Source organism: Pseudomonas sp. AP3_22 TE3818 (genome assembly GCF_053628995.1).
This window is the reverse complement of record NZ_JBRJHL010000001.1, coordinates 5,414,722-5,530,064: the sequence shown is the minus strand read 5'-3', so window position 1 is coordinate 5,530,064 and position 115,343 is coordinate 5,414,722. Positions and strand designations below refer to the sequence as shown.

Genomic DNA, 115,343 nt, shown 5'->3' with positions numbered 1-115,343 from the left:
CCTTGCGCATGCTCGGCGCCCAGTACATCTGCAGATGATTGCGCACGCTGAGCACCGCCTGTTGCTGGTCCGGCTGGCTGGCAAAGTACTGGGCGATCTGGTTGGCCATCTTGATCAGGTTGTCAGTACTCATCGGCGCACCTCGGCTTTATCACCACGGGCGTGGCGGCGATCCTTGAGCAAACGGTCCTGTTCTTCGCTGAAGGCCTGGAAGCGCTTTTGCCACTCCGAAGGGTGATAAACGCGGCTGACTTCCACAGCCGTGACCTTGTACTCCGGACAGTTGGTGGCCCAGTCGGAGTTGTCGGTGGTGATCACGTTGGCCCCCGATTCCGGGAAGTGGAAGGTGGTGTACACCACGCCCGGTGCGACTCGTTCGGTGATCCGCGCACGCAGCACGGTCTGCCCGGCGCGGCTGCCGATGCCGACCCAGTCACCTTCGTTGATGCCACGGCTCTCGGCGTCGGTTGGGTGGATTTCCAGGCGGTCTTCGTCGTGCCAGGCGACGTTGTCGGTACGCCGGGTCTGGGCACCGACGTTGTACTGGCTGAGGATGCGCCCGGTGGTCAGCAGCAGTGGATAGCGAGTGTTGACCTTTTCCTCGGTGGGCACGTAGCCGGTGAGCATGAAGCGCCCCTTGCCGCGCACGAATTCCTCGATGTGCATGGTCGGCGTACCGTCCGGCGCCTCGGCGTTGCACGGCCATTGCAGGCTGCCGTGGCGATCCAGTTCGGCATAGCTGACGTTGGTGAAGGTCGGCGTCAGGCTGGCGATTTCATCCATGATTTCCGACGGATGTTTGTAGTTCATCGGGTAACCCAGGGCATTGGCCAGGGCCACGGTGCCTTCCCAGTCGGCCTTGCCGCCCAGCGGGTCCATGACCTTGCGCACCCGGGAAATGCGCCGTTCGGCGTTGGTGAAGGTGCCGTCTTTTTCCAGGAACGAACTGCCCGGCAGGAACACATGGGCGAACTTGGCAGTTTCGTTGAGGAAAATATCCTGCACCACCACGCATTCCATCGCCGACAAAGCGGCGGTGACGTGCTGGGTATTCGGATCGCTCTGGGCGATGTCCTCACCTTGGCAATACAGGCCCTTGAAGCTGCCGCCCAGCGCTGCTTCGAACATGTTGGGAATACGCAACCCCGGATCAGGTTGCAGGGTGACGTTCCACGCCTGTTCGAACTGCGCCCGGACCACCTCGTTGGAGATGTGCCGGTAGCCAGGCAACTCGTGGGGGAAAGAACCCATGTCGCAGGAACCCTGAACGTTGTTCTGCCCGCGCAACGGGTTCACGCCCACGCCTTCGCGGCCGATGTTGCCGGTGGCCATCGCGAGGTTGGCGATGCCCATGACCGCCGTGCTGCCCTGGCTGTGTTCGGTGACACCCAGGCCGTAGTAGATCGCTGCGTTGCCGCCAGTGGCATACAGGCGCGCGGCAGCACGGATGTCGGCAGCGGGCACACCGCAGATGGCACCCAGCACTTCCGGCGAATTTTCCGCACGGCTGACGAACTCACTCCAGTTGGCGAAATCGCTGCCCTCACAACGGGCGTCGATAAAGGCCTGGTTGAGCAGGCCCTCGGTGACGATGACGTGGGCCAGCGCGTTGAGCATGGCGACGTTGGTGCCCGGGCGCAGGGCCAAATGGTATTCGGCGCGGGCATGCACCGAGTCCACCAGATCAATGCGCCGTGGATCGATGACGATCAGCCGCGCGCCTTCACGCAGGCGGCGTTTGAGCTGGGAGGCGAACACCGGGTGGGCGTCGCTGGGGTTGGCGCCCATCACCAGGATCACGTCGGCCTGCATCACCGAGTCGAAACTCTGGGTGCCGGCGGACTCGCCCAGGGTTTGCTTCAGGCCATAACCGGTCGGCGAGTGGCAGACCCGCGCACAGGTGTCGACGTTGTTGTTGCCGAACGCGGCGCGCACCAGTTTTTGCACCAGGTAGGTTTCTTCGTTGGTGCAGCGGCTGGAGGTGATGCCACCAATGGAGTCGCGGCCATATTTCTGCTGCAACCGACGGAATTCGCTGGCGGCGTAGGTCACCGCTTCATCCCAGCTGACTTCCTGCCACGGGTCGTTGATGTGCTGGCGGATCATCGGTTTGGTGATGCGATCCGGGTGAGTGGCGTAGCCCCAGGCAAAGCGCCCCTTGACGCAGGAATGGCCGTGGTTGGCCTGGCCGTTTTTGTCCGGAACCATGCGCACCAGCTGGTCGCCTTTCATCTCGGCGCGGAACGAGCAGCCCACGCCGCAATAGGCACAGGTGGTGATCACGCTGCGTTCCGGCTGCCCGAGTTCCACCACGCTTTTTTCCATCAGGGTCGCGGTAGGGCAGGCTTGTACACAGGCGCCGCAGGACACGCATTCCGAATCGAGGAAGTTATCCCCACCGGCGGCCGCCACCCGGGATTCAAAACCGCGCCCGGTAATGGTCAGGGCAAAGGTGCCCTGGGTTTCTTCGCAGGCGCGCACGCAGCGGTTGCAGACGATGCACTTGCTCGGGTCGTAGTCGAAGTAGGGGTTGGACGTGTCTTTCACATCGGCCAGATGGTTGTCGCCCTCATAGCCGTAACGCACCTCCCGCAGGCCGACCTGACCGGCCACGGTTTGCAGCTCGCAGTTGCCGTTGGCCGAGCAGGTCAGGCAGTCCAGCGGGTGATCGGAAATGTACAGCTCCATGACGTTGCGGCGCAGGGTCGCGAGCTTCGGCGTCTGGGTGTGCACGCTCATGCCTTCAGTGACCGGCGTGGTGCAGGACGCCGGATAACCGCGCATGCCGTCGATCTCCACCAGGCACATGCGGCAGGAGCCGAAGGCTTCCAGGCTGTCGGTGGCACAGAGTTTCGGAATGGTGGTGCCCAGCAGCGCCGCGGCGCGCATCACCGAGGTGCCCTCGGGCACGCTGATGCCGCGGCCGTCGATGCTCAGGGTGACTTGCACCTCGCTCTCACGGGGAGGAGTGCCGAGGTCGATATCGGTGTTCGGGTCGAAGAGAGTAATCATTGCTCGGCCTCCGAAGGCTGCAAGCCGAAGTCGGCGGGGAAGTGCTTGAGGGCGCTGGCGACCGGGAAGGAAACCATGCCGCCCAATGCGCACAGCGAACCGTATTGCAGGGTGTCGCACAGGTCCTTGAGGATGATCACCTGCTCATCGCGACCGTTCTGGTCCGGTGCGGCCAGCAAGCGGTCGATCACCTCGACGCCCCGGGTCGAGCCGATACGGCACGGGGTGCATTTGCCACAGGATTCCTCGGCGCAGAACTCCATCGCAAAGCGCGCCATGTGGGCCATGTCCAAGGTGTCGTCCGCCACCACCACACCACCGTGACCGAGCATCGCGCCAATGGCGGCGAAGGCTTCGTAATCCAGCGGCGTGTCGAATTGCGACGGCGGCACCCAGGCGCCGAGCGGGCCGCCCACCTGCGCAGCTTTCAGCGGCCGGCCACTGGCGGTCCCTCCGCCGTAGTCTTCCACCAGTTCCCGCAGCGTCAGGCCAAAAGCCCGCTCCACCAGGCCGCCGTGACGAATATTGCCCGCCAACTGGAAGGGCATGGTGCCCAGGGAACGGCCCATGCCGTAATCGCGATAGAACTGCGCGCCCTTGGCCAGAATCAGCGGCACCGAGGCCAGGGTCAGCACGTTGTGCACCAGGGTCGGCTGGCCGAACAGGCCCTTCAAGGCAGGAATCGGCGGCTTGGCGCGCACGATCCCGCGCTTGCCTTCGAGGGAGTCCAGCAGCGCGGTTTCCTCACCGCAGATGTACGCACCGGCACCAACCCGCACTTCCATATCGAAGGCCTGGCCGCTGCCGCCGACATTGGCGCCCAGGTAACCGTTCTCCCGGGCAATCTGCAGCGCGTTGCGCAGGGTGGCCACGGCATCCGGATATTCCGAGCGCACATAGATGTAGCCGTAGGTGGCGCCGACGCACAGGCCGGCAATCGCCATGCCTTCGATCAGCAGGAAAGGGTCGCCTTCCATCAGCATGCGGTCGGCAAAGGTGCCGGAGTCACCTTCGTCGGCGTTGCACACGATGTACTTTTGCGCCGCTTCGGTCGCACGCACCGTGCGCCATTTGATCCCGGCGGGGAAGGCTGCACCGCCACGGCCACGCAGTCCTGAATCGAACACCGCCGTCGCGGTCTGTTCACCGCCAAGGGTGACGGCCCTGTTCAAACCTTCGAAACCGCCGTGGGCTCGGTAATCCTCCAGCGACAGCGGCCGGGTAATGCCGGCGCGGGCGAACAGCAGACGTTGTTGAGTCTTCAGATACGGCAATTCTTCCACCAGGCCCAAGGCCAGCGGATGAGTGGACGGATCGCCTTGCAGCGCATCAAGTACCGACGGCACATCGGCGACGGTCAACGGACCGAAACCGATCCGGCCTTGCGGGCTGTCCATTTCCAGCAGCGGTTCCAGCCAATACAGCCCGCGCGAACTGGTGCGCTGCAGCTCCAGCGGCAGATTGAGTTCCTTGGCCTGAGTGATCAAGGCCGTGGAGATCTCGTCGGCGCCCACAGCACGGGCCAGCGAATCACAGGGCAGATAAAGAGTCGGCATCACGCGTCCTCCCGGCAAGCGTCGAGCAGCGCATCCAGCCGCTCGGCACTCAACCGCGCATGCACCCGGCCATCCAGCTCCAGAGCCGGCGAACAGGCGCATGCCCCAAGGCAATACACCGGCCGCAAACTGATGCTGCCATCGGCACTGCTGCCGTGATCGTCCAGTTGCAGGCGCTCACGCAATTGCGCAGCCAATTGCTCGGCACCGCGACTTTTGCACGACTCAGCCCGGCACAGCCGCAGGATATGCCGCGCGGGCGGTGCAGTACGGAAATCATGGTAAAAACTGATCACCCCACGAACCTCGGCCTGGCTCAGGTTGAGGGCATGGGCAATCTCGGGGACGGCGACATCGGGGATGTACCCAATTCGCTCCTGAATATCATGAAGAATGGGCAACAGCGCACCCGCAGAGCCCTTGTGGCGCTCCAGCAAACTGTTGACCACAGGCAGGTGCAACATCTCATCAGGCATTCAGCAATCCTCACGGTCACGGACAAACCAGAAGGTCGTCGGTCGTCCGAAAGTGTCGGCTGCGGCACTCACACCACGTCACGGTATCGTGGCAATTTGGCCGTTGGCCAGGGCACCCTGAGCGGGCATCTTGTTGTGCCCGGCGCGATCTTTGTCGCACCTCTAATGGGCATAAAAGGCAGCTTGCCACGCCGCTGTTGATCGACCTGCACCAAAGCGACGTGTTTGGTTCTGCCTACGACTATCCATTAAGTCTAGATGAGTGCCGCGCGGGGCGTTCACGCACTGGCCTAATGCCCAAAGGACCTGTCGATGGCTGATGTATAACAAGCATTTCAAGTGAGAAGAAGCATCAGAACCGAGGGCAATTCTACGAAGCAGATGCGCTGAAGTACGCCGCTAACCCTGTGGGAGCGAGCCTGCTCGCGAAAGCGCCAGCCCAACCACCCTCAATGCCGAAGGTGCACCAAAATCACAACCCACTGGAGCCAAACAACGCCTATCAGCTCACCACAACCCTCTGTGGGAGCGGGCTTGCCCGCGAAGGCGCCAGCCCAGCCAACACAAAACCCAGTACTGAACCACAACCCCCTGTAGGAGCGAGCCCGCTCGCGAAAAACCCAAGGCATCCACATGTTCCGCTGAACACCCCCGCCCACCGCAACCAAGCCCGTCCTCACAACATCACGCCCGACGCTTGAAACCAAAAGCTATCCCGGCGCGTCGCCCACTACCCTAAGCCGTAGCTCCAGCCCGCTTGGACGCCACCTCATTATCCCGATCCCGCATCAGCACCTTCACCGCATCATCCACCAACGCCTTACTCATCGAAGTCAGATAATGCGCAGCCCAGGCGTGACGGTCGGTGTCTCTGGCATAAGCAGCATCTTCAGTGAGCGTCTTGGCCAGGAACAGAAAATCCGAGGCCATGGACAACGCATCGCCAAGAGGAACACCGCGAGTGACATGAAACAGCGCTTGATCCGCACAGTAGATGGCGGGTGTCAGGCCAATGGTTTTGAGTTCAGATTGTTCAGTCATTGGCCACCTCCGAGGATGGAGAGGCAATGGGGGAGGGCATTACGCGATTGGGAATCGCGAAGAGAGAAAAGCCAAATTTCAAACGGATTGATACTGCGCATTATCCAACTCCTTGATATGAGGAGCTGCCACGTTCGTTACCACACGAATGGGTGACAGCTGTGCGCAGGGTGGTAAACCGGGAATCAAGGAAACCGGCACGCCCGAGGGCGTCCCACGCACAGCCGCCATAACTCACGCCGCAGGCATAAAAAAAGCGCCTGATGACGTGATTGGGGCGCTGTTGCGCCTTGAATAACTCGGGTTACCACACCCGGTCGCTGAATTGGCAGCGACGGTGGGAGGGTATCGTGCAGATTTCTTTCCTGCAAGCTTGGAAAGCTTCGACCCCCAACCAACCGCCACGAAAAAATTGATCTAACCTTGGTTTTGTTTAAGCAATACGACCAAGGACACTAGAGGAAAATATTTGCGAGTTCGTGTATCTTGATGGCAATTGGCTATCAGTGCTGCCTTCAATATAAATAACAACGACTTTAGAAAACTATATGTGGAGACAAAATGGTTAATCGCAATAGGGAAATGGTTTCCTCCCTTTTTAAAGAGCGTAGCAAGTTTGTTGTAATAGGGCTGACTGGTCGAACCGGCTCCGGGTGTACAACAGCAGCAAATATATTGGAAAGCGCCAATCCAAATTTTCCTCGTCTTGACGCTATTCAGTACAAAGGAAAGTCTTTTTTTGAACGCTTAAATGGTAGGCGCTACGAGATACTTAAAAGTTATGCGGAGCGTAATATTGTTCAGTTTTATTCAATAAAAGTTAGTGATCTTATATCGGCGTATTTGTTGTCGATGGAAACTGAAGGTCTTTTGTCATTCATAATTGGTGCGCTTGAGGTCCCCATTGACGCAGCTAAGCTGCGCGAGGTTTTAGAGTTTGGCTCCTATAGTAGGAACAAAATAAAATCAAAGTTTGCGTCCATCATGAGTAAGCTATTGGATCACGAAGAAAAGTTTGTGCTGTTAGATAAGGAAAAAGATAAATTTATTTCTTTTTTGCGTCTGATGAGAAAATTTACAAATGACTTTAAGGATGATCTAAAGAAGGTTGATAATGCTCTTTATGTATCGATATATCAATCAGCAGGTAATTCAATAAGGAAAATCGGGTTTATTGATAAGGATTACAAGTCTTTTGATTTTATGCCTACCAGTGTCTTTCACCTGCCAGAAACTATAAATAGAGTTTTGAAAGGGATAAGAAGCATAAAAGATAAGGCGCTGATAGTTGTGGATGCTATTCGAAATCCTTATGAGGCTAGGTTTTTTAAGGATAGGTATTCGGCGTTTTATCTGGTGTCCATTAATGCGCCTGATGATGATCGCGCAGCTTATCTTCAAAGCGTTCATAAATTTACCGCCGACAAGCTCCGTGAGATTGATGATCATGAGTCGGGCAAAACAAAAATCACTCATGCGGACTTTATAAGTCAGAATGTTAAGCAATGTATAGAGATGGCGGATATACATTTGTTTAATCCAAGAGGGGAGCTTGATAATAGTAATGTGTTAAAGGCTCAATTGGCTTGGTACGTGGCGTTAATGCTTCATCCGGGTCTTGTTTCGCCAACCTCTATGGAAAGAGTTATGCAGATTGCCTATTCAGCAAAAAGCAACTCTGGGTGCATTTCTCGGCAAGTTGGTGCAGTAGTAACCGATGCGGATTTTTCTATCAAGGCCGTGGGGTGGAACGATGTAGCTAAGGGGCAGGTTCCGTGTTCGTTACGATCTTTGAAAGGCTTGATGAATGATTTTGATGCGGTTGCTTATAGTAGATATGAGCGAACAAACTCTGAATTTAGATTAAGTGCGGGTAAAAAGCTTATTAAACTGACTGATATATTGGAATCAAGTGGTCAGAATTTATCTTATTGCTTCAAGGATATACGTAACGGTTTGGAAAGTAGTGAGCGTACACGCGGCAACCAAGTTCATACTAGGTCACTTCATGCAGAAGAAAATGCTTTTCTGCAAATTGTGAAATATGGTGGCGCGGGGATCGAGGGTGGAAAGCTATTTACTACCGCTAGCCCTTGTGAGCTCTGCGCTAAGAAAGCCTACCAATTAGGTTTGAAAGAGATTATTTTCATTGACCCTTATCCTGGAATTGCAAATGATCATATATTGGAGGTTGGCGCTAATCCACCTGAACTCTTACAGTTTTACGGAGCGGTAGGTAAGGGGTATCACCAGCTATATGATTCAGTGCTGCCTTACAAGGATGAAGTTGCATATATGGAGTGAGAGGTCGATAGGTTGTGCGGGGCGTACTGTGGCTTTGAGGAAGCATACATAAAGTTTACAGGTAGGGGGCACCTTAATCGTAAAGAAGAGCGAGGGTTATTTGCTTGAAAGTAAATTTTTCCTCTTTTCTCCCTAGAGACAAGGAAGGTAGTGCGGGAAATGCGGAGTCAACACCTCAAATGAATCGCTTATTTATAGACATAAAAAATTGAGAATGGTATGAGTTTGATATTTAAGATAATCAAAATATTTTGCATGCTTTTTGGTGTGTCATCGGTGGTGACAGCGATGTTTATACTATTTAACAATGCATACTTTAATGCAAGTTTTCAGATTGATACTGAGTTAGCGGCAAAATTTGGTGATTTTTTTGGAGGTTTCATTGGAACCATCTTTGCAATATTCAGCGTTCTCCTCTTGATTTATACAATAGCGTCCCAGCATTTAGATACATCAAAAAACGGCGCGCGCGACAGATTCTTTAAAATGCTTGATTACCACAACGAAAATATTAGGGGGCTTCGAATACCAAGCCTGGAAGCAAGCAAAAGCAGCATTATTGAGGAGGGAAGAAGAGCATTTGTAGTTTATAAAATCCAACTTAAGCGTCTGCTACAGGCCGTTACAGAGATTGATAAAGAGCTATCTTTGGACCTAACAGATGCACAAAAAATCGATATCGCCTATATGTGTTTTTATTACGGGCAAAGTGATACGTGGATAGGCTTTATAAGCCACAAACTCTCATTTCATCCTGGCGGGAGAATAATAGCTGAAATGATGCTCGACAAGGTGAACGCCTGTAAAGATATAAAACTTGGAAGGACGAATCAAACAGAATTAAGCAGTTACTTTCGAAATATGTATAACGCAATAAAGCTAATTGACAATGATAAGTATCTCTCTGGTAGTGAAAAAATTGATCTGGTAAAAATTTATAGAGCGCAGCTTTCGAATCCTGAACTGTACGTTTTATTTTTCAACTTGGTATCCAGGTTTGGTAAAAAATGGAATGAGCGCGGATATGTCGATAAATACGAGCTGCTAACAAATTTACCTATAGCTTATTGTGACGGCTACGATCCAAAAAAATATTTCAACATAAATTTCGAGGAGGATGAAATTGAGCCTTGGGCCAAATAAAAAATGCCTCGCCGGCGCTAAAGGGGACGGATTTGTTTTCTTGTCTAAGAGAAATAAATCCGTCCCCTTTGTTACTCTGATCGGTTTTTTCGATTACACGGATGGAGATTTTTTGTCCGCTAGAGCCTTAAGTATCAGTTCAATGGGGCTTGAAAATGGGATCTCTATTAAGCTTCCAGGTTGTGATGATCTGAATAAGCTTTCAAGTATCAATCGCCTGTCTTCGTCGGCCTTAAGCTTTCCTTCGTTTAATAAGGCTAGATAAGTTTTTGTGAAGGTGATCCGTTCTGCGGCGTCAAGAGCAAAGTGGGAGTGGGTATTGAATTGCCGAAGTGCAATTCTTATTAGTACTCCAAGCAGGGTGATAAGTAGTGCGGCTCCTGCAAGGTCTGCTATCGCGAGTGATAGTTCTGAGCTGGTATGCCCAAGTAAAAGCTGTTGTTCAGATTTTTGAATGGGGGTGACGGCATTAATAGATGGTTGTGTGGTTGGGTGAATAGTTTCCCTCTCTGCTTGTGCATGCATGTATTTTGAGAGGCCCGCTGCACCGCCATAGCTGTAATATGTAAGCATTGAAGCGAATGTAATGATCATGCACAAGACTACGGCAACAAACCATAGAACCTTAAAGGTTGAATGAGATTTCCTTCGCTTAATCCAATACTGGACCGAAGCATCAAGGTCTATCTGATCATCGTAGGCAGCCTTAGCGGAAGCCAACCGTTGCTCTGCTTCTTCCAGCGAATGGCTCGCCGCCTCTTTTGATTTTTTTGCATAGACTCTATATACGCGATTTCTTCGTTTAAATGATCGTTGTATAGCGGATGCGTTGCTGTTTATTTCTGTAGTTTTTTCTTTGACTTGTTCTTCAAATTTCAATTCTTGAGTGTTTATATTTGTCAGGCAGATATCTGCGTCATATGAAAATTTCTCTAGTATTTTGTCAAGTCTCTGTGTTCTTGATTTTCCGATGAGTCCCGAAACGTCAGTGCCTGCTAACGCGATTTGAATTGCTAGCGTTCTTTCATAGCTAAGTTGCGGATTGTCGGCGAAAGTCTGAGCTGCGTTGTTCGTTCTGGCAATTTTTCTATTTTGTTCGGATATATAAATTAATAAGAGGGCGGCAACGATATTTCCATAATGCTCGCGAGTCTTTTGGATTAGTAATCCTTCCTTGCTTGTTTTTTCAAGGTAAGGGTCAGCCTCGCTGCCCAGAACGAAGTCGTTATATTGGGGGTGGTTCGGGTCGAATCTGTCTTGTAAAGGTCTTAACTTGGAAAAAAAGTAGAGGTTGTATAATTCATTAGTTTGGTTGCGGTGCGCATTCTGTGGGTCAGCTAACCATTTCCAATTATCAATTTCGCTTTGTATATAGTCCCGAAAGTCTGCCTCACTTTTAAATGTTACTTTTTTACCACTTATGAGTGTTGTGACCGGAGACGGCTTTTCCATATGTAATTCTCGTTCCCTGGTGATGAATCAGACGATGATAGCTGAATGGGGCTTTACGTTGGTGCCACACACTCTCAAAGTGCTCATTCAATGCGACTATGCCAGCCGGCACCACTAGGATTGCGCGTCGGTGCAACCGTCGATGTATTCAATGCCGCTTAAAACAAAGCCAGTCACCGCCATCCCGGCCAGAGTCGCATCCAGCAGCGGTGGCAATGGATCTGGTTCTTTTGGCATTCCGACCTGTACGCGAGCAGCATTCGCGCTCCGACCCAGTTCTGCGCTGTTTTCTAAGTTCATCATTACGTTGCCCCTGATTGCGGGATAGCGGCGCCGTTCCTGCGGAGTGAGGGCCACTCCCGGTCGCCGCATGGGGGTTACAAGCACATGCATATCTACCTGCAATTTAATCGCCGTTTTGCACGTCGAGCAATGCTTCCACTGCGTAGGCCTCGGCACCATTCGCCTGCTCCAGAAGATCGTTGAGATCTTCACGATCGATGACCTGTGCTCGGCGTAACGCATGGGCCTGGCTCAAAAGCGCCTTGTGATATGCACCAGGTGCAGCAAGTAGGGCGATGTCGTCCCGCTGTAGCAGATGCCATTGGTAAAAGGGACAGATTTATTATTGGATAAGGCTTGGCGACTAATGTCGGGTGAGTTCGCCCGTCTTTATTCATTGAATGTCTTTCAGGTAATCCTTGAGCGCAACGAGCGGGCCATCAAGCCGCTCCATGGTCTGAACACTGGCAAATTCCCCCACCAACCTCCCCAACTCCCGCCCCAACGGCTTATCCACACCCCCAACCGCCTCCAGCGCCAACCCCACACACTCACCCACCTTCACCTGAATCCCCTCAACATCCCCCCGCCGCACCAGCAACTCAAACACATCCCTCTGGTAATCGCCCATCACCAGATCATCCCGCAAAATCGGGCTCTGACCTTCCGATTCGTAAGCCAGTTTGAGGGAGAAGAGGGCGACGGTTTCCAGGTGCAATTCCATGGGGGGAATCCTTGTGAAATGTTCCCGTAGTGCGGGTAGCGTGGAAGAGAAGAGCCGGATCAAAAGCATCGCCAGCAAGCCGGCTCCTACGAGTCGGTGGGGTGTCAGGTACTTTTTCGCAGGCGAAAAAAAAGGCCTTGCTAAGCAAGACCTTTCTTAATTTTGGTGCCCGAGGGAGACTCGTGCGTTCCATATAAATCGTGTCTTGTAGCGAGATTCGACATGCTGGGATACACGTGGGGATACATGCTGCTCGATTCTAGACGAGCGTTGGTATAAAAATTAACGGTAAGCGCCGACACTATCAATTCGTTTTTGAGGCGTTGAACTTATGCGCGATGGAAAAGGCCGGGCCTAATTCGTCCAGTAACGCGGTTAGGGTTGCCACCAGCTGTCCAATCGTTTGCTCGATTTCGGCAGCTCCTGCCGACGAGTACTCACGTTTAAGCTCGTTCACGTCTACCGAACCGGTATCCACGTTGAATTGCTCTATCCCCACGAATATTCCCAGCTCACGACTAGAGTAAGCGCTTGAGTGGATCAACTCATTTCTAGGCCCACGGTAGCTATTCACGGCGTCCGCTACCGCGCCCAAAGCACTATACAATTCAGGGTGCTCTGTTTTTGTGGCTTTCTGAACAAAGCTATTTCCTCCCATCGCCTCATATTTTTCTGAGGGCAGCAGCAGAGAAGCCCCAACCAGTCGATGTGCCCGATCCACCAATCCAATTACTCGAAGCACGAAGTTCTCATAGTGGTAACGATAAATAGCTGGGCTCGGGGTTGGCTCGGAACCAAGCTCAGTTACGAATCTGCACGCTAGGCGCAAGGAGACCAACGCGGTGTCTAGCTCATCAACCCGTGCAAAGACTCCGGTGGCGTAGGTCTCAATGGCTGAAACCTGAAAGCGATCTTTGCCTTCAATATGATTGGTTAGACCTTTTGCGCAGTAGCTGTGCATGTGGGGAAAAAGAACAACCAAGCTAGGATGATCTACCAAGTTTTTGTCTGTCGATGTATCTCTCAAATCGTACCTTCCTTAATCTGTCTAGCTTCTCTGGGACGATCATAACGCGGTCAGCAGGACTGTTTGATCACCCAATGCTGAGATCCCCGCAGTTAGGTCAGGTCCTTGATGAGTCACGGGTTTCTGTGCGGAAAAGCGCCGGGGCCCCTGGCGCTTTTCGTCTTACACGGGGTCGGAAACCCGCGGGATCATGGTAGCGACAGGCACCCTAGCTTACTGAAATTTCAACCTTGAAATTGAAAAGGATCTCGAAGAAAAAAGGCACATCTTTGCAGTCTTTGTAAGGATGGCATTCGGTGTGGTTGATTGCGAATACTGGAGGGCTGTCAATCACGATGAGGCGTGCCAACCACGTAAGCCTGTCAACCAACTAGAAAAATCCAGCAGCTAACACGAAAGCGCGGTTTCTTCGCCCCGTCTCAATCCAAGGTGCAAATGTGCTGGGGAAACAGTTCCCCCCGGCTCACCTGTTCACCAAGCAGGGCATTTTTCCGCTAACTCGACCACGCGGGTTTCCGACGAACCGTTAATAAAAATCTGACAGGGTCTCCGGTGCCTCAGTGCCTAAGCTGTGCACTTACATCGCTCACACGACAGCGTGGCTTTCCGGTCGCGAACTACTCCGCTCTCTACTGGGGGAGGAGTACCAATTTTGAGAGTGCGAATATTAATCCAAAACGGAATGAAAGCAGGGTTGGCGCTGGTGGTGATCGTGCTGACGGGGAGTGGGGGAGTATTTGGTCTAAAAGCCGTGTTACGAAAGTTACAGGTGTTACTAGCATAGCTAATCTAATGATTTTTAAAGATATTTTAGTTGTTACACTCATTCGGGATACTATTGTTCTGTGGGGTTACAGAGTTGGGTCGTGTTACAACCTGAAGTGTATCGGCCTGTTTTATCTTGCAAGAGGCGTATTCCATGCCGCTTTAAAAGTTTCCTGAGCATACATTTTAGCAAACGTCATTTAGCAGGTTGTAAAGCGACAAGGCTTCACCGGAAATGTTCTGGCGCCCGTTTGTTCATGCTTTTAAGAGAAGTTTTGGATATAAGTGTTATAGAGTTTGTGAATTTGTGTATTTACTTATTTGCAGTCTGGTGCTATTATCCCGCGCATTTTATTTTTTTTGGGTGGGTATTCTGTGCTTGTCGATGAGTCTCTTCAGTTTGATGAGGTGCGCTTATTAAATAGCGAAGAGCGGAGGAGAAGTCTTGGCGCCTTTTATACCCCAAGCTATCTGAGTAAGTTGCTGTGCTCGTGGGCAATTCAAAAGAAAGATGATGTGGTTTTAGAGCCAAGTTTTGGTGGGTGTACCTTCTTAGAAGAAATCGCATCTCGGTTTTCAGATCTAGGCTCAGGTGATCCGCTAGAAAGTGTATATGGATGTGATATCGATAAAAATGCTTTCGTGAAGCTTGACTCGCTAAATATAGGTTCGCGTGCGAGTAATTTTTTACTAAAAGATTTTTTACTGTTGAGTCATGAAAATTTCTGTGTGGGAAAGGCCGATGTGGTAATTGGCAATCCTCCGTATATTGGGAACTCACAAATTGGACCTGAGCAGCGAAAAGTAGTAGAGCTGTGGAAGGAAACTTGTGGCGTAGAGTTGGAAGCACGGTCAAGTCTTTGGGTTTATTTTTTTATTCACAGTCTCAGTTTTCTTAAACCCGGAGCGAGGCTGGCATTCGTATTGCCAGGTAGTTTTCTTTCAGCTGATTACTCCAAGAAAATACATGAAATATTGAAGAGTCGTTTTGACCGATGTCTGGTCGTTTCGCTTGCCGAGCGAATCTTTATAGCTGAAGGTGCAGAAGAAAGAACAGTTATTTTGCTCGCTGAGGGATATAGAGAAACCTCTTTTGAGCAAGGTGTTGTGAAAATTGCTCACTCACCGTTACTTTCTGGTCTTCCAAGTTTGTTCGGTGAGTGGAATCTTAATTGTTGTAAATTTGACGATTTTGATAGTGTGGGTGTCGGGTCTTTTATAGGTCGTTCTGCAACAGATAGTTTTTTTTCTTTGAATGAAAAGCTCCCAAGTATTCAGTTGGGTGATGTGGCAACTATAAATATTGGAATAGTAACTGGGGATACAAAATTTTTCATTCGGACGCTAAATGATTGGAAGGAGCTTGGTGTTGATCGGCGCTTCTACAAATTTGTTGTTCCGAAAATAAAAGATATAGCAGGAATAAATCTGACGAAAGCGCAAGCAGAGTCTTTGGTTGAATCTAATGTTAGATGTCTACTTTTAGATACGGCCAGTGTTGATCTTTCCTCAGAGGTTGTTTTGTATTTGAGTCGCTACCCTGAAGAAAAAAGAGGGTTGGCAACTTACAAAAAGAGAACAGTTTGGCATCGGCCAGATGATAATAGAATTCCGGATGGTTTTTTTACCTTTTTAACGCATAATGGTCCTAGGCTTGTATTGAATGGCGCTAGGGTGAACTGTACGAACTCTGTGCATAGAATGTTTTTGAGGGAAAGACTAAGTAGTGTTGAGTTGAAGCTTATAGCTTTATCTATTCTTTCTACGTTCACTCAGACTCATGCTGAAATTATCGGTCGCCCTTGTGGCTCTGGTGCTTTGAAGCTTGAACCAAAAGATGCTCTGCAACTTAGGCTTTTATATCCTGATGTCGTCGATAATGAGGTAGTCAATGGCGCTTTCAAAGAGGCTCAGAAAGCATTGTCTAGAAATCCTCCTGACGAGTTAGGTGCGCGTAAAATAGCTGACTTAGCTTTAGCAAAAATGATAAAGGTAAATTTTGATGATGAGCTCATGCAGCTTGAGCGAGCTCTTCAAATTGCTCGTGAACATCGCAAGGGCAACGTCGATCTAAATGTTTTCTAGCGGGAGCTACACAGTATGGATATTGCTAGCCTAAAAGAAAATCTCGCTGAAGCACTTGGTGAGGATGATGTTGATTATAATAAAATATTAAGCCTTGCAAATGAAATTGCAAAATTCGATAAAGAAAATGTACGTTTTTCGGTTGATGCTAGTCATATTTCAAGGCTAGGTCATGAACTCGTCTCTAAGCAAGAGACTGCTGTCGCTGAACTTATTAAGAACGCATATGATGCAGATGCTGAGATTGTAAAGGCAGTTTTCAAAAATACTCACCGGGTCGGCGGTGAACTAGTAATAACTGATAACGGCTTAGGGATGAGTCGTGAAGAGCTGATTAATGGTTTTATGCGGATCTCTACGAGGGATAAAAGCGATAATCCATGCTCTCCAAAATACTCCCGACAGCGAGCAGGTAGAAAGGGGATAGGTAGATTCTCAGCTCAGCGCCTAGGAATGCGTTTAGAGTTATCAACGCGGCGTGAGCAGGATGATACCGGAATATGCATCGATATCGATTGGAATAAGTTTGATGAGGTTGGTGATCTGATTTTGGTTTCGAATCAGATCAGAGTCGATAAAGATGTGCCAGTTGGAACGAGGCTAAGCATTAGTAATCTCAAAGATTCATGGAGTAATGCACAGATTCAGCGAGCTTACCGATATATATCTGATCTCCTGCAGCCTACGCCACTGCGCTTTTCCCCTAATAAAAAAGAAGGTGACCCTGGATTTAGTGTGGAGTTTTATGAGGAGATTTGTGGCGAAGAAATTTTGATTGCTAGTGAACAGCAAAATATCTTAGATAATGCTCACGCGATATTGTCGGGATACGTTGATGAACAGGGCGTGCCTTTTTTCTCGCTACACTCAAAACGATTTAATATTGATATAAATTCTGAGCGGTTATTCTCAGATGCTAGAGTTAAAACAGTATTTGATGCTGATGTAATTGATTATACACTTCTTGCTGGGGTAAGTTTTCAAGCTCATTATTTTATTGAGGATGATTTGCCGGCCGGCTATCGAAATATAGTCCGAAACGTTCTGAAGAAAAATGGTGGTATCAGAGTATATCGAAACGGCTTTCGTGTTCTCCCATACGGTGAAGCGCAAGATGATTGGCTGGGGCTGCAGCGTTCCTCTGCGCTGAGACAGCTTTTACCTCCTCATGCGAACTCTAACTTCATAGGGTTTGTGCAGTTAACCGATTTGGATGGTGCTAATTTCGAAGAAACTGCAAGCCGTGAAGGACTTATTGAAAATCTTGCGTTCTCTCAGCTACAAGACTTTACTTACAAGTCTTTGATGCATGGCGTAATTAAGATTGCACATGCTCGCCGTAAAAAGATTTTTGCCAGTGATGATCCTGTTAACAAAGCTCCAAAAGATAGAGTAGAGGACCTTGCAACTAAGATTACTTCGCTCGTAGAGACGTATAGTAGTAATCATGGCAGTCGTCAACCTGCCGAGCAAGCCAGGCTTGAAGAAGATGCCACAGAGATTATTGAAGAAATTGTATTGCTAAAGAAAGACACTCAAAATCTCCTGGAGGAAGTAGGGATGTTGCGAGTTCTCGCCAGTCTTGGTCTGACTATTGGCGAGTTTACTCATGAGACTAGGCATGTTCTATCGGCCCTCTCTGCGGGGATATTCAAGCTTATTGCATCAAATCCAGAAGCCCACAGTTTTAAAACGCTGCAGGAGAATATTGAATCTCTTCAAGCGTATATGCGTTATTTTGATAAGGCGGTAACGCAAAACTCGCAAAGAAATCTTAGTGTTCACGAAGTGAGGGATTTGCTAAGTGATTTCGAGCAGGTCGTTTCGTCAGCGCTTAAGCGACAATTTGTGTCGCTAGAGATCAATGTGAAAGATTATGACTTGTTTGTTAAGCCGAGTCATAAATCAGAGTGGGCATCAATATTTTTTAATTTGTTCACGAACTCACTAAAGGCTATAAATAGAGCCCGAGTTTTGGGCAGCATCCTGATTGTTGCTGGGGAAGTTGATGGTTCTAGGCTCTACATAGACTTCATCGATAATGGCGACGGTATAGCCGACGCTAATAAAGAAAAAATATTTGATGCGTTTTATACAACAAGTACGCCTGCCGATGCTTTTGCGGATGATGATGTGCACATTACAGGGTCCGGATTAGGGCTTAAAATAATAAAGGATATTGTAGAAGAAGCTGGTGGTGATATTTACATATCCACGCCTCCTGAAGGTTTTTCAACATGTATTCGAATAGAATTTCCAAGGGCCTCGGATGAGGAGATCCCAGATGACTTGCGTTAAATATTTGTGCGTGGATGATCAGCCGGAGCAATATATACAGCCTCTGCTCGATCAGTTGAGTGGATATAATGCTGGGTTGCAATTTGAACGTATGCATCCACAAGAGTTCGTTCATCAGTTTGAGCGAATAGAGGGGCTTGCTGCGCAAGGACAGTGCTTCGGACTACTTGTCGATCTTCGGTTGGATCAAGATTTAGACTCTGAGGGTAATCGTGTTTATTATCGCGGCCCAACACTCGCCCAAGAGTTGCGCACACGTATGGCAGAAGGTGAACTGCCAAGCTTTCCAATTGTATTGTGGTCGATGAATGACAATATTGTGCATTCATATGCTCCAGATAGCTCTTCACATGATTTGTTTGACGCTGTTTATGCCAAGGACGATGGTAGACACCCCTTGGATGAAACTGTGTCATCAGAGTTGGTTACACTGGCAGTAGGTTACCAGGAGCTTACAAAGTTACAAAGTGAGGGGAACCCTATTCCGCTCGACGTCGTTATTGGTTTGGTTGACGGGGACAGGGATTATTTAGATCCTCGTCTCATTTCTTATCTTAAGGGTAAAGCTGTTTATGAGTTAGCCGGCAAGGTGGTAAATACTTTGCTTCGCTCTGAAGGTGTATTAATAAGTGAACTTATGCTCGCGTCGCGACTCGGCGTTGACATCGGTGAATCTGGCGCTCAGTGGGGTGAGCTAATTCAGAAGTTGACTGGATGTTATTACTCCGGTGTATTTCATGAGGCGTGGCCTCGTTGGTGGATGCACCGGATTGAAGCATTCTGGGCTGAATTGGTCTCGCATAAAGGCTCTCTGCGAAAGTATACTGCTGCTGAGCGAGTATCGGTACTGAATGAAAAACTAGGTATTAAATTGGTGGCCGCTACTCCCATAGCTGAAAGTTATAGTAGTAGATATTCTACATTATGCGTTGCAATGGAGCGCCCATTGGACCCAGTGGACGGCTTCAAAATTAATACTTCGCGACAAGATGCTTGGCAAGATAGCCGCTACGTCTCCGCTCATGCAGTACTAAATCGGGTAAGGAAGACTGAGTGGAGCCTTGATCCCTTGGAGGTAGAGCGATTCAAACAGCTTATGGATAGGCTTAAAAATGACAAAAAAGTGTAAGCCTGATTCGTTTAGAAAACAGCTGGCTGCAGAGCTAAGACTGCTTGGGGGCGTGCTCGAAAGAAATGCCGGTGAGGTTTGCTTTGATATCGGCCCGATTTTTCAAGCGGCTAGTATGTGCACTAGTTCAAAGCCATATGGAAGTGAGTCGTGGGGTTATCAAGTTGATGATCTTCGTTTTAGAGTAAAGACGCCTCAAAAGGTAATTCCCAATACGGTTGGTGATTATCTGCATGTTGTAATGAATTTTAAAATCCAAGGTAAGTGTTCGAATGAGTTTTCTGATCTAATTAAGCTGCTCGAATTTAGCATCATTGTAGCTACCGATGATGGTGCTTACTTGTCTTCTTGGCATTTTGATAAGCACATCGTTTCTGACGATGGCCAAGATGAGGAGCCGGAGGATGCACATCCTTTGTACCACTTTCAGTATGGGGGTAAGAATCTTTCTCCGCTTGGTGGTAATCATGGCGGCATTCTAATACTTCCTTCTCCCCGTATAGGACATCCTCCAATGGATGTAGTCCTTGCGATTGACTTTGTTTTGTCTAATTTTGCGGGGGTACATTGGAAGAAGCTGAGGGATAAGCCGGACTATAGTAATCGTTTAAGTGAGGCTCAAGATAAATATCTAAAGCCTTATATAGAAAATATGTTGTCTTGGTGGAATACGGGGCGTGAGTCTGACTATGTTAGAAGTCTTTGGCCTCATTTAATATAGGTTCTACCTGGGTTTCAATTTGTGAGATTGTATTTGACGGAAAGCAAAAAATCGCACTGGTGCGATTTTTTGCTGTGTTAATTAGCAGCGGAAGTTAATGGGCTTCCGTTCGGTATTAGTTTTGACGTGTTAGCTTGTGAGTGATAAATGTTAATTCTGCTTTTATCGCATTCACAGTAAGTGCTTGTATTTTTGTTGTTTTGTCTGAACGGTCATCAATGACATTCAAAAGTGTAGTCAGGTATACCTTTCTGGCCGTTAAGGCATCGGATTGCTTCGAGTTTCTCTGAGAGCACACACTCATGTTATTTGTCCTTGAGTTTGATAGCAGTCTGCATGCACAGGCTGCTCTAGATGAGGCAGGCGTTTACATCATCAGCAAAGCTTCTATGCTGTGTTCTTTGGCTCTGTCAGCAAGATCGTTCCAATTCCAATTACCCAAGTTCTCTCCTTCTTCTGGAACGACTAGTTTGAAAAGCCCCACCTGATCCCGGTCAATTAGATTGTAGGCGGCCCATAGCTTGCCCCCAACGTCGAGCAACGCTTGAGCCGCCTCGTTCCATTTCTCTTCTAGAGCCATATGCGCCAGCTGTAGCGATTTTTTCTCGATCTTACTGTGCTCCTCCTGAGCCTCAGTGATGTGCTGATCCACTGTGACCAACTCTTGCTCCAAGGCCGTGATGATCAGTTGTTGGCGACGGTGGTGTTCGGTCGCGGTCGCGAGATTTTTCGCGGCCTTCTGCGCTTCTGCGTTGGCGCTCTTCTCGCCCTCTGTATCGCCCCAGGCGACCGCTTGCGCATAGGCTGTCGCCGCCTCCGTCTCGGCCCGGCGCGCCGTTGCCATGTCGTCAAAGGTTTGCTGGCGAATTTCGTCCAGACGAGTGCTCAGACTCTGGCGTTTTTCATTGAGCTCCTGTTCGTCGGCTTTCCAGTTCGCCATGGCCTCGAGGTAGTCGGCCATCAGGGCTTTGCGGTTCGCGAGGTTTTCACGACGATGGATTTTCCGATTAAGCATATGGATCTGTAGATCCAGTGAGTCGATCTTCCTTTTCCGATCGTTGTACTGATCCCGAACTTCGCGTTCCCGGCCTTGCTGGATAGTTTCAGGGCTTTCAAGTGCCGCCTCATAGGGAGCGAGTGCGGCTTTGAGACTTTCCATCTCAATTGACAGTTGTTCGTGTAGGTCTTTCAGTTCTTGAAGTTCATTCATTTGACTGTCTCTTTGAAATTAGATTCTAGGTTGGTTGAACGGCTGGCGAGGCCGGGAATGAGCCGGCGTTACCTCGATCAGCGGAGATGCCTTCAGGCAGCCCGAGCCTCGCTCTCATCCGTTCCCGGAATCGTCTTCACGATGTAGCAGCGTTGCGGGCCGAGGCCGGGTAAGCGGACCAGACTCGATGCCTTGCCGTCGCTTGCCGGTTCCAGCACACCACGCTGCAGCAGTTCCTTGTTCACTGCGTTGATGTTCATGCCCCGGAAGATCTCGGAGCGCCACGCCTCGGGCAGCACGTAATAGGTGTTGGTGGTGTGCATGGTGTCGCCCATGCCGTGTTCGAGCGTCTTGCGAAAACCGAGGCGGTTGATGGTGCGCGGGCCGTGTTCGTCGATCTTTGCCGCCGCTGATTCCCAGCGGGTGAAGCGGCTTTCACCGAAGCGTTCGATGACCTGACGCAGCCGCGCCAAGATCGCATCACCCTCGAAATTACCGGTGCCTCCTCGCTCGTGTAGCCAGGCGTTCAAGCACACGCGGGCGGCAGTGGTGGCGGTCCCATCAGGCCAGCCGGTGATGCCCATCGCGGTGGCCAGTTCGCCCGCTGCAGCCGCGAGGCCGAAGCGAGCCGCAGCTCGGTGTGCCTGTCCGCTGGCGGATGCCGGGAGCGATTGGGCTATAAAGCCTTCCAGCGTGCGGCGCAGGATGGCCGACCAGCCGTGACGCTTGCCGGGTTCACACAGTGCCGTCAGGAAGGCAGTGAGCGGAGTGCCGTAGTAATTTGCCACCCGTGCCTTGAGCGCGTCGGATAGTGCTGCCGCATCTTCAAAACCGTTGAGCGCGTCGAACATGCCGAGGCCTTTGCTGGCATCAGCCGGAACGGCGAGCATGCGTACCTCCATGCCCGCTTTCAGCTCCTTGTTCGCTTCGGCCATGTGCTGGGCCAAGGTCTTCTCGCCGGTGGAGAGAAACAGCAAGCGCCACTCCTGAACCTGTCGGCCAGCTTGGCCCCGGTCATTGGCGCGTGCCTTGCCGGTGCCGTTGCCGAGCATGTACACCGTCTCGCCGATGATGCGCGGATCGCACATACCGATCTCGTCTAGTACCAGGAGGCCGTCGGAATGCGCGGCGGCGATGGATTCCAGCGCGTTATCGGTGGAGCGCCATGAGCGCACCAAGCGTGGGCCGCCGTAGATCGAAGCGGCAACCTGCAGGTGAGTGGTCTTGCCGCCTGAGCTGTCGCCGTAAAGGTGGAAGCCGCCCGACTCATGCCCAAGCATATGCAGCAGGGGACCCGCGAACGCCACGCCAACGACAAACGCCAAGCGATGGTTGCCGATGCACAACGCGCCGATCTGCTGTTGCCACTGTTCGAGCGTGCCCGCTTCGCTGATGGGCGGAAGCTGAGCACCGGCCTCATAGAAGTGCAGGTGTTCGGCGTGCGCACCGACCTGCTGCTCGGGCAGCAGAAAGGCGCTGTCGTGCCAACCCAAACGGGTGACCAGTCGTGCCCGTTGCGCACTGTCGAAGCCGCCAAGGTAACTCTGCAGGTCGTTGCGTGCGTAGCGCCCCGAACGGCTTCCGGCTAGGCGCAGACCCATGTCCACCAATGGGCCGAGAACGTCCTTGCCGAAGTCACCGGTCATGGTGCGCGCCGGGATGTTCCAGCGTTTCTTGGTGCCGTCCGGATCGTCGAACTCGACTAACAGGCCCCAGTTGTGACCCTTCTCGTCACGGGTACGAGCAAGGATTGCTAGAGGCGAGCACACCGGGCGTGCCTCGCCGTCGTCGCCAGCATAGAACACGCCCTCGGGTGTCAGGCGAAAGCCACCAGGCATCAGGTCATTTTTCGATTTTACGGGTCGCTTGGCCACCATTTTCGTCTTCGATTCTGGCTTGGTTTCAGCCTGCTCCGTTGCCGATTTTTTCACAGCCAAACCAAACAGTTCACCGCTGTTTTCCAGTTCGGTGAAATGGGCCACTGTCCAGCCTTTGGCGAGTGCATCGGCGGCGTCGTCGCCATCGTCCCATTGACCACCTTTGGCGAAGGCGGCGTGTTCGTTCTTCAGCGTGGGTTTGCGTTTGAACACGTCCAGCGCGATGACCCGGACCGAGGCAGCGCCGATTTCGCGCAGCTTGTCGGCGACCGCTTCCATGCAGGCTTTGCCGCTGACATCGTTGTCTGGCCACAACAGTACGTCGCGCCCTTTGAGCGGTGTCAGGTCGGCTTTGTGCCAGGAATTGGAACCGTTCGGCCAGCAGGTGGCCACGTACTCGGCCAGCAGTTCGGCGGCGGCATCGGCAGCTTTCTCGCCCTCGCACAGAACAACCGGAGCGGCAGCGCGCTGGGTCAGTTGATCAAGGCGCAGAAGAGGACGCGGATCCGGCAGACCTTGCCAGCGCCATTGTGTAGTTTGGCCGTCGGCGCGCTGACACCACGTCAATGGTGCGAAGACTTTCTTCGGTTTGCCGTCTTCATCGGGGCCGAGGTCGAAACGATAGAGCGCCATGAGTGGCTGGCCCTGTGCATCAAGATAGATCCACACCTTGGACGGCGCGCCGTGTTGCCGGTGTTTGGTCGGGCACTTGTTCATGGCTTCGGCCGGGATCGGCTGAATGGCTATCCACTCGGGTGCTTTCGCTTTGCTAGGAGCTGGCTTCTGCTGGGCAGAGCCCGCCGAGACGTTCAGCAAGCTCGCCAACTTGTTGCAAGCCTCGACGTCAGTGCCGCCGTCCAGATAACGCACCAGATCGATCAGGTCGCCGCCCTTATCACCAGTGGCGAAGTCGGCCCAGGTGCCCTTGCTCAAATTGACCTTAAGCGAACCTGCGCGCTTATCGCTGCGGGTAGGATTCGGGGCTGTGTATTCCTTGCCGCCGTCCACGCGCTTGCCGTTGGGTAGCCAATGCGACAGGGCACGATCAATGTCTTTCAGCGAGGCGGCCTTTACGTCGGCAAAGCTCGGACGTTTTGCGTCGCTATTCGGGCGTTGGCTCATTTGTCAGCCCTCTGCAGAAACAGCGCGTCGTTGATGTCATCGATCAGCGCTTTGGCCATCTCGCCCAGGTACAGAGCAGGCCAGCTGAAACGGTCGCCCTGATCACTCATGGCGGCGTCGAAAGTGAGCTGGTTGGCGTGATGCTGCAACAGCGACACCATCTCCAGCGCATCCTCGACGGGGATACCGGCATTGACCCGAAACAGCTTCAGATCGGTAGCGTTGACGCGGGAAAAGGTGGCATGGCCAAGGGTGGTGGACATGGTCATAGCGCACCGCCTTTCTGCACGGCAGGAGTCGAGGTGGTGTCGCCGTGCAAGGCGAGCGTTTTGATCAGGCCGAGGGTGCCGCGCACGTCCCAAAGGACGGCGGCTATGACGTGGTTAGCGAGGCGTGAGGATTCGTTTTCGAAATGATCCTCAAGCAGCGTCAGGACCGAATCAGCGCGTTCAATGGCGCAGGTGATGGCGTCGATGGGCACACCGGCTTCGACGGTTTTGCTGACGCTCAGCAGGTCTTCGGGCAGGGCACAACTCAGGAGGCTGTTCATTGGGCACCGCCTGCGGATTCGAGAGCGCGGGCTTGGGCCATGTGTTGGTTGTAGCGGGTGAGGCGTGTTGCGAGGCTGGAATTGGCGTGTAAAGCGGAGAGAGCCATTGCACGGTGTGCAGCGGCGCGAATTTTGGACGGATTGAGGGCGTGCATGTGGCGAAACTCCTATTGTTGAGGAGCTACCACCGTCCGCCGTCAAACGAATTAGGGTGGTAGCTGTGCGCAGGTTGACGGACCGGGACAATAGGAACCCGGCAGACCCGAAGGTCTCCCACGCACAGCCACCATAAAACGGGAATGCGGGCACAAAAAAAGCGCCTGCAATCGTAATGGGGGCGCCTGTGCGCCTATTGTTGATCGGGCCGTCAAACCCGGTCGCTGATTTTGCAGCGACGGCCAGAGAGTAACGTCCGTTTTTCGAAAGTGCAACTGCGCTGATGGCTTGCGGTTTTTTCAGGTGCGGCATAAATTGTTCGGGCATGTAGATTTACCTCAACGCCTCCGGATCGCCCCCGGAGGCGTTTTCGTTTCAGGCATGGGCTTCCCAGCGCAGGGAGAGCAGGGGCAGGAATCCGCTGCTGAGCATGGTACGGGCGTCTTCGTAGGCGTGCGTTTGTTGGCCCTCGTCAACGACCACGGCGCCGGTCTTTTCGCAGTGGAGAGAGAGCGCGCACCAGGTGCCGTCGGCCCAACTGAGTACGCCGATCACACGGCCTTGTTTGTCCTGCTGGCTGCGATAGCGCTCAAGGCGTTGCATGACCCGAGGCGAAAATCCGATCCGGCGCAACACCGTAAACGGATGCATCAAGGCGTTATTTGCGGTTCTGTGGCTCATGCAGCCTCCTGCGCATTGGCGAACAGCGGGGGCGGTGTTTCGCCTTTAAGCCAAGCCAGGATTTTGCTGTCCTCGGCACACCGACGACCGTGCTCTACGGCCATCTGTTCGCGGCGTTGCGCCACGCACTCTTCAACATAACCGTTCAGATCGGAGGTCAAGCGCATGTCGTGGTGAGCGCGCTCGCTAGCCGTCTTTTCCACCGTGAGATCTTGTTCGGTAATGCGTTGCCACACCGCGGGATCGTTTGCGTATCCACCCGACTGATCAACCAACCAATAGGTGACCCAGTCGGTCATGCCGAGAGATTTGAGCGAGGTCAGACGACCCGCTTTCATCGCGAAATGACCGGTGCCATGAACGCTGGAAAACTCCCTGCGCACCGCGTTTCGACGGATCAGCTCTGACAGTTCCCACGGATTGGCTTTCAGCGGTAGGGCGAGGCCATCAGGACTGAAAAAGAATGCTTCCTGATCATTTCCGTTCCAGCTTACGCCCGCGATGGTGCGGTGCCGCCAGTTGATTGCGCCAGGGAGATAGAGACGGAAGCCGATGGCGTAGATGTCATGAAAAGGACCCTTGAACGGGTTGTAATTGCGCTTCATGCGGCCACCTGATCACGCGCCTCGATGCGGCTGCGTGCCCACGCTTGAACTTCAGAAAGAACCCAAGCCACAGGAGCGCCGCGAGCGTTGCTGTTGCTCAGTTTGACGGGCTGGGGGAAACCGCAGTCGGTGCGCTGCATCAGCTTGTAGATGGTTGAACGCTTCATGCCCACGATGCCCTCCACCTCTCGCATGCGGATCAAGGTCGAAGCGGCATCAAAAAGTGAAGGGGAGTTTGCGGGTGTCTTGCGGGAAAAATCGGTGACAGAGGTATTCATAGGTATTGCTCTCGATTGGTTTGGACTACGAGAGCAATGGTCTAAAGATTAGTCGGCGGTGAGCAGTTCACTTCCAATTGAAATTCCATTGAAATTTCAGCTACAGCACAAAATTCCGTTTGAGAATGCTTTCCACGCTTTTGCGAGTCAGCGCCTTTTCGGTTTCGAGGGTGATCCACTCGGCGCGCTGGTTGGGTGGTTTAGCGACCTCTCGTTCTAGCCAAGCCTGCACCGCCGTTGCGACGTTCCTTCGTGGCATTCCGCTCGCCAAGTAGTGGCGGCCTTGCCTAATGATTGCAGTGTCGCGGGCGCTGATGTCCTGGTTACGTTCCATGCCGCTGATGATGCCGCCTTTAGTGCGGATGGCATTCTTCATCGCCCTGTCAGCGATGGGGAGCAGCTCGTCACTGTTCAAGCAAGGCAGGGAAATGATGGGCTCCAGATAAAGAACATACTGATCGAGTGCCTGGATACGTTCATTGCGATCGACCTGCATCTCTACAAACTGGCAATACAAATCCCACGGCAAGTCGATCGGAGGTTCATCAACATGCGACCAAGCCTCCTGGTCGGTGTCACGCATCCAGTCGGCCAAAGCCCCCAGCGCCTTCACTGCGCAAGCCATGATGTAGGCCGCATGCGCCTCGCGCTCCGACGCCGAGTAACACTTGCTGTATTGGCGAACCCAATGTGCAAGATGGGCTCTGTTGTCGGTTGAGGCGTATTGAAAAATTGCCTCTTCGTGCATCGTTGTCTGGATGCACATGCTGCTGAGATCGCCGTTGATGTCACCGGTCTGAATGCGCGCGCAACACTGATTGATCAGTTCACATACATCTGCGAGCTGTTCATTGCAGAACTCGTAGAGCGGTTGCCCTGAGAGATACTGGATCAGGCCAGAGGTTAGCGCTGAGTGCAAGATGGGGTGGTGATCAATCATCGCCAAAAGCTCTCAACGTGTAATGCGCTATCCCACGCCCTGCGTTTTGCGGGCGTAACCAGCGAGAATCGTGCTTTTTCAATGTGAGCCGGACCTCGGCCCGCAGCAAGCTAGGGTTTGGTCTAGCGTTACACATTTGGGCTGCGTTACATCGTGTGTACGGAAAGTGGCGCAGATGTGTAACGGGTGCGAAAGCCAATGAATCTAGGTGTTTTGCAAAGGCCGTTACACGAGTAACACCCGTAACATGGATTTTGGAGGGGGGCTGGATGGAGGTACTCATACTGCCTTTCCAAACTGTCCCTTCATAACGTTTCCGTTTGCTAATGAATCAAGGTGATCCGCATACCACTGCATCATCTTCACTCGGTGCTCAAAGTATTGGGCCTTGTTGTATATCCCAGAGATTCCCTCTTCCTTGTGAGCAAGCTGAGCTTCGACATGCTCTTTCGGCCAGCCATGTTCCCTGAGCAGGGTGCTTGCGGTATGGCGAGTACCGTGACCTACCAACCGGCCTTTGTAACCAATCGTCGCGAAGACTTTGTTGATAGTGTTTTCACTAATGGTTGGATTCTTAGCACCGACGCCGGGAAACAACCATCGACTGCGCCCGGTGAGAGCTTGTAGTTCTTTCAGGGCGAATAGCGCTTGCTTGGGGAGTGGACATACGAAATCCCTGCGCATCTTCATCTTAGCGGCAGGTGTCGTCCATATTGCTCTATCGAGGTCGAACTCTTTCCATTCAGCTAAGCGAACCATGCCCGGTCTCGAGGCCGTCCATATGCAGAGCCATGCTGCAGTTCGGGCCGTCAGCCGACTGGGGGTGTTCTTCAATGCGGTCAGAAAATCGCCCAGTTCAGGTTCCAGCAAGTGAGGATGTTGTTGAGTTTTAGGTGCTTGGGCAGCGATATCGCGAAGACGGCTTCCTGGGTCATTTTCGGTCAAGCCTAATCCAATGGCTCGACCGAAGATCTGATTGATCCAGGTGCGACACTTTTCCGCTACGTTGTGAGCGTCTCTCGCTTCTATGGATGCTTGGAGATCTGCGCAATCTGTGCGGGTAATTTCGTCGAGAGGTTTGTCCCCTAGCGCTGGGAGGATGTCCTTGTCGAGGTACGTCCGGATCTTATTGAGGGTGGAAGGGACTAGACCCTTTTCTTCTTTCGCCTTTAGCCAGGCGTCGGCAGCCGCTCGGAAGGTTCGAGTTTTAGCTGCATCGATTGCAGCTTTCGCAGATCGCTTTTGCAGGAGAGGATCGGCACCACTACTCACTACTTTGCGCAGTTCAGCAGCTTTGTCTCGTGCCAGTGCACCACTTACTTCCGGGTAACCCCCAAGCCCCATCCAAGCCCAATTGCCCGCCGGACGTTTGTAGCGGAGCTGCCAGGATTTACCACCATCAGGTTTGACCCTGAAGTAGAGGCCGTTTCCGTCCAGCTCCCGGTATTCCTTTGATTCCGGCTCCAATCCCGCAAGTGTCGTGTCAGCGAGAGGGCGGCGCTTGATGTCTGCGCGCTTCATCCTTGTATCCCAAAGTTCGGTATTTTTCTCAGGATACAAGCAGGGATACAGGGATACAACGGATAAGGGGAGACAGGGGTAGACAGACAGGCACAAAAAAACCGGCCAAGTGGCCGGTTTCTCTGGGTCTGAGAGGCTGGTAGAGACTCTCAGATACTGCTATGTGGTGCCCCGAGGGAGACTCGAACTCCCACTCCTTTCGAAAACGGATTTTGAATCCGCCGCGTCTACCAATTCCGCCATCAGGGCTCAATGGCGGCGAAGTATAGAGATGAGATAACCGCTGGTCAATCAGGTACATGGAGAATTTTTGATAATTCCGCTAGACTTCCCGGCCCTGCTAGACGAACCCCATCATGCGCGTTGCTGACTTTACTTTCGAGCTCCCTGATTCGCTGATTGCCCGCCATCCTCTGGCCGAGCGTCGCAATAGTCGTCTGTTGACCCTGGATGGGGTCAGCGGCGCCCTGGCACACCGTCAATTCACTGATTTGCTGGAGCATTTGCGCCCTGGCGATTTGATGGTGTTCAACAATACCCGGGTGATTCCGGCGCGGCTGTTTGGCCAGAAGGCTTCCGGCGGCAAGCTGGAAATCCTGGTGGAGCGGGTGCTCGACAGTCATCGCGTGCTGGCTCATGTGCGGTCCAGCAAGTCACCGAAGCCGGGGTCGAAGATCCTCATCGACGGCGGTGGCGAGGCCGAGATGCTGGCGCGGCACGATGCGTTGTTCGAGCTGGGGTTTGCTGAAGAGGTGTTGCCGCTGCTCGACCGTGTCGGGCACATGCCGTTGCCTCCTTATATAGACCGCCCGGATGAAGGCGCCGACCGTGAGCGTTACCAGACCGTCTACGCCGAGCGTTTGGGCGCGGTGGCGGCGCCGACGGCGGGGCTGCATTTCGATCAGGTGCTGATGGAGGCGATTGCCGCCAAGGGCGTCGAGACGGCGTTCGTGACCCTGCACGTTGGCGCGGGTACGTTCCAGCCGGTGCGGGTCGAGAAGATCGAAGACCACCACATGCACAGTGAATGGCTGGAAGTCGGCCAGGACGTGGTCGATGCCGTTGCCGCCTGCCGCGCGCGCGGTGGTCGTGTGGTGGCGGTGGGGACCACCAGTGTGCGCTCGCTGGAAAGTGCGGCGCGCGATGGCGTGCTCAAGCCGTTCAGCGGCGATACAGACATTTTCATTTACCCTGGCCGGCCGTTTCATGTGGTCGATGCCCTGGTCACCAACTTCCATTTGCCCGAATCCACGCTGTTGATGCTGGTTTCGGCGTTCGCCGGTTATCCCGAGACCATGGCGGCCTATAAGGCTGCGGTCGACAACGGTTACCGCTTTTTCAGCTACGGTGATGCGATGTTCATCACGCGTAATCCTGCGCCGACTGCCCCTAAAGAATCGGGCCCAGAGGAAACAGTATGAGTCGCACCTGTCGTATGTCTTTCGAGCTGTTGGCCACTGATGGCAAGGCTCGTCGCGGTCGTTTGACCTTCCCGCGCGGTACCGTCGAGACCCCGGCCTTCATGCCGGTGGGCACCTACGGCACGGTCAAGGGCATGCTGCCACGGGATATCGAGGCGACTGGCGCTGAAATCATTCTGGGCAACACCTTTCACCTGTGGCTGCGCCCGGGCACGGAAGTGATCAAGAAGCACGGCGACCTGCACGATTTCATGCAGTGGAAAGGCCCGATCCTGACCGACTCCGGTGGTTTCCAGGTGTTCAGCCTGGGCGCCATGCGCAAGATCAAGGAGGAGGGCGTGACTTTTGCCTCCCCGGTCGACGGCGCCAAGGTGTTCATGGGCCCGGAAGAGTCGATGCAGGTCCAGCGTGACCTGGGCTCGGACATCGTGATGATTTTCGACGAATGCACGCCGTACCCGGCTGATGAAGACGTCGCCCGTATTTCCATGGAATTGTCCCTGCGTTGGGCCAAGCGTTCGAAAGAAGCCCATGGCGACAACACGGCGGCGCTGTTCGGCATCGTACAGGGCGGCATGCACCAGGACCTGCGCATGCGCTCCCTGGAGGGCCTGGACAAGATCGGCTTCGATGGCCTGGCCATCGGCGGCCTGTCGGTGGGCGAGCCCAAGCACGAGATGATCAAGGTGCTGGATTACCTGCCGGGCATGATGCCGGCTGACAAACCTCGTTACCTTATGGGCGTTGGCAAACCGGAAGACTTGGTTGAGGGTGTGCGCCGCGGTGTGGACATGTTCGATTGCGTGATGCCAACCCGTAATGCCCGCAATGGGCATCTGTTCATTGATACCGGCGTGCTGAAGATCCGAAACGCGTTCCATCGCCATGATGATTCGCCGCTCGATCCGACCTGCGATTGCTATACCTGCCAGAACTTCTCCCGCGCTTATCTGCATCACCTGGACAAGTGCGGCGAAATGCTGGGAAGCATGCTCAATACCATCCATAACTTGCGTCATTATCAAGTGCTTATGGCTGGTTTGCGCGAGGCTATTCAACAGGGTACATTGGCCGCCTTTGTCGATGCCTTCTACGCCAAACGCGGGTTACCTGTTCCGCCTTTGGACTGAGTTTTCTGACCCCAAGATTCAACATTTGCAACTGGAGTGCTAAATGAGCTTTTTTATCTCTAATGCCATGGCAGACGCTGCAGCACCTGCGGCAGCCCCTATGGGCGGCGGTTTCGAGTGGATTTTCCTGGTCGGCTTCCTGGTCATCTTCTACCTGATGATCTGGCGTCCACAGGCCAAGCGCGCCAAAGAGCAGAAAAACCTGCTGAGCAGCCTGCAAAAGGGTGACGAAGTTGTGACCACCGGCGGCATCGCCGGCAAGATCACTAAAGTGGCCGACGATTTCGTCGTTCTGGAAGTTTCCGACACCGTCGAAATGAAATTCCAGAAAGGTGCCATCGCTGCAACGCTGCCAAAAGGCACGCTCAAAGCGATCTAAGTTTCAACTTCATCTTCAATCGACGGGGCGCGCAAGGCGCCCCGCGTCATAAACGGGCGGCGTGATGCTGAACAAATATCCTCTGTGGAAATACATTCTGATCCTGGCGGTGCTGGCGGTCGGTCTGATTTATTCCGCTCCCAATCTTTACCCTGATGACCCGGCCATTCAGGTCAGCGGTGCAAGCACTGCGCTGCAGGTCAATCAGGCTGATCTGGATCGTGTAAGCACGGCGCTCAAGGAATCCGGGATCAACGTCAAGGCTGCCACCCTGGCCGCCAACGGCAAGGGCGGGCTGATTCGCCTGACCAAGGCTGAAGACCAGCTGCCGGCCAAGGACGTTGTGCGCAAGGCGTTGGGTGATGACTACGTCGTCGCGCTGAACCTGGCACAAACCACCCCGCAATGGCTGCGCAACCTCGCGGCGCACCCGATGAAGCTGGGTCTGGACTTGTCCGGTGGTGTGCACTTCCTGCTGGAAGTGGACATGGACAAAGCCCTCGACGCGCGTCTGAAAGTCTACGAAGGCGATGTAAAGAGCCTGCTGCGTAAAGAAAAGCTGCGCTATCGCAGCCTGCCGCAACTCAATGGTGCCATCCAGCTGGGCTTCGCTGATGAAGACAGCCGTGAACAGGCCCGTGTGCTGATCCGCAAGAACTTCAACGATTTCGACATTGTTCCGGCCGACCTCAATGGTCAACCGGTGCTGCGTCTGGCGATGACCCCGGCCAAGCTGGCGGAAATCCGCGAATACTCCATCAAGCAGAACTTGACCACGGTACGTAACCGCGTCAACGAGCTGGGTGTTGCTGAACCGATCGTCCAGCGCCAGGGCGCCAACCGCATCGTGGTTGAGCTGCCGGGCGTGCAGGACACCGCCGAAGCCAAGCGTATCCTCGGCAAGACGGCCAACCTCGAGTTCCGTCTGGCCGCTGAGCCGGGTGCTTCGAAAGCCACTTCCGAGTCCTTCGAGTTCCGTGAGGGCAAGCGTCCTCCTGCGCTGATCGAGCGTGGCCTGATCATCACCGGTGACCAGGTGACTGACGCCAAGGCTGGTTTCGGCGAGCACGGTACGCCGGAAGTGAACATTCGTCTGGACGGCCACGGCGGCGAGCTGATGAGCCGTGCGACCCGTTCGAACGTCGGTCGCAGCATGGCGGTGATCTTCATCGAGCAGCGTCCGGTCACCACTTACACCAAGCAAGTGGTCAACGGCGTCGAGAAAGACGTAGCGGTGCAGAGCTTCAAGGAAGAGAAGAAGATCATCAGCCTGGCGACCATCCAGTCGCCGCTGGGTGCCCAGTTCCGTATTACCGGCCTGAACGGCCAGGGCGAGTCGTCCGAGCTGGCGCTGCTGCTGCGTGCCGGTGGTCTGGCGGCACCGATGTACTTTGCTGAAGAACGCACCATTGGTCCAAGCCTGGGTGCCGACAACATCACCAAGGGTATCGATGCGTCGCTGTGGGGCATGCTGTTCGTCTCGCTGTTCATCATGGCGATCTACCGTTTCTTCGGCCTGATTGCCACCGTCGCTCTGGCGGTGAACATGGTGATGCTGCTGGCGCTGATGTCGCTGCTGGGTGCAACGCTGACCCTGCCGGGTATCGCCGGTATCGTGTTGACCATGGGTATGGCGGTCGACGCCAACGTGCTGATCTTCTCGCGGATCCGTGAAGAGATCGCCGCCGGCATGACCGTGCAGCGCGCAATCAACGAAGGCTTCGGCCGGGCATTCACCGCGATTCTCGACGCCAACCTGACCACCTTGCTGGTCGGCGGCATCCTCTTTGCCATGGGCACCGGCCCGGTCAAGGGCTTCGCAGTGACCATGTCCCTCGGGATCTTTACCTCGATGTTCACGGCCATCATGGTGACCCGCGCGATGGTCAACCTGATCTTCGGCGGTCGTGACTTCAAGAAGTTGTGGATTTAAGGGGCTGCCATGTTACGTACAATCAACTTCATGGGCGTTCGCAACTTTGCGTTCGGCGTCACATTGTTCCTTACCGCACTGGCCTTGTTCAGTGTCTTCCACAAGGGCATGAACTGGGGCCTGGACTTCACCGGCGGTACGCTCATCGAGCTGACCTACGAGCGTCCGGCCGATGTCACCAAGGTGCGTGAGCAGCTGGTGACCGCGGGTTATCACGAAGCCATCGTGCAGAACTTCGGTGCGACCACCGATCTGCTGGTGCGCATGCCGGGCGAAGACCCGCAACTGGGTCACCAGGTGGCCGAGGCCTTGCAGAAGGTCGGCGGCGAGAACCCGGCGACGGTCAAGCGCGTCGAGTTCGTCGGCCCGCAGGTGGGTGAAGAACTGCGCGACCAGGGCGGCCTCGGCATGCTGATGGCGCTGGGCGGCATCCTGATCTACCTGGCGTTCCGTTTTCAGTGGAAGTTCGCGGTCGGTGCGATCGTGTCCTTGATCCACGACGTGATCGTGACCATCGGTATCCTGTCGTTCTTCCAGATCACCTTCGACCTGACGGTGCTGGCGGCGGTACTGGCGATCATCGGTTACTCGCTCAACGACACCATCGTGGTATTCGACCGGGTTCGTGAGAACTTCCGCGTCCTGCGCAAGGCCAGCCTGATCGAGAACATCAACATCTCGACCACGCAAACCCTGCTGCGGACCATGGCGACGTCGATCTCTACCTTGCTGGCGATCGCGGCCCTGCTGTTCTTCGGCGGCGACAACCTGTTCGGTTTCTCCATCGCCCTGTTCATCGGTGTTCTGGCGGGTACTTACTCGTCGATCTACATCGCGAACGTGGTGCTGATCTGGCTGAACCTGAGCACGGAAGACCTGATTCCTCCTGCCAATACCGAGAAGGAAGTCGACGACCGTCCTTGAGGGGCTTTCTAACCCAGAGCAGTCCTCCATCGGTGTAGTCCAAAAAAGGCGCGAGTTGAACTCGCGCCTTTTTTTGTGCTCCAAGGCTGGGAGAAGCGCGGACACGTTCCGCATGTGATGGTCCAGGAGGTTCATGTGAACAAGTCGATGCTGGTTGGTGCTGTACTGGGTGCTGTCGGTGTGACTGCCGGGGGCGCTGTGGCCACCTACAGCCTGGTTAAAAGCGGTCCTGAGTTCGCACAAGTACTCGCCGTTGAGCCGGTCAAGACACAAATCAAGACTCCACGTGAAGTGTGCAAGGATGTAACGGTCACCCGGCAGGCGCCGGTGAAAGATCAACATCAGATCGCCGGTACGGTGGTCGGTGCATTGGCAGGTGGTTTGCTGGGTAACCAGATCGGTGGCGGCACCGGCAAGAAGATCGCCACGGTCGCGGGTGCTGTCGGTGGCGGTTATGCCGGCAACAAGGTGCAGGAAGGCATGCAGGAGCGTGATACCTACACCACGACCCAGACCCGCTGCAACACGGTCAACGACATCAGTGACAAGGTTGTAGGTTACGACGTGCGGTATTCGCTGGACGGCAAGGAAGGCAAGGTGCGCATGGATCGTGATCCGGGCAACCAGATTCCGGTGGATAAGGAAGGCAAGTTGATCCTGTCGGAGAATCAGCAGGGTCAGTGATCTGCTGAAACCGGATAAAAAAGAAGCACCCTGCGGGGTGCTTTTTTTGTGCCCGCAAATTCTGCATCGACACCAATCCCCCTTGTAGGAGCCGGCTTGCTGGCGATAGCGGTCTGACAGTCGACATCAATGGTGAATGTCAGATCGGATCGCCAGCAAGCCGGCTCCTACAGAGGTGGATGCTGGCGTAGCGGTCTAACAGTCGACATCAATGGTGAATGTCAGGTCGGATCGCCAGCAAGCCGTCTTCTACAGATGGTGGGGCAAATTCCGGGCATAAAAAAAGCACCCCGAAGGGTGCTTTTTCTGTCGCGGGAAGCTTAGCGCTTCAGCGAGGCCGGCAGGTGCGGCTGGATCGCCGTCAAAACTGCCTTGAAGCATTTGGTGTTGCCGGCAACGACGTGGCCTTTCTCGAGGAAGTCGTGACCGCCGGTGAAGTCGCTCACCAGGCCGCCTGCTTCCTGGATCAGCAGGGCGCCTGCCGCCATGTCCCACTCGGACAGGCCCGACTCCCAGAAGGCGTCGAAACGGCCGGCAGCCACGTAGGCCAGGTCCAGGCTCGCAGAACCTGCGCGGCGGATGCCGGCCGTCTGGCCAACCAGGGCGCGGAACATGCCCAGGTAGTTGTCGAGGTTGTCCATCTGCTCGTCACGGAACGGGAAGCCGGTACCCAGCAGGGCGCCGTCCAGGCTGGTGCGACCGCTGACGCGCAGGCGACGACCGTTCAGTTGAGCGCCGCGACCACGGCTGGCGGTGAATTCTTCCTGGCGAACCGGGTCCAGAACCACTGCGTGCTCCAGGCGACCGCGGTATTTGCAGGCAATGCTGACAGCGAAGTGAGGAATGCCGCGCAGGAAGTTGGTGGTGCCGTCCAGTGGATCGATGATCCACAGGTACTCTTCGCCTTCGATGCCGGTGCCGGCGTGCATGCCGGTCTCTTCACCCAAGATCGAGTGATTCGGGTACGCCTTGCGCAGGGCGTCGATGATTTTCTGTTCAGCGGCGCGATCCACCTCGGATACGTAATCCTTGGCGTCTTTTTCGTCGACCTTGATGGTATCCAGGCGCTCGATGGAGCGGAAGATCAATTCACTGGCGCTGCGGGCGGCGCGCAGCGCGATATTCAGCATGGGCTGCATGGATGTGTCACCTAAGGTTGTTAAAGAAAGCCGGGCATTCTATCAGAAAGTTTCTACAGGAGAAGGACGACGTTCGCTTTCATGGCTTAACGGTAGCTTCAGCTGTAAGATTCCGCTCCCGATTATCGTGTTCGAGAGCGCCTCCCTTGCTGCATAACATTCGTGTCGTCTTGGTCAATACCAGCCATCCGGGCAATATCGGCGGGGCTGCGCGTGCCATGAAGAACATGGGCTTGTCGCGGCTGGTGCTGGTCGAGCCTCGTCAGTTCCCGCATCACGAAGCCGACGCCCGTGCTTCCGGTGCCGGTGACATCCTTGAAAACGCGCAAGTCGTCGCCACCTTGGAAGATGCCCTGGTCGGCTGCAATCTGGTGCTGGGTACCAGTGCCCGCGACCGGCGCATTCCCTGGCCGCTGCTCGATCCCCGCGAATGCGGAACGAAGGTGGTCGAGGAGGCCGGGCAGGGCGCGCAAATCGCCCTGGTGTTCGGTCGTGAAGATTCCGGCCTGACCAACGAAGAGCTGCAGCGATGTCATTATCACGTGCACATCCCATCCGACCCTGAGTTCAGTTCGCTGAACCTTGGGGCGGCGGTGCAGGTGTTGAGCTATGAAGTGCGCATGTCCTGGCTGGCGGCCCAAGGCCAGCCAAGCAAGGTCGAGAAGGAAGAGGTGGCTTCGGTCAAGAGCGCTGAGCTCGCGACCATGGACGAGCTGGAGCGATTCTATGAACACCTGGAGCAAACCCTGGTGGCCATCGAGTTCCTCGATCCGGAAAAGCCGCGGCACTTGATGGCGCGCCTGCGCCGGTTGTACGGACGCAGCTCGGTCAGCCGGGCGGAAATGAATATTTTGCGTGGCATCCTCACGGAAACCCAGAAAGCGGCCCGTGGTGAGCTTCTAAAGCGGAAGGATTAATGATGTTTGAGCGTTTGCGTGAAGATATCCAGAGCGTATTCCATCGAGACCCGGCGGCGCGTAACGCTTTTGAAGTCCTGACCTGCTACCCCGGCATGCACGCCATCTGGATTCACCGTTTGTCGGCGATGCTGTGGCGCGCGGACCTGAAGTGGCTGGCGCGGCTGGTGTCGAACTTCGGTCGCTGGCTGACCGGGATCGAGATCCATCCGGGGGCCAAGGTCGGTCGACGTTTCTTCATCGACCATGGCATGGGCATCGTCATCGGTGAAACCGCCGAGATCGGCGACGACGTCACTATTTACCAGGGCGTGACCCTGGGCGGCACCAGCTGGAACAAGGGCAAGCGTCATCCGACCCTGGGTGATGGCGTCGTGGTCGGGGCGGGCGCGAAGGTGCTCGGCCCGTTCACTGTCGGTGCCGGTGCCAAGGTGGGTTCCAATGCTGTCGTGACCAAGGAGGTGCCGCCGGGGGCGACCGTGGTCGGGATTCCGGGGCGGATCATCGTCAAATCCGACGAAGAGCAGGATGCCAGGCGCAAGGCCATGGCCGAGAAGATCGGTTTTGATGCCTACGGCGTGACTGAAGACATGCCTGACCCGGTGGCTCGGGCCATCAACCAGTTGCTCGACCACCTGCAGGCGGTCGATGGGCGTCTGGAGGGGATGTGCGGGGCGTTGAAGGATCTGGGCAGTAATTACTGTGCGAAAGATCTACCTGAACTGCGCGAAGAAGACTTCGCCTGTGTGAAGGACAAGGATCAGAGTCAGGCCAGCTGAAGCGAGTCGACTTCATCGCGGGCAAGCCCGCTCCCACAGGGATTCTTGGTGTTCACACATTCTGTGCTTCACCCGGGACTTTGTGGGAGCGGGCTTGCCCGCGATGAACGATAACGCGGTACCGCTGGCTGTTTGCGCCCAGCCTTTGCTATGATGCGGCCGCTCTTTTGCGGGTAAACCTGACTAAAGTACTAGGTCTTATAGTTGACTTAAATACTCGGGAATTGCATACTCGCCTCATTCCGAACTCCGTGGTAATTGTCCATGCGACTGACTACAAAAGGCCGATACGCCGTGACCGCCATGCTTGACCTGGCGTTGCACGCGCAGCACGGGCCCGTGTCCCTGGCCGATATCTCCGAGCGCCAAGGCATCTCCCTGTCCTACCTCGAACAGCTTTTTGCCAAATTGCGCCGCAGCAATCTGGTGTCCAGCGTGCGTGGTCCGGGCGGTGGCTACCAATTGTCCCGCGACATGCAGGGCATCCAGGTCGCCCAGGTGATCGATGCGGTGAACGAATCGGTCGATGCCACCAAATGCCAGGGCCAGGGTGATTGCCATCAAGGCGACACCTGTCTGACCCACCACTTGTGGTGCGACCTGAGCCTGCAGATTCACGAATTTCTGAGCGGTATCAGCTTGGCTGACCTTGTGACTCGCCGTGAGGTGCAAGAAGTAGCCCAGCGTCAGGACCAGCGCCGTTGCAACAGCAAGGTGCCACGCCTGGACAAGATTGAAGCGTCCGCCGTCGAATGACAGCCAAAGAGCTAGCGGCACGCCAGCCAGCCTGATTTAGGAGATAGTCCATGAAATTGCCGATTTACCTTGATTACTCTGCGACCACCCCGGTTGATCCGCGTGTCGCGCAAAAGATGAGTGAATGCCTGCTGGTCGACGGAAACTTCGGTAACCCGGCGTCCCGTTCCCACGTGTTCGGCTGGAAAGCTGAAGAGTCCGTTGAAAACGCCCGTCGTCAGGTGGCCGACCTGGTCAATGCCGACCCGCGCGAAATCGTCTGGACCTCCGGTGCCACCGAATCCGACAACCTGGCAATCAAGGGTGCGGCACATTTCTACGCCACCAAAGGCAAGCACCTGATCACCACCAAGATCGAGCACAAGGCTGTCCTGGACACCATGCGCCAACTGGAGCGTGAAGGTTTCGAAGTGACCTACATCGAGCCTCGCACTGACGGCCTGGTGACCCCGGAGATGATCGAAGCCGAACTGCGCGACGACACCATCCTGGTGTCGGTCATGCACGTGAACAACGAAATCGGCACCATCAACGACATCGCAGCGATCGGCGAACTGCTCCGTTCCAAGGGCATCCTGTTCCACGTCGACGCGGCTCAGTCCACCGGCAAGGTCGAGATCGACCTGCAGAAGCTGAAAGTCGACATGATGTCGTTCTCCGCCCACAAGACCTACGGTCCTAAAGGCATTGGCGCCCTGTACGTAAGCCGCAAGCCGCGCGTACGTATCGAAGCGACCATGCACGGTGGCGGCCACGAGCGTGGCATGCGTTCCGGCACCCTGGCGACCCACCAGATCGTCGGCATGGGCGAAGCGTTCCGTGTGGCCAAGGAAGACATGGCTGCCGAGAACGTGCGCATCAAGGCCCTGAGCGACCGTTTCTACAAGCAGGTCGAGCACCTGGAAGAGCTGTACGTCAACGGCAGCCTGACCGCCCGCGTTCCGCACAACCTGAACCTGAGCTTCAACTACGTTGAAGGCGAGTCGCTGATCATGGCGCTCAAGGATCTGGCGGTTTCGTCCGGTTCGGCCTGCACCTCGGCATCCCTTGAGCCTTCGTACGTGCTGCGCGCCCTGGGCCGCAACGACGAACTGGCTCACAGCTCGATCCGCTTCACCTTCGGCCGTTTCACCACCGAAGAAGAAATCGACTACGCCGCGCAGAAAGTCTGCGAGGCCGTAACCAAGCTGCGCGCTCTGTCGCCGCTGTGGGATATGTACAAAGACGGTGTCGACATTTCGAAAATCGAGTGGGCGGCACACTGATTTCAAGTCGCCGCGAACCGGCCCCGCGAACTTCGGTAGCGGGGCTCAAAGAGCGACTCTCTGATGAGTGAGGATTAAGAATCATGGCTTACAGCGAAAAGGTCATCGACCACTACGAAAACCCGCGCAACGTCGGCAAGATGGACGCGGAAGATCCTGATGTCGGCACCGGCATGGTCGGTGCTCCGGCGTGCGGCGACGTGATGCGCCTGCAGATCAAGGTCAACGACGCCGGCATCATCGAAGATGCCAAGTTCAAGACCTACGGCTGCGGTTCGGCTATCGCTTCCAGCTCCCTCGCCACCGAGTGGATGAAGGGCAAGACCCTGGACGAAGCGGAAACCATCAAGAACACCCAGCTGGCTGAAGAACTGGCCCTGCCGCCAGTGAAAATCCACTGCTCGGTACTCGCTGAGGACGCCATCAAGGCGGCTGTTCGCGACTACAAGCAGAAGAAAGGCTTGATCTAAGCATTTGGCGACGAGTAAGGAGTCAACGATGGCTATCAGCATGACAGAAGCGGCGGCCAAGCACGTGCGACGCTCCCTCGACGGGCGCGGCAAGGGTGAAGGGATTCGTCTGGGTGTTCGCACCACGGGCTGTTCCGGCCTTGCCTACGTGCTGGAGTTTGTCGACGAGGTGGTTGCTGAGGACCAGGTGTTCGAAAGTCACGGCGAAAAAGTGATCATCGACCCGAAAAGCCTGGCCTACCTGGACGGCACCGAACTCGATTTCGTCAAGGAAGGGTTGAACGAAGGCTTCAAGTTCAACAACCCCAACGTGCGCGGTGAATGTGGCTGCGGCGAAAGCTTCAACATCTGAGGCTTGTCGTGGGTACTCCTTGTCATTTCGCTTTATTCGAGCTGCAACCGAGTTTCGATCTGGACCTCGATCAGCTGGCTACGCGCTACCGTGAGTTGGCGCGCGGCGTTCATCCGGACCGCTTTGCAGACGCTTCCGAGCGCGAGCAGCGGCTGGCGCTGGAGCAATCCGCGAGCCTCAACGAGGCCTACCAGACGCTCAAGAGTCCACCCAAGCGCGCGCGTTACCTGCTCGCCTTGAATGGTGGCGAGCTGCCGCTGGAGGTCACGGTGCATGATCCGGAGTTCCTTTTGCAGCAGATGGAGTTGCGTGAAGAGCTCGAAGACCTGCAGGACAGCGCCGACCTCAATGGCGTTGCCGTCTTCAAGCGTCGCCTGAAGGCTGCCCAGGATGAACTGAACCAAAGCTTCGCAGCTTGCTGGAACGATGCCGCGCAACGTGAACGGGCCGAACGCCTGATGCGGCGCATGCAGTTCCTCGACAAGCTCACCTACGAAGTGCGCCAGCTGGAAGAGCGCCTCGACGATTAACCCAGTGCCGCTCCGGTCGCACGCCTGATATACAGATAAGTCCTGATAACGATGGCCCTACTGCAGATCGCCGAACCCGGCCAAAGTCCTCAACCGCACCAGCGTCGTCTGGCTGTGGGGATCGACTTGGGCACTACCAATTCGCTGGTCGCTGCATTGCGCAGTGGACTTTCCGAGCCTCTGGCTGACGCGCAAGGGCGGGTCATCCTGCCGTCTGCCGTGCGCTATCACGCCGATCGCGTCGAGGTTGGCGAATCCGCCAAGCTGGCCGCCGCCACCGATCCCTTGAACACCGTGCTGTCGGTCAAGCGCTTGATGGGTCGCGGTCTGTCCGACGTCAAGCAATTGGGTGAGCAACTGCCCTACCGCTTTGTCGGCGGCGAGTCGCACATGCCGTTCATCGACACCATCCAGGGCCCGAAAAGCCCGGTCGAAGTGTCCGCCGATATCCTCAAGGTCCTGCGCCAGCGCGCCGAAGCGACCCTGGGCGGTGAGCTGGTGGGTGCGGTGATCACCGTTCCGGCCTATTTCGATGACGCTCAACGTCAAGCCACCAAGGATGCGGCCAAGCTGGCCGGCCTGAATGTGCTGCGCTTGCTCAATGAGCCGACCGCAGCCGCTGTGGCCTATGGTCTGGATCAGCATGCCGAAGGCCTGGTCGCCATTTACGACCTGGGCGGCGGCACCTTCGATATTTCGATTCTGCGCCTGACCGGCGGTGTCTTCGAAGTCCTGGCCACCGGCGGCGACAGCGCCCTGGGCGGCGATGACTTCGACCACGCAATCGCTGGCTGGATCATCGAGAGCGCCGGTCTGTCCGCCGACCTCGATCCAGGTGCGCAGCGCAACCTGCTGCAAACCGCCTGTGCCGCCAAGGAAGCCCTGACCAATGCGGCGGCCGTTGAGGTTGCCTATGGCGACTGGAAAGCCGAGCTGACCCGTGACGCCTTCAATGCGCTGATTGAGCCGATGGTCGCGCGCAGCCTCAAAGCCTGCCGTCGTGCGGTACGGGATTCCGGTATCGAGCTGGAAGACGTGCACGCCGTGGTCATGGTCGGTGGTTCGACTCGCGTACCCCGCGTTCGCGAAGCCGTCGCCGAAGCGTTCGGTCGCCAGCCCCTGACTGAAATCGACCCGGATCAAGTGGTCGCCATTGGTGCTGCGATCCAGGCTGATACCCTGGCCGGTAACAAGCGCGATGGTGGCGAACTGCTTCTGCTCGACGTGATTCCGCTGTCCCTGGGCCTGGAAACCATGGGCGGCCTGATGGAGAAGGTGATTCCGCGCAACACCACCATCCCCGTCGCTCGTGCCCAGGACTTCACCACGTATAAAGATGGCCAGTCGGCCATGGCGATCCATGTGTTGCAGGGCGAGCGCGAGCTGATCAGCGACTGCCGCTCCCTGGCGCGCTTCGAGTTGCGTGGCATTCCGGCAATGGTGGCGGGTGCGGCGAAGATTCGCGTGACCTTCCAGGTCGATGCCGACGGTCTGCTCAGTGTTTCCGCTCGCGAACTGGGTTCGGGCGTCGAGGCCAGCATTCAGGTCAAGCCGTCCTACGGCCTGACCGACGGCGAAATCGCCAAAATGCTCAAGGACTCGTTCCAGCACGCCAATGACGACAAGGTTGCCCGTGTACTGCGCGAGCAGCAGGTCGACGCCCAGCGCCTGATCGAGGCCGTGCAGGCCGCTCTGGAGGCTGATGGCGAGCGTTTGCTCGACGCCGAAGAGCGCCTGGTCATCGACCTGCAGGTGCAGGAATTGACCGAACTGATGAAAGGTACCGATGGTTACGCCATCGAGCAGCAGACCAAGCGTCTGTCGCAAGTGACCGACGCCTTTGCTGCCCGCCGCCTGGACTCGACGGTGAAAGCCGCGCTGGCGGGGCGCAACCTGAATGAGATTGAGGAATAACGATGCCGCAGGTCATTTTTCTGCCACACGAGAAGTTTTGCCCCGAAGGCATGGTTGTAGAGGCTGAGACCGGTACCTCCATCCTCGAGCTGGCCCATGAGCACCACATCGAGATGGAAAGCGCCTGTGGCGGCGTGTGCGCCTGCACCACCTGCCACTGCATCATCCGCGAGGGTTTCGACTCGCTGGAAGAGGCCGACGAGCTGGAAGAAGACTACCTTGATAAGGCCTGGGGCCTTGAGCGCGAGTCCCGCCTGGGCTGCCAGGCCAAGGTCGGAACCGAAGACCTGACGGTCGAAATTCCGAAGTACTCGCTCAACCACGCCGCCGAAGCGCCGCACTGATTCAAGGAATTGTCATGAAACTCAAGTGGACTGATGTGCTGGAGATCGCGATCCAGCTGGCTGAAAGCAAGCCCGACGTGGACCCTATGTCGGTCAACTTCGTCGATCTGCGTAAATGGGTAATGGAATTGCCCGATTTCGACGATATGCCTGAGCATTGTGGCGAAAAGATCCTGGAGGCCATTCAGGCCCACTGGATCGAAGAACGCGACTGAGCCACGCCGCAGGTTAGGCAATACCCGAGAACCCGCGTATAATTCGCGGGTTTAATTTTTCGTAAATTACCGTTTCTGGAGTTACACCATGGCTGTTCAACGTACTTTCTCCATCATCAAGCCTGACGCCGTTGCTAAAAACGTGATCGGCGAGATCACCACTCGTTTCGAAAAAGCCGGCCTGCGCGTTGTAGCTTCGAAACTGAAGCAACTGTCCAAAGCTGAAGCCGAAGGCTTCTACGCTGAGCACAGCGCTCGTGGTTTCTTCAACGACCTGGTTGCTTTCATGATCTCCGGTCCGGTTGTCGTTCAGGTTCTGGAAGGCGAAAACGCTATCGCTCTGAACCGTGAGCTGATGGGCGCTACCAACCCTAAAGAAGCTGCTGCCGGCACCATCCGTGCTGACTTCGCTGACTCCATCGACGCCAACGCCGTACACGGTTCGGACTCCGAAGCCGCTGCCGCTCGCGAAATCTCGTACTTCTTCGCAGCTACTGAAGTAACCACTCGCTAAGCATTGGCTTAAGAGTGAAGGTGAATCCATGACTACATCGACTGTAAAAACTAACCTGCTGGGTCTGACTCAACAGGAAATGGAAAAATTCTTCGACTCAATCGGGGAGAAGCGTTTCCGTGCCGGTCAGGTAATGAAATGGATTCACCACTTTGGTGTCGATGATTTCGATGCCATGACGAACGTCAGCAAGGCCTTGCGCGAAAAGCTCAAGGCTGTTGCTGAGGTCCGTGGTCCGGAAGTGGTCAGCGAGGACATCTCCAGCGACGGCACCCGCAAGTGGGTGGTGCGCGTGGCGTCCGGCAGCTGCGTCGAGACCGTGTACATTCCCCAGGGCAAGCGCGGCACCTTGTGCGTTTCGTCCCAGGCAGGCTGTGCCCTGGATTGCAGTTTCTGCTCCACCGGCAAGCAAGGCTTCAACAGCAACCTCACCGCCGCCGAAGTCATCGGCCAGGTGTGGATTGCCAACAAATCCTTTGGCAGCGTCCCGGCAACCGTCGACCGTGCCATCACCAACGTGGTGATGATGGGCATGGGTGAGCCGCTGCTGAACTTCGACAACGTCGTCGCGGCCATGCATCTGATGATGGACGACCTGGGCTACGGCATTTCCAAGCGCCGCGTGACCCTGTCGACCTCCGGCGTGGTACCGATGATCGATGAGCTCTCCAAGCACATCGACGTCTCCCTGGCGTTGTCCTTGCACGCACCGAATGACGCATTGCGTAACCAATTGGTGCCGATCAACAAGAAGTATCCGCTTAAGATGCTGCTCGAGTCGTGCCAGCGCTACATGTCGTCCCTGGGCGAAAAGCGTGTGCTGACCATCGAGTACACCTTGCTCAAGGACGTCAACGACAAGCTTGAGCACGCCGTGGAAATGATCGAGCTGCTCAAGAACATCCCGTGCAAGATCAACCTGATCCCGTTCAACCCGTTCCCGCATTCCGGGTACGAGCGTCCGAGCAACAACGCCATTCGTCGTTTCCAGGATCAGCTTCATCATGCCGGTTTCAACGTCACCGTCCGCACCACCCGTGGTGAAGACATCGACGCCGCCTGTGGTCAATTGGTAGGGCAGGTGCTGGATCGCACCCGTCGCAGCGAACGTTATATCGCCGTGCGTGAATTGAACGCCGACAGCGATGTTGCTTCGAGCACTGCGAACAACAATTAAGAGAGGATCTCTATGTCCCTGCGCTTTGCGCTGCTTTTGCTGTTGGCCAGCCTGTGTGCTGGCTGCGTGCTTTCGGGTGATTACAACCCGATGAAGACCAGCAAGGGCCGTGATGAAGCGCGTGAGGCATACGTGCAGCTCGGTATCGGGTATTTGCAACAAGGCATGACCGAGCGCGCCAAGGTTCCGCTGAGAAAAGCCCTGGAGCTCGATGGCTCCGACCCGGATGCCAACGCGGCGCTGGGGCTGGTGTTCCAGGCCGAGATGGAGCCGGAACTGGCCGACGAGCATTTTCGCAAGGCACTGTCTTCCCGTCCTGGCGACGCACGAATCCTCAATAATTACGGCGGTTTTCTTTTCGAGCAGAAACGTTACAAGGACGCCTACGAGCGCTTTGAACAAGCCGCTGCCGATACGCTGTATCCTGAACGTTCGCGGGTGTTCGAGAACCTGGGCATGACCGCTGCGATGCTCGGCCAGCGTGATCTGGCCCAGCAGCAACTGGAAAAAGCCCTGCGCCTGAACCGGCAACAACCTCGTGCATTGCTGGAAATGGCTGAGTTGTCTTACGAAGACAGGCATTATGTGCCCGCGCGAGATTATTACGACCGTTTCAGCCAGCTCTCCGAGCAAAATGCACGTAGTCTATTGCTCGGCGTTCGGCTGGCAAACGTGTTCGAAGATCGCGACAAGGCTGCAAGTAAAGGCCTGCAACTAAAAAGACTCTATCCCGGTACGCCGGAATATCAGCAATACCTGTCGGAGCAATGATGAAAGCGGCGCATCCCGAAGTTGTAGCAGCGAATCGCGTTAACCCCGGTGAGACTTTGCGCCAGGCCCGCGAAAGCAATGGCTGGTCGCTGGCCGAAGTGGCCCTCAAGCTCAACCTCACCACCACTTCCTTGAGCAATCTGGAAGCCGGCGCTTTCGACAAGCTGCCCGGGCATACCTTTGCCCGTGGTTATATTCGCGCCTATGCCAAGTTGCTCGGCATGGACCAGGCCGTTCTGGTCCAGCAATTCGATCAATCCACCGGTACCGACTCCCAGGGCAGCAATGTTCACAGCCTGGGTCGTATCGAAGAGCCGGTCCGGGTTTCCCACACCATTTTGCGAATCGTCAGCCTGCTGTTGCTGGTCGCGGTGATCGGTGGCGGTTTCGTCTGGTGGCAGGATCAGACCTCGATGCGCACCAAGGACCTGATCGGTCTGGCACCAGAGCACGTAGAAGTCGAAGGCGCCGACGGTACGACACAGATTCATCCGCTGGACGAGCCGGAAGACCAGGCCGTCGTGGAAGGTCAGACCGAAGGCGGAACCGCTCTCGCATTGCCACAGGCCGAGGCTCCGGCTGAAGCACCGGAACAGGCTCAAGTGACTGCGCCAGCCACGCCAGCTACACCCGCGCACTCTACCGCGCCCGTTGTCGCAGCGCCGGTGACCCCGGCAACTCCGGCTCCGGCAGCGCCTGCCGCCCCGGTCCCTGCGGTGACTGCACCGGTAGCGGCTGCGGCTCCTGCTCCAGCGGCAACCGCAGCCGCACCTGTGGCCGGTCAAGGCCAGGTTCAGCTGCAGTTCACCTCCGATTGCTGGACACAAGTGACCGACGGTAGCGGCAAGGTACTGTTCAGCGGTCTCAAACGCAAAGGCGACAGCCTGGCAGTCAATGGCAAACCACCGTTTTCCGTACGCCTGGGCTTTGCCCGTGGCGCTCAGGTCAGCTACAACGGCCAGCCAGTCGATGTCGCTCCGTTCACCAGTGGCGAGACTGCTCGCCTGAAGTTGGGTCAATAAGTCATGCACGGCGAATCTCCAATCAAACGTCGCGAATCCCGCAAGATCTGGGTCGGTAACGTGCCTGTTGGCGGCGATGCGCCTATCGCTGTGCAGAGCATGACCAACAGCGACACCAACGATGTCGCGGCCACGGTCGCGCAAATCAATCGCCTGGAAGCGGCCGGCGTCGATATCGTGCGGGTTTCCGTCCCGGACATGGACGCCGCCGAGGCCTTCGGCAAGATCAAGCAGCTGGTCAAAGTCCCCCTGGTTGCCGACATTCACTTCGACTACCGCATCGCATTGCGCGTCGCCGAACTGGGTGTCGATTGCCTGCGGATCAACCCGGGCAACATCGGTCGCGAAGACCGCGTGCGCGCAGTGGTCGATGCCGCCCGTGACCGCGGGATCCCGATCCGTATCGGCGTGAACGCCGGGTCCCTGGAAAAAGACCTGCAAAAGAAATACGGCGAGCCCACGCCTGCTGCGCTGGTCGAGTCTGCCTTGCGTCACGTCGAGCACCTTGAGCGCCTGAACTTCCAGGACTTCAAGGTCAGCGTGAAAGCCTCTGACGTGTTCATGGCCGTCGAAGCGTACCGCCTGCTGGCCAAGGAAATCGTCCAGCCACTGCACCTGGGCATCACCGAAGCCGGTGGTTTGCGTTCAGGCACGGTGAAATCCGCCGTGGGCCTCGGTATGCTGCTCGCCGAAGGGATTGGCGATACTATCCGCATCTCGTTGGCGGCCGACCCGGTCGAGGAAGTGAAGGTCGGCTACGACATTCTCAAATCCCTGCACCTGCGTTCCCGTGGCATCAACTTCATCGCCTGCCCGAGCTGCTCGCGGCAGAACTTCGATGTGGTCAAGACCATGAACGAGCTGGAAGGGCGCCTCGAGGATTTGCTGGTGCCGCTGGATGTCGCGGTCATCGGTTGCGTGGTCAACGGCCCGGGCGAAGCCAAGGAAGCCCATATCGGCTTGACCGGCGGCACGCCAAACCTGATTTACATCGACGGCAAGCCGTCGCAGAAACTGACGAATGACAATCTGGTGGATGAGCTTGAACGCTTGATCCGCGAGAAAGCGGCCGAAAAGGTCGAAGCTGACGCTGCCGTTATTGCGCGTGGCTGATCGAACGAATTAAGGAATTTAAGTGAGCAAGTCTCTGCAAGCCATTCGTGGCATGAATGACATCCTGCCCGAGCAGACCCCCCTGTGGCGTCATTTCGAAGGCACCGTTTCGCGCCTGCTGGATAACTACGGTTACAAGCAGATCCGCATGCCGATCGTCGAGTTCACCGAGCTGTTCAAGCGCTCCATCGGTGAAGTGACCGACATCGTCGAAAAAGAGATGTACACCTTCGACGACCGCAACGGCGACTCCCTGACCCTGCGCCCTGAAGGCACTGCGGCCTGCGTGCGCGCAGTGCTGGAGCACGGCATTACCGGCGGTGGCCAGGTTCAGAAACTCTGGTACATCGGCCCGATGTTCCGCCACGAGCGTCCGCAGAAAGGTCGTTATCGCCAGTTCCACCAGATCGGTGTCGAAGTGTTCAACCTCGACGGTCCGGACATCGACGCCGAGCTGATCGTGCTGACCTGGCGCCTGTGGGGCGAGCTGGGCATCCGCGATGCGGTAAAACTCGAGCTCAACAGCCTGGGTACCAGCGAATCCCGCGGCCGTTATCGCGAAGCGCTGGTCGAATACCTCTCGGCGCACATGGACAAGCTCGACGAAGACAGCCAGCGTCGCCTGAAAACCAACCCGCTGCGGGTTCTTGATACCAAGAACGCCGACACCCAGGCGGTATTGGTCGATGCGCCGAAGATGGCCGACTACCTCGACGAAGAATCCCGCGTGCACTTCGAGGGCCTCAAGGCTCGCCTGGATGCCGCCGGCATTCCTTACGTGATCAACCCGAAGCTGGTTCGCGGGCTGGATTACTACAGCAAGACCGTTTTCGAATGGGTCACCGACAAGCTCGGCGCCCAGGGCACCGTCTGCGCTGGCGGCCGTTACGACGGCCTGGTGGAGCAGATGGGCGGCAAGCCGACCGCCGGCGTTGGTTTCGCCATGGGCATCGAACGCCTGGTGCTGTTGCTGGAAACCCTGGAGCAGATTCCGGAGGAGATCTCCCGTCAGGTTGACGTCTACCTCTGCGCCTTCGGTGAAGCCGCCGAACTCGCCGGCCTGACCCTGGCGGAGCGCGTTCGTGACCAGTTGCCCAACCTGCGCCTGCAAGTGAATGCCGGTGCCGGCAGTTTCAAAAGCCAGTTCAAGAAGGCCGACAAGAGCGGTGCGCTGTACGCGCTGATCCTCGGTGACGACGAAATGGCCCAGCAAGTGGTAGGTTTCAAACCCCTGCGTGGCCAGGGCGAACAACAAAGCATTGCCTGGGATGCGCTTGCAGCGCACCTGGCCACCTGCGTCGTGCAGGGTTGAAGCTGTCTAAACAGCCGAATTAGCGATTAAGGAGTATTGGGGTGTCGAGTACCGAAGACGAACATGTGGCGGAATTGAAGGAATGGTGGTCACGCAACGGTAAGCCCCTGGTTACTGGCGGCCTGTTGGCGCTGGTCATCGTTTTCGGCTGGCAGGCGTTCCACAAGTATCAGAGCAATCAGTCGCAAGGCGCCTCGATTCTCTATCAGCAATTGCTCGAAACCACGCTGACGCCTGACGGCAAGCCTGATGCGGCCCGTGTTTCGGACCTGGCCGGCAAGCTCAGCAGCGAGTACGGCGGCAGCGCCTACGCGCAGTACGGCAGCCTGTTCGTGGCCAAGGTAGCGGTCGACAGCGGCAAGCTGGACGACGCGGCCACCGAGCTCAAGGCCATTGTCGCCAAACCGGCCAACCCGGCGCTGGGCGAAATCGCCCGTCAGCGTCTGGCCCAGGTACTCGGCGCGCAGAACAAGGCCGACGAAGCCCTGAAGCTGCTCGAAGGCGATGCCGACAAGGCATTCCTGGCCACTCGCGAAGAACTCAAGGGCGACCTGCTGGTGCAGTTGGGTCGTACCGACGAGGCGAGCGCGGCGTATCAAAAAGCCAAGGCGGCACTGTCGGATGAAGCGGCGGTCGGTGGCCTGCAAATCAAGCTGGACGACCTGGCCAAAGGGGATGCGTGACGTGATTCGTTGGAAACATGCAGCATTGCTGGCCCTGGCCATTTTGGCCGCGGGTTGCAGCAGCAACAGCAAAAAAGAACTGCCTCCGGCCGAACTGGTCGACTTCAAGGAAGAAGTGGTTCTGCACAAGCAGTGGAGTCGTTCGATCGGTGACGGTCAGGGCGAAACCTACAACATGCTGGTTCCGGCCATCGATGGCGATACCATCTATGCCGCCGACGTCACTGGCGTGTTGATGGCGATGGATCGCCACACCGGCGACGTCAAATGGAAGAAAGACCTCGAGCTGCCTGTTTCCGGTGCTGTCGGCGTTGGTTACGGTCTGGTCACGATCGGTACGATCAAGGGTGAAATCGTTGCCCTGGACGCGATCAACGGCGAAGAAAAATGGCGCGCTCGCGTGTCCAGCGAAGTGCTGGCACCGCCAGCCAACAACGGTGACGTTGTGGTGGTCCAGACCCAGGACGATCGTCTGATCGGCCTGGATGCCTCCACCGGTAATCGTCGCTGGATCTACGACAGCACGCCTGCGGTTCTGACCCTGCGGGGCACCAGTGCGCCGATCGTCACCAACCGCCTCGCGGTGGCTGGCCTGTCGACCGGTAAAGTGGTTGCCGTGGACATCTCCAACGGCGTACCGGTGTGGGAACAGCGCGTAGCGATCCCGCAAGGTCGTTCGGAGCTGGAGCGCGTGGTCGATATCGACGGTGGCTTGCTGCTGTCGGGCGAAACGCTGTATGTCGCCAGCTATCAGGGGCGCGTTGCCGCTCTGGACCTGCAAAGCGGCCGTCAGCTCTGGCAGCGTGATGCTTCCAGCTACGCCGGTGTCGCCCAGGGCTTTGGCACCGTTTATGTAAGCCTGTCTTCGGGTACCGTTGAAGGCGTCGACGAGCGTTCCACCACAGCCTTGTGGAGCAACGATTCGCTGGCCCGCCGTCAACTGTCGGCCCCGGAAGTGTTCTCCAGCTACGTTGCAGTCGGTGACCTGGAAGGTTACCTGCACCTGCTGAGTCAGGTGGACGGTCGATTCGTCGGCCGCGAGCGCATCGACAGCGACGGCCTGCGTGCCCGTCCGCTGGTGGTGGGTGACACGATTTATGTGTATGGCAACAGCGGCAAACTGGAAGCCCTGACCATCAAGTAACGACTATGCTTGGGTTTTAACCCCCAAGCGGCTTCACCTGTAGGACTGTAGGAGCGAGCTTGCTCGCGATGGACGTCAACGATGACGTTGGCGGCCTGGATAAACGCGGTGTCTTGGCGTTTTTCGCGAGCAGGCTCGCTCCTACAAATGACAACGTGATTGCCCCGAGCACCAGCCGCTGCCTAGCAGCGGCTTTTGTATTTTCTGAAATAACGAAGTGGAGAGCCGCATGGTTCCCGTAATCGCCCTGGTGGGCCGACCGAACGTCGGCAAGTCCACCTTGTTCAACCGCCTGACCAGGACTCGTGACGCCATCGTCGGCGACTTGTCCGGTCTGACCCGTGATCGCCAGTACGGTGAGGCCAAGTGGCAAGGGCGTTCCTACATTCTGATCGACACCGGCGGTATCTCCGGTGACGAGCACGGTATGGACGAAAAGATGGCTGAGCAGTCGCTGCTGGCCATCGAAGAAGCCGATGTCGTTCTGTTCCTGGTAGATGCCAAGGCCGGTTTTACCGCCGCCGACCAGATGATCGCCGAGCATTTGCGCAAACGTAACAAGCGTTCCCACGTGGTTGCCAACAAGGTCGACAACATCGACCCGGAAATGGCCCGCGCCGAATTCGCCCCGTTGGGCATGGGCCATGCGATCCCGATCGCCGGTGCTCACGGCCGTGGTATCACCCAGTTGCTGGAAGCGGCGCTGAGTGAATTCCCGAAAGACGAAGACGAGCTGGAAGAAGGCGAGGAAGAAGTCGTCGCCGAAGGCGAGGAAGCCAAGCGCATTCCGGGCCCAAGCGAAAAAGACGGGATCAAGATCGCGATCATCGGTCGTCCGAACGTCGGCAAGTCGACCCTGGTCAACCGCATGCTCGGTGAAGACCGGGTCATCGTCTACGACCAGCCCGGCACCACCCGCGACAGTATCTACATCCCGTTCGAACGTAACGACGAGAAGTACACGCTGATCGACACGGCCGGTGTGCGCAAGCGCGGCAAGATCCACGAAGAAGTCGAAAAGTTTTCCGTGGTCAAAACCCTGCAAGCGATCAAAGACGCCAACGTGGTGATCTTCGTGATGGACGCCCGCGAAGGTGTGGTCGATCACGACCTCAACCTGTTGGGCTTCGCCATTGAATCGGGTCGTGCGCTGGTCATCGCGATCAACAAGTGGGACGGCATGACGCCGAGCGAGCGCGACTTCGTGAAGGTCGAGCTGCAACGTCGGCTGTTCTTCGTTGACTACGCCGATATCCACTTCATCTCGGCCTTGCACGGCACCGGCGTGGGCAACCTCTACGCGTCGGTACAGAACTCGTTCAAGTCCGCGGTTACCCGTTGGCCGACCAGCCGCCTGACCCAGATCCTCGAAGACGCGGTCAGCGAGCACCAGCCGCCGATGGTCAACAGCCGCCGGATCAAGCTGCGTTATGCCCACCTCGGTGGTGCAAACCCGCCAATCATCGTGATCCACGGCAACCAGATCGAGAAGGTGCCGAAGTCCTACGTGCGCTACCTGGAAAACACTTACCGCCGTGTCCTGAAGCTGGTCGGTACGCCGATCCGCATCGAGTTCAAGGGCGGCGAGAACCCGTACGAAGGCAACAAGAACACGCTCACCGACCGTCAGGTCAACAAGAAGCGTCGTTTGATGTCGCACCACAAGAAAGCCGACAAGAAGCGCCGCGACAAGCGCTGAGTCCAAGCCCTCACACTGTCTTGTGTGGGGGCTTGTTGTGGCGAGGGGGCTTGCCCCCGTTCGGTTGCGCAGCAGCCGCAATACCTGTACATGCGGTCTGCCAGACACTCCGAGATTACAGGGTTGGGGTCGCTTCGCGACCCAACGCGGGCAAGCCCGCTCGCCACAAGGTACGGTGTTGATCAATTGAAGAAGGGCGTCTATAAGGCGCCCTTTTTCATGCCTGCCGTTTGGGCTATCCTCGGACTCCCCCGCGCCGCCGTAGAGCCGGGTGTAGAGCAGGGAACCACCGATGATCACCAGCAAGCTGCCGAATGTCGGCATCACTATCTTCACGCAGATGTCTCAGCTCGCGGCACAGACCGGCGCGCTCAATCTGTCCCAGGGCTTTCCCGATTTCGCGGCCCCACAGGCCCTGTGCGATGCGGTTGGCCGGCATATCGCCAGTGGCCACAACCAGTATTCGCCGATGACCGGTCTGCCGGTGTTGCGTCAGCAGATTGCGGTGAAGATCGCCCGCAGCTATGGCACGCAGGTGGATGCGGATACTGAAGTGACGGTCACCCCAGGCGCGACCGAAGCGATTTTCTGTGCCATTCAGGCGGTTATCCACAGCGGCGACGAAGTCATCGTGTTTGATCCGGCCTACGACAGCTACGAGCCTTCGGTAGAGCTGGCAGGCGGTCGTTGCGTGCACGTACAACTGGGCTTGAACGATTTCAGTATCGACTTCGAGAAGCTTGCCCAGGCACTGAGCCCGCGCACGCGGATGATCATTCTCAACTCCCCGCACAACCCCAGTGGCGCATTGATCAGTCGTGCCGAACTCGATCAGTTGGCCGCCTTGATCCGCGATCGCGACATCTATGTGATCAGCGACGAAGTCTATGAACACCTGGTGTACGACGGCGTCCCCCATGTCAGCGTGCTGGCCCATGAAGAGCTGTATCAGCGTGCTTTCGTGGTCAGCTCGTTCGGCAAGACCTACCACGTCACCGGCTGGAAAACCGGCTACGTGGTCGCGCCGCCGACCCTGACGGCGGAGTTGCGCAAGGTGCACCAGTACGTCAATTTCTGTGGTGTGACACCGCTGCAACATGCCTTGGCCGATTTTATGGCCGAGCATCCTGAGCACGTCGAAGAGCTGCCGGACTTCTATCAGGCCAAGCGTGATCTGTTCTGCGATCTGCTGGCGCCGTCGCGTTTCAGTTTCACCCGGGTGACCGGCACCTATTTCCAGTTGGTCGATTACTCGCAGATCCGCCCGGACCTCAATGATGTCGAGATGGCCCTGTGGATGACGCGCGAGCATGGTGTGGCCAGTATCCCGATTTCGGTGTTTTACCAGACTCCGCCTGAAGGGCAGCGCCTGGTGCGGTTGTGCTTTGCCAAGCGTGAGGAGACCCTGCGTGAAGCGGCGGAAAAACTATGCGTGATCTGAGTGCATTGCCGAACCTGACCGTTGCGCTGATCCAGACATCCCTGGCCTGGCACGACCGTCAGGCCAACCTGGAGCATTTCGAGCCATTGCTGGAGCAGGCTCGCGGCGCTGACCTGATCATTCTGCCGGAGATGTTCACCACCGGTTTTTCCATGGAGTCCGAGACCCTCGCGGAATCGGAAAACGGCCCCACCAGCAAGTGGCTGCGGGGTCAGGCGGCAAAACTTGATGCCGTGATTACCGGCAGCGTGATCATCCAGGCCGCCGATGGCAGCCATCGCAATCGCCTGTTGTGGGCACGCCCGGATGGCGAGGTGTTGCATTACGACAAGCGTCACTTGTTCCGCATGGCCGGTGAGCATAACCACTACACCCCGGGCGAGCGTCAGGTGCAGTTCGAGTTAAAGGGCTGGCGCGTGCGGCCGCTGATTTGCTATGACTTGCGCTTCCCGGTGTGGAGTCGTGACGCTCAGGACACTGATCTGTTGTTGTATACCGCGAACTGGCCGGGTGCGCGCCGCCAGCACTGGAACCGCCTGTTGCCGGCGCGGGCGATCGAGAACCTGTGCTATGTGGCGGCGGTGAATCGTATTGGTTCAGATGGCAAGGGCTTTGCCTATACCGGTGACAGCCAGGTGCTGGATTTCCAGGGCGAGACGTTGCTTAGTGCAGGAGAGGCGGATGGGGTGTTTCAGGTCGTTCTGAATGCTGCAGACCTTCAAGCTTATCGCACACGGTTTCCGGCGAATCTGGATGCCGATACCTTCGAGTTCACCTGACAACTCTCCCATTCCTTGTAGGAGCTGGCTTGCCAGCGATTGCGTTCATTCAGATGCACCGGGTGTTCAGCATCGCCAGCAAGCCGGCTCCTACAACAGGATGAAAAAAGGCCCTGAGATTCGCATCTCAGGGCCTTTTGCATTTCAGCGGTGATTTACGCCGCTTTCGCTTCCGGCTGGCTCAGCGAACGGTTCAGCGCGCTGAACAGGGCCTTGAAGCTGGCGGTGGTGATGTTTTCATCGATGCCGACGCCGTGCACCGCACGTTCGCCGTTCACGCGCAGTTCAATGTAGGCCGCGGCCTTGGCATTGGTGCCCGCACCAATGGCGTGCTCGTTGTAGTCCATGATCTCCACCGGGATCGGCAGACCGGCCACCAGCGCTTCCAGGGCGCCGTTGCCCTTGCCGCGCCAATGCAGGTTGGTCTCGCCCTGGCCTTTGCTGGCCACTTCCACTTCGACGGCGCTGTGACCGTTTTCTTCCTGCAGGCGATGGCTGACCAGCGCGTACGGGGTGTTGGCCTGCAAGTACTCGCTGTGCAGCAGTGCGTGGATTTGCTGGGCGGTCATCTCAAGGCCCAGGCGGTCGGTTTCACGCTGCACGACCTGGCTGAACTCGATCTGCATGCGACGTGGCAGGCTGATGCCGTATTCCTGCTCCAGGAGGTAGGCGATACCGCCCTTGCCCGACTGGCTGTTGACGCGGATGACCGCCTCGTAGCTGCGGCCGATGTCAGCCGGGTCGATCGGCAGGTACGGCACTTCCCACAAGGCATCGGATTTCTGCTGGGCGAAGCCCTTGCGGATCGCATCCTGGTGCGAGCCGGAGAACGCGGTGTGCACCAGGTCACCAACGTACGGGTGACGCGGGTGAACCTGGATCTGGTTGCACTCTTCGACGACTTTGCGCACGCCGTCGATGTCGGAGAAGTCCAGCTCAGGGTTCACGCCCTGGGTGTAGAGGTTCAGGGCCACGGTCACCAAGTCGACGTTGCCGGTACGCTCGCCGTTGCCGAACAGGCAGCCTTCGACGCGGTCGGCGCCGGCCATCAGGCCCAATTCGGTGGCGGCAACGCCGGTGCCACGGTCGTTGTGGGTGTGCAGGCTGATGATCACGCTGTCACGACGGTTGATGTGACGGCCGAACCATTCGATCTGGTCGGCATAGATGTTCGGGGTCGCGCATTCGACGGTGGCCGGCAGGTTGAGGATCATCTTGTGCTCGGGCGTCGGGTTCCAGACCTCGATCACCGCGTCGCAGACTTCCTTGGCGAACTCCAGTTCGGTGGCGCTGAAGGTCTCTGGCGAGTATTCGAAGGTCCACTCGGTGTCCGGCTGCATGGCTGCGTATTTGACGAACAGCTTGGCGGCGTTCACGGCGATGGCCTTGATCCCGTCCTTGTCCTGGTTGAAGACAATGCGGCGGAAGGAAGGGGAGGTCGCATTGTACAGGTGAACGATGGCTTTCTTCGCGCCGCGCAGGGATTCGAAGGTGCGCTCGATCAGGTCTTCACGGCCCTGGGTCAGCACCTGGATGGTGGTATCGTCCGGGATGTGGTTGCCTTCGATCAGGGTACGCACGAAGTCGAAGTCGGTTTGCGAAGCGGCCGGGAACGACGCTTCGATTTCCTTCACGCCGACCTGCACCAGGGTTTTCCAGAAGCGCAGCTTCTTGACGGCGTCCATCGGCTCGATCAGCGACTGGTTGCCGTCGCGCAGGTCGGAACTGCACCAGATCGGCGCGGCGGTGATGGTTTTCGATGGCCAGGTGCGGTCCGGAATGTCGATGGTCGGGAACGCGCGGTATTTCGAAGACGGGTCTTTGAGCATGCTCATCGGGAAATCCTTATTGTGTGGGCCGAAAAAAGGCGGCCTGCCGGTGGATCAAAAGTTCTTGGATTGACGCTTGGGACGAGGCACCACGATTCAGCCCGGCAGTCGTGCGCTGACAAGGCACAGGCTGCTGTGCTGGCGGAGCTGAATGAGGGTGTGAGAGGTTTTCATGCCTTCAACCCTAACCGCGGGGGGAAAGGATGGCAAGCAGTCGAAAAAAATTGAGAGGAATACTCGTGAACGGGTATTTATCGAGATTTTATTGCTGTGATTGGCAATGATTGTTCTGTTGTTTGCGCGAGGTTTGAGTGGTGCGCAATTGGAGAAAACGGCAGCCTTGGATTCTTCTGGTGACTGGAATGCCGCCTTCGCGGGCAAGCCCGCTCCCACAGGGATTGCGCTGTACCTGTGGGAGCGGGCTTGCCCGCGAAGAGGCCATCAGCCTCGGCGAAGATTCAGGGCTGAAACGCACCAATGAAGATGGCCGGATCGACCCGCGCATCGTTCAGGCTGACATTCCAGTGCATGTGCGGTCCGGTTGCGCGGCCAGTTGCGCCGACTTTCCCAACCACGCCACCGCGCGCCAGTTGCTGCCCCACCTTCACGTCGATTTTCGACATGTGGCAGAACATGCTGATGAAGCCCTGGCCATGGTCGACGAACACCGTATTGCCGTTGAAGAAGTAGTTGCCGATCAGGATCACCTTGCCCGCGGCCGGGGTCTTGATCGGTGTGCCGGCGCCTACCGCGAAATCCAGACCCGAATGAGGATTACGCTCCTCACCGTTGAAGAAGCGCCGCACGCCAAACTTGCTCGACAGCGGCCCGTTCACCGGTTTGTCCAGCAGCAGGTTGCTAGGCGTATTGGGGCTGAACGTGCGGTAAGCGGCAATCTGCTCGGCCAGTTCACGCTCGATGCGCTTGAGATTTTCCGGGTCCGGATTGACCTGCTGGGTGTTCTTCAGGGTGATGCGCTGTTCCGGGTATTTCTTGTTGCCAACCGTAAAATTCAGATGGCGGCCGCCGCTGCTGATCGATTGGGCTCCCGGCTTGACCGTCAGCGGCACGCCGACGATGGCCAGCCAGTTGTTCTGCTCCTTCACGACCAGCACGGGTTTGCCTTGATAACTGGCTTTTGGCGCCTGGGCGGACGGGCCCAGATCGACCACCGCCACGCCGCCCGGCACTGGTTTGTTCAACAGGCGGGTGATGTAGCTGTCGGCGTGGGCGTTGAAGGTCAGGAGCAGCAACAGCAATGGAGCCAGGAAACGCGGCATGGATCAGTCCAGTAAAGAAAGGGTGACAGGCGTCAGGTGGTTGTCTTCGACCCGCACTTGCAGTTCGCCTTCGCCCAGCTTGGCCTTCAGGCGCTGGCCGGTATGGGTTTGCGCGGCGTTGCGGATCGCATTGCCGCGCTCGTCCAGCAAAATGCTGTAGCCACGGCCGAGGGTCGCCAGCGGGCTGACCACATGCAGGGTCTGCATCTGGCTGTGCAATTGCAGGCGACGGTTCTTCAGCCCTTCGCGGATGGCGCGCGGCAGGCGTTCGGCCAGGCTGTCGAGGCGTTGGCGCAGCATTGCCAGTTGCCGGCCCGGATGTTGTGCGGCCAGACGGGTTTCCAGACGGATCAAGCGTTCGCGACGGGTGTTTAGGCTACGCTCGAACGCGCGGCGCATGCGCATGTCCAGGTCATCCAGGCGTTGCGCTTGCTGGCGCAGGCGCTCGCCGGGATGGCGCAGGCGGCGAGAGATACCTTCCAGACGCAGGCGGTCGCGCATCAAGCGGTCACGCATGCGCATCACCAGCCGACGGTGCAGGCTTTCGACCCGACGCACCAGGTCACTGGAGTCCGGAGCCAGCAATTCAGCGGCAGCGGAAGGGGTGGGCGCGCGAACATCGGCCACGAAATCGCTGATCGACACGTCGGTTTCATGGCCGACCGCGCTGACAATCGGCGTCACGCAAGCGTCCACGGCGCGGGCCACGGCTTCTTCGTTGAAGCACCAGAGGTCTTCCAGCGAACCGCCACCCCGGGCCAGGATCAGGGCGTCGAAACCGCGGGCATCCGCCAGTTTCAGCGCGCGGACAATCTGTGCGGTGGCTTCGCGGCCCTGTACGGCGGTGGGGATCAGCGTCAACTGCACCTGCGGTGCGCGACGGCGGAACACGCTGATGATGTCGCGGATCACCGCCCCGGTGGGCGAACTGATGATGCCGATGCGTTGTGGATGCGCCGGTAGCGGGACCTTGCGCTCGGCACTGAACAGGCCTTCGGCGCTGAGCTTTTCCTTGAGTGCATCGAAGGCCAGGCGCAAGGCGCCATCGCCGGCCGGCTCCACGGTGTCGAGGATCAGTTGATAATCACCGCGCCCCTCGAACAACGAGACCTTGCCGCGCACCTTGACCGCCAGCCCGTCCTTCAAGGCCTGGCGAACCCGTGCTGCGTTCTGCCGGAACAGCGCGCAACGCACCTGGGCGCCGCTGTCCTTGAGGGTGAAATACACGTGACCGGACGCCGGGCGGGCGAGGTTGGAGATCTCGCCCTCTACCCAGATGTTGCTGAACACGTCTTCGAGCAACACCCGTGCGCGGCCGTTGAGCTGGCTGACGGTCAGGACTTCGCGGTCCAGGCCGAGTCTTGCAAAGGGATCTTTAATCATGGGGCGCAGTTTAAAGGCATTCTTCAAGTGAATGCACGACCCCTATATCACCAAATGCTCGAGGAACTGTTGAACCAGTGCTGTGGGGTGTTTGCGGTACGCCAGAGCGACGCAGCTATGGCTGCCGGGGTCTGCCAAAGGCAGGAAATGAACGTTGGGTGGCGCAATGTCTTGCATCGATTCCGGCAAGAGGGCGATACCAAATCCCGCCTGGATCAGTTGCAGTTGCGTGGTCTTACGCGAAATTACCCGAGCTGCTTTGGGAAAGAAGCCTTGGCGCATGCACAACTCGGCAGAAAGGTAGCTAAGACCACCTCGCTGGGGATGAGGGATGGAAATAAACGCTTCGTCGCGTAGCTGCCCCAGGTTGATCTGCCGCCCGGATTTGTCCCTGGCCAGCCAGTGATCGGGCGGGACTGCCACCAGCAAAGGTTCGTCGTAGAGCGGGTCGATTTGCACCTCTTCACACTGACGGAGCACTGGCAGGCGCAATAGGCCGATGTCCAGTCGGCCGTCTGCCAACTCTTGCAACTGCGCCTCGGAAGCCAACTGAGCGATGTCCATGGACACGCCGGGATGATGTTCGAGATAACGGCCGACGCTGCGCAGCAGTCGGCCGCTCATGGGCACAGTGCTGGAATGGCTCAAGCGTAAGGTGCCGTGTTGACCTTTGCCGATCCTGGTGGCCGTCTCGCTGGCCTTGATCAGCTCGCTCAACAGGTTTTTGGCACGGGGTAAAAAAGCCTCACCCGCTGGAGTGAGCTGGGGCCGCCGCGCAGTACGTTCGAAAAGTGGGGTTTGCAGTTGGACTTCCATGTCCTTGATTTGCCGGCTCAGGGCCGATTGGGCGATGAACAGGCGCTCGGCTGCGGCGCTGAAGCTGCCGCATTCAGCGATTTCAACGAAGTAACGCAGTTGCCGGGTTGAAAGCACAAGGCATGCCTTTTTGAGATGGGTTAATGGCTTTGATGATATTAGTCGCAACGCTCAGCGATGGCTAAAGTCAGCGAACTTAAAGTAGGGGAACGCTGCAATGAGCGTATTGACGTTGTTGAACCAATGGCCTTTCAGCGCCATGGACTGGCTGGTCATCGGCGCGGGAATCGCCTTGGCCTACATTGTGTTCGGTATCGCCGGGTTCGGCACCGCGCTGGTGGCGGGGCCGATTCTGATTCTGTTCATGCCGCTGTCGAAGATCGTGCCGTTGCTGGTGTTGCTCGATTTCGTCGCGGCATTCGGCAACCTGTTGCCTTCGCGGCGGGATGTGGCAAAACCGGAGCTGTTGCGGCTGTTGCCGTGCATGGCGGTGGGTTGCACGCTGGGGGTGATATTCCTGCTGAACCTCAAGTCCGATCTGTTGCTGCTGTTGATGGGGCTGTTTATCAGCGCCTATGCGATCTACAGCCTGTGGGTCAAAACCCGCCCGACGCAATTGTCTGCCGTGTGGGCTGTGCCCATGGGCACGGTGGGCGGGATGTTCGGTGCCTTGTTTGGCAGCGGCGGCTTTCTGTATGCGATCTATCTGAACAGCCGCTTGCCCAAGGAGGCGGCCCGGGCCACCCAGAGCGCATTGATCAGTTGCAGTACGGTGGTGCGTTTGAGCCTGTTTGCGATCGCCGGCGTGTATGCCGATCTGCCATTGCTGGTGCTGGCGGTGTGTCTGTTGCCGGCGATGGTGCTGGGGCTGTGGTTCGGGCGACGGCTGACCCTGCGCTTGTCCCGCGAGGCGTTCGTGCGCCTGGTGACGTGGCTGGTGCTGGCCAGCGGGATTGCGTTGATCGGGCGTTACCTGAGTACCTGAACACATTTGTTCCCCTCTCTGTAGGAGCCCGGCTTGCCGGCGATAGCGTCCTTGAGGGCGTCATCGCCGGCAAGCCGGGCTCCTACAAAAAACGGTTCGTGTACAGGTTGGGGTCAATCGTTGTACTGGCTCAACAACCGCTCCAGTCGTGCACTGAGGCGGCGTTTGATTTCGGTCTCGATGTGCGGGGCGAAATCGTCGATCACGTCTTGCATGATCAACTGCGCGGCGGCGCGCAGTTCGCTGTCCAGGTGCAACAGGTCATCCGGGTTCTTGCTGACGGCAGGCGCCGGTGCAGCTGCGATGACCGGTTCAACGATCGGGGTGGGGGTTGTCGGTTCGACAGGCGGCGAAGGCTCGCTGACTGCGTCGAACAACATGGGAATCTGTTCCTGATCGCCTTCCTCGACCGTGTCGGTCAGCAGGGGCGGTTGCAGGTTGTCATCGCCGAGCAATTGGCGGATCGACTCAAGGTCGTCCAGCAGGTGCGCGGACTGTTGCAGCGGTTTTGGAGTGTCCATTGGAAGGCTCAGAGTCGCTGTAAACGGTGATCTTGCAGAGGATAGCCCTGTTCGCGGTAGAAACGGAAACTCTCCCGCGCGGCCTGGCGAATCGTCGGGTCTTCCACCACCACTTCCGCCACGCGGGCGAAACGCTGGGCGAAGGCCGGGACTTTCAGGTCGAGATTGACCAGCAAGTCCTGATGCTGACCGCAATCGTCACCCAGACCCAGGACAATCAAGCCATCCGGTTCGTTTTCGGCGGGGCCGTGGGGCACGAAGCTTTCACCCTTGAACGTCCAGAGGCGTGCGTCGAGATCGTTGCGTTGGGCGGCGTCGCTGCAATGCAGGTAGACACGGTGACCCATGCGCCAGGCCTTTTCGGTGAGCTTGCAGGCGAAATCCAGGCGTGCCGAAGGATCGGCGCTGGGCAGGATATAGAAGTCGACTTTGGTCATTGCGGTTCCTGATCCCTTGGGGGCACTGCCCGAAAGCAATGCCCCCCAGGGTCATTGGTTTCAGGCTTTGGCGCGGTCCAGCAGGTATTGGGTCAGCAGAGGAACCGGACGGCCAGTGGCGCCCTTGTCCTTGCCGCCGCTGGTCCAGGCGGTGCCGGCGATGTCCAGGTGCGCCCAGTTCAGGTTCTTGGTGAAGCGCGACAGGAAGCAGGCGGCGGTGATGGTGCCGGCTTTCGGGCCGCCAATGTTGGCGATGTCGGCGAACGGGCTGTCCAGCTGTTCCTGGTACTCATCGAACAGCGGCAGTTGCCAGGCGCGGTCGTCGGCAGCCTTGCCGGCGCTCAGCAGTTGGCCGATCAGTTCGTCGTTGTTGCCCAGCAGGCCCGACGTGTGGGAACCCAGGGCGACCACGCAAGCACCGGTCAGGGTCGCGATGTCGATGACCGCTTGCGGCTTGAAGCGCTCGGAGTAGGTCAGGGCGTCGCACAGCACCAGACGGCCTTCGGCGTCGGTGTTGAGGATTTCCACGGTCTGGCCGCTCATGGTGGTGACAATGTCGCCAGGGCGCGAAGCGTTGCCGCTCGGCATGTTCTCGGCACAGGCCAGGATGCACACCAGGTTGATCGGCAGCTTCAGCTCCAGCACGGCACGCAGGGTACCGAACACGCTGGCGGCACCGCCCATGTCGTACTTCATTTCATCCATGCCGGCGCCTGGCTTGAGGCTGATGCCGCCAGTGTCGAAGGTGATGCCTTTGCCGACCAGCGCATACGGCTTCTCGGATTTCTTGCCGCCATTGTATTGCATGACGATCAGGCGTGGCGGCTGGGCGCTGCCCTGGCCTACGGCGTAGAACGAGCCCATGCCCAGCGCCTTGATCTTCTTCTCGTCGAGGACTTCGACTTTCAGATCCTTGAATTCCTTGCCGAGGTCTTTCGCCTGCTCACCGAGGAAGGTCGGGTGGCAGATGTTGGGTGGCAGGTTGCCCAGGTTACGGGTGAAGGCCATGCCGTTGGCGATGGCAGTGGCGTGGGTCACGGCGCGCTGCACTTCAGCTTGAGCGGCCTTGATGGTCAGCAGGGTGATTTTCTTCAGGGCGCGGGGTTCGGCTTTCTGGCTCTTGAACTGCTCGAAGCTGTACTCGCCGTCCACCAGGGTTTCGGCCAGCAGGCGGGTCTTGCCATAGCTGTCGCGGCCCTTGACCACGACTTCGTCGAGGGCCAGTACCGCGTCGCTGCCGCCCAGGCCCTTCAGGGTATTGAGGATGCCGGCGATGATTTTGCGGAACGGGCGGTCACCCAGCTCGTCGTCCTTGCCAGTGCCTACCAGCAGCACACGCTCGGCCTTGAGGTTCGGCAGGCTGTGCAGCAACAGGCTCTGGCCAACCTTGCCGGCCAGGTCGCCGCGCTTGAGCACGGCGCTGATCGCGCCGCCGCTCAGTTCGTCCAGTTGTTTGGCAACGGCGCCGAGCTTGCGGCCTTCGCCGACGGAGACCACGAGAGTGGCGGTCTTCAACGTTTCCGGGTTGACGCTTTTTACAACCAGTTCCATGTCCGGGTCCCTGAATTGATGGTTATCACGCATGCGCCCGACACCTTATGTGCGTCGATTGCTTATAAAAGAAAGGCGCCAGGATCGACCGGCGACAAAGGCCGCAGTTTGAACCTCGCTACCAGCGGCTGACAACCCCGGGTTGTACGATCTTCATGGAATTGACGGCCCTGTAGGAGCGAGCCTGCTCGCGAAGAACCTGAGGCCACCGCGGGGCTTCAGGCTCCCCGCGTTATCGTTGACGACCATTGTCGGAACGCCGCCCGGAGCAAGCTCACCCCTACACCCTGCGCCCCAATGCATTGCGCAGTGACAGGCGCACCCAATCACAGGATAATGCGCCATCTTTTTTCGGCGGCTCTGTCTTGCGGGCTGTCCGATACGTTTGCTTGTTTGGCCGCCTTAGCCTGACAACCCTGGAGTGTCTGGTTTGATCGTCTTCCGTTATCTGTCCCGCGAAGTCCTGTTGACCTTGAGCGCCGTCAGCGCCGTGCTGCTGGTCATCATCATGAGCGGTCGCTTCATCAAATACCTCGCCCAGGCCGCCTCGGGCCTGCTGGATCCGGGCTCGCTGTTCATGATCATGGGCTTTCGCATGCCGGGGTTCCTCCAGCTGATCCTGCCGCTGGGGCTGTTTCTCGGGATCCTGTTGTCCTATGGGCGGCTGTACCTCGAAAGCGAAATGACCGTGCTCTCGGCCACCGGCATGAGCCAGCAGCGGCTGGTCTGGATGACGATGTTTCCTGCCACCCTGGTTGCACTCGTCGTCGCGTGGCTGAGCCTGAGCCTGGCGCCACAGGGGGCCAATCAGTTTCAGCTGCTGCTGAACAAGCAGGATGCCCTCACCGAATTCGATACCCTGGAACCAGGGCGCTTCCAGGCCCTGCGTGACGGCACCCGGGTCACCTACACCGAACGCATGTCGGATGATCGCGTGAACCTGGGCGGTGTGTTCATCTCACAGAAGAACATCAGTTCCAACAACAAGGATCGCGGAATTTCTGTGCTGGTGGCGGAAAAGGGCCGTCAGGAGATTCGTCCGGACGGCAACCGCTACCTGATCCTGGATAACGGTTATCGCTATGACGGTAGTCCGGGTCAGGCCGACTATCGGGCGATCAAGTACGACGAGTACGGCGTATTGCTGCCAAAACCGGAAGTCAGCGACGAAGTCACCGACCGTGACGCGATGCCGACCAGTACGTTGATCGGCAGTGAAGACATTCGCCTGCGCGCCGAATTGCAATGGCGCATTTCGCTGCCGTTGCTGGTGTTCATCGTGACCTTGATGGCGGTGCCGCTGTCGCGGGTCAACCCGCGTCAGGGCCGATTCCTCAAATTGCTGCCGGCGATTCTTCTCTATATGGCTTACCTGACCATTCTGATTGCCGCCCGCGGTGCCCTCGACAAGGGCAAGATCCCCGCAGTGGTGGGCTTGTGGTGGGTGCACGGGATTTTCCTGGCCATTGGCCTGGGCCTGCTCTATTGGGAACCCTTGCACTTGATGAGGGCGAGTCGCCGCAGCGCGCTGGAGGTGGCCCGTGGTTAAGCTGGATCGCTACATTGGTAGCAGCGTGTTCATGGCGATTCTGGCGGTGCTCGGGATCATTCTTGGTCTGGCGACACTGTTTGCCTTCATCGACGAGATGAGTGAAGTCAGCGACACCTACACCCTGGTCGATGCGCTGAGTTATGTGTTGTTGACCGCGCCGCGCCGGATGTACGAAATGCTGCCGATGGCCGCGCTGATCGGTTGCCTGATCGGCCTGGGCAGCCTGGCCAGCAACAGTGAGTTGACGATCATGCGCGCCGCCGGCGTGTCGATCGGCCGGATCGTCTGGGCGGTCATGAAGCCTATGCTGGTATTGATGCTGGCCGGTTTGCTGATCGGCGAGTACGTCGCTCCACCCGCTGAAACCACCGCGCAGGCCAATCGCTCGCTGGCCCAGGGCAGCGGCGATGCACAAAGCGCCAAGCACGGTTTGTGGCACCGCCAGGGCGATGAATTCATTCACGTCAACTCGGTGCAACCTAACGGCATCCTGTACGGCGTGACCCGCTACCGTTTCGACAACGAGCGGCACATGCTGTCGGCGAGCTTCGCCAAGCGCGCCGAGTTCGACACGGATCACTGGCAGTTGACGGACGTCACGACCACGCTGTTCCGCGAGCGCAGCACTGAAGTGGTTTCGACCCCGGTCGAGCGTTGGGAAGTGGCCTTGAGTCCGCAATTGCTGAGCACCGTGGTCATGGTGCCAGAGTCGCTGTCGATCAGCGGTCTGTGGGGTTATATCCACTACCTGGCGGACCAGGGGTTGAACAACAGCCGCTACTGGCTGGCATTTTGGGTCAAGGTGTTGCAACCGCTGGTGACCGCCGCCCTGGTGTTGATGGCGATTTCCTTCATCTTTGGTCCGCTGCGTTCGGTGACCCTGGGGCAACGGGTGTTCACCGGCGTGCTGGTGGGCTTCACCTTCCGCATCGTTCAGGATCTGCTGGGCCCTTCGAGCCAGGTGTTCGGCTTCCCTCCGTTGCTTTCTGTGCTGGTGCCGGCGGGTATTTGTGCCGTGGCCGGGCTCTGGCTGTTGCGCCGGGCCGGTTGATGGCGGGCTTTTTCCGAGCGCTTTGACGATAAAATACGCCCTTGTCGCAAGACCGGGGCGTTTTTGTAGGTGCCGTCTGACCTGCGAACGTGACGCTTGTGCCGTGGATCAGGTACAATTGCCGGCTATTTTTCGGCGGGCTATGCCTGCAGCCTTTTTGAGTGTTGATCCGTGAGTGATTTGAGTCATATCCGCAATTTCTCCATCATCGCCCACATTGACCATGGCAAGTCGACGCTGGCCGATCGCTTCATCCAGATGTGTGGCGGCCTGGCCGAGCGCGAAATGGAAGCCCAGGTCCTGGACTCCATGGACCTCGAGCGCGAGCGCGGGATCACCATCAAGGCGCACAGCGTTACTCTGTATTACAAAGCCAAAGACGGTATCAACTACCAGCTGAACTTCATTGACACCCCCGGCCACGTTGATTTCACCTACGAAGTCAGCCGTTCGCTGGCGGCCTGTGAAGGCGCGCTGCTGGTGGTCGACGCCGGTCAAGGCGTTGAAGCGCAGTCGGTTGCCAACTGCTACACGGCGATCGAGCAGGGCCTGGAAGTGATGCCGGTGCTGAACAAGATCGACCTGCCACAGGCCGATCCTGAGCGCGTCAAGGAAGAAATCGAAAAAATCATCGGCATCGATGCCACCGACGCGGTCACTTGCTCTGCCAAGACCGGTCTGGGCGTCGATGAAGTGCTCGAGCGCCTGGTGACCACCATTCCGGCGCCGACCGGCAACATCGAAGATCCGCTGCAAGCGTTGATCATCGACTCCTGGTTCGACAACTACCTGGGCGTTGTGTCCCTGGTGCGCGTGCGCCACGGCCGCGTGAAGAAGGGCGACAAGATCCTGGTCAAGTCCACCGGCAAGATCCACCTGGTGGACAGCGTCGGTGTCTTCAACCCGAAACACACCCCGACCGTTGACCTGAAGGCCGGCGAAGTGGGCTTCATCATCGCCAGTATCAAGGACATTCACGGTGCGCCAGTGGGCGATACCCTGACCTTGAGCTCGACGCCGGACGTCGACGTGCTGCCAGGCTTCAAGCGCATTCAGCCGCAGGTGTACGCCGGCCTGTTCCCGGTCAGCTCCGACGACTTCGAAGACTTCCGCGAGGCGCTGCAAAAGCTCACCCTCAACGATTCGTCGCTGCAATACACGCCGGAAAGCTCCGACGCCCTGGGCTTCGGCTTCCGTTGCGGCTTCCTCGGCATGCTGCACATGGAAATCATCCAGGAGCGCCTGGAGCGCGAGTACAACCTGGACCTGATCACCACGGCGCCGACGGTAATCTTCGAGCTGTTGCTCAAGACCGGCGAGACGATCTACGTCGATAACCCGTCGAAACTGCCGGACCTGTCTGCCATCGAAGACATGCGCGAGCCGATCGTGCGTGCCAATATTCTTGTGCCGCAAGAGCACCTGGGCAACGTCATTACCCTGTGCATCGAAAAACGCGGTGTACAGGTCGACATGCTGTTCCTCGGCTCTCAGGTACAAGTGACCTACGACTTGCCGATGAACGAAGTGGTGCTGGACTTCTTCGATCGCCTGAAATCCACCAGTCGCGGCTATGCTTCTCTGGACTACCATTTCGATCGTTACCAATCGGCCAGCCTGGTGAAACTGGACGTGCTGATCAACGGTGACAAGGTCGACGCCCTGGCGCTGATCGTGCACCGTGACAATTCGCACTACAAAGGTCGCCAGTTGACCGAGAAGATGAAGGATCTGATTCCGCGGCAGATGTTCGACGTGGCAATCCAGGCCGCCATTGGCGGGCAGATTGTGGCGCGGACAACCGTCAAGGCGCTCAGAAAGAACGTATTGGCCAAATGCTACGGTGGTGACGTCAGCCGTAAGAAAAAGCTGCTGGAAAAGCAAAAGGCCGGTAAGAAACGCATGAAGCAGGTCGGCAACGTGGAAATTCCACAGGAAGCCTTCCTTGCAGTGCTCAGGTTGGATAGTTAGGTCCTATGTCACTAAATTTCCCGCTGTTGCTGGTCATCGCCGTATTTGTCTGCGGCCTGTTGGCGTTGCTCGATCTGTTGATCCTGGCCCCGCGTCGGCGTGCCGCCATCGCCTCCTATCAGGGCAGCGTCAGCCAGCCTGACATGGTCGTGGTCGAGCAGCTGAACAAAGAGCCGCTGCTGGTCGAATACGGCAAGTCGTTCTTCCCGGTGTTGTTCATCGTGCTGGTGCTGCGTTCGTTCCTGGTGGAACCGTTCCAGATTCCTTCCGGTTCGATGAAGCCAACCCTGGATGTCGGCGACTTCATCCTGGTGAGCAAGTTTTCCTACGGGATCCGCTTGCCGGTGATCGACAAGAAAGTCATCGAAGTCGGTGATCCGCAGCGCGGCGATGTGATGGTATTCCGCTACCCGAGCGATCCGAACGTCAACTACATCAAGCGTGTGGTTGGCTTGCCGGGCGACACGGTTCGCTACACCGCGGACAAGCGCCTGTTCGTCAACGGTCAGTCGATTGCCGAGCAACTGGTCGGCTCCGAGCCGGGCACGCTGGGCAGCGCCGAACTCTACAAGGAAAAACTCGGCGTCGCCGAGCACATGATCCGTAAAGAGATGAGCCGCTACCGCGCCATGCCGGACCATTCGTGGACCGTGCCGGCCGGGCACTACTTCATGATGGGCGACAACCGCGACAACTCGAACGACAGTCGCTACTGGGATGATCCGAGCATTCCCAAGGATCTGCTGGGCATGGTTCCCGACAAGAATATCGTCGGCAAGGCCTTCGCGGTCTGGATGAGCTGGCCGGAACCCAAACTCAGTCACCTGCCGAATTTCTCGCGGGTTGGCCTGATCAAGTAATCAAACACGGCGCTGTTGAACACAGCGCCGAATGCATTTCTGGAACCTGAAGAAGGTGACGGAAAAAGCATGAAGCCAATGATATTCAGGACGTTATTTTTGAACACAGCGTTAATTGTCCCAAGCCTGCGCCGCCTCACGGCGATGGCAGTGCAATCGAACCACGAACTCAGCGTGGGTAAACCGTGAGCGTCTCCTTAAGCCGTCTAGAGCGTCAGCTCGGCTACACCTTCAAGGATCAGGAACTGATGGTCCTGGCCCTGACTCACCGCAGCTTTGCCGGGCGTAACAACGAGCGCCTGGAATTCCTCGGTGACGCCATCCTCAACTTCGTCGCCGGCGAGGCGTTGTTCGAGCGTTTCCCGCTGGCCCGCGAAGGCCAGTTGTCGCGTTTGCGCGCACGTCTGGTGAAAGGTGAGACCCTGGCCGTACTGGCCCGTGGTTTCGATCTGGGCGAATACCTGCGCCTGGGCTCCGGTGAGCTGAAAAGCGGCGGCTTCCGTCGCGAGTCGATTCTGGCCGATGCCCTCGAAGCGCTGATCGGTGCGATCTACCTCGATGCCGGCATGGAAGTGGCCCGCGAGCGTGTGCTCGCCTGGCTGGCCGGAGAGTTCGAAGGCCTGACGCTGGTCGACACCAACAAAGATCCGAAGACCCGCCTGCAAGAGTTCCTGCAGTCCCGTGGTTGTGAGCTGCCGCGTTACGAAGTGGTGGATATCCAGGGTGAGCCGCATTGCCGGACGTTCTTCGTCGAATGCGAAATCATCTTACTGAATGAAAAAAGCCGAGGTCAGGGTGTGAGCCGTCGTATTGCCGAACAGGTAGCGGCCGCCGCAGCACTGATTGCCCTGGGTGTGGAGAATGGCAATGACTGATACAAACGCAACGCGCTGTGGCTATGTTGCCATCGTCGGCCGTCCGAACGTGGGCAAGTCCACGCTGCTGAACCACATCCTGGGTCAGAAGCTGGCGATCACCTCGCGCAAGCCGCAAACCACCCGTCACAACATGCTCGGTATCAAGACCGAGGGCGACGTGCAGGCGATCTACGTCGACACCCCCGGTATGCACAAGGGTGGCGAAAAGGCCCTGAACCGCTACATGAACAAGACCGCTTCGGCGGCGTTGAAAGACGTCGACGTGGTGATCTTCGTGGTCGATCGCACCAAGTGGACCGAAGAAGACCAGATGGTGCTCGAGCGCGTCCAGTACGTGACCGGCCCACTGATCGTGGCGCTGAACAAGACCGATCGCATCGAAGACAAAGCCGAGCTGATGCCACACCTGAGCTGGTTGCAGGAGCAGTTGCCGAATGCGCAGATCATCCCGATTTCCGCGCAACACGGGCACAACCTCGATGCACTGGAGCGGGTGATTGCCGAGCACTTGCCGGAAAACGATCACTTCTTCCCGGAAGACCAGATCACCGACCGCAGCAGCCGTTTCCTCGCCGCGGAGCTTGTGCGCGAGAAAATCATGCGCCAGATGGGCGCCGAGCTGCCGTACCAGATCACCGTTGAAATCGAAGAGTTCAAGCAGCAGGGCAAGACCCTGCACATCCATGCCTTGATCCTCGTCGAGCGCGATGGCCAGAAGAAAATCATCATTGGCGACAAGGGCGAGCGCATCAAGCGTATCGGCACCGAAGCGCGCAAGGACATGGAGCTGCTGTTCGACTCCAAGATCATGCTCAACCTGTGGGTCAAGGTTAAGGGCGGCTGGTCCGATGACGAGCGTGCGCTGCGTTCGCTGGGTTACGGCGACCTGTAATACCCCGAAAGCCCCCCTGTAGGAGCGAGCTTGCTCGCGATGGACTTGAGAGCGCCGCGTTCATTCAGAAAGCCCGCGTTATCGTTATCCACCATCGCGAGCAAGCTCGCTCCTACAGTATGTGAGACTTGATGTCCTCAACCCCGCCCATCGCCCAACCTGCCTACGTCCTCCACTCGCGCGCCTACCGTGAAAACAGTGCGCTGGTGGATTTCCTGACGCCGCAAGGCCGGCTGCGGGCGGTGTTGCGCAGTGCGCGGGGCAAGGCCGGGACGCTGGCGCGGCCATTCGTGCCATTGGAGGTCGAGTTCCGGGGCAAGGGCGAGCTGAAGAACGTCGGGCGCATGGAAAGTGCCGGTGTTTCCACCTGGCTCAATGGCGAGGCGCTGTTCAGCGGTCTTTACCTCAATGAGCTGCTGATTCGCCTGTTGCCCGCTGAAGATCCGCTCCCTTCGGTGTTCGATCATTACGCCGCCACCTTGCTGGCCCTGGCCGAAGGTCGACCGCTGGAGCCCTTGCTGCGCTCCTTCGAATGGCGCTTGCTTGATGACCTCGGCTACGGGTTTTCCCTGACGACTGATATTCACGATCAGCCCATCGCACCGGACGGCCTCTACCGTTTGCAAGTGGATGCCGGGCTGGAGCGGGTCTACCTGCTGCAACCGGGTCTGTTCAACGGCACCGAACTGCTGGCCATGGCAGAGGCCGACTGGTCGGCCCCCGGCGCTTTGTCTGCCGCCAAGCGCTTGATGCGCCAGGCGTTGGCCGTACACCTGGGCGGCCGTCCACTTGTCAGTCGCGAGCTGTTTCGCAAGCCCTGATCACACCGTATGCTGTGCACCGAACTTTCTCTTCTTCTGGAGCGCTTTCCGTGACCACCAGCACCCGTATTCTTCTTGGCGTGAACATCGACCACGTTGCCACCCTGCGTCAGGCCCGGGGCACCCGTTATCCGGACCCGGTCAAGGCAGCGCTGGACGCGGAAGAGGCGGGCGCTGACGGCATCACCGTGCACCTGCGCGAAGACCGCCGGCACATTCAGGAACGCGACGTTCTGGTGCTCAAGGACGTGCTGCAAACCCGCATGAACTTCGAAATGGGCGTCACCGAAGAAATGATGCAGTTCGCCGAGCGCATCCGCCCGGCGCACATTTGCCTGGTGCCGGAAACCCGTCAGGAACTGACCACTGAAGGCGGACTGGATGTGGCGGGGCAGGAAGCGCGGATCAAGGCGGCGGTCGAACGCCTGTCGAAGATCGGCTCCGAAGTGTCGCTGTTCATCGACGCCGACGAGCGTCAGATCGAAGCCTCGCGCCGTGTTGGCGCCCCGGCCATCGAACTGCACACCGGGCGTTATGCCGATGCCGAGACACCGACCGAAGTCGCCGAAGAACTCAAGCGTGTCGCCGATGGCGTGGCCTTCGGCCTGGCCCGGGGCCTGATCGTCAATGCCGGGCATGGCCTGCATTATCACAACGTTGAAGCCGTGGCGGCGATCAAGGGCATCAACGAGCTGAACATCGGGCATGCGCTGGTGGCCCATGCGTTGTTCGTTGGCTTCAAGTCGGCGGTGTCGGAGATGAAGGCGCTGATTCTGGCGGCTGCCCGGTAGGAGCGAGCTTGCTCGCGATGGACTTGAGAGCACCGCGTTCATTCAGAAAGCCCGCGTTATCGTTACCCACCATCGCGAGCAAGCTCGCTCCTACAGGGGCGCTGGCTCTTGAGCCGGCTTGGTCTTGTCGATCCCCGGCACAAGCAGTTTGCCCTCGGCGACCTGGTCGCCCTCAAGCTGCGGCTGGGTTACCCAGGTCAGGATGTCGTAGTAGCGACGGATGTTCGCCACGAAATGCACCGGTTCGCCGCCACGGGCGTAGCCGTAACGGGTCTTGCTGTACCACTTCTTCTCGGACAGGCGCGGCAGGATCTTCTTCACGTCCAGCCATTTGTCCGGGTTCAGTCCTTCCTTGGCCGCCAGTTTGCGCGCGTCGTCCAGATGGCCGCTGCCGACGTTGTAGGCCGCCAGGGCAAACCAGGTGCGGTCCGGTTCCTGGATCGAGTCGTCGAGCTGGTCCTTCATGTAGGCCAGGTACTTGGCGCCGCCCATGATGCTTTGTTTCGGATCGAGGCGGTTGGACACGCCCATGGCCTGCGCGGTGTTCTGGGTCAGCATCATCAGGCCGCGCACACCGGTCTTGGACGTGACGGCCGGTTGCCACAGCGATTCCTGATAGCCGATGGCCGCCAACAGGCGCCAGTCGACTTTCTCCTTCTTGGCGTACGACTTGAAGTGCTGTTCGTACTTGGGCAGGCGTTGCTGCAAGTGTTGGGCAAAGGTGGTGGCGCCCATGTAGCCGAGCACGTCGACGTGCCCGTAGTAACGATCCTTGAGGCGTTGCAGGGTGCCGTTTTTCTTGACCTTGTCGAGGTAGTCGTTGATTTCGTTGAGCAGGCTGTTGTCGTCGCCCGGCCCAACGGCCCAGCTCTGGTTGCTGGCGTCACCGAGGTCGAAGGCGACCCGGATGTTGGTGAAGTACACCTGGTTCATCGCGACTTCGTTGGAGTCGACCAGCGTCAGGTCGATCTGGCCTTCGTCGACCATGCGCAGGAGATCGACGACCTCGACTGCGTCGGACTCTTCGTATTCGATGCCGGGAAATTTCTGTTTCAGCTGCGCCAGCTGTTCGGCGTGGGTGCTGCCCTTGAGCACCATGATCTTCTTGCCCACCAGATCCTTGGCGTCGGTCGGCCGTGACTGGCCGTTGCGGTAGATGACCTGCGGGGTGACTTCCAGGTAGGAGTGGGAGAAGCGCACCTGCTTCTTGCGTTCTTCGCTGCTGACCAGGCCGGCAGCCGCCAGCACCGGGCCGTTGGGCTTGCCGACCTGGTTGAACAGATCATCGAGGTTGTCGGCGGTCTCGATCTTGAGCTCGACCCCCAGATCGTCGGCGAAGCGCTTCACCAGCTCGTATTCGAAGCCGGTTTCACCGTTGCGATCCTGAAAGTAGGTGGCGGGGCTGTTTCGGGTAACCACCCGCAGCACGCCATCCTCCTTTACGCGCTCGAGCGTGTTGGGTTTATCAACACAGGCACCGAGCATCAGGAAGAGTCCGGTTGCGATCAGCCATTTGGCGTACCGCGGACGCAAAGCCATTGGGAAAAACATCTGCGCAGTATACGCAAAGGACCACGGGCGCCATATCTCGACAGCGAGGGGCTTGTCTGCTAGAGACCACAAATTCGGCCGAAACCCCGCAGGAACGGGCCTTGTCTGCGTTTTGTTACAGTAAAAATAAGCTGTCGTCATACGCCCGGTTAACCTGACTTTCGGGGCAGAAACACAGATCGACACCCGAGTGCAACCGTGCGTAGCGTTTCGGGTGATGTCGCGGGCTGTTTAGGCTAGAATGCACGGCCTCAAAGCACACCCCTTCCCGAGGCTGTCCCGAAGATGTTGATCCTGCGCGGCGCTCCTGCCCTTTCCGCCTTTCGCCACAGCAAGCTCCTTGAGCAACTGAGCCAGAAGGTTCCGGCTGTCAGCGGCCTGTATGCTGAATTCGCTCACTTCGCCGAAGTTACCGGCGTCCTGACCGGCGACGAACAGCAGGTGCTCGCGCGCCTTCTGAAGTACGGTCCAAGCGTTCCGGTACAAGAACCGACCGGTCGTCTGTTTCTGGTGCTGCCGCGTTTCGGCACCATCTCGCCATGGTCGAGCAAGGCCAGCGACATCGCCCGCAACTGCGGCCTGGCGAAAATCCAGCGCCTGGAGCGCGGCATCGCGTTCTATGTGGCCGGCCAGTTCAGCGATGCTGAAGCCCGGTTGATCGCTGACGGTCTGCACGACCGCATGACCCAGATCGTCCTGGGCAACCTCGAACAGGCCGCCGGCCTGTTCAGCCACGCCGAACCGAAACCCCTGACCGCCGTCGACGTGCTGGGTGGCGGCCGCGCCGCGCTGGAAAAAGCCAACACCGAGCTGGGCCTGGCCCTGGCCGAAGACGAGATCGACTACCTGGTCAACGCCTTCGTCGGCTTGAAGCGCAACCCGCATGACATCGAACTGATGATGTTCGCCCAGGCGAACTCCGAGCACTGCCGCCACAAGATCTTCAACGCCAGTTGGGACATTGATGGCCAGAGCCAGGAAAAAAGCCTGTTCGGCATGATCAAGAACACCTACCAGATGCACAGCGAAGGTGTCCTGTCGGCTTATAAGGACAACGCTTCGGTGATCGTCGGCTCCGTGGCCGGTCGCTTCTTCCCGGACCCTGAAACCCGCCAGTACGGCGCGGTGCAGGAACCGGTGCACATCCTGATGAAGGTCGAGACCCACAACCACCCGACCGCGATTGCCCCGTTCCCGGGCGCATCCACCGGTTCCGGTGGCGAGATCCGTGACGAAGGCGCGACTGGTCGTGGCGCCAAGCCAAAGGCCGGCCTGACCGGTTTCACGGTGTCCAACCTGCAGATCCCGGGCTTCGAACAGCCGTGGGAAGTGCCGTACGGCAAGCCTGAGCGCATCGTTACCGCGCTGGACATCATGATCGAAGGCCCATTGGGCGGCGCCGCGTTCAACAACGAATTCGGCCGTCCGGCACTGACCGGTTACTTCCGTACCTTCGAGCAATCGATCACCACGCCACACGGTGACGAAGTTCGCGGCTACCACAAGCCGATCATGCTGGCAGGCGGCATGGGCAACATCCGCGAAGAACACGTCAAGAAAGGCGAGATCGTCGTCGGCTCCAAGCTGATCGTGCTCGGTGGCCCGGCGATGCTGATCGGCCTGGGCGGCGGCGCGGCTTCCTCCATGGCCACCGGCACCAGCTCGGCGGACCTGGACTTCGCTTCGGTTCAGCGCGAAAACCCGGAAATGGAACGTCGCTGCCAGGAAGTCATCGACCGTTGCTGGCAACTGGGCGACAAGAACCCGATCAGCTTCATCCACGACGTGGGTGCGGGCGGTCTGTCCAACGCCTTCCCGGAACTGGTCAACGACGGCGACCGCGGTGGCCGTTTCGAACTGCGCAACATTCCGAACGACGAGCCGGGCATGGCCCCGCACGAAATCTGGTCCAACGAATCCCAGGAACGCTACGTTCTGGCGGTCGGCCCGGCTGACTTCGAGCGCTTCAAGGCGATCTGCGAACGTGAGCGTTGCCCGTTTGCCGTGGTCGGCGAGGCCACTGCCGAGCCGCAACTGACCGTCACCGACAGCCACTTCGGCAACAGCCCGGTGGACATGCCACTGGAAGTGTTGCTGGGCAAGGCGCCGCGCATGCACCGTTCGGTGGTGCGTGAAGCCGAGCTGGGCGACGATTTCGATCCGTCGACCCTGAACATTGCCGACTGCGTCGAGCGCGTCCTGCATCACCCGGCCGTGGCCAGCAAGAGCTTCCTGATCACCATCGGCGACCGCACCATCACCGGCCTCGTGGCCCGTGACCAGATGGTCGGCCCGTGGCAGGTGCCGGTGGCCGACGTTGCCGTCACCGCCACCAGTTTCGACGTCTACACCGGTGAAGCCATGGCCATGGGCGAGCGCACTCCGCTGGCACTGCTGGACGCTCCGGCGTCGGGCCGCATGGCCATCGGCGAAACCCTGACCAACATCGCGGCCTCGCGCATCGGCAAGATTTCCGACATCAAGCTGTCGGCGAACTGGATGTCCGCTGCCGGTCACCCGGGCGAAGACGCGCGTCTGTACGACACCGTGAAAGCGGTCGGCATGGAACTGTGCCCTGAGCTGGGCATCACCATTCCGGTGGGCAAGGACTCGATGTCCATGGCCACGCGCTGGAACGATGAAGGCGTGGACAAGTCCGTCACGTCGCCGATGTCCCTGATCGTCACCGGTTTTGCGCCAGTGACTGACATCCGTCAGACCCTGACCCCGCAACTGCGCATGGACAAGGGCACCACCGACCTGATTCTGATCGACCTGGGGCGCGGCCAGAACCGCATGGGCGCCTCGATCCTCGCGCAGGTTCACGGCAAGCTCGGCAAACAGGCGCCGGACGTCGACGACGCCGAAGACCTGAAGGCCTTCTTCGCCGTGATCCAGGGCCTCAACGCCGACGGTCACCTGCTGGCCTACCACGACCGTTCCGACGGTGGTCTGCTGACCTCCGTCGTCGAAATGGCCTTCGCCGGTCACTGCGGCCTGAGCCTGAACCTCGACAGCCTGGCTGATTCCTCCGCCGACATCGCTGCGATCCTGTTCAACGAAGAACTGGGTGCCGTGATCCAGGTTCGCCAGGACGCCACCCCGGACATCCTCGCGCAGTTCAGCGCTGCCGGCCTGGGCGATTGCGTGTCGGTGATCGGTCAGCCAATCAACAATGGCGAGATCGGCATCACCTTCAACGGTGACACCGTGTTCGAAGGCCAGCGTCGTCTGCTGCAACGCCAGTGGGCCGAGACCAGCTACCAGATCCAGCGCCTGCGTGACAACGCCGACTGCGCCGAGCAAGAGTTCGACGTGCTGCTGGAAGAAGACAACCCGGGCCTGAGCGTCAAGCTGAGCTACGACATCAACCAGGACATCGCCGCGCCTTACATCAAGAAAGGCATCCGCCCACAAGTTGCCGTGCTGCGTGAGCAGGGCGTCAACGGTCAGGTGGAAATGGCGGCGGCGTTCGACCGCGCCGGTTTCAACGCGATCGACGTGCACATGAGCGATATCCTGGCCGGCCGTGTCGACCTGAACGAGTTCAAGGGCATGGTCGCTTGCGGCGGCTTCTCCTACGGCGACGTATTGGGTGCCGGTGAAGGCTGGGCGAAATCCGCGCTGTTCAACAGCCGTGCCCGCGATGCGTTCCAGGGCTTCTTCGAGCGCAGCGACAGCTTCACCCTCGGCGTGTGCAACGGTTGCCAGATGATGTCCAACCTGCACGAGCTGATCCCGGGCAGCGAGTTCTGGCCGCACTTCGTGCGCAACCGTTCCGAGCAGTTCGAAGCCCGCGTGGCGATGGTACAGATCCAGGAGTCGAACTCGATCTTCCTGCAAGGCATGGCCGGTTCGCGCATGCCGATCGCCATCGCCCACGGTGAAGGCCATGCCGAGTTCGCCAGCGAAGAAGCACTGCTTGAGGCCGATCTGTCCGGTTGCGTGGCGATGCGTTTCGTCGACAACCACGGCAAGGTCACCGAAAGCTACCCGGCCAACCCGAACGGCTCGCCGCGCGGGATCACCGGTTTGACCAGCCGCGACGGTCGCGTGACCATCATGATGCCGCACCCGGAGCGTGTGTTCCGCGCCGTGCAGAACTCGTGGCGTTCCGATGACTGGAACGAAGATGCACCGCTGATGCGCATGTTCCGTAATGCTCGTGTGTGGGTTAACTAAGCGCCGTGTACAAGCTCGCTTTTTTTGTTCCTGACAGTCATGTCGAGGTGGTCAAGGACGCTGTATTCGCTGCCGGTGGTGGGCGGATCGGGGACTATGACCACTGTGCGTGGCAAGTGCTTGGCACTGGCCAGTTTCGACCTTTGGACGGCAGTCAGCCGTTCATTGGTGAGGCGGGGCAGGTTGAGCGGGTCGAGGAGTGGAAGGTTGAGCTTGTGGTGGCGGATGAGTTGATTCGCTCGGTGGTGGCGGCTCTGAAACAGAGCCATCCCTACGAGACACCGGCTTATGAAGTGTGGCGGCTGGAGGATTTCTGAATCTCCGGTGCTGAAATGAAAAACCCGCTGAAAGAGATTTCAGCGGGTTTTTTAATGCCTGGAATTTTTGCAGTGAGAGTCAGGACCTCATCGCTGGCAAGCCAGCTCCTACAGGAATGGAGTCGAGGTCTCGATTTTGTAGGAGCTGGCTTGCCAGCGATGGCGGCCTGTCAGGCGGTCCACATCTAAACCTTGGCACTGACCTCACTGCGATTGACCAACGCTTCCAGCGCATCACTCAAACTCGGTGCCTTGTCGCCAACCAACAGGTGCCAGATACCGCCTTCCAGCTGACTCACGCCCTGGCAACCCAGCGCTTTCAAATCGCACTCCGACATGGCTTTGCCATTGGCCAGTTGCAGGCGCAGGCGAGTCATGGCGATGCAGTCGAGTTGCAGCACATTGTCGCCACCCCCCAATGCATTGAGCCATTGCTGCGCCTCGGGTGTTGCCACGGCGGCGGGTGGAGGCGCGTCGATTTCTGCTTCCGGCGACGACACCATGGCACGACCCAGCGCCGGCATCGCCAGGCGAATTTCGTCGGCAATCGCATCGGCCATCGGCCCGACCACTACCTGCAAACTCCCGCCCTTGCCCGGACGCACCACGGCCATGGCGCCGAGCGCCTTCAGGTCGGTATCCGAGGCCTTGTTGCGATCCACCATGTCCAGGCGCAAACGCGTGGTGCAGGCACCGACGGTGATCAGGTTTTCGGCGCCGCCCAAGGCCTTGATGTAAGCCCCGGCGCGTTCATTGTCGGCCATCGCCACTGGCGGGGCGGCAGCGCTGGTTTCGCGGCCCGGTGTCTTCAGGTCGAAACGACGGATGCAGTAATCGAACACCACGTAATAGATCACGGCATACGCCAGGCCCACCGGGAACACCAGCCAGCCGTTGGTGGACTTGCCCCAGCCCAGCACCATGTCGATGAAGCCGCCGGAGAATGTGAAGCCCAGGTGAATGTTCAGCGCATTGGTGATGGCCATCGACAGGCCGGTCAGCAACGCATGCAGCAGAAACAGCAGCGGCGCGAGGAACATGAAGGCGAATTCGATCGGCTCGGTCACGCCGGTCAGGAACGCGGTCAGGGCCATCGACAGGAAAATCCCGCCCATCACCTTGCGCCGTTCCGGCAGGGCGTTGCGGTACATCGCCAGGCACGCGGCGGGCAGGCCGAAGATCATCATCGGGAACATGCCGGTCATGAACTGGCCGCCTTTCGGGTCGCCGGCGAAGTAGCGCGAGAGGTCGCCGGTGACCAGCGCACCGGTGGTGGGGTCGGTGAAGTTGCCGAACACGAACCATGCCATGTTGTTGAGGATGTGGTGCAGGCCGGTGACGATCAGCAGGCGGTTGAACACGCCGAAGACGAACGCACCAATGCTGCCACTCTCCATCATCAGCGTGCCGAAGCTGTTGATGCCGTGCTGGATCGGCGGCCAGATGTAGCCGAACACCACGCCCAGGCCCACGGCGGCGAACCCGGTGACAATCGGCACGAACCGTCGGCCACCGAAGAACGCCAGGTATTCCGGCAGCTTGATGTCCTTGAAGCGGTTGTACAGCGCGCCGGCCATCAGGCCGCTGACGATCCCGGCGAGCATGCCCATGTTGATGCTCGGGTCGAGTACCTTGAGGGTGGCGATCATCACCAGGTAACCGATCACCCCGGCAAGCCCCGCCGTACCGTTGTTGTCCTTGGCGAAACCGACCGCGATGCCGATGGCGAAGATCATCGCCAGGTTGGCAAAGATCACCTGGCCGGCGTCGTGGATGATCGCGATGTTCAGCAGGTCGGTGTCGCCCAGGCGCAGCAGCAGGCCGGCAATCGGCAGGATCGCGATCGGCAGCATCAGCGCGCGGCCGAGGCGTTGCAGGCCTTCAATGAAAAGTTGGTACATGGCGGATCTCCCTGGATTTTTGTTCTTCTTTTGTAAAGAGCTAGCTCAGAGGCCAGTGCTGGTGGCAGGCATGACGCACGGCGCTGGCGCTGCTCAGCTTGAGCAGGCCCTGACTGATGCGCCGACATTCGCTGGCATCGAGATGGCGCACGCGGTCCTTGATTTCACCGATCTGTACCGGGCTCACCGACAGCTCGCTGACCCCCAGGCCGATCAACACCGGCGTGGCCAGTGGATCGGACGCCAGTGCCCCGCAGACACCGACCCAACGCTTGTGCTGCGCCGCACCGGCGCAGGTTTGGGCGATCAACCGCAGCAGGGCCGGGTGCAACGCATCGACGCGCGCGGCAAGGCCGGCGTGGTCGCGGTCCATGGCCAGGGTGTATTGCGACAGGTCATTGGTGCCGATGGACAGGAAATCCGCGTGTTCGGCCAGTTGCTCGGCCAGCAGCGCGGCGGCCGGCACTTCAATCATCACCCCCAGCTCCGGGCGCTGCGCCAGACCCAGTTCGGTACACAAGGCGTCGAGGCGCTGGCGGATGTGCAGCAGTTCATCGACCTCAGTGATCATCGGCAGCAGGATCCGGCAGCGCGACAATGGGCGCAGGTGCAGCAGCGCGCGCAGTTGCTGGTCGAGCAGTTCCGGGCGGACCTGGGCGAGGCGAATGCCGCGCAGGCCGAGCACCGGATTGGCCTCGGTGGGCAGTGGCAGGTAATCGAGTTGCTTGTCGCCACCGACGTCGATGGTGCGGATGATCACCGACTTGTCGCCCATGGCATCGAGTACGGCTTGATAGGCCTGTTGTTGTTCCTGTTCGTCCGGGGCGGTGAGGCGGTCGACGAAGAGAAACTCGGTGCGTAGCAAGCCGACGCCGTCGGCGCCATTGGCCAATGCGTCTGCCGCTTCTGTACTGGACGCCACGTTGGCGGCGACTTCGATGCGCAGGCCATCGGTGGTCAGCGCCGGTGTATGCGCCTGGGCCTGTTGTTCGGCCCGGCGTTGCTGCTGTTGCTGTTGCAGCTGGCGCACGTCGGCCAGGCGCTGTGCGCCGGGTGTCAGTTCGAGGCGGCCGCCGTCGGCGTCCAGCACCACCGGTTGCCCCTGTTGCTGATCGAGCAGCGTCGAGCCCAGTGCGACCATGCACGGCAGGCCTTTGCCCCGGGCCAGAATCGCCACGTGGGAGGTGGCACCACCCTCGGCCATGCACAGCCCGGCGACGCCTTGCTGGCTCAGTTGCAGCAGATCGGAGGGCGTCAGTTCATGGGCCGCGACGATGGCGCCGGCCGGCACGTCGTAATGCCAGGTATCGCCGAGCAATACGCGCAGCACCCGTTGCTTGAGGTCGCGCAGGTCGTTGGCGCGTTCGGCGAGCAATGTGCTGCCGGTTTGCTGGAGCACTTCGCATTGCGCGTCGATGGCCTGGCTCCAGGCGTGGGTCGCGGCCGTGCCCTGGTCGACGGATTGGCTGGCAGCGTCGAGCAAGGCCGGATCTTCGAGCAGCGCCAGGTGCGCGGCGAAAATGGCCTCTTCAGCGCTGTCCTTGTGTTTTTTTGCCTGGGCCAGGGTGTGGTCGATTTCGCTGCGCACCTGGCTCAGTGCCGCGTCCAGAACCTGCCATTGCTGTTGCGGATCATGATCGCCGGCATCCACTGGCAGGCTGATCGCATTCAGGCGAAACAGCGGCCCGCCGACCAGGCCTGGCGCCGCGCAGACGCCGTGCAACACACCGGCTTCGGCGGGGCGATTGCGTTGGGCGATCGTCGGTGGCGCGGCGGCGTGACTGTCTTCGGCCAGAGCTGTGGATAACGCGGTGAGCAAGGCTCGCAGCGCGGCTTCGGCGTCCGGGCCCTGGCAACTGACCTGGACTTCTGCCTGCTCGCCGATGGCCAGCCCCATCAGGCCGATCAGGCTGTCGCAGGTGGCCGACTTGCCGGCGAAGTGCAGCTGCGATTTGCTTTTGAAACCTTGCGCGGTCTGGCGGATCAACGCCGCCGGCCGCGCGTGCAGCCCGCCACGGTGAGCAATGCGCACGTGACCGACAATATCTGCGCCGGCAAATTCGACATCGACCTCTGCGGTCGATGTCTGTCGACGAATGATGTGCAGCAGCGGCTCACCGACTTTCACCGATTTGAGGGTGATGGGGCGCGCCTGAAAGTCCTGGCTGTTAGTGAGGATCAGCAGGCTGACCAGGCTTTTGCACTGTTGCGCGACCTTGTCCAGGTCGTAGCGCAGCAGGGGTTGGCCATTGGCGACGCGCGCGCCTTCCTTGACCAGCATCGAGAAGCCCTGGCCCTGCAGCTCGACCGTGTCGAGGCCCAGGTGCAGGAGCAATTCCGCGCCGTTGTCGGCACGCAAGGTCAGCGCGTGACCGGTGCGCGCGACATGCACCACCACACCCGCGCAGGGGGCGTGGAGCGTGTCGTTGAGCGGATCGATAGCGATGCCGTCGCCCATGGCGCCGCTGGCAAACACCGGGTCCGGGACTTTGGCGAGCGTGAGCACCGGGCCGCTGAGCGGGGCGCTTAAAGTCAGCTCTTTATTGTTGTTATGCATGGCTCGGTCTCATAAAAAATACAATTCGGATCAACGCGCTTCTCTGTAGGAGCGAGCTCGCTCGCGAAGAACCTGAGAACAACGCGTTCATTCAGGAAACACGCGTTATCGTTAACGTCCATCGCGAGCAAGCTCGCTCCTACAAGGGGGGGTTAGTGGGTGCGGGTGACTTTGCTCAAGTGCCGCGGCTGGTCCGGGTCCATGCCGCGGGCCACGGCCAGGCCGGCGGCCATCACGTAGAAACTCTGGATCGCCAGAATCGGGTCGAGGGCCGGGTGTTCGGCGCGGGTCAGGGTCAGGTCGCGCTCGAGCACGTCATCCGGCGCGGCCAGCAGGACACGGGCGCCTCGCTGGCGCATGTCGGCGGCCAGGCTCAGTAGGCCGGCCTGTTCGGCGCCCCGTGGGGCAAACACCAGCAACGGGTAGTTGTCGCCGATCAGGGCCATCGGGCCGTGACGGACTTCGGCGCTGCTGAAGGCTTCGGCCTGGATCGCCGAGGTCTCTTTGAATTTGAGCGCCGCTTCCTGGGCGATGGCGAAACCGGCGCCCCGGCCGATCACCATCAGCCGCTGGCAATCGCGCAAGGCGTCGATGGCCGGGCTCCAATCCTGCTGCGCGGCGTTGCGCAGGCCGTCGGGCAAGGCCAAACCGGCCTCGAGCAGTTCGGCGTCGTCCTTCCAGTGCCCGATCAACCGCGCGCTGGCGCTCAGGGTGGCGATGAAACTCTTGGTCGCGGCGACGCTGCTTTCAGTGCCCGCGCACAGCGGCAGGCTGAATTCACAGGCGGCTTCCAGCGGCGAGTCCTCGGCATTGACCAGCGAAATGCTCAAGGCGCCGCGCTTGCGCAATAGGCGCAAGCTGTTGACCAGGTCCGGGCTTTGCCCCGATTGCGAGAAGGCGAATGCCACCTGGCCGCTGACCTTCAGCGGCGCCTGCTGCATGGTCACCACCGACATCGGCAACGACGCCACCGGGATGCCCAGCAGCTGCATGGTCAGGTAGGCGAAGTAACTGGCGGCGTGGTCGGAGCTGCCGCGGGCCACGGTCATGGCCACTTGCGGCGGCTGACGACGCAGGCGTCCGGCGATCTCGATCATCTGCGGGTCGAGTTGCTGCAATTGGGCTTGCACGGCCTCGAACGAGGACAGCGCCTCTTCAAGCATTTTTGAAGTCAATGTCTTCTCCTTCGACCAAGACGGCGGTCAGTTTCAGTGAGCGATCCAGCCGCACGCAGTCAGCCCAGGCCCCCGGTTGCAGGCGCCCGCGTTCGGTGAGGCCGAGGTAGTCGGCGGGGAATTGCGACAGGCGCTGCGAGGCTTCGGCGATGGGCAGGCCGATTTTCACCAGGTTGCGCAGGGCCTGATCCATGGTCAGGGTGCTGCCGGCCAGGGTGCCGTCGGGCAGGCGCACGCCGCCCAGGCACTTGGTCACGGTGTGGCTGCCGAGTTTGTACTCGCCGTCGGGCATGCCGGCGGCGGCGGTCGAGTCGGTGACGCAGTACAGGCACGGGATCGAGCGCAGGGCGACGCGGATGGCGCCGGGGTGCACGTGCAGCAAGTCGGGAATCAGTTCGGCGTATTTGGCGTGGGCCAGTGCAGCGCCGACGATCCCCGGCTCGCGGTGATGCAGCGGGCTCATGGCGTTGTAGAGGTGGGTGAAGCTGCTGGCGCCGGCCTCCAGCGCCGCGACGCCTTCCTCGTAACTGCCCAGGGTGTGGCCGATCTGCATGCGGATGCCGCGGCGGCTGAGGTCGCGGATCAAGGCATCGTGACCGGCGATTTCCGGGGCAATGGTGATCACCCGGATCGGCGCCAGTGCCAGGTACGCTTCGACCTCGGCCATCAATGCGGTATGGGCGAAGTTGGGTTGCGCGCCGAGCTTGCCGGGGTTGATGTAGGGGCCTTCGAGGTGCACGCCGAGCACCCGGGCGCAGCCTTGTGGCCGCTGCTCACAGAATTCGCCGACGGCTTCGAGCACGCTGGTGATCTCTTCGCTCGGCGCTGTCATGGTGGTGGCCAGCAGCGAGGTGGTGCCGAAGCGCACGTGGGTGCGGGTGATGGTTTCGAAGGCAGGTGTGCCTTCCATGATGTCTTTGCCGCCACCGCCGTGAACGTGCAGGTCGATGAAACCCGGCAGCAGATAAGGCAGGTCGTTGTCCGCCGGATCGCAGGGGGCGCCTTCGATGGACACGACCTTGCCGTGGGCGTGGACCAGTCGGCCGCGAACCCAGCCGTGGGCGGTGAGGATGTTGTCTTCGGACATGTCGGGATCTCGGTTTTTAGCGGCCGGCTGTTTGTCAGCGACGCAGCTCTGCCACAAAGTCGTAGTAGTCGTTGCGGCAATAGGTGTCGGTGACTTCGATGGGCGTGTTGTCTTCCAGGTAGCCGACCCGGGTCATCAGCAGCATCGCGGTGCCGGGGGCGATGCCGACCAGCGCGGCGAACTCGTCCGAGGCGTTGATTGCCTGGATATGCTGCAAGGCGCGCACCACCGGCTTTCCGATGCCGTCGAGGAATTCGTAGAGGGAGTCGCCCACCGATTGCGGCTTGGGAATGATCGAGGCGGGCAGGGTGCTCATCTCGATGGCCATCACGGTGTCGTCGGCCTTGCGCAGGCGTTTGAGGCGCGCGACCTTGTCGTTGGGCGACAGGCCGAGGCGGATCAACTCTTCGTGGGTCGGCAGGGTGATTTCCCGCTCCAGCCATTGCGAACCGGGCACGAAACCCTTGAGGCGAAGCATTTCACTGAAACCGGACAGTCGCGATAGCGGTTGTTCGAGGCGCGGCGTGATGAAGGTGCCGGAACCCTGGTTACGGCGGATCAGGCCTTGTTCGAACAACACTTCCAGCGCCTTGCGGGCGGTGACGCGGGAGATGCCCAGGGTCTCGCTCAGATGGCGCTCCGACGGCATGGCCTGTTCGGCTTTCCACTGGCCGGCATGGATCGCCGCTTCCAGATTGCGTGCCAGTTGCAGGTACAACGGCGTGGGTTGGGTGTCGTCGGGGCGCAGGGCCTGTAGGTCGTTCATGTAGGCAATGTCCGATGCGGATATAGGATTGTTGTCGCCCGGTTGTGAGGCGAAACTAATACCACTTGCATACCATGTCAACGCGGGTGTTTTACAAGAATATGCCGATTGTGGCCGGCTGGAGGTCGGGTGGTTTTAAGTGGTATTAGCGGTAGGCTTTAAAACGACAAAGATCGCAGCCTGCGGCAGCGCCTACAGAGTGAAATGGTATTCACCCTGTAGGCGCTGCCGCAGGCTGCGATCTTTTGATTTTATTTTTTGATGCCGACCAATGGTCGAGGGAATTACGGACGAATTTCGATCATCGTGCCGTCCGGCACCAGGTTCCAGACTTCACGCATGTCCATGTTGCGCATGGCGATGCAGCCGTCGGTCCAGTCCAGGGTGTGGAACAGGTCTTCCGGGGTGTCTTCGGTGTCCGGGGTGCCGTGGATCATGATCATGCCGCCGGGCTCGACGCCTTCACGACGGGCGCGGGCCGAATCGCTGATGTTCGGGTAGGAAATGTGCATCGCCAGGTTGAATTTATCACTGACCTTGCGCCAGTCGACCCAGTAGAGGCCTTCTGGGGTGCGCTTGTCGCCTTCCATCAGTTTCGGCCCCTGGGGACGCTTGCCCAGGGAAATGCGATAGGTCTTGAGCGGCTTGCCGTCATTGATCAATTGCAATTGATGGGACGACTTGAGAACCAGGATTTTCTCGATGACCTTGCCGTCCAGGGGTTCCAGGGCAGAAGCCTGGGACACCGCGACGAAAGACAAACAGAACAGGGCAAGCAACCAGCGCATTGAAACGATTCCCCAGGAGGTGTCGCGACTATTTATTTATAGATGTTTTATGTAGGAGCTGTCGAAGGCTCGGGCCGCGTTCGGACGATTTTTCAGCGACTACGAATGATACCAATATGGCATCAGATTATGGCAGGTTGAGCAAGCGGCGGGATCGATTCAGACCGTACGGGATAGACCTCGGTCCGCCGGTCAGCGAAGAAGCATTCTAAGGTACGGCCCACCGTGCGGAAAGCCAGCTCATCCCAAGGAATGTCCGCTTCGTCGAATAGTTGCACTTCCAGGCTCTCGGGGCCGGCAGAAAAGTCCAGGTCCGCCAGTTCGGCACGGAAGAACACATGCACCTGGCTGATGTGTGGCACATCGATCAGGGTATAGATGCTCAGGTTGCGCACCCGGGCGCAGGCTTCCTCGGCGGTCTCGCGAATGGCGGCCTGTTCGATGGTCTCGCCGTTCTCCATGAAACCGGCAGGCAGGGTCCAGTAACCGCGGCGCGGCTCGATGGCCCGCCGGCACAGCAACACCTTGCGGCCCCAGGTCGCCACACAGCCGGCGACGATGTTGGGGTTCTGGTAGTGGATGGCCTGACAGCTGTCGCAGACAAAACGCAGGCGTGAATCGCCCTCGGGAATGCGCTGGGTCACCGGGTTACCGCACTGGCTGCAAAATTTCATGCTGGGGTTCCTGAATGCTGCGCCTATCTTGGCGTGCGGCGGTGCCGGTCGGCAAGTTGTCGTTTCGCGACATGGGGCGGTTGCGGGGGTTGGGCGACCGCAGCGATTGGTGCATGATGCCGGGTAAGGCACAAATCGAGAACACTCATGCTGGACGAGCTACTGCATCGGGTTAGTAACCACACTCCACGCTCACTGGAGACCGATCGTCGTTTTCCCGAGGCCGCAGTGCTGGTGCCCATCACCCGCAGTGACGAGCCCGAGCTGGTGTTGACCCTGCGTGCCAGCGGCCTGTCGACCCATGGCGGCGAAGTCGCCTTCCCCGGTGGTCGCCGCGACCCCGAAGACCCCGACCTGATTTTCACCGCCCTGCGTGAAGCCGAGGAAGAAATCGGCCTGCCGCCGGGGCTGGTCGAGGTGATCGGCCCGCTCAGTCCGCTGATCAGCCTGCATGGCATCATGGTCACGCCCTATGTCGGGGTCATCCCGGATTTTGTCGAATACCGGGCCAATGATGCCGAGATCGCTGCGGTGTTCAGCGTGCCCCTGGAGTTCTTCCGCAAAGACCCCCGCGAACATACCCATCGCATCGACTATCAGGGCCGCAGTTGGTACGTGCCGAGCTATCGCTTTGGCGAATACAAGATCTGGGGGCTGACGGCGATCATGATCGTCGAGTTGATCAACCTGCTGTATGACGCCAAAATCAGCCTGCATCAACCTCCCAAAAGCTTTATCAATACCTGAAGCCATCGTTCGAATGGCACCGCCCGAGCCCTGAGGAAAACACCGATGAAATACCGCCTGGGCGACGCCCGTGTCGAAACCCATCCACAGAGCTGGGTCGCCCCCAATGCCGTGCTGGTGGGCAAGGTCAAGCTGGAAGAGGGCGCCAACGTCTGGTTCAACGCCGTGCTGCGCGGCGACAATGAGTTGATCCTGATCGGCAGGAACAGCAACGTCCAGGACGGCACCGTGATGCACACCGACATGGGCTATCCGCTGACCATCGGCACCGGCGTGACCATAGGCCACAACGCCATGCTCCACGGCTGCACCATCGGCGACTACAGCCTGATCGGCATCAACGCGGTGATTCTCAATGGCGCGAAGATCGGCAAGAACTGCATCATCGGCGCCAATTCGCTGATCGGCGAAGGCAAGGAGATTCCGGACGGGTCGCTGGTCATGGGTTCGCCAGGCAAAGTGGTGCGCGAATTGACCGAACCGCAAATCAAGATGCTGGAAGCCAGCGCTGCGCACTATGTGCACAACTCGCAGCGTTATGCCCGCGATCTGGTCGAGCAGGAAGAATGAGCACGCCCGAACGCCCGGTGGCATCGCCCTGCGTGAGTATTTGTGCGCTGGATGACGATGATATCTGCACCGGTTGCCAGCGTACGGTTGAGGAAATCACCCGTTGGAGCCGCATGACCAACGACGAACGACGCAAGGTGCTGGGGTTGTGTCATGAGCGGGCCAAGGCCAGTGGGCTGGTGTGGATGTTGCCCACCAAATCCAATAACTAAGTCGGTCGCGCTTTTGTGGCGAGGGGGCTTGCCCCCGTTGCGCTGCGCAGCAGCGCCAAATCCTGCAATCACATTCTGTCTGACCAACCTGGCCCGCTGAATTTACGACTGCTGCGCAGTCGAACGGGGGCAAGCCCCCTCGCCACAAAAGCGCTTCGCCACAGGTTATTTGTGTACCGGAGATGAAGTACCCTGTGCACAAAATTGACAGGTACTACTGCTCCCATGCTCTTCCTGATCACCTACATCAGCAGCGTCGTGCTGATCAACTTCGCCTTTTCCACCGCGCCGCACCTGGACATCATCTGGTCAGCCTGGGGCGGGCTGGTGTTTATCCTGCGTGACATGGTGCAAACCCGTTTCGGGCATGGCGCCCTCGTGGCGATGCTGGTGGCGCTGGTGTTGTCCTACGCCACCTCCGATCCGTCCATCGCCCTGGCCAGCGCCACGGCGTTCGCGGTTTCCGAGTGCATCGACTGGCTGGTGTTCAGCATCACCAAGCGCCCGCTGCATGATCGCCTGTGGATAAGTTCCGCCCTGAGCATTCCCCTCGATACCTTTATCTTTTTCGGCATGATCGACGCCCTGACGCCGGGGGTGATCCTCACCGCCCTGGGCTCGAAATTCGCCGGGGTCACCGCCGTGTGGCTGATCATGGCCTGGCGCCTGCGCAAACAGGCTGTCGTCAGCTGAAGTTCATGTAAAATGCCGCGCTTTCTCCCCATGGGAAGCGTGCTTCCCTCGATGATCCGCTTCTTGAGGACCTTCAGATGACCCGTATCGGAACTCCATTGTCGCCCACCGCGACCCGCGTATTGATGTGTGGCTGTGGCGAGTTGGGCAAGGAAGTGGTGATCGAGCTGCAACGCCTGGGCGTTGAAGTGATTGCCGTGGATCGCTACGCCAACGCGCCGGCCATGCAGGTGGCGCACCGCAGCCACGTGATCAACATGCTCGATGGCGCTGCCCTGCGTGCCGTGATCGAGGCCGAGAAGCCGCATTTCATCGTCCCGGAAATCGAAGCCATCGCCACCGCGACCCTGGTGGAGCTGGAGGCTGAAGGTTTCACCGTGATCCCGACCGCCCGCGCCGCGCAACTGACCATGAACCGCGAAGGCATCCGTCGCCTGGCCGCTGAAGAGCTGGACCTGCCGACCTCGCCGTACCACTTCGCCGACACCTTCGAGGACTACAGCAAAGCCGTTGAAGACCTCGGTTTCCCATGCGTGGTCAAGCCGGTCATGAGTTCCTCGGGCAAGGGCCAGAGCCTGCTGCGCAGCGTCGATGACGTGCAGAAAGCCTGGGACTACGCCCAGGAAGGTGGCCGTGCCGGTAAAGGTCGGGTGATCATCGAAGGCTTCATCGATTTCGACTACGAAATCACCCTGCTGACCGTGCGCCACGTTGGCGGCACCACCTTCTGCGCGCCGGTCGGTCACCGTCAGGAGAAGGGTGACTATCAGGAATCCTGGCAGCCACAGGCCATGAGCCCGATTGCCCTGGCTGAATCCGAACGCGTCGCCAAAGCCGTGACCGAAGCCCTGGGTGGCCGAGGTCTGTTTGGTGTCGAGTTGTTCATCAAGGGTGACCAGGTGTGGTTCAGCGAAGTCTCGCCGCGCCCGCACGACACCGGTCTGGTCACGCTGATCTCCCAGGACCTGTCGCAGTTCGCCCTGCATGCACGGGCCATTCTCGGCCTGCCGATCCCGTTGATCCGTCAGTTCGGGCCATCGGCTTCGGCGGTGATTCTGGTGGAAGGGCAGTCGACCCAGACCGCTTTCGCCAACCTGGGCGCCGCCTTGAGCGAGCCGGATACCGCGCTGCGTCTGTTTGGAAAGCCTGAAGTCAACGGCCAGCGTCGCATGGGCGTGGCCCTGGCGCGCGACGAGTCGATCGAAGCCGCCCGCGCCAAGGCGACCCGTGCTTCGCAGGCGGTTGTGGTAGAGCTGTAAAACTTCTCGGGCAAGTCTGCAATCCCTGTGGGAGCGGGCTTGCCCGCGAAGGCGTCGGCACATCAAACATAGGTGTTGACTGACCCACCGTCTTCGCGGGCAAGCCCGCTCCCACAGGATCGGTGCCAGGCATCAGGTCGGGGTCGACCTATAATTTGTGGATGCCCAAGACCCTTCATCAATGCTCCAGGCCTGTACCCCATGAATTCCCAAAGCATCATCGTCCCGAAAATCTCCACCCTGCCGGTGCACGAGCCCCGGGCCCGGGCCGTTGTGCGCTGGCTGGTGCGCAAGAACATCATCCAGGAAGAACTGACCACCTGTGGCCGCACCGGCAATCGCATGGCCCATGCCATCGCCGACGGTGCCCGCGCAGTGGTTCTGCACCCCGAAGCCCTGCCGTTCGGCGAGCCGGTCAATGGCCTGGAGATCATTACCAAACGCTGCATCTATACGCCGGCCAAGGGTTTCCTTGAAGAAGCCGGCTGCGCCGAGTGTCGCAAGGAAGTCGGTGAAGCGCTGTTCGAAAGCCTGGAAGACTGGATGCCGGGGCGCACCGATAACTTCACCTGTCCGGAATGCGGGCATGAAGACGATATCAACGGCTTTCTGTTCCTGCAGGAATGCGGCTTCTCCAACCTCGGATTCATCTTCAACAACTGGGCCGAAGCCGGGTTCAAGCAAAGCTTTCTCGACGAGTTCGCCGACTGGCTCGATCAACCGGTCAGTTGGGTCAAGGTCGAGTTGTGATGCGGCTGTTGGACCGCGTTATCGTTCTTCGCTGGCAAGCCAGCTCCTACAGGTACGTGGTGATTCTGTAGGAGCTGGCTTGCCAGCGATGCGCTTCAAATCCCCGTATGTCAGTAATGCCAATAATAGTCAGAGTTTTACATTGAACCCGAGGGGGTGTCTGACTATAATGGCGCGCTTCCATTTTCCCGCTCGGGAGCCCCCGCGATGCTGCGTATCAGCCAAGAAGCTCTGACATTCGACGACATTCTCCTAGTGCCCGGTTATTCCGAGGTGCTTCCTAACGAAGTCAGTCTCAAGACCCGCCTTACCCGTGGCATCGAGCTGAATATTCCACTGGTCTCCGCCGCCATGGACACCGTCACTGAAGCCCGTCTGGCAATTGCCATGGCTCAGGAAGGTGGTATCGGCATCATCCACAAGAACATGACCATCGAGCAGCAAGCTGCCGAAGTCCGCAAGGTCAAGAAGTTCGAAGCCGGCGTCGTAAAAGACCCGATCACCATCGAGGCTGATGCCACGGTGCGTGACTTGTTCGAACTGACCCGCATGCACAACATCTCCGGCGTTCCGGTGCTGCACAATGGCGACCTGGTCGGCATTGTCACCTCCCGTGACGTGCGTTTCGAGAATCGTCTGGAAGCCACTGTCCGTGAAGTGATGACGCCTAAAGAGCGTCTGGTCACGGTCAAGGAAGGCGCCGACAAGAACGATGTGCGTGAACTGCTGCACAAGCACCGCATCGAGCGCGTGCTGATCGTCGACGACAAGTTCGCCCTCAAAGGCATGATGACCGTCAACGACATCGAAAAAGCCAAGGCTTACCCGCTAGCCAGCAAGGACGATCAAGGTCGTCTGCGCGTTGGCGCTGCCGTCGGTACCGGTAAAGACACCGGTGACCGCGTCGCTGCCCTGGTCAACGCCGGCGTTGACGTGGTGGTGGTCGACACCGCTCACGGTCACTCCAAAGGCGTGATCGACCGCGTTCGCTGGGTCAAGCAGAACTTCCCTGAAGTGCAGGTCATCGGCGGCAACATCGCCACCGGCGCTGCCGCCAAGGCCCTGGCCGAAGCCGGCGCTGACGCGGTCAAGGTCGGTATCGGCCCTGGCTCGATCTGCACCACCCGTATCGTCGCCGGTGTCGGCGTACCGCAAATCAGTGCCATCGCCAACGTCGCCGCTGCCCTTGAAGGCACGGGCGTGCCGTTGATCGCCGACGGCGGCATCCGTTTCTCCGGTGACCTGTCCAAGGCCATCGTGGCCGGTGCTTCCTGCGTGATGATGGGCTCGATGTTCGCCGGTACCGAAGAAGCGCCGGGCGAAATCGAACTGTTCCAGGGTCGTTCGTACAAGGCTTATCGCGGCATGGGTTCGCTGGGCGCCATGTCCCAGGCCCAGGGTTCCTCCGACCGTTACTTCCAGGACTCCTCGGCAGGCGCCGAGAAGCTGGTTCCGGAAGGCATCGAAGGGCGTGTTCCGTACAAGGGCACCCTGAGCGCCATCATCCATCAACTGATGGGCGGCCTGCGTTCTTCCATGGGCTACACCGGTAGCGCCAACATCGAAGAGATGCGCACCAAACCCGAGTTCGTGCGGATCACCGGCGCCGGCATGGCCGAGTCCCACGTCCACGACGTGCAGATCACCAAGGAAGCGCCAAACTACCGCGTAGGTTGAGCCTTCCAGCAAAAAGTTAACGACCGGGGCTGTTTTATTCAGCCCCGAGTTGTTTCTGAATCACGACTGTTTCCGAATTTTTTAGACGAGACTGAATCATGGCCCTCGACATTCACGCTCACCGCATCCTGATCCTCGACTTCGGTTCCCAGTACACCCAGCTGATCGCCCGCCGCGTGCGTGAAATCGGCGTGTATTGCGAACTGCATCCGTTCGACATGGACGAAGATGCGATCCGCGAATTCGCTCCTAAAGGCGTCATCCTCGCCGGTGGCCCGGAGTCGGTTCACGAAGCCAACAGCCCTCGCTGCCCGCAAGCCGTTTTCGACCTGGGCGTGCCGGTCTTCGGTATCTGCTACGGCATGCAGACCATGGCCGAACAACTGGGCGGCAAGGTTGAAGGTTCCGAGCTGCGTGAGTTCGGTTATGCCCGCGTTGACGTGGTCGGCAAGAGCCGTCTGCTCGACGGCATTGAAGACCACATCGACGCCGACGGCCTGTTCGGCCTCGACGTATGGATGAGCCACGGTGACAAGGTCACCCGGATGCCGGAAGACTTCCACATCCTGGCCAGCACCCCGAGCTGCCCGATCGCCGGCATGTTCAGCGACGAGCGTCGTTACTACGGCGTGCAGTTCCACCCGGAAGTGACCCACACCAAGCAGGGCGGTCGCATCCTGTCGCGCTTCATCCTCGACATCTGCGAGTGCGAAGCCCTGTGGACCCCGTCGAAGATCGCTGAAGACGCCATCGCCCAGGTTCGCGCCCAGGTCGGCACCGACAACGTCCTGCTCGGCCTGTCCGGCGGTGTTGACTCGTCCGTGGTTGCCGCACTGCTGCACAAGGCCATCGGCGACCAGCTGACCTGCGTGTTCGTCGACAACGGCCTGCTGCGCCTGCACGAAGGCGAGCAGGTGATGGCCATGTTCGCCGAGAACATGGGCGTCAAGGTGATCCGCGCCAATGCCGAGGACCAGTTCCTCAACAACCTGGCCGGCGAAGCCGACCCGGAGAAGAAGCGCAAGATCATCGGCCGCACCTTCATCGACGTGTTCGATGCCGAATCCTGCAAGCTGGACAACATCAAGTACCTGGCCCAGGGCACCATCTACCCGGACGTGATCGAGTCGGCTGGCGCGAAAAGCGGCAAGGCCCACGTGATCAAGTCGCACCACAACGTGGGCGGCCTGCCGGAAGAGATGAACCTGAAACTGGTCGAGCCACTGCGGGAACTGTTCAAGGACGAAGTCCGTCGTCTGGGCCTCGAGCTGGGCCTGCCGTACGACATGGTCTACCGTCACCCGTTCCCGGGCCCGGGCCTGGGTGTGCGCATCCTCGGTGAAGTGAAGAAGGAATACGCCGACCTGCTGCGTCGTGCCGACCACATCTTCATCGAAGAACTGCGCAAGGCCGACTGGTACCACAAGGTCAGCCAGGCCTTCGTGGTGTTCCAGCCGGTGAAATCGGTTGGCGTGGTGGGCGATGGCCGTCGTTACGCCTGGGTCGTGGCCCTGCGTGCCGTGGAAACCATCGACTTCATGACCGCGCGTTGGGCACACCTGCCTTACGAACTGCTGGAGACCGTATCCGGCCGCATCATCAATGAAATCGAAGGCATCTCCCGCGTCACCTACGACGTGTCGAGCAAGCCGCCGGCGACCATTGAGTGGGAATGATCCCGGGCAAGCCTTGATGGCTTGAACGCCGGACCAGCGAAAGCCGTGTGAAATCTGATTTCACACGGCTTTTTTGTGCGCCGGTTACAGCGGTTTCGACCAGCCGGCCAGTTTCATGCCCATTTGATCCAGCCCATTGAGCAGCGCCTTGATGCTTGTGAAGCGCTTGCCGCTGACCGAAGGCCAGTCCGGACGCTCAATGTAGACGCGGCCGTTATCGCTTTCGATGAGCGTGCGCACGAGCGTATTGCTGCGGCTGCGATGAACCAGGAAGGTCATGCCCGGTTGCAGTTTCAAGGTGTACATCCCGCGCTGGGGCAAGGCCGTATCGATCTCCGACATGGTCTGTGCTATCCATGGCGTCTCGATTCGCAGGCGCAAATCACCTCTGACCAGCGCGCTGCGATCAAACGCGGTGCCGCCCAGGGGCAGGATTTTCCCCGGATCTGCCTCGATCCCTGCCGGAATCCCTTCGGCGACGTCTTCAACACGAATGCCGATGGCTTCCTCCAGTTCGCTGACTCCCGCCACGCCTTCAAAGGTGTTGGAGTGGGAGTTGCCCATCAGCGCCACCCATTTGTGCGCGCCGCGCAGGGGCCTGGTCGCTGCGGATGATCGAGCGGGCGTAGTAGTTCATCATTTTCTGCCGCGCGGTTGGCTCAACGGCAGGTTCGAGTGGTCCGATCTTCTCCATGCCGTTGAGCCGGTAGCTCGCCATGCAATCGATGGCCTGCACACGAATCTTGAAACGGCGGGCCTGTTTGACCAGTTGCAGAAACGTATCGCGTCCCAACGGGTCGGTGATGTTGCCGACATCGAGCGCGTTAAGGTAGGTCTCCAGGTCCTTCGCCATCGTGCCCGTCTCGAAAAACGAATCCAGCGCCGCCTGATGGAAATCGGTCAGCAGGTGTTCCATGTACAGGGTCTTCACGTTTTTGTTGGCGAGCAGCTCCATGTTCTCGATCAGCCACTGTTTGCTGGCGATGGAACTGTGGCTTTCGCCGATGACCAGGCCTCGGGCGTGCTCGAGGATTTTCTCGATGATTTCTTCGGCAGTGGCGTCGGGACTGAGGGCTGGAATTGGCGGGCGTGCGGGCAGTTGAAGCTCGGCGAAAAAGCGCAGGGCATCGCGGTGCAGGCGTTTCCTGATTTTCTTGAAATCCCGGTAGGGATCGTGTTCGTCGAGACTGTCGTAGAAGTCGCGCAACGACTCGTCGTCCTGCCCGTTCGCGCCGCTTTTCAGTTCGGCCCTCAACGACTCGGGCATGTCGTACTCGGAGGCGGGCAAGCGCGGCACGGGCGTCTTGCCGCCGCCGTTGAGCCCGCCGCGTGGCAGGGTTTGCCATTCACCCTCGGCGTTCAGGCGCACCGGGATCGAGTCGGTGAAAGCATGGGGGTTTTGCGGGTCGATGACAGCCCAATGCCCGCCGCCGTTGGGCTCGGCCTCCCAGCGAACGTAGTAAGGCGTGTGGTCCAGCATGATGGCGTTGGCGGGGTTGGAATTGAGTTGATAGATGCCCTGGAATTTTCCCGGTTCACTGCCGACCGTTTCCCCTTCGAGCAACTCATTGGCCTGCCAGTTGGACGGAATGGTCGGTCGCGGGATGTCAGGCAGCGCCTGTGCCACGTCTTGAAGTACTGGCCAGCCCATTGGCTGCATGCCTTTTGCGATCAGTGCCTGTTTCAGTTCCTCGTAGGTATCCACCGTCATGGACTCGTAGGTCGGCGCGAGCGGGGTATCCAGATTGATCCTGCCGCCGGGTGTCAAACGGATAACACTGTCGGCCATGCGCCCTTCGGCGTTGCGATAAACCACCAGCACGCTGCTGCGGTAGCGCTGGAAGGTGAACATGCCCGGTTCCGGCAACAGCGCCCGCAGGTCTTGTGGCGTTCTGTAGGCCCATGGGGTTTCCACTTGCACACACCAGTCGCCTTTGATTTGGGCCTGGATGCTGTCGGGATCGGCCACACCGTCCGTTTCATAAACAGGGGAGTCAGGATAGTCGGCAAACTCCACCGTCAGCCCGGGATCGGAACTGACAGGCAGCGCCCGTCCAGGCGTGACGTCAGCGATGCGCACGCTCAACGCATCGGTCTGTTCGCTGATGCCTTGGTAGCCTCTGAATGCCGTCATGTTTTCTTGATTGACCAAGGCAACCCATTTCGCCGGACCCTTCAGTTGTTCGTTGAAGTTGATCACCTCACTGGCGAAAAAACCTCGCACCATCTGGTTATGCGGTTCCGGGTCGAACGGGTCGTCATTGACGTTGTAGGTGGTGGACATGTCGATGGCCTGCACCCGGATGCGCTGGGCATTGGCCGCTTTCACCAGCTGCTTGAGGTTGAATTGACCTTCGGGATCATTACCGGCCTTCACGTCGAGTTTGTTCAGGTAGTTTTCCAGTTCTTCGGACATTTCTCCGCTGCGGGCGAAGGCGTCCAGGTCGAGCTGATTGGCGTTCGCCAGCAGTTCCTGCAGGTACAGCGTCTTGACCCCACGCCGAGCCAGCTCCGGCATGTTCTTGATCAGGAGTTGTTTGCTGCCGATGGCGCCGCGGCTCTCGCCGAAGATCAGCCCCGGCTTGCTTTCGAACGCGGTTTCGAACAATTGAGTGGGCGTTTCGATCAATTCGGCAGACGGTCTCGGCAGACGGAAAGTCGGCGGATGAAGTTCGTAATATGCGTTGGCGTCGCTGATCAGGTTTCTACGAGGTTCATCCTGGGCCAGATCGAACTCGCTCACCGAGACAGTTGCCCCTGATTCGGTGGTGAATGCCGTGCGCACCTCGGCACCGCCGAGTGCCCAACTTCTCATTTCGGGGTCATCAAGCCCTGGCACATGAATGCCCTGTGCTCGTGCCCACTCCTCGACGACGGGTTCGCCTGTTGCACCTGCATCAGGAGCGGACGGCACGTCCATACCGCCCTGCAACCCCAGACGCGGGATGACTTCCCACTTGCCTTCGGTGCCCAGGCGCACGGGAATCGAACCGGAAAACGCGTTGGGCTTGGCCGGGTCGATGATTGCCCAGTTGCCGCGACCGTTGAGGTCGCTTTCGTAGCGCACGAAGTACGCGCCGTCGTTGAACTCGATCGCGGTGGAAGGGTTGGAAGCGAGCTGATGAATACCCTGGAACTTGCCGGGCTCTCGCATCAGTGTGTCCTCGGACAACGGGACGTCGATCCTGAAGCTGTCCGGCACCGTTGGCGTGCGCTCGGCGGGCAGGCCGGTTTCGCTCGGTGTTGGCTCAGCCGTGGGTTGGGTCGGTTCAATCAGATCGGACATTTCCTTCGCTTCAGCTGCTTCGATTTGCGGTCCGACGTCCTCTAGTGAACCCGGCCCCTTGAGGACGAGCAGGTTGAACAGCAAATCAATACCGCTGAGCACGGCTCCGAGAATCCCGGCCTTGCGCTCTTGAGTGGTTTTGCCATTTACCGCCTGATCGATGTTCAGACCGATGCTGGCGATGCTGGCGCCGATCACGGGCAGGGCGACGGGCCAACCGACCACCGCCATCGGCCCGAACACCTTTACGCCAGCGCTGAGGTAGCCAAGCCAGAGCTTTTTGCGCAAATCGCCATTGGAGGTCAACGAGAGCGCGGCTTCGGCGAACATCGCGTCCTTGGTCGAATCGCGCAACCAGGTGAAGGCATCCCCGCTGACGACCTGATTTTCCTGGTTGATCAGGTGATGGTCGTACTGGCCCCAGGTGCTCACCAGCCGGTTCATGAGGTCGGTGATGTTCTCGTCGATTGCCTGTCGGTCAGCCTGGGAGAAGTGCGTCATGAACTGCTGGCGCACTTGTTTTTTGTTCATCTGCTGCAACACCCAGAAGTGCATGTCCGTCGCGGTTTCCAATACTTTGAACGCGTTGAGCTCACCGGGCAGGTAAACGATCTGCCGACCCTTGGGCGCGACGAAGCGCAGCGCATTGATGGCGACGTAGCCCGCCACATCGAGGCTGCGAACGTTACCGGTGCAAGGGTGTTGTGCTTGCAGCATCTTGAGGCTGACGGGCCAGGTGATTGGGCCGATGACGGCTTGGGTGATGAACTGGAAGTCCTCGTCGCTCAACTGGCTTTTATCCCGCGCCTGCACGGCTTTGATGAGGAAGTTGCATTTGGCCAGGGTGCGGAAATCGTCGCCGGAATCGCTCCAGAAGGTGGTCAGTCGCTCCTCGTACAGCGAGCTGAAATTGATGTTCCAGAAGTCCTTCAGCACTTCGTTGCCATGCAGGCGCACTTCGTTGCTTTCGTTGTAGGTGTCGGCGTGGGGCCCTGCGGTATAGAAGCCGCCGTACACGTCGAGCAGGTCGGCGTTGTCCTGGTCGCCGACCCGAAAACGCTGGATCACCAGCTGCGTCAGGGTCATGGTCGAGGTTGGCGTCGCGTGCACATGCTCCCAGCCAGTGAAGGCTTTCGAGCTGCTCTGGGAAGCGTCGAAGCGGTGGAAATAGACCTTGTCCGGATCGAGGCCGGTGACGTGGTACTTCTTCAGCAAATCGCTGGCGACTTCATGGGCTGTGTCCTGCAGGCTCGGGCAGGTCTGGATCACGGTGGTGGCGATTGCCTTGAGGGCGGCCTTGTCGGCGGCGTTGGGCAACGGCTGGGTTTGTGTCGAGTTCATTGCACTCTCTTTCCTTGAGAATTCGAATGCCGAGGATGCTGCCCTCGTTCGATGAAAATGCACTGCATAGTTATGTCTCTTTGTCCGCGGAATGGGTGTAGAGACAAGGCCATCTGCGTCCATCCGCTGCGCTGCCCTTACTGTTTCGCAATCGCAGGTGTATCGTATTCGCCTTTTGCGGGCTCCAGGGGCCCGTCCGATTCGCGAGGTGGTTGGTTAATGTCCTTTTCCCGTCGACAAATACTCGGTGGTCTGGCCGGTCTTGTGGTGGTTGGCGTGGGAGCGGGTGGTGCGTCACGCTACTGGCTGGGCAAGATGGCCGACGCGGATGCCGGTCACGACTACGAGTTGATCGCCGCGCCGTTGGACGTGGAATTGGTGGCCGGGCACAAGACCCAGGCCTGGGCCTTCGGCCCGTCGGCGCCGGGCACCGAGTTGCGGGTGCGCCAGGGTGAATGGTTGCGGGTGCGCTTCATCAACCACCTGCCGGTGGCGACCACCATTCACTGGCACGGCATCCGCCTGCCGCTGGAAATGGACGGCGTACCCTACGTCTCGCAATTGCCGGTGCTGCCGGGCGAGTATTTCGACTACAAATTCCGTGTACCGGATGCCGGCAGCTACTGGTATCACCCGCATGTGAACAGCAGCGAAGAACTCGGCCGTGGCCTGGTCGGCCCGCTGATCATCGAGGAGCGCGAACCCACCGGTTTCAAGTACGAAAAGACCCTGAGCCTGAAGAGCTGGCATGTCGACGAGGTCGGCAATTTCGTCGAGTTCAGCATTCCCCGGGAAGCGGCCCGTGGCGGCACGGCGGGGCGCCTGGCGACCATCAACGGTGTGTCGCAGGCGGTGATCGACTTGCCGGCGGGGCAGATCACCCGGGTGCGCATTCTCAACCTCGACAACACCCTGACCTATCGCCTGAACATTCCCGGCGTCGAAGCGCAGATCTACGCGCTGGACGGCAACCCCATCGAACCGCGCCCGCTGGGCAAGGAATACTGGCTCGGCCCCGGCATGCGTATTTGCCTGGCGATCAAGGCGCCGCCGGCCGGTGAAGAATTGTCCTTGCGCAACGGCCCGGTGCGCCTGGGTACCTTGCGTTCAGTGGCCAATACCGACGCACCCAGCGAATGGCCGCCGGCACTGCCGGCCAACCCGATTGCCGAGCCGGACCTGGCCAATGCCGAGAAACTCAACTTCAATTTCGAATGGGTCGGCTCGGTGTCGGTCAACGTCGACAACGGCAAGCCGCCGAGCCTGTGGCAGATCAACGGCAAGGCCTGGGACATCACCGACAAGACCTGCGCCGACCGCCCGATTGCCAAGCTGGAAAAGGGCAAGAGCTACATTTTCGAATTGAAGAACATGACCCAGTATCAGCACCCGATTCACCTGCACGGCATGAGCTTCAAGGTCATCGCCTCGAACCGGCACAAGGTGATTCCGTACTTCACCGACACGTATCTGCTGGGCAAGAACGAGCGCGCGCAAGTGGCGTTGGTGGCGGATAATCCCGGGGTCTGGATGTTCCACTGCCATGTGATCGATCACATGGAAACCGGCCTGATGGCCGCCATCGAGGTGGCGTGATGCGTCAGATTCGTCCCGCCGCTATCATCGACCGCAGCCGTGATCGCGAATTCATGCGTGAAGCCCTGGCCCTGGCCGCCCAAGGTGCGGCCCTGGGCGAAGTGCCGGTGGGCGCGGTGCTGGTGCAGGACGGTGAAATCATCGGGCGTGGCTTCAATTGCCCGATCAGTACCAGCGATCCCAGTGCCCACGCCGAGATGGTCGCGATTCGCGCCGCCGCCGAGGCTGTCAGCAACTATCGCCTGCCCGGCAGCACGCTGTATGTGACGCTGGAGCCGTGCAGCATGTGCGCCGGGCTGATCGTGCATTCGCGGATCACGCGGGTGGTGTATGGCGCGCTGGAGCCGAAGGCGGGGATTGTGCAGAGCCAGGGGCAGTTCTTTACCCAGGGCTTTTTGAATCACCGGGTGTTGCATGAGGGTGGGGTGTTGGCGCAGGAGTGCGGGGCGGTGTTGAGCGAGTTCTTCAAGGCCCGGCGTGCAAAGCCCGCCCTCTGAACCACGCCACCATTCCCTGTGGGAGCTGGCTTGCCAGCGATGGCGTCGGTACATCAAACATTGATGTCGACTGAACCACCGCTATCGCTGGCAAGCCAGCTCCCACAGGTTTTTGCAGTGTCTGGGAGAGATCGGTTACTTTTTCGCGACGATCACCGCCCGCATCGGCGCCGGCAGCCCTTCAATCGTCTTGCTGTGATCCTCGGGATCCAGAAAATCGCTTAGCGACTGATACTTCATCCACTCGGTGCCACGCTGTTCCTCGACGGTGGTCGTGCTCACATCCACGCACCTCACATCGCTGAACCCAGCACGTCGCAGCCACAACTCCAGCGCCGGCACCGACGGCAGGAACCATACGTTGCGCATCTGCGCGTAGCGGTCTTCCGGCACCAGCACCTGGTGTTTATCGCCTTCGACCACCAGCGTTTCCAGCACCAGCTCGCCGCCCTTGACCAGGCAGTCCTTCAGCGCCAGCAAATGCTCGATGGGCGAGCGGCGGTGGTAGAACACACCCATGGAAAACACCGTGTCGAAGCCTTCGAGGTTCGGCGGCAGGTCTTCGAACGGGAAGGGCAGGTGCCAGGCGTTCGGCTCGGACAAGTAGCGCTGCACCGCCTGGAACTGGCAGAAGAACAGCCAGTTCGGGTCGACACCGATCACGCTGTCGGCACCGGCGCCGAGCATGCGCCACATGTAGTAGCCGTTGCCGCAGCCGACATCGAGGATGCGCTTGCCCGCCAGGTCCAGATGCGGGGCGACCCGCGACCACTTCCAGTCCGAGCGCCATTCGGTGTCGACGTGCACACCGAACAGGTCGAACGGCCCCTTGCGCCACGGCGACAGGCCCATCAACGCGGAACGCATTTGCGCGCGGGTATCCTCGTCGCAATCGGTGTCCAGCTTCAGGCCGTTGAGCAAATCGACTTCGCTCGGCTGGATCTTTGGCAGGGCGTCCAGCGCGCTTTGCCAGCGCTCCAGGTCGCCATGGCCCTTTTCCATTTTCTTGTCGAGTTGTGCCTGCAGGGTGTTGGCCCATTCGGCCAGCGGCGTGCCGGCCAGACGGCGGGCGAGGGGAGACAGATCAATCATGGCAGGGCAATCAACGAGGCAAAGTTAAGACACTGGAACCACGGCACGACTTTCGAGAACCCGGCGGCCAACAGGCGTTCGCGGTGTTCTTCGAGGCTGTCGGGCTTCATGACGTTTTCGATGGCGCTGCGCTTCTGGGCGATTTCCAGCTCGCTGTAGCCGTTGGCGCGTTTGAAGGCGATGTGCAGGTCGGTGAGCAACGCGTGTTCCTGCTCGTCTTCGAAGCGCAGTTTTTCCGAGAGGATCAGGGCACCGCCGGGCAACAGCGACTGACGGATACGTGTCAAAAGTGCGGTGCGTTGGTCCGGAGCGATGAATTGCAGGGTGAAGTTCAACGCCACCACCGAAGCCGGCTGGAACTCCAGCGCCAGGATGTCGCCCTCGATCACCTCGACCGGCAGTAACTCCTGGAACATCGAGTCCTGGCCATTGAGGTATTCGCGGCAGCGCTCGACCATGGCGGCGGAGTTATCCACAGCGATGACGCGGCAACCGTCGGTGCGCACATGCCGGCGCAGGGCCTGGGTCACGGCACCCAGCGACGAGCCCAGGTCGTAGAGCACGCTGCCTGGTTGGGCGAACTGCGCGGCGAGCACGCCGAGGTTTTCGACGATGGTCGGATAGCCCGGCACCGAGCGCTTGATCATGTCCGGGAACACCCGCACCACGTCCTCGTTAAAGGCGAAGTCAGGCACCTGGGCCAAAGGCTGGGCGAAAAGGCGATCGGGTTCTTTGCTCACGGCGGTTCCAGCGGTATCGGTGAAAAGGCCGGCATTTTAGCCAAGTTGGCGCGGGGATGCGCGGGTTGTCTGATAAAGCGGCGCAGTCATCGACCCACAATGTCCTTTGTAGGAGCCCGGCTTGCCGGCGATGGCGTCATGAAGGGCGCTATCGCCGGCAAGCCGGCTCCTACAGGTTCAGCGCTGTTTCTGATCGAACGCCGATGCCGTGATACCCCACTGCCCCAGCCAATAGCTGAGGATGATCACGTAAGGCGCCGCATCGAACGGCACCACAAAACGGCTGATGCCAATCACACTGTCCGAAAACACAAAGGCCACCGCACCACCGGCAGCCAGCAAGGCCGAACGCTTGGGCACATCACTGCCAAGCCGCGCCAGCGCGCGCCAGAGCATGGCGCTGATCGCCAGGCCGTAGACGATCACCGGAACCAGGAGTGGCCCCAGTCCATGAGAAATCAGGATCCCCAACAGCACCGCACCAACGCCGAGGGCGAAGATCAGGGGTAAAAGAGCCAGACGCCGGCAATCGCTCAAGTAGGCTTTCAGATACGCCAGGTGGGCGACCAGAAATGCGCCGAGGCCGAACACGAACAAGTCCCCCGGCAAGGCCAGCAACACGTCGCCGATCAAGGAGAAAATCAGGCCCAGGCTGATCCAGCGCCGATATTCGCCGGGTGGTGCGTCGTGCAGCCAGCCGAGCAAGGCCAGCACCGGCAACGGCTTGACCAGCAGGCACAGCATGGAGGCATGCACGCTCAGGCCATAAAGAAAGGTCACCGCGCCCATCAGCGCCAGAATCAGCCAGCCCACGGTCAGTTAACCGAGATCGCGCAGTCGAACGAGTCCACCGGCAGCACTTCCGGGGCCCACGGCTGTTGCGAGGTCAGGCGCAGACGTCCCGTGCCGGTCGCAAAAGCCTGGAAGCGCCAGGTGGAAACCCCGGCCGAACCAACGATGCCGGCATCTTCCGGATTTCGATACACCTCTGGCCCCAAGGCGTGCAGTACGCCGCCGGCCGAATCCTGGATCGCCCAGCGATAACCCGTGGTCGGATTGCTCGGCAGGGTCAGGATCAGGTTTTGCCCGTTGGTGAGTTTCACCGGGCATTCGCTCTGTTTTTCCACGGTCACGTTGTGTGCAGGTTGCGTGGCGCATGCGGCCAGCAAGGCGAGGGCGAGGGGGACAAACAGGCGAATGGAGGACATAGGGTCGGGGGCTCCGGCGTTCACGACGAACGGCGAGCATAACTGAAGATGAGACAAAGTGTGACAGTCAGCCTGGACGGTGGTGTCAGGACTGACGCTTTCGCGGGCAAGCCCGCTCCCACAGGGATTGAGGGTGCACACAAGTTTTGTGACCGACTCAATTTCCTGTGGGAGCGGGCTTGCCCGCGAAGACGGCAGTACAGGCGCTACAGGAACATCAGAAAAGCACCTTCGCCACATCCGCAAAGCGTTTGGCAAAGTGCACGGTAATCCCCTCCTTCAGGTACTCCGGCAGTTCCTCGAAATTACCCCGGTTGGCTTCCGGCAGGATCAACTCGAAAATCTTCTGCCGCCGCGCTGCAATCACCTTCTCGCGCACCCCGCCAATCGGCAGCACATGCCCGGTCAATGTCAGCTCACCGGTCATGGCCACGCCTTTTTTCGGTGGCTGGTTGCGTGCCAGCGACAGCAGGGCGCTGGCCATGGTCACGCCGGCGCTCGGGCCGTCCTTTGGCGTGGCGCCTTCCGGCACGTGCAGGTGGACGAAGGCTTCGTCGAAGAACTTCGGATCGCCGCCATAGGACTTCAGGTGCGAACTGACGTAGCTGTAGGCGATCTCCGCCGACTCTTTCATCACGTCACCCAGTTGCCCGGTGAGCTTGAACCCACGGTTGAGGGTGTGGATGCGCGTGGCTTCGATCGGCAGGGTCGCGCCGCCCATGCTGGTCCAGGCCAGGCCGGTGATCACGCCGACCCCCGCCAGCACCTGCTCGTTGCGGAACACCGGTTTGCCGAGCGACGCTTCGAGATCTTTCGGGCCGAGCTTGATCACCGCTTTCGGATCGTCGAGCAGTTTCATCACCGCTTTGCGCACCAGTTTGCCGAGGTTTTTTTCCAGCTGGCGCACGCCGGCTTCACGGGCATAGCCGTCGACCAGCGCCTTGAGCGCGCTGTCGCTGATGCTCAGGCTGCCCTTGGACACGCCGGCTTTCTCAAGCTGCTTGGGCCACAGGTGACGCTTGGCGATGGCGACTTTTTCTTCGGTGATGTAGCCCGACAGGCGAATCACTTCCATGCGGTCGAGCAACGGGCCGGGGATCGAGTCCAGGGTGTTGGCGGTGCACACGAACAGCACTTTCGACAGGTCCATCCGCAGGTCCAGATAGTGGTCGAGGAATTCAACGTTCTGCTCCGGATCGAGGGTTTCCAGCAAGGCCGAAGCCGGGTCGCCCTGGTAGCTCTGGCCCATCTTGTCGATCTCGTCGAGCATGATCACCGGGTTCATCACTTCGACGTCTTTGAGCGCCTGCACCAGTTTGCCCGGCTGCGCGCCGATATAGGTGCGGCGATGGCCCTTGATCTCGGCTTCATCGCGCATGCCACCAAGGCTGAAGCGATAGAACGGCCGGCCCAGGGATTCGGCGATGGATTTGCCGACGCTGGTCTTGCCCACGCCCGGCGGGCCGACCAGCAATACGATGGAGCCGCTGATTTCGCCTTTATAGGCACCAACGGCGAGGAATTCGAGGATGCGGTCCTTGATGTCGTCGAGGCCGGCGTGGTGTTTGTCCAGCACCTTGCGCGCGTGCTTGAGGTCGAGTTTATCCTCGCCGTACACGCCCCACGGCACCGAGGTCGCCCAGTCGATGTAATTGCGGGTGACCGCATACTCCGGCGAGCCGGTCTCGAGGATCGACAGCTTGTTCATTTCCTCTTCGAGGCGTTTCTGCACCTGCGCCGGCAGGACTTTGCCCACCAGCCGCTGCTCGAACTGTTCGAGGTCGGCGCTGCGGTCGTCTTTGGTCAGGCCCAGCTCCTGCTGGATGACCTTGAGTTGCTCCTTGAGGAAGAACTCGCGCTGATGTTCACCGATCTTGCGGTTAACTTCGGCGGAAATCTCTTTTTGCAGGCGCGCGACCTCGACCTCCTTGCGCAGCATCGGCAGGACTTTTTCCATGCGCTTGAGCATCGGCACGCAGTCGAGCACTTCCTGCAGCTCACTGCCGGTGGCCGAGGTGAGTGCGGCGGCGAAGTCGGTCAGCGGCGACGGGTCGTTGGGGCTGAAGCGGTTGAGGTAGTTCTTCAACTCTTCGCTGTACAGCGGGTTGAGCGGCAGCAGTTCCTTGATCGCATTGATCAGCGCCATGCCGTAGGCCTTGACCTCGTCGGTCGGCTCGGTGGGCTGGTGCGGGTATTCGACTTCCACCAGGTACGGCGGGCGATGGTGCTTGAGCCAGGTTTTCAGACGCACACGGGTCAGGCCCTGGGCGACGAATTGCAGTTTGCCGTTTTCGCGGCTGGCGTGGTGCACCTTGACCAGGGTGCCGTAGAGCGGCAGGGCCGAGGTGTCGAAGTGGCGCGGATCTTCCTGGGGCGTGTCCATGTAGAACAGGGCCAGGGAGTGGTGTTCGGACTTGGCCACCAGGTCGAGGGTCTCGGCCCACGGCTCTTCGTTGACGATGACCGGCAGGACCTGGGCCGGGAAGAAGGGCCGGTTGTGGATCGGGATGATGTAGACCTTGTCCGGCAGGTTCTGGCCGGGCAGGGCCAGGCCTTTGCCGGGTTTATGCTGTGGAGCGCTTTGCGGATCGGCGTATTCGCTCGGGTCTTCGGGGAATTCTTGCTGGTCGCTCATGGGGGCACCTGCACAATGGGTATGGGTCTTAGATGGGGCAGGTTGGCGGTGGTTTCAACGGTCATTTTCTGCAACGCCGTGTTTCGAAGGCGTGTTCAGCGCAGAGACAGGTTAGCTGGATTTCGGCTGGCGGCCGGGTTGTCCGGGCTGCAACGTGCTTTTGTAGGAGCTGGCTTGCCAGCGATGGCGATCTGAAAGCGTACATCGTTGTTGAATGTCAGACCGTCATCGCCGGCAAGCCGGCTCCTACAGTGGGTATTCGCGCGACTACAAAAAAGGCGATGCCTGTGAGGGCGTCGCCTTTGTTTTGACTGCCGCTGAAACTTACTCGGACAGTTTGTACGCAATCACATAGTCACCCATTTTGGTGCCCAGTGAGCCGTGGCCACCGACGACCAACAGCACGTACTGCTTGCCGTCCTTGCCGGTGTAGGTCATCGGCGTAGCCTGACCGCCAGCCGGCAGGCGCGATTTCCAAAGCTCCTTGCCGGTGTTGACGTCATAGGCGCGCAGGTATTGATCCAGCGTGCCGCTGAGGAAGCCGACACCGCCAGCGGTGACCATCGAACCGCCCATGCTTGGCACGCCGAGTGTCAGGCCGATAGGCAATGGCGAACTGTCGCGGCTGGTGCCGTTCTTGCGTTTCCACACGACTTTGCCTGTGGTCAGGTCGATGCCGGCCACGTAGCCCCAGGCCGGCGCCTGGCACGGTACGCCGAACGGCGACATGAACGGGTGCATGATCACCGCATAAGGTGCGCCGGTGTTCGGTTGCACGCCCGCGGTTTCGCTTTCACGTTTGCTGCCGGCTGCGACTTCGGCGCGAGGCACCATTTTCGAGACGAAGGCCATGTAGTTCGGGCTGGTGAACAGCATCTGGCGAACCGGGTCGACCGAAACGCCGCCCCAGTTGAAGACACCGACGTTACCCGGATAGATCAGGCTGCCCTGTTCCGACGGCGGGGTGTACTGGCCTTCGTAACGCAACTCCTTGAACTGGATGCGGCACAGCATCTGGTCGAACGGGCTGGCACCCCACATGGCTTTTTCGGTCAGTTCCGGGGCCAGCAGGTTCAGGTCCGAACGGGCCTGGGTCGGTGCGGTGTGGTCGCCTTTCACGGCGCCTTGCGGAGCCGGAATTTCCTTGATCGGGATGATCGGCGTGCCGTCACGACGGTCGAGTACGTACAGGCTGCCCTGCTTGGTCGGTTGGATCACGGCCGGCTTGATGCCGTCGGCGGTTTTCATGTCCAGCAGGGTCGGCTGGCTGCCGACGTCCATGTCCCACAGGTCATGGTGAGTGAACTGGTAGTTCCAGCGCACCTTGCCGGTGGCCAGGTCCAGTGCGACCAGGCCGGCACTGAACTTCTCGGCGCCCGGGGTGCGGTCTGCGCCCCACTGGTCAGGGGTCTGGTTGCCCAGTGGCAGGTAGACCATGCCGAGTTTTTCGTCGACGCTGGCCAGCGACCACATGTTGGCCGAGTTGCGGCTGTAGTGTTCGCCCTCTGGCAGCGGTTCGGTCGCGTCAGGATTGTTGCTGTCCCAGTTCCACACCAGATGACCGTCGTGTACGTCAAAGGCACGGATCACACCGGAGGGCTCGTTGGTCGACTCGTTGTCGGTGACGTGGCCGCCCATGATCACCAGGTCACGGGTGATCGCTGCCGGCGAGGTGGCGTAGTAGCCACCGGGGGTGAACGGGCCGATGCCTTGGGTGAGGTCAACCACGCCGTTTTTACCGAAACCTTCGCAGACCTTGCCGGTGTCGGCGTTGAGCGCGATCAGGCGTGCATCAGCGGTTGGCAGGTACAGGCGACGCGGGCAGGCCTGGGCGACGGCTTTGCCGGCTTCAGAGATGACGGCGGAGGCCGCGTTTTCAGACTGGGCGTAGGCCGCTTCGTCGTAGTACGACACGCCACGGCAGGTCATGTGGGCGAAGCCCTTGAAGCCCACCGGGCTCTTGATCTGCGGGTCGAAACGCCACAGTTCCTTGCCGGTGTCCGGGTCCAGCGCCAGCACCTTGCTATGGGCGGTGCAGGCATAGAGCATGCCGTTGGCCTTGAGCGGGGTGTTTTCGTTGGTCAGTTCCACCGGGTCATCGGCGGTGGGCAGATCGCCGGTCTGGATACGCCAGGCTTCTTGCAGCTTGCCGACATTGGCCGGGGTGATCTGCTTGAGCGGCGAGTAGCGGTCACCGAATTCGCTGCGGCCATAGGCCTGCCAGTCGCCTTCGGGCATCTGCGGTGCGGTGCTGGTCATGTCCGCGGTGTCGCGGCCCAGTTCGCCCAAGGTCTCACCCGGATGGGTGAACTGGCTGGCCACGGCGGCGGCACCGGCCAGGACCACGGCCACGCTCAAGGCGCCCGTGCCCACAGGGGCAGGGCCGTTGATCAGCAATGGACGACGGAACCATGGCAGCAGCATCACCACGCCGAGGGCGAACCACAGCGCCAGGCGCGGCACCAGTTGCCACCAGTCGAGGCCGACTTCCCACAGCGCCCAGACAGTACTGGCGAACAGCACCAGTGCGTACAGGCCCAGCGCCGCGCGGCGGGCGGCGATCAGCAACACGCCGCTCAAAGCGATGCCGATGCCGGCCAGCAGGTAGTACAGCGAGCCGCCGAGCATGCTCAGCTTGATCCCCCCGGCCAGCATGGCCAGGCCCATTAGCAGAAGCAGTATGCCGAGCAGGGTCGGCAACAGACGGCTTCGACCCAAGGCACTATCAGTGCTCATAGTGTGATTCTCCGTGACGTTTCATAGAGTCCTGCGCCAGTTCACTGTAGATGATGATCCGGCGCGGGCATGGTTCAGATAAAAGCTGTTGGGTTCACGCAATCCCTTGTGGGAGCGGGCTTGCTCGCGAAAGCGGTGGTTCAGGCAGCACAAATGTTGGCTGTAATGACGCCTTCGCGAGCAAGCCCGCTCCCACAGGGTTTTATGGTGTTGCTCAGAACGACGACTGGACCTTGATCCCGCCGATCAGCGCGTCGTCGACCTCGTTCACGCCGCCGGGATGGCGGATGTATTGCAGGTTCGGGCGCACGGTCAGCCAGTGGGTCACGTGCACGCCGTAATAGAGTTCGGCGCTGTATTCGGTGTCCTGGGGTGGCAGGTAAGACGGATTGTCGTAGTCGAAAACGACATTGGCCTGGTTGGTCGCCTCGGCGTTCTTGCGATAGGCCGGGTTGACGTGGACGCGGGCCATGGCAAAACCGATGTCGTCCCTGGATCGGGCGTCGAACAGACCTTTGTAGACGAGGCCGGCCTGGACGTAGTTGTCGATGGCATTGGTCTTCTTGTCGTGCATCGTGCCGTTGGCGAACAGGCTCAGGCCGCGGGAATGATCGCTGGCCAGGCTGGTGACTTGCTGCTGCAGGCCCAGCCACATGCCGTGTTTGCTCGAGGCGCTGCGGTAGGCTTCGCCACTCAGGGCGGCAGGCTGGCCGTTGCTGTCCTTGTAGACGTCGGTGGCGTTGGCGCTGCTGTAGTAGTAACCGGCGCGGTATTCACCCGGCAGGCCATTGAATTTCGGCGTCCACACCAGTTCCACCGGCAGGACCGCGCCCTGGGTGCCGCTGCCGCTGAGCTTGAAGCCGTTGTCGCGATCCAGGTTCGACGGGTTCTGCTCGTACGCGCCGACCTGTGCATAGAGCTCTGGCGTCAGGTGATATTTGACCCGCAGTGCCCACTGGCTGACCGGCCAGTTGTACCAGATGTCGCCCGCCCAGTTGCCGACCTGGGAGCCGCAGAACGCCAGGTTCTGGAAGTCGCAAGGGAAGCTGTTGAAGTCTTCGCCTTCGCCGAAACGGCCGACCTTGATGTCGAGTTTTTCGTCGAAGAACTTCTGCTGATACCACATCTGCGTCAGGCGCCAGGTCTGGCCGCGGCCCCAGACTTCCTGGGCCGAGGTGAAGCCGCCGACACGCGGGTCATTGATGCGGTCGTTGCTGATGTTGTTGCCGCTGCGTTCGGTGATGGTCAGCTGGAACTCGGCGTCGTCCCAGCCGAGGATTTTCTGCAAGTCCAGATGGGTGCCCAGGCCGAACTGGTCGCTGTAGCGGGCTGTGCGGTCGTGATCGTAGCCGCCGTGCAGGTTGCTGCCCATTTCACCGGTGTAATCGACTTTGAAGTCGTAGCCTTTTTCCGCAAGTTCGCTGCGGGTGCCATTCCAGTCGCCGAGCATCCATGGTGAATCGCTATCGAAGGCTGGAGCTGCCTGGACGCAGGAGGCCAGGCCCAGTGCGGTGAGGCCACCGAGCAGGGGTAGGATGTTTCGATGGGCAGCAGTTGTAAAGACAGCGCTGTCTCGCAAAGATTTAAAGTCAGGCATAGAGACGGAGTTCTTGATCTTTTTCTGGGGGATAAACGGAAAGCAGCAGGCGTGAAGCGAAAGCGGAAGCGTTTCAGCAGGCAGCGGGCGCAAGGATAATGATCTGTTACAAATAGAGAAAGGGCTTTTACTGACATGCAGCCTTTCGGATTCGGTAACAGTTGTAGGAGCGAGCTTGCTCGCGATGGTCGATAACGATAACGCGTTCATTCTGGGTTGACGCGTTTTCGTTCGAGTCCATCGCGAGCAAGCTCGCTCCTACAAGTTCACCTACATTTGATAGATCGCTTCCACCCGACGAAACCCTCGGCTAAGGTGCGCGACTTCCAATTCCCACTCTGCTTGAAGGCCCGGCATGACCGAACACAACATCGACCCGCTGCACGGCGTGACGCTGGAGCAAATCCTCAACGCCCTGGTTGAACACTACGAATGGTCGGGGCTGGCCGAACGCATCGATATCCGCTGCTTCAAGAGCGACCCGAGTATCAAGTCGAGTCTGACGTTCCTGCGTAAAACCCCGTGGGCGCGGGAGAAGGTCGAACGCCTGTATGTGAAGTTGATGCGCACCAAACGACCGCTCTGAACATGGTCAATCCGTGCGCGTTACGCCGCCGTTTTGTGGTCGTGGCTGCCATGCTCGGCTGGGCGGGATTGAGCATCCAGATGTACCTGATTTTCTATTCGCGCTGGACGCTGGAGGCCAGTCTGATCGGTGGGCTGATGAGTTTTTTCAGCTACTTCACCGTGCTGAGCAACACCCTGGTGGCGACGGTGCTGACCTGTGAACTGACGTCCCGCGAGTCCGCCGCGCGACGCTGGTTTTTACAGCCCTGGGTCAGTAGTGGCATCGCTGTGAGCATCGCTGTCGTCGGCCTGGCGTACAGCGTATTGCTTCGCCATCTATGGCATCCCGAAGGCTGGCAATGGCTGGCCGATGAGCTGATGCATGACGTCATGCCGCTGCTGTTTCTGGGGTATTGGTGGTTCTGTGTACCGAAAGGCTCGCTGCGCTGGGGGCATATCGCGTTGTGGGTGATTTATCCGCTGGTGTACTTCGCTTACTCGTTGCTGCGCGGGCATGTGCTGGCGACTTATCCGTACCCGTTCATTGATGTGGACAAACTGGGTTATCCACAGGTGTTCATCAACGCCGGGGGATTGTTGGCGGGGTTTGTGCTGATTGCGCTGGGGGTGGTTGCAGTGGATCGTCGTCATCAATTGTAGGAGCTGGCTTGCCAGCGATGGCGTCCTAAAGGTCCCCATCGCCGACAAGCCGGCTCCTACAGGATGTGATCACTCTTCAAGACTGTCATCCAGCCGCCAGTAGCCCACCGCTTTGACGAACTGCTCGTTCAGCCCATGCTCATCGAGCAACACCCGACGAATCTGCCGCGACACCTTGCTTTCCGTTGCCACCCACGCGTACAGGCTGCCGGCCGGCACCTGGATCTGGCGCACGGTGGTCAGCAGATTGTCCTTGCCACCTTCGCGCAGCACCCAGATCACATTGACCTCGGCAGCGCTTTCCAGCACTTGCTGCTCCTTGCCGTTTTCCACTTCCACGATCACCAGCGCACGGCGGTTGGCCGCCAGGCTTTCGAGGCGCCGGGCGATGGCGGGCAGGGCGGTTTCGTCGCCGATCAGCAAGTAGCTGTCGAACATGTCCGGCACGATCATCGAACCCCTCGGCCCGCCGATGTGCAGGAACTGCCCCGGTTTGGCCTGTTCGGCCCAGGTCGAGGCCGGGCCGTCGCCGTGCAGCACGAAGTCGATGTCCAGTTCCAGGGCGCTCAGGTCATAGCGGCGCGGCGTGTAGTCGCGCATCTCGGGCAGCGGGCCGTTGTCCTTGCCGGCGCCCAGCACCAGGGTTTCCAGGGCCGCAGCCTGTTCGGCGTTCTGCGGGAACAACAGTTTGACGTGATCGTCCGTACCCAGGCTGACGAAGCCTGCCAGCTCCGGCCCGCCCAGGGTAATCCGGCGCATGCGCGGGGTCAGGTCGACCACACGTAATACTTCCAGGCGACGGCGTTTGATGTCGTGCATGACGCGGTGAATGGAATGCGCGATCACTTCAGTCATTCGGCTTTCTCCTGAACGGGTTGAACGGCAGGGCCGTCGACGATGGCTTTGGCGGTGTCGTTGAGCAGCGCCGCGACGCGCTGGATTTCTTCCGCGCTCCAGCGGCCGTGATGCAGTTGCAGGGCATGGCGCAGGTTGTGCACCGCCTCGTGGATTTCGGCCGGGCGATCATGGCCGCGCAACGAGCGCTTGCTGACATCGATGCGCACCCGCACACCTTCAAGGGCGACGGCTTGCTCGGTCAGGGACTGGCGTCCGGCGTCGGTCACGCTGTAGCGTTTTTTGCCGCCTTCGGCGTCGCCGGTAATCAACTCGCTTTCTTCAAGAAAAGTCAGGGTCGGGTAGATCACGCCGGGACTGGGACTGTAGGCGCCATCGAACATGCCTTCAATCTGGCGGATCAGGTCATAGCCGTGACATGGCTGTTCCGCGATCAACGCCAGCAGGAGCAATTTCAGGTCGCCGGGGGCAAATACTCGCGGGCCACGACCACCGCGTTCGCGGCCAGGGCGTTTCTCGAAGCCGTCGCGGCCGTCGCCGTGTTCGCGGTGGGGGGAATGATGGTCTCTCA

The 115,343-nt window shown here is 58.9% G+C and carries 102 protein-coding genes and 1 tRNA gene (2 of these 103 only partly in view); 56 read left to right on the top strand and 47 right to left on the bottom strand.

Translation table 11 applies throughout. The features are described from left to right. The 5 genes from AB7M25_RS25200 to AB7M25_RS25180 form a co-directional block, all read right to left on the bottom strand. Positions 1–133, bottom strand: the 5' portion of a protein-coding gene (locus tag AB7M25_RS25200) for a formate dehydrogenase subunit delta (RefSeq protein WP_095965789.1). 89 nt of this gene lie to the left of the window's left edge; only the first 133 of its 222 coding nucleotides appear in the window; the start codon lies at positions 131–133; the stop codon falls past the left edge of the window. Then, positions 130–3,012 carry a formate dehydrogenase subunit alpha gene (gene fdhF, locus AB7M25_RS25195; protein WP_454238132.1) on the bottom strand — a complete coding sequence of 961 codons (2,883 nt, stop codon included), beginning with the start codon at positions 3,010–3,012 and terminating at the stop codon, positions 130–132. The genes AB7M25_RS25200 and fdhF overlap by 4 nt, the downstream gene beginning before the upstream one ends. Further along, positions 3,009–4,568, bottom strand: coding sequence for a formate dehydrogenase beta subunit (locus tag AB7M25_RS25190; protein WP_454238131.1), 1,560 nt, complete (start codon positions 4,566–4,568; stop codon positions 3,009–3,011). The genes fdhF and AB7M25_RS25190 overlap by 4 nt, the downstream gene beginning before the upstream one ends. Continuing rightward, entirely contained in the window at positions 4,568–5,044 is a 477-nt protein-coding gene (locus AB7M25_RS25185; protein ID WP_007982711.1) for a formate dehydrogenase subunit gamma, read from the bottom strand. Before AB7M25_RS25185 ends, AB7M25_RS25190 begins: the two co-directional genes overlap by 1 nt. A 735-nt stretch (positions 5,045–5,779) precedes the next feature. After that, positions 5,780–6,085, bottom strand: a complete 306-nt coding sequence (locus AB7M25_RS25180) for a DUF3077 domain-containing protein (RefSeq protein ID WP_454238130.1) — start codon at positions 6,083–6,085, stop codon at positions 5,780–5,782. 561 nt (positions 6,086–6,646) lie between these two features. On the opposite strand from AB7M25_RS25180, the gene AB7M25_RS25175 reads away from it, so the two are divergent. Further along, positions 6,647–8,389 carry an anti-phage dCTP deaminase gene (locus AB7M25_RS25175; protein ID WP_454238129.1) on the top strand — a complete coding sequence of 581 codons (1,743 nt, stop codon included), beginning with the start codon at positions 6,647–6,649 and terminating at the stop codon, positions 8,387–8,389. A gap of 219 nt (positions 8,390–8,608) precedes the next feature. Beyond that, a complete protein-coding gene (locus AB7M25_RS25170) occupies positions 8,609–9,532 on the top strand; it encodes a putative phage abortive infection protein (protein ID WP_454238128.1) in 924 nt (307 codons plus the stop codon). Positions 9,533–9,625: 93 nt separating this feature from the next. Here AB7M25_RS25170 and AB7M25_RS25165 read toward each other — a convergent pair whose 3' ends face one another. The 5 genes from AB7M25_RS25165 to AB7M25_RS25145 form a co-directional block, all read right to left on the bottom strand. Continuing rightward, a complete protein-coding gene (locus tag AB7M25_RS25165; RefSeq protein WP_454238127.1) occupies positions 9,626–10,984 on the bottom strand; it encodes a DUF6161 domain-containing protein in 1,359 nt (452 codons plus the stop codon). 114 nt (positions 10,985–11,098) lie between these two features. After that, entirely contained in the window at positions 11,099–11,287 is a 189-nt protein-coding gene (locus AB7M25_RS25160; RefSeq protein WP_454238126.1) for a hypothetical protein, read from the bottom strand. A gap of 103 nt (positions 11,288–11,390) precedes the next feature. Next, positions 11,391–11,522 carry a hypothetical protein gene (locus tag AB7M25_RS25155; RefSeq protein ID WP_454238125.1) on the bottom strand — a complete coding sequence of 44 codons (132 nt, stop codon included), beginning with the start codon at positions 11,520–11,522 and terminating at the stop codon, positions 11,391–11,393. Positions 11,523–11,660: 138 nt separating this feature from the next. Next, positions 11,661–11,990, bottom strand: coding sequence for a hypothetical protein (locus tag AB7M25_RS25150; protein WP_454238124.1), 330 nt, complete (start codon positions 11,988–11,990; stop codon positions 11,661–11,663). 304 nt (positions 11,991–12,294) lie between these two features. Continuing rightward, complete coding sequence (locus AB7M25_RS25145; RefSeq protein ID WP_454238123.1) at positions 12,295–13,017, bottom strand: Cthe_2314 family HEPN domain-containing protein; 723 nt, start codon at positions 13,015–13,017, stop codon at positions 12,295–12,297. Positions 13,018–14,103: 1,086 nt separating this feature from the next. Between AB7M25_RS25145 and AB7M25_RS25140 the strand changes: the two genes are divergently transcribed. Genes AB7M25_RS25140 through AB7M25_RS25125 form a run of 4 tightly spaced genes read left to right on the top strand, consistent with a single transcriptional unit; the run spans position 14,104 to position 20,015 of the window. Next, positions 14,104–15,867, top strand: a complete 1,764-nt coding sequence (locus AB7M25_RS25140) for an HsdM family class I SAM-dependent methyltransferase (RefSeq protein WP_454238122.1) — start codon at positions 14,104–14,106, stop codon at positions 15,865–15,867. Between the two features lie 15 nt (positions 15,868–15,882). Beyond that, entirely contained in the window at positions 15,883–18,165 is a 2,283-nt protein-coding gene (locus AB7M25_RS25135; RefSeq protein WP_454238121.1) for a sensor histidine kinase, read from the top strand. After that, entirely contained in the window at positions 18,152–19,294 is a 1,143-nt protein-coding gene (locus tag AB7M25_RS25130) for a hypothetical protein (RefSeq protein ID WP_454238120.1), read from the top strand. Before AB7M25_RS25135 ends, AB7M25_RS25130 begins: the two co-directional genes overlap by 14 nt. Beyond that, positions 19,278–20,015 (top strand): hypothetical protein, encoded by a 738-nt coding sequence (locus tag AB7M25_RS25125; protein ID WP_454238119.1) that lies wholly within the window; start codon positions 19,278–19,280, stop codon positions 20,013–20,015. Before AB7M25_RS25130 ends, AB7M25_RS25125 begins: the two co-directional genes overlap by 17 nt. Before the next feature lie 367 nt (positions 20,016–20,382). On the opposite strand, the gene AB7M25_RS25120 is transcribed toward AB7M25_RS25125, so the two are convergent. From AB7M25_RS25120 to AB7M25_RS25075, 10 genes are all read right to left on the bottom strand, one after another. After that, complete coding sequence (locus AB7M25_RS25120; RefSeq protein WP_454238118.1) at positions 20,383–21,225, bottom strand: chromosome segregation protein SMC; 843 nt, start codon at positions 21,223–21,225, stop codon at positions 20,383–20,385. Between the two features lie 92 nt (positions 21,226–21,317). Next, entirely contained in the window at positions 21,318–24,224 is a 2,907-nt protein-coding gene (locus tag AB7M25_RS25115; RefSeq protein WP_454238117.1) for a DUF927 domain-containing protein, read from the bottom strand. Beyond that, entirely contained in the window at positions 24,221–24,493 is a 273-nt protein-coding gene (locus AB7M25_RS25110) for a DUF3077 domain-containing protein (protein ID WP_454238116.1), read from the bottom strand. The genes AB7M25_RS25115 and AB7M25_RS25110 overlap by 4 nt, the downstream gene beginning before the upstream one ends. Further along, positions 24,490–24,774 (bottom strand): hypothetical protein, encoded by a 285-nt coding sequence (locus AB7M25_RS25105; RefSeq protein WP_454238115.1) that lies wholly within the window; start codon positions 24,772–24,774, stop codon positions 24,490–24,492. Before AB7M25_RS25105 ends, AB7M25_RS25110 begins: the two co-directional genes overlap by 4 nt. Before the next feature lie 531 nt (positions 24,775–25,305). Next, complete coding sequence (locus AB7M25_RS25100; protein WP_454238114.1) at positions 25,306–25,611, bottom strand: hypothetical protein; 306 nt, start codon at positions 25,609–25,611, stop codon at positions 25,306–25,308. Next, positions 25,608–26,216 carry a hypothetical protein gene (locus AB7M25_RS25095; protein WP_454238113.1) on the bottom strand — a complete coding sequence of 203 codons (609 nt, stop codon included), beginning with the start codon at positions 26,214–26,216 and terminating at the stop codon, positions 25,608–25,610. Before AB7M25_RS25095 ends, AB7M25_RS25100 begins: the two co-directional genes overlap by 4 nt. Continuing rightward, positions 26,213–26,494: a helix-turn-helix transcriptional regulator gene (locus AB7M25_RS25090; protein ID WP_253562663.1), complete on the bottom strand. Its 282-nt coding sequence runs from the start codon at positions 26,492–26,494 to the stop codon at positions 26,213–26,215. The genes AB7M25_RS25095 and AB7M25_RS25090 overlap by 4 nt, the downstream gene beginning before the upstream one ends. Positions 26,495–26,594: 100 nt before the next feature. Continuing rightward, on the bottom strand, positions 26,595–27,434 hold the full coding sequence (locus AB7M25_RS25085; RefSeq protein ID WP_454238112.1) for a hypothetical protein: 840 nt from the start codon (positions 27,432–27,434) through the stop codon (positions 26,595–26,597). Positions 27,435–27,713: 279 nt separating this feature from the next. Beyond that, entirely contained in the window at positions 27,714–28,955 is a 1,242-nt protein-coding gene (locus AB7M25_RS25080) for a tyrosine-type recombinase/integrase (RefSeq protein ID WP_454238111.1), read from the bottom strand. Between the two features lie 164 nt (positions 28,956–29,119). Next, positions 29,120–29,204, bottom strand: a tRNA-Leu gene (locus AB7M25_RS25075). A 107-nt stretch (positions 29,205–29,311) separates the two neighbouring features. Between AB7M25_RS25075 and queA the strand changes: the two genes are divergently transcribed. From queA to AB7M25_RS25045, 6 genes are all read left to right on the top strand, one after another. Beyond that, on the top strand, positions 29,312–30,376 hold the full coding sequence (gene queA / locus AB7M25_RS25070; protein WP_116581895.1) for a tRNA preQ1(34) S-adenosylmethionine ribosyltransferase-isomerase QueA: 1,065 nt from the start codon (positions 29,312–29,314) through the stop codon (positions 30,374–30,376). A 14-nt stretch (positions 30,377–30,390) separates the two neighbouring features. Further along, the gene (gene tgt, locus AB7M25_RS25065; RefSeq protein ID WP_162130301.1) at positions 30,391–31,506 is read left to right on the top strand and encodes a tRNA guanosine(34) transglycosylase Tgt; all 1,116 of its coding nucleotides are present in this window, start codon (positions 30,391–30,393) and stop codon (positions 31,504–31,506) included. A gap of 43 nt (positions 31,507–31,549) precedes the next feature. Next, a complete protein-coding gene (yajC, locus tag AB7M25_RS25060; RefSeq protein ID WP_007956696.1) occupies positions 31,550–31,885 on the top strand; it encodes a preprotein translocase subunit YajC in 336 nt (111 codons plus the stop codon). A gap of 64 nt (positions 31,886–31,949) precedes the next feature. After that, positions 31,950–33,818: a protein translocase subunit SecD gene (secD, locus tag AB7M25_RS25055; RefSeq protein ID WP_007980595.1), complete on the top strand. Its 1,869-nt coding sequence runs from the start codon at positions 31,950–31,952 to the stop codon at positions 33,816–33,818. A gap of 9 nt (positions 33,819–33,827) precedes the next feature. Continuing rightward, a complete protein-coding gene (secF, locus tag AB7M25_RS25050) occupies positions 33,828–34,742 on the top strand; it encodes a protein translocase subunit SecF (protein WP_007980597.1) in 915 nt (304 codons plus the stop codon). Between the two features lie 135 nt (positions 34,743–34,877). Beyond that, positions 34,878–35,426 (top strand): glycine zipper 2TM domain-containing protein, encoded by a 549-nt coding sequence (locus AB7M25_RS25045; protein WP_104450787.1) that lies wholly within the window; start codon positions 34,878–34,880, stop codon positions 35,424–35,426. Positions 35,427–35,746: 320 nt separating this feature from the next. Here the strand turns inward: AB7M25_RS25045 and suhB are convergent, their stop codons facing one another. Next, positions 35,747–36,565: a type III secretion system regulator SuhB gene (suhB, locus tag AB7M25_RS25040; RefSeq protein ID WP_007974015.1), complete on the bottom strand. Its 819-nt coding sequence runs from the start codon at positions 36,563–36,565 to the stop codon at positions 35,747–35,749. A 146-nt stretch (positions 36,566–36,711) separates the two neighbouring features. Here suhB and trmJ point away from each other — a divergent pair, with 146 nt between their 5' ends. The 21 genes from trmJ (at position 36,712) to AB7M25_RS24935 (ending at position 55,762) form a co-directional block, all read left to right on the top strand. Next, positions 36,712–37,482, top strand: a complete 771-nt coding sequence (trmJ, locus tag AB7M25_RS25035) for a tRNA (cytosine(32)/uridine(32)-2'-O)-methyltransferase TrmJ (protein WP_429560271.1) — start codon at positions 36,712–36,714, stop codon at positions 37,480–37,482. 2 nt (positions 37,483–37,484) lie between these two features. Next, positions 37,485–38,261 (top strand): serine O-acetyltransferase, encoded by a 777-nt coding sequence (cysE, locus tag AB7M25_RS25030; RefSeq protein WP_310057123.1) that lies wholly within the window; start codon positions 37,485–37,487, stop codon positions 38,259–38,261. Between the two features lie 264 nt (positions 38,262–38,525). Next, a complete protein-coding gene (gene iscR / locus AB7M25_RS25025; protein WP_007974010.1) occupies positions 38,526–39,017 on the top strand; it encodes a Fe-S cluster assembly transcriptional regulator IscR in 492 nt (163 codons plus the stop codon). A gap of 50 nt (positions 39,018–39,067) precedes the next feature. Then, positions 39,068–40,282: an IscS subfamily cysteine desulfurase gene (locus tag AB7M25_RS25020; protein WP_008057730.1), complete on the top strand. Its 1,215-nt coding sequence runs from the start codon at positions 39,068–39,070 to the stop codon at positions 40,280–40,282. 83 nt (positions 40,283–40,365) lie between these two features. Next, the gene (gene iscU / locus AB7M25_RS25015) at positions 40,366–40,752 is read left to right on the top strand and encodes a Fe-S cluster assembly scaffold IscU (RefSeq protein ID WP_007974006.1); all 387 of its coding nucleotides are present in this window, start codon (positions 40,366–40,368) and stop codon (positions 40,750–40,752) included. Positions 40,753–40,780: 28 nt separating this feature from the next. Beyond that, positions 40,781–41,104 (top strand): iron-sulfur cluster assembly protein IscA, encoded by a 324-nt coding sequence (iscA, locus tag AB7M25_RS25010; protein WP_007974004.1) that lies wholly within the window; start codon positions 40,781–40,783, stop codon positions 41,102–41,104. Positions 41,105–41,112: 8 nt separating this feature from the next. Continuing rightward, positions 41,113–41,634 (top strand): co-chaperone HscB, encoded by a 522-nt coding sequence (gene hscB / locus AB7M25_RS25005; protein WP_007974002.1) that lies wholly within the window; start codon positions 41,113–41,115, stop codon positions 41,632–41,634. 51 nt (positions 41,635–41,685) lie between these two features. Beyond that, positions 41,686–43,548 (top strand): Fe-S protein assembly chaperone HscA, encoded by a 1,863-nt coding sequence (gene hscA / locus AB7M25_RS25000; RefSeq protein WP_429385598.1) that lies wholly within the window; start codon positions 41,686–41,688, stop codon positions 43,546–43,548. Positions 43,549–43,550: 2 nt separating this feature from the next. Beyond that, the gene (gene fdx / locus AB7M25_RS24995) at positions 43,551–43,892 is read left to right on the top strand and encodes an ISC system 2Fe-2S type ferredoxin (protein WP_060543107.1); all 342 of its coding nucleotides are present in this window, start codon (positions 43,551–43,553) and stop codon (positions 43,890–43,892) included. Between the two features lie 14 nt (positions 43,893–43,906). Then, positions 43,907–44,107, top strand: a complete 201-nt coding sequence (gene iscX / locus AB7M25_RS24990; RefSeq protein WP_007973999.1) for a Fe-S cluster assembly protein IscX — start codon at positions 43,907–43,909, stop codon at positions 44,105–44,107. Positions 44,108–44,195: 88 nt separating this feature from the next. Continuing rightward, on the top strand, positions 44,196–44,621 hold the full coding sequence (gene ndk / locus AB7M25_RS24985; protein ID WP_007903599.1) for a nucleoside-diphosphate kinase: 426 nt from the start codon (positions 44,196–44,198) through the stop codon (positions 44,619–44,621). A 28-nt stretch (positions 44,622–44,649) separates the two neighbouring features. After that, a complete protein-coding gene (gene rlmN / locus AB7M25_RS24980) occupies positions 44,650–45,798 on the top strand; it encodes a 23S rRNA (adenine(2503)-C(2))-methyltransferase RlmN (RefSeq protein ID WP_015093627.1) in 1,149 nt (382 codons plus the stop codon). A gap of 12 nt (positions 45,799–45,810) precedes the next feature. After that, positions 45,811–46,569, top strand: coding sequence for a type IV pilus biogenesis/stability protein PilW (pilW, locus tag AB7M25_RS24975; protein WP_429385601.1), 759 nt, complete (start codon positions 45,811–45,813; stop codon positions 46,567–46,569). Further along, complete coding sequence (locus tag AB7M25_RS24970) at positions 46,569–47,591, top strand: RodZ domain-containing protein (RefSeq protein ID WP_429385603.1); 1,023 nt, start codon at positions 46,569–46,571, stop codon at positions 47,589–47,591. The genes pilW and AB7M25_RS24970 overlap by 1 nt, the downstream gene beginning before the upstream one ends. A gap of 3 nt (positions 47,592–47,594) precedes the next feature. Further along, entirely contained in the window at positions 47,595–48,704 is a 1,110-nt protein-coding gene (gene ispG, locus AB7M25_RS24965; RefSeq protein ID WP_020795607.1) for a flavodoxin-dependent (E)-4-hydroxy-3-methylbut-2-enyl-diphosphate synthase, read from the top strand. 22 nt (positions 48,705–48,726) lie between these two features. Beyond that, complete coding sequence (hisS, locus tag AB7M25_RS24960; RefSeq protein ID WP_007973994.1) at positions 48,727–50,016, top strand: histidine--tRNA ligase; 1,290 nt, start codon at positions 48,727–48,729, stop codon at positions 50,014–50,016. Positions 50,017–50,057: 41 nt separating this feature from the next. Then, the gene (locus tag AB7M25_RS24955; protein ID WP_429385606.1) at positions 50,058–50,699 is read left to right on the top strand and encodes a YfgM family protein; all 642 of its coding nucleotides are present in this window, start codon (positions 50,058–50,060) and stop codon (positions 50,697–50,699) included. Further along, entirely contained in the window at positions 50,692–51,843 is a 1,152-nt protein-coding gene (gene bamB, locus AB7M25_RS24950) for an outer membrane protein assembly factor BamB (protein ID WP_104450782.1), read from the top strand. The genes AB7M25_RS24955 and bamB overlap by 8 nt, the downstream gene beginning before the upstream one ends. Before the next feature lie 229 nt (positions 51,844–52,072). Further along, positions 52,073–53,542: a ribosome biogenesis GTPase Der gene (gene der / locus AB7M25_RS24945; protein WP_104450781.1), complete on the top strand. Its 1,470-nt coding sequence runs from the start codon at positions 52,073–52,075 to the stop codon at positions 53,540–53,542. Between the two features lie 292 nt (positions 53,543–53,834). Then, the gene (locus AB7M25_RS24940) at positions 53,835–54,983 is read left to right on the top strand and encodes a pyridoxal phosphate-dependent aminotransferase (RefSeq protein ID WP_429385609.1); all 1,149 of its coding nucleotides are present in this window, start codon (positions 53,835–53,837) and stop codon (positions 54,981–54,983) included. After that, positions 54,971–55,762 (top strand): amidohydrolase, encoded by a 792-nt coding sequence (locus AB7M25_RS24935; protein WP_429385611.1) that lies wholly within the window; start codon positions 54,971–54,973, stop codon positions 55,760–55,762. The genes AB7M25_RS24940 and AB7M25_RS24935 overlap by 13 nt, the downstream gene beginning before the upstream one ends. A gap of 155 nt (positions 55,763–55,917) precedes the next feature. Here AB7M25_RS24935 and leuA read toward each other — a convergent pair whose 3' ends face one another. The 4 genes from leuA to AB7M25_RS24915 all read right to left on the bottom strand — a co-directional run bounded on the left by leuA (position 55,918) and on the right by AB7M25_RS24915 (position 61,187). After that, positions 55,918–57,597: a 2-isopropylmalate synthase gene (gene leuA, locus AB7M25_RS24930; RefSeq protein ID WP_007973979.1), complete on the bottom strand. Its 1,680-nt coding sequence runs from the start codon at positions 57,595–57,597 to the stop codon at positions 55,918–55,920. 452 nt (positions 57,598–58,049) lie between these two features. Continuing rightward, entirely contained in the window at positions 58,050–58,871 is an 822-nt protein-coding gene (locus AB7M25_RS24925; protein WP_126049495.1) for a peptidoglycan DD-metalloendopeptidase family protein, read from the bottom strand. 3 nt (positions 58,872–58,874) lie between these two features. After that, on the bottom strand, positions 58,875–60,254 hold the full coding sequence (gene xseA, locus AB7M25_RS24920) for an exodeoxyribonuclease VII large subunit (RefSeq protein ID WP_008053235.1): 1,380 nt from the start codon (positions 60,252–60,254) through the stop codon (positions 58,875–58,877). A gap of 42 nt (positions 60,255–60,296) precedes the next feature. Next, on the bottom strand, positions 60,297–61,187 hold the full coding sequence (locus AB7M25_RS24915; protein WP_429517658.1) for a LysR family transcriptional regulator: 891 nt from the start codon (positions 61,185–61,187) through the stop codon (positions 60,297–60,299). A gap of 100 nt (positions 61,188–61,287) precedes the next feature. On the opposite strand from AB7M25_RS24915, the gene AB7M25_RS24910 reads away from it, so the two are divergent. Beyond that, a complete protein-coding gene (locus AB7M25_RS24910; RefSeq protein WP_429517660.1) occupies positions 61,288–62,055 on the top strand; it encodes a sulfite exporter TauE/SafE family protein in 768 nt (255 codons plus the stop codon). Positions 62,056–62,168: 113 nt separating this feature from the next. Here AB7M25_RS24910 and AB7M25_RS24905 read toward each other — a convergent pair whose 3' ends face one another. From AB7M25_RS24905 to AB7M25_RS24895, 3 genes are read right to left on the bottom strand one after another with little or no spacing between them, the layout of a single operon-like run. Further along, positions 62,169–62,576 (bottom strand): DNA polymerase III subunit chi, encoded by a 408-nt coding sequence (locus tag AB7M25_RS24905; protein ID WP_429385619.1) that lies wholly within the window; start codon positions 62,574–62,576, stop codon positions 62,169–62,171. An 8-nt stretch (positions 62,577–62,584) separates the two neighbouring features. Continuing rightward, the gene (locus tag AB7M25_RS24900; RefSeq protein WP_015093639.1) at positions 62,585–63,013 is read right to left on the bottom strand and encodes a DNA polymerase III subunit chi; all 429 of its coding nucleotides are present in this window, start codon (positions 63,011–63,013) and stop codon (positions 62,585–62,587) included. Positions 63,014–63,073: 60 nt separating this feature from the next. Continuing rightward, positions 63,074–64,564, bottom strand: coding sequence for a leucyl aminopeptidase (locus AB7M25_RS24895; protein WP_429385736.1), 1,491 nt, complete (start codon positions 64,562–64,564; stop codon positions 63,074–63,076). A 430-nt stretch (positions 64,565–64,994) separates the two neighbouring features. On the opposite strand from AB7M25_RS24895, the gene lptF reads away from it, so the two are divergent. From lptF to pdxJ, 8 genes are all read left to right on the top strand, one after another. Continuing rightward, positions 64,995–66,113, top strand: a complete 1,119-nt coding sequence (lptF, locus tag AB7M25_RS24890; protein WP_429385621.1) for an LPS export ABC transporter permease LptF — start codon at positions 64,995–64,997, stop codon at positions 66,111–66,113. Beyond that, positions 66,106–67,167 (top strand): LPS export ABC transporter permease LptG, encoded by a 1,062-nt coding sequence (gene lptG / locus AB7M25_RS24885; RefSeq protein ID WP_429385623.1) that lies wholly within the window; start codon positions 66,106–66,108, stop codon positions 67,165–67,167. Before lptF ends, lptG begins: the two co-directional genes overlap by 8 nt. Before the next feature lie 171 nt (positions 67,168–67,338). Then, complete coding sequence (gene lepA, locus AB7M25_RS24880; RefSeq protein ID WP_007973962.1) at positions 67,339–69,138, top strand: translation elongation factor 4; 1,800 nt, start codon at positions 67,339–67,341, stop codon at positions 69,136–69,138. A 5-nt stretch (positions 69,139–69,143) separates the two neighbouring features. Continuing rightward, positions 69,144–69,998 carry a signal peptidase I gene (gene lepB / locus AB7M25_RS24875; protein ID WP_095964834.1) on the top strand — a complete coding sequence of 285 codons (855 nt, stop codon included), beginning with the start codon at positions 69,144–69,146 and terminating at the stop codon, positions 69,996–69,998. A gap of 185 nt (positions 69,999–70,183) precedes the next feature. Next, positions 70,184–70,873 carry a ribonuclease III gene (rnc, locus tag AB7M25_RS24870; protein ID WP_007973960.1) on the top strand — a complete coding sequence of 230 codons (690 nt, stop codon included), beginning with the start codon at positions 70,184–70,186 and terminating at the stop codon, positions 70,871–70,873. Further along, positions 70,866–71,768 carry a GTPase Era gene (gene era / locus AB7M25_RS24865; RefSeq protein WP_007973959.1) on the top strand — a complete coding sequence of 301 codons (903 nt, stop codon included), beginning with the start codon at positions 70,866–70,868 and terminating at the stop codon, positions 71,766–71,768. Before rnc ends, era begins: the two co-directional genes overlap by 8 nt. 131 nt (positions 71,769–71,899) lie before the next feature. Then, positions 71,900–72,589, top strand: a complete 690-nt coding sequence (gene recO / locus AB7M25_RS24860; RefSeq protein WP_429385626.1) for a DNA repair protein RecO — start codon at positions 71,900–71,902, stop codon at positions 72,587–72,589. 50 nt (positions 72,590–72,639) lie between these two features. Then, positions 72,640–73,380 carry a pyridoxine 5'-phosphate synthase gene (gene pdxJ, locus AB7M25_RS24855; RefSeq protein ID WP_454238110.1) on the top strand — a complete coding sequence of 247 codons (741 nt, stop codon included), beginning with the start codon at positions 72,640–72,642 and terminating at the stop codon, positions 73,378–73,380. Between the two features lie 90 nt (positions 73,381–73,470). Here pdxJ and mltF read toward each other — a convergent pair whose 3' ends face one another. Beyond that, on the bottom strand, positions 73,471–74,931 hold the full coding sequence (mltF, locus tag AB7M25_RS24850) for a membrane-bound lytic murein transglycosylase MltF (RefSeq protein ID WP_429385630.1): 1,461 nt from the start codon (positions 74,929–74,931) through the stop codon (positions 73,471–73,473). A gap of 285 nt (positions 74,932–75,216) precedes the next feature. Between mltF and purL the strand changes: the two genes are divergently transcribed. Both purL and AB7M25_RS24840 read left to right on the top strand, forming a co-directional pair. Next, positions 75,217–79,113 (top strand): phosphoribosylformylglycinamidine synthase, encoded by a 3,897-nt coding sequence (gene purL / locus AB7M25_RS24845; protein WP_429560262.1) that lies wholly within the window; start codon positions 75,217–75,219, stop codon positions 79,111–79,113. Positions 79,114–79,118: 5 nt separating this feature from the next. Next, the gene (locus AB7M25_RS24840) at positions 79,119–79,430 is read left to right on the top strand and encodes an NGG1p interacting factor NIF3 (RefSeq protein ID WP_429517665.1); all 312 of its coding nucleotides are present in this window, start codon (positions 79,119–79,121) and stop codon (positions 79,428–79,430) included. A gap of 185 nt (positions 79,431–79,615) precedes the next feature. Here AB7M25_RS24840 and nagE read toward each other — a convergent pair whose 3' ends face one another. From nagE to AB7M25_RS24805, 7 genes are all read right to left on the bottom strand, one after another. After that, positions 79,616–81,331, bottom strand: a complete 1,716-nt coding sequence (nagE, locus tag AB7M25_RS24835; protein ID WP_454238109.1) for an N-acetylglucosamine-specific PTS transporter subunit IIBC — start codon at positions 81,329–81,331, stop codon at positions 79,616–79,618. Positions 81,332–81,371: 40 nt separating this feature from the next. After that, positions 81,372–83,888, bottom strand: coding sequence for a phosphoenolpyruvate--protein phosphotransferase (ptsP, locus tag AB7M25_RS24830; RefSeq protein ID WP_454238108.1), 2,517 nt, complete (start codon positions 83,886–83,888; stop codon positions 81,372–81,374). 152 nt (positions 83,889–84,040) lie between these two features. Then, the gene (locus tag AB7M25_RS24825) at positions 84,041–85,063 is read right to left on the bottom strand and encodes an SIS domain-containing protein (RefSeq protein ID WP_429517671.1); all 1,023 of its coding nucleotides are present in this window, start codon (positions 85,061–85,063) and stop codon (positions 84,041–84,043) included. After that, complete coding sequence (nagA, locus tag AB7M25_RS24820; RefSeq protein WP_454238107.1) at positions 85,044–86,150, bottom strand: N-acetylglucosamine-6-phosphate deacetylase; 1,107 nt, start codon at positions 86,148–86,150, stop codon at positions 85,044–85,046. Before nagA ends, AB7M25_RS24825 begins: the two co-directional genes overlap by 20 nt. Positions 86,151–86,184: 34 nt before the next feature. Further along, complete coding sequence (locus tag AB7M25_RS24815) at positions 86,185–86,916, bottom strand: GntR family transcriptional regulator (RefSeq protein WP_007973947.1); 732 nt, start codon at positions 86,914–86,916, stop codon at positions 86,185–86,187. A 284-nt stretch (positions 86,917–87,200) separates the two neighbouring features. Then, positions 87,201–87,704 carry a L,D-transpeptidase family protein gene (locus tag AB7M25_RS24810; RefSeq protein WP_429385646.1) on the bottom strand — a complete coding sequence of 168 codons (504 nt, stop codon included), beginning with the start codon at positions 87,702–87,704 and terminating at the stop codon, positions 87,201–87,203. A gap of 122 nt (positions 87,705–87,826) precedes the next feature. Beyond that, a complete protein-coding gene (locus tag AB7M25_RS24805; RefSeq protein WP_429385648.1) occupies positions 87,827–88,378 on the bottom strand; it encodes an NUDIX hydrolase in 552 nt (183 codons plus the stop codon). A gap of 147 nt (positions 88,379–88,525) precedes the next feature. On the opposite strand from AB7M25_RS24805, the gene AB7M25_RS24800 reads away from it, so the two are divergent. From AB7M25_RS24800 to guaA, 8 genes are all read left to right on the top strand, one after another. Next, positions 88,526–89,125 carry a CoA pyrophosphatase gene (locus AB7M25_RS24800; protein WP_429560258.1) on the top strand — a complete coding sequence of 200 codons (600 nt, stop codon included), beginning with the start codon at positions 88,526–88,528 and terminating at the stop codon, positions 89,123–89,125. A gap of 45 nt (positions 89,126–89,170) precedes the next feature. Next, positions 89,171–89,695, top strand: coding sequence for a gamma carbonic anhydrase family protein (locus AB7M25_RS24795; protein ID WP_429385652.1), 525 nt, complete (start codon positions 89,171–89,173; stop codon positions 89,693–89,695). Next, positions 89,692–89,907: a DUF1289 domain-containing protein gene (locus tag AB7M25_RS24790; RefSeq protein WP_429385654.1), complete on the top strand. Its 216-nt coding sequence runs from the start codon at positions 89,692–89,694 to the stop codon at positions 89,905–89,907. The genes AB7M25_RS24795 and AB7M25_RS24790 overlap by 4 nt, the downstream gene beginning before the upstream one ends. 225 nt (positions 89,908–90,132) lie before the next feature. Beyond that, positions 90,133–90,600, top strand: coding sequence for a VUT family protein (locus AB7M25_RS24785; protein ID WP_104450762.1), 468 nt, complete (start codon positions 90,133–90,135; stop codon positions 90,598–90,600). A gap of 77 nt (positions 90,601–90,677) precedes the next feature. Next, positions 90,678–91,859, top strand: coding sequence for a formate-dependent phosphoribosylglycinamide formyltransferase (purT, locus tag AB7M25_RS24780; RefSeq protein ID WP_007982831.1), 1,182 nt, complete (start codon positions 90,678–90,680; stop codon positions 91,857–91,859). Between the two features lie 201 nt (positions 91,860–92,060). Next, entirely contained in the window at positions 92,061–92,609 is a 549-nt protein-coding gene (locus AB7M25_RS24775) for a hypothetical protein (protein WP_007973932.1), read from the top strand. A gap of 207 nt (positions 92,610–92,816) precedes the next feature. Then, a complete protein-coding gene (gene guaB / locus AB7M25_RS24770; RefSeq protein WP_015093660.1) occupies positions 92,817–94,286 on the top strand; it encodes an IMP dehydrogenase in 1,470 nt (489 codons plus the stop codon). A 98-nt stretch (positions 94,287–94,384) separates the two neighbouring features. Next, a complete protein-coding gene (guaA, locus tag AB7M25_RS24765; protein ID WP_007973927.1) occupies positions 94,385–95,962 on the top strand; it encodes a glutamine-hydrolyzing GMP synthase in 1,578 nt (525 codons plus the stop codon). 84 nt (positions 95,963–96,046) lie between these two features. Here guaA and AB7M25_RS24760 read toward each other — a convergent pair whose 3' ends face one another. Next, positions 96,047–96,526, bottom strand: a complete 480-nt coding sequence (locus AB7M25_RS24760; RefSeq protein WP_454238106.1) for a hypothetical protein — start codon at positions 96,524–96,526, stop codon at positions 96,047–96,049. Beyond that, positions 96,498–100,589, bottom strand: a complete 4,092-nt coding sequence (locus tag AB7M25_RS24755; RefSeq protein WP_454238105.1) for a membrane-targeted effector domain-containing toxin — start codon at positions 100,587–100,589, stop codon at positions 96,498–96,500. Before AB7M25_RS24755 ends, AB7M25_RS24760 begins: the two co-directional genes overlap by 29 nt. A gap of 219 nt (positions 100,590–100,808) precedes the next feature. Between AB7M25_RS24755 and AB7M25_RS24750 the strand changes: the two genes are divergently transcribed. Both AB7M25_RS24750 and tadA read left to right on the top strand, forming a co-directional pair. Beyond that, positions 100,809–102,185 carry a multicopper oxidase family protein gene (locus tag AB7M25_RS24750; protein ID WP_454238104.1) on the top strand — a complete coding sequence of 459 codons (1,377 nt, stop codon included), beginning with the start codon at positions 100,809–100,811 and terminating at the stop codon, positions 102,183–102,185. Further along, complete coding sequence (gene tadA / locus AB7M25_RS24745) at positions 102,185–102,682, top strand: tRNA adenosine(34) deaminase TadA (RefSeq protein WP_429385665.1); 498 nt, start codon at positions 102,185–102,187, stop codon at positions 102,680–102,682. The genes AB7M25_RS24750 and tadA overlap by 1 nt, the downstream gene beginning before the upstream one ends. Before the next feature lie 135 nt (positions 102,683–102,817). Here tadA and cmoB read toward each other — a convergent pair whose 3' ends face one another. From cmoB to AB7M25_RS24710, 7 genes are all read right to left on the bottom strand, one after another. After that, on the bottom strand, positions 102,818–103,774 hold the full coding sequence (cmoB, locus tag AB7M25_RS24740) for a tRNA 5-methoxyuridine(34)/uridine 5-oxyacetic acid(34) synthase CmoB (RefSeq protein WP_454238103.1): 957 nt from the start codon (positions 103,772–103,774) through the stop codon (positions 102,818–102,820). Next, a complete protein-coding gene (gene cmoA, locus AB7M25_RS24735; RefSeq protein WP_015093665.1) occupies positions 103,771–104,514 on the bottom strand; it encodes a carboxy-S-adenosyl-L-methionine synthase CmoA in 744 nt (247 codons plus the stop codon). Before cmoA ends, cmoB begins: the two co-directional genes overlap by 4 nt. A 177-nt stretch (positions 104,515–104,691) precedes the next feature. Next, a complete protein-coding gene (locus AB7M25_RS24730) occupies positions 104,692–105,327 on the bottom strand; it encodes a lysoplasmalogenase (protein WP_454238102.1) in 636 nt (211 codons plus the stop codon). Positions 105,328–105,329: 2 nt separating this feature from the next. Further along, entirely contained in the window at positions 105,330–105,722 is a 393-nt protein-coding gene (locus AB7M25_RS24725; protein ID WP_429385673.1) for a protease inhibitor I42 family protein, read from the bottom strand. Positions 105,723–105,939: 217 nt separating this feature from the next. Further along, positions 105,940–108,357 carry an endopeptidase La gene (gene lon, locus AB7M25_RS24720; protein ID WP_256358810.1) on the bottom strand — a complete coding sequence of 806 codons (2,418 nt, stop codon included), beginning with the start codon at positions 108,355–108,357 and terminating at the stop codon, positions 105,940–105,942. Between the two features lie 324 nt (positions 108,358–108,681). Next, positions 108,682–111,093 (bottom strand): glucose/quinate/shikimate family membrane-bound PQQ-dependent dehydrogenase, encoded by a 2,412-nt coding sequence (locus AB7M25_RS24715; protein WP_454238101.1) that lies wholly within the window; start codon positions 111,091–111,093, stop codon positions 108,682–108,684. 214 nt (positions 111,094–111,307) lie between these two features. Then, the gene (locus AB7M25_RS24710) at positions 111,308–112,690 is read right to left on the bottom strand and encodes a carbohydrate porin (protein WP_454238100.1); all 1,383 of its coding nucleotides are present in this window, start codon (positions 112,688–112,690) and stop codon (positions 111,308–111,310) included. Between the two features lie 355 nt (positions 112,691–113,045). Here AB7M25_RS24710 and AB7M25_RS24705 point away from each other — a divergent pair, with 355 nt between their 5' ends. Together AB7M25_RS24705 and AB7M25_RS24700 are read left to right on the top strand one after the other, a co-directional pair. Beyond that, positions 113,046–113,276 (top strand): VF530 family protein, encoded by a 231-nt coding sequence (locus AB7M25_RS24705; RefSeq protein ID WP_007975135.1) that lies wholly within the window; start codon positions 113,046–113,048, stop codon positions 113,274–113,276. 2 nt (positions 113,277–113,278) lie between these two features. Beyond that, on the top strand, positions 113,279–113,917 hold the full coding sequence (locus AB7M25_RS24700; protein WP_429385680.1) for a Pr6Pr family membrane protein: 639 nt from the start codon (positions 113,279–113,281) through the stop codon (positions 113,915–113,917). Positions 113,918–113,986: 69 nt separating this feature from the next. On the opposite strand, the gene AB7M25_RS24695 is transcribed toward AB7M25_RS24700, so the two are convergent. Together AB7M25_RS24695 and AB7M25_RS24690 are read right to left on the bottom strand one after the other, a co-directional pair. After that, positions 113,987–114,772 (bottom strand): siderophore-interacting protein, encoded by a 786-nt coding sequence (locus AB7M25_RS24695; RefSeq protein ID WP_454238099.1) that lies wholly within the window; start codon positions 114,770–114,772, stop codon positions 113,987–113,989. Continuing rightward, on the bottom strand, positions 114,769–115,343 hold the 3' portion of the coding sequence (locus AB7M25_RS24690) for a PadR family transcriptional regulator (RefSeq protein ID WP_007975131.1). The gene runs 1 nt beyond the window's last position; 575 of the gene's 576 nt are visible here — the last part of the coding sequence; its start codon straddles the right edge of the window (only 2 of its three bases are visible, at positions 115,342–115,343); the stop codon is at positions 114,769–114,771. Before AB7M25_RS24690 ends, AB7M25_RS24695 begins: the two co-directional genes overlap by 4 nt.

Bases quoted from the DNA above. Each gene is read 5' to 3' on its own strand.
- purT (WP_007982831.1), top strand. From the start codon at position 90,678: ATGACCCGTATCGGAACTCCATTGTCGCCCACCGCGACCCGCGTATTG.
- AB7M25_RS24895 (WP_429385736.1), bottom strand. From the start codon at position 64,564: ATGGAACTGGTTGTAAAAAGCGTCAACCCGGAAACGTTGAAGACCGCC.
- ndk (WP_007903599.1), top strand. From the start codon at position 44,196: ATGGCTGTTCAACGTACTTTCTCCATCATCAAGCCTGACGCCGTTGCT.
- AB7M25_RS24755 (WP_454238105.1), bottom strand. From the start codon at position 100,589: ATGAACTCGACACAAACCCAGCCGTTGCCCAACGCCGCCGACAAGGCC.
- hscA (WP_429385598.1), top strand. From the start codon at position 41,686: ATGGCCCTACTGCAGATCGCCGAACCCGGCCAAAGTCCTCAACCGCAC.
- AB7M25_RS25180 (WP_454238130.1), bottom strand. From the start codon at position 6,085: ATGACTGAACAATCTGAACTCAAAACCATTGGCCTGACACCCGCCATC.
- AB7M25_RS24750 (WP_454238104.1), top strand. From the start codon at position 100,809: ATGTCCTTTTCCCGTCGACAAATACTCGGTGGTCTGGCCGGTCTTGTG.
- ptsP (WP_454238108.1), bottom strand. From the start codon at position 83,888: ATGCATAACAACAATAAAGAGCTGACTTTAAGCGCCCCGCTCAGCGGC.
- iscX (WP_007973999.1), top strand. From the start codon at position 43,907: ATGAAACTCAAGTGGACTGATGTGCTGGAGATCGCGATCCAGCTGGCT.
- nagE (WP_454238109.1), bottom strand. From the start codon at position 81,331: ATGTACCAACTTTTCATTGAAGGCCTGCAACGCCTCGGCCGCGCGCTG.
- suhB (WP_007974015.1), bottom strand. From the start codon at position 36,565: ATGCAGCCCATGCTGAATATCGCGCTGCGCGCCGCCCGCAGCGCCAGT.
- AB7M25_RS25190 (WP_454238131.1), bottom strand. From the start codon at position 4,568: ATGCCGACTCTTTATCTGCCCTGTGATTCGCTGGCCCGTGCTGTGGGC.
- iscA (WP_007974004.1), top strand. From the start codon at position 40,781: ATGGCTATCAGCATGACAGAAGCGGCGGCCAAGCACGTGCGACGCTCC.
- AB7M25_RS25105 (WP_454238115.1), bottom strand. From the start codon at position 24,774: ATGAACAGCCTCCTGAGTTGTGCCCTGCCCGAAGACCTGCTGAGCGTC.
- AB7M25_RS25100 (WP_454238114.1), bottom strand. From the start codon at position 25,611: ATGAGCCACAGAACCGCAAATAACGCCTTGATGCATCCGTTTACGGTG.
- guaB (WP_015093660.1), top strand. From the start codon at position 92,817: ATGCTGCGTATCAGCCAAGAAGCTCTGACATTCGACGACATTCTCCTA.
- AB7M25_RS24785 (WP_104450762.1), top strand. From the start codon at position 90,133: ATGCTCTTCCTGATCACCTACATCAGCAGCGTCGTGCTGATCAACTTC.
- AB7M25_RS25150 (WP_454238124.1), bottom strand. From the start codon at position 11,990: ATGGAATTGCACCTGGAAACCGTCGCCCTCTTCTCCCTCAAACTGGCT.
- recO (WP_429385626.1), top strand. From the start codon at position 71,900: ATGTCCTCAACCCCGCCCATCGCCCAACCTGCCTACGTCCTCCACTCG.
- bamB (WP_104450782.1), top strand. From the start codon at position 50,692: ATGCGTGACGTGATTCGTTGGAAACATGCAGCATTGCTGGCCCTGGCC.
- tadA (WP_429385665.1), top strand. From the start codon at position 102,185: ATGCGTCAGATTCGTCCCGCCGCTATCATCGACCGCAGCCGTGATCGC.
- AB7M25_RS25080 (WP_454238111.1), bottom strand. From the start codon at position 28,955: ATGAAGCGCGCAGACATCAAGCGCCGCCCTCTCGCTGACACGACACTT.
- AB7M25_RS24935 (WP_429385611.1), top strand. From the start codon at position 54,971: ATGCGTGATCTGAGTGCATTGCCGAACCTGACCGTTGCGCTGATCCAG.
- AB7M25_RS24905 (WP_429385619.1), bottom strand. From the start codon at position 62,576: ATGGACACTCCAAAACCGCTGCAACAGTCCGCGCACCTGCTGGACGAC.
- purL (WP_429560262.1), top strand. From the start codon at position 75,217: ATGTTGATCCTGCGCGGCGCTCCTGCCCTTTCCGCCTTTCGCCACAGC.
- AB7M25_RS24925 (WP_126049495.1), bottom strand. From the start codon at position 58,871: ATGCCGCGTTTCCTGGCTCCATTGCTGTTGCTGCTCCTGACCTTCAAC.
- iscU (WP_007974006.1), top strand. From the start codon at position 40,366: ATGGCTTACAGCGAAAAGGTCATCGACCACTACGAAAACCCGCGCAAC.
- fdx (WP_060543107.1), top strand. From the start codon at position 43,551: ATGCCGCAGGTCATTTTTCTGCCACACGAGAAGTTTTGCCCCGAAGGC.
- secD (WP_007980595.1), top strand. From the start codon at position 31,950: ATGCTGAACAAATATCCTCTGTGGAAATACATTCTGATCCTGGCGGTG.
- AB7M25_RS25130 (WP_454238120.1), top strand. From the start codon at position 18,152: ATGACTTGCGTTAAATATTTGTGCGTGGATGATCAGCCGGAGCAATAT.
- mltF (WP_429385630.1), bottom strand. From the start codon at position 74,931: ATGTTTTTCCCAATGGCTTTGCGTCCGCGGTACGCCAAATGGCTGATC.
- era (WP_007973959.1), top strand. From the start codon at position 70,866: ATGACTGATACAAACGCAACGCGCTGTGGCTATGTTGCCATCGTCGGC.
- AB7M25_RS25110 (WP_454238116.1), bottom strand. From the start codon at position 24,493: ATGACCATGTCCACCACCCTTGGCCATGCCACCTTTTCCCGCGTCAAC.
- AB7M25_RS25135 (WP_454238121.1), top strand. From the start codon at position 15,883: ATGGATATTGCTAGCCTAAAAGAAAATCTCGCTGAAGCACTTGGTGAG.
- AB7M25_RS24700 (WP_429385680.1), top strand. From the start codon at position 113,279: ATGGTCAATCCGTGCGCGTTACGCCGCCGTTTTGTGGTCGTGGCTGCC.
- der (WP_104450781.1), top strand. From the start codon at position 52,073: ATGGTTCCCGTAATCGCCCTGGTGGGCCGACCGAACGTCGGCAAGTCC.
- AB7M25_RS25085 (WP_454238112.1), bottom strand. From the start codon at position 27,434: ATGATTGATCACCACCCCATCTTGCACTCAGCGCTAACCTCTGGCCTG.
- AB7M25_RS24705 (WP_007975135.1), top strand. From the start codon at position 113,046: ATGACCGAACACAACATCGACCCGCTGCACGGCGTGACGCTGGAGCAA.
- AB7M25_RS24815 (WP_007973947.1), bottom strand. From the start codon at position 86,916: ATGAACGACCTACAGGCCCTGCGCCCCGACGACACCCAACCCACGCCG.
- AB7M25_RS25115 (WP_454238117.1), bottom strand. From the start codon at position 24,224: ATGAGCCAACGCCCGAATAGCGACGCAAAACGTCCGAGCTTTGCCGAC.
- AB7M25_RS25160 (WP_454238126.1), bottom strand. From the start codon at position 11,287: ATGATGAACTTAGAAAACAGCGCAGAACTGGGTCGGAGCGCGAATGCT.
- AB7M25_RS25165 (WP_454238127.1), bottom strand. From the start codon at position 10,984: ATGGAAAAGCCGTCTCCGGTCACAACACTCATAAGTGGTAAAAAAGTA.
- AB7M25_RS24805 (WP_429385648.1), bottom strand. From the start codon at position 88,378: ATGAAATTTTGCAGCCAGTGCGGTAACCCGGTGACCCAGCGCATTCCC.
- AB7M25_RS24715 (WP_454238101.1), bottom strand. From the start codon at position 111,093: ATGAGCACTGATAGTGCCTTGGGTCGAAGCCGTCTGTTGCCGACCCTG.
- AB7M25_RS25185 (WP_007982711.1), bottom strand. From the start codon at position 5,044: ATGCCTGATGAGATGTTGCACCTGCCTGTGGTCAACAGTTTGCTGGAG.
- guaA (WP_007973927.1), top strand. From the start codon at position 94,385: ATGGCCCTCGACATTCACGCTCACCGCATCCTGATCCTCGACTTCGGT.
- leuA (WP_007973979.1), bottom strand. From the start codon at position 57,597: ATGAGCATGCTCAAAGACCCGTCTTCGAAATACCGCGCGTTCCCGACC.
- AB7M25_RS25020 (WP_008057730.1), top strand. From the start codon at position 39,068: ATGAAATTGCCGATTTACCTTGATTACTCTGCGACCACCCCGGTTGAT.
- AB7M25_RS24900 (WP_015093639.1), bottom strand. From the start codon at position 63,013: ATGACCAAAGTCGACTTCTATATCCTGCCCAGCGCCGATCCTTCGGCA.
- secF (WP_007980597.1), top strand. From the start codon at position 33,828: ATGTTACGTACAATCAACTTCATGGGCGTTCGCAACTTTGCGTTCGGC.
- AB7M25_RS24710 (WP_454238100.1), bottom strand. From the start codon at position 112,690: ATGCCTGACTTTAAATCTTTGCGAGACAGCGCTGTCTTTACAACTGCT.
- iscR (WP_007974010.1), top strand. From the start codon at position 38,526: ATGCGACTGACTACAAAAGGCCGATACGCCGTGACCGCCATGCTTGAC.
- lepB (WP_095964834.1), top strand. From the start codon at position 69,144: ATGTCACTAAATTTCCCGCTGTTGCTGGTCATCGCCGTATTTGTCTGC.
- AB7M25_RS25125 (WP_454238119.1), top strand. From the start codon at position 19,278: ATGACAAAAAAGTGTAAGCCTGATTCGTTTAGAAAACAGCTGGCTGCA.
- AB7M25_RS25095 (WP_454238113.1), bottom strand. From the start codon at position 26,216: ATGAAGCGCAATTACAACCCGTTCAAGGGTCCTTTTCATGACATCTAC.
- AB7M25_RS24695 (WP_454238099.1), bottom strand. From the start codon at position 114,772: ATGACTGAAGTGATCGCGCATTCCATTCACCGCGTCATGCACGACATC.
- tgt (WP_162130301.1), top strand. From the start codon at position 30,391: ATGTCTTTCGAGCTGTTGGCCACTGATGGCAAGGCTCGTCGCGGTCGT.
- AB7M25_RS24725 (WP_429385673.1), bottom strand. From the start codon at position 105,722: ATGTCCTCCATTCGCCTGTTTGTCCCCCTCGCCCTCGCCTTGCTGGCC.
- AB7M25_RS24790 (WP_429385654.1), top strand. From the start codon at position 89,692: ATGAGCACGCCCGAACGCCCGGTGGCATCGCCCTGCGTGAGTATTTGT.
- queA (WP_116581895.1), top strand. From the start codon at position 29,312: ATGCGCGTTGCTGACTTTACTTTCGAGCTCCCTGATTCGCTGATTGCC.
- lon (WP_256358810.1), bottom strand. From the start codon at position 108,357: ATGAGCGACCAGCAAGAATTCCCCGAAGACCCGAGCGAATACGCCGAT.
- xseA (WP_008053235.1), bottom strand. From the start codon at position 60,254: ATGATTAAAGATCCCTTTGCAAGACTCGGCCTGGACCGCGAAGTCCTG.
- pilW (WP_429385601.1), top strand. From the start codon at position 45,811: ATGTCCCTGCGCTTTGCGCTGCTTTTGCTGTTGGCCAGCCTGTGTGCT.
- AB7M25_RS24940 (WP_429385609.1), top strand. From the start codon at position 53,835: ATGATCACCAGCAAGCTGCCGAATGTCGGCATCACTATCTTCACGCAG.
- AB7M25_RS24910 (WP_429517660.1), top strand. From the start codon at position 61,288: ATGAGCGTATTGACGTTGTTGAACCAATGGCCTTTCAGCGCCATGGAC.
- AB7M25_RS24795 (WP_429385652.1), top strand. From the start codon at position 89,171: ATGAAATACCGCCTGGGCGACGCCCGTGTCGAAACCCATCCACAGAGC.
- AB7M25_RS24760 (WP_454238106.1), bottom strand. From the start codon at position 96,526: ATGGGCAACTCCCACTCCAACACCTTTGAAGGCGTGGCGGGAGTCAGC.
- AB7M25_RS24775 (WP_007973932.1), top strand. From the start codon at position 92,061: ATGAATTCCCAAAGCATCATCGTCCCGAAAATCTCCACCCTGCCGGTG.
- AB7M25_RS24970 (WP_429385603.1), top strand. From the start codon at position 46,569: ATGAAAGCGGCGCATCCCGAAGTTGTAGCAGCGAATCGCGTTAACCCC.
- AB7M25_RS24800 (WP_429560258.1), top strand. From the start codon at position 88,526: ATGCTGGACGAGCTACTGCATCGGGTTAGTAACCACACTCCACGCTCA.
- yajC (WP_007956696.1), top strand. From the start codon at position 31,550: ATGAGCTTTTTTATCTCTAATGCCATGGCAGACGCTGCAGCACCTGCG.
- AB7M25_RS25170 (WP_454238128.1), top strand. From the start codon at position 8,609: ATGAGTTTGATATTTAAGATAATCAAAATATTTTGCATGCTTTTTGGT.
- AB7M25_RS24810 (WP_429385646.1), bottom strand. From the start codon at position 87,704: ATGCGCTGGTTGCTTGCCCTGTTCTGTTTGTCTTTCGTCGCGGTGTCC.
- fdhF (WP_454238132.1), bottom strand. From the start codon at position 3,012: ATGATTACTCTCTTCGACCCGAACACCGATATCGACCTCGGCACTCCT.
- cmoB (WP_454238103.1), bottom strand. From the start codon at position 103,774: ATGATTGATCTGTCTCCCCTCGCCCGCCGTCTGGCCGGCACGCCGCTG.
- nagA (WP_454238107.1), bottom strand. From the start codon at position 86,150: ATGTCCGAAGACAACATCCTCACCGCCCACGGCTGGGTTCGCGGCCGA.
- AB7M25_RS25175 (WP_454238129.1), top strand. From the start codon at position 6,647: ATGGTTAATCGCAATAGGGAAATGGTTTCCTCCCTTTTTAAAGAGCGT.
- AB7M25_RS25090 (WP_253562663.1), bottom strand. From the start codon at position 26,494: ATGAATACCTCTGTCACCGATTTTTCCCGCAAGACACCCGCAAACTCC.
- ispG (WP_020795607.1), top strand. From the start codon at position 47,595: ATGCACGGCGAATCTCCAATCAAACGTCGCGAATCCCGCAAGATCTGG.
- rlmN (WP_015093627.1), top strand. From the start codon at position 44,650: ATGACTACATCGACTGTAAAAACTAACCTGCTGGGTCTGACTCAACAG.
- AB7M25_RS25120 (WP_454238118.1), bottom strand. From the start codon at position 21,225: ATGAATGAACTTCAAGAACTGAAAGACCTACACGAACAACTGTCAATT.
- cysE (WP_310057123.1), top strand. From the start codon at position 37,485: ATGTTTGAGCGTTTGCGTGAAGATATCCAGAGCGTATTCCATCGAGAC.